The following is a 108,798-nucleotide window of genomic DNA, read 5'->3' as shown; positions in this document are numbered from 1 at the left end:
CGATTCGTTGCAGCCATTGTTCTTTAGTGGTTTCTGGATTGGTCATTGGAGCCTCCATGTAATCAGAGGCTTTATGATCCTTGATCAAATCTGAGCAGGGTAGGACGTGGGTTATTTTGGCGCTTACGTTGCAGCTGCCCTCAATGTACAGGGGCAAACTCTTCAGTGATGAAAATAGTGCTGTCAGAAGACAGACATTAAGGGCCAGAACTGCTGAAAAACTTGAAATACCTTACACGCTTGATTCGCTGACTTGTTTTCTGGCATTGGCTATTGAAGAGGGGTGGGCTGAGCAGAAAAATACTTGTCGACGGGCACATGGCAGCCAGATGACAGTAATCAAACTGTTTCTCAGACAGAGCGTACTAACGCCATTATCTGCTGTTGCAGAAGACCTTTACACGACAATATCTGAACAACTGCAGCACCTGTTTACAACGTCGGTTTACGATCCATTCTACTTTGAGTTTAACGATCATAATGACCATCAACGCCAGCTAATTAATGGTTTTTTCGCACACTGTGAGCTTGTTTTCTCTGGCAGTTTGAAGCTGTATGGGGAATGGTTGACCCAAGCCAGAAAAATCGGGTTGACCAAAAACACTGCTGATGACAAGGCTTTTTTGTGGTCAGTTTTCCTGACAGAAGCCGAAAAGCTTGAGTCCGTATTATTCGACGACGATCCGAAACGTACGAATAGCCATCCACTGATCCTGAAGCTGAATAACAGGATGGATGATTTCAAAAAATACACTGGACCATAAACAGCGGGGTGGTCACTTAAAAACAGCAGGGTGGGTCACATTTGAACAGCAGAGGTGGTCAGTTTGGACAGTGCCACTATCACAGCGTGCATTGTCGCAAAAAATGGAGAGTTCTTCAGATTCGCCTTGATAGTAATCAATTCTCCTTTTCTTCAGGCGAAAAAAAACACTGAATAGTTCAGTGTTTTTTCGTCAATATGAATAGTTATGGATTAATATTGACAGTAATTTAACTCATTTGTCTACCAATAAGGTGAACCTTCTAAGTCAACATTTCTTATATGCAGGTTTTCGGCATCATCCCTGGTCATGATGTGATGATCTACAAGAATATCGGAAATTTCTCTAGAGTTTTTTTCTTTAAGTAAACCCTTGTCAAATCCAGCTTTATCCATTCTTCTATTTAACACGTCGTAGCAGGCTTTATCGATTTTCCCATTCCTTAAATCCCTACCATAATCCTTATTTTTACGGGCCTTTACCAGAGCCTGGTTATAAGATTTTATCTGTCTGTCACGAATTGGCTTCATGATAAAATTTTTAAGCTTTTTAAGTGAAATGATGAGCATCTTGATATGATTTTTCGAAGAGACCTTTTTACCCCCAAATTCTCCAGAATCCTCAGCCAGCTGATTTTGATTAACATCTTGATTTGCAAAAGTAACTTTTCTTGAATTCGGCGGGATACGATTATCCAAAAGATGACTCCTTATCTTAACTATTTGTTATCATTGGTATATCTTTCACTCATTCCGATGCTTGAAACTATATCACACCAGGAGGCTGACCGAGAATAGCGCCCGTAGCGAGGATGGCAGAAAATTGAGGATAAAAATTCGGTTTTGTGAGGTGAATAGCGGGGCTATTTGCCGAAAAAAGCGGATTTTTAGACCAATTTGTTGCCTCCGCAGTAGGGCAGTCTATTCTCGGTCAGCCTCCTAGTGCAGGAAAGCGCTAATACCCGTACACCCCGTTCATCCTGAGCGGAGTCGACGGATGGGAGCACCGCACCTCGACTCCGGTCAGTGCGAACGGTATGGATATCAACGCTTGCCTGCACTAGGTACTGTAAATAATTTTAGACTTAAGTTGTAACTATGTTTGTTTTCGAATAAACAACCGGTAAATCTGCTGTGTCTCTGCGGGAGCTCCATTGAAACGTTCAAAAGCTGCGGAGAACTGCCGGTTGTCCGCGAGCATCAACGCCATGGATTTATTGGCTACCCCGAAAAAAACAAACAGGTTCATAACCGTTAGTCTCGAAAGGACGATTTCAATTCGTAGCGTCACGTCAGAAAAAGACAGCTGGGCATTACTCGGTGCAATATCAAACCGGGTTTTAAAGAATAGCCATAGTAATTTATCGGGATCTGTTTATCTTGTGGAACTATCTAAGTAAATGGCGGTCCATATTAACAAACCATTAACTGAGGTTATCATCATGATTCAGAGAAACAACACGCTACCTCTTTCCGCAGTTTCTACCAGCAATTCTCAGGGCAGTGAATCACCGTTTCACCTGCTTCCTGATCAGGCTTATTGGCCCGGTCAGTCTCAGCAACCATCAGTATCAATTTAGCAAGCGGCTAAGTTGTTACTAGAGGGGCTGAAAAATCTGGGTTACGATCAACAAAGTCAAACTCCCGTATTAAAGCTTGAACTGTTACGAAGTTGCGATATTATCCATGAAAATCAGATGTTTCAACTGGATGATGTTTGTCCTGACTTACTGAATCATCTGGAACCAATAACGGCAACGGGAGAGTCATTAGACTTAAGTGATTTTAACTTTCCAGTAGCATTACGAATTGTCGGTGAAAATCCCACCCTTTGGAAACGCTTGGCCCTCTCCATTGGTACTCCCTTCAATTTGGAATACACAAGAAGAGTTGAAGGTGAATGCCCGAATGATTCCACAAAAGCAATGCTTACATTTCTGAATGATCTTGCCCTTGGAGGGTATAAGACATCTATTCTGATTAATCCTTTAAAATCAACTACCATAGGGCGGGTGGATCTTGCTGATAAACTGAAAATGGCCTTACAGAATTCATAACACTGACCTCCGTTGTACTTCCGGCTTGAAATCTAACCGGATGCAAAACTGGACGTAAGTATCAATTTTATACTGTCAGCTGTTGGCATAAAAATACTGCGGTGTGATAATCAAACGGCACCGCTATGCAGTTCTAACGATTGATACTTAAACCCAAGCATAGAGGTGATCTCTGAAAGCAGGCCTGTTAGGCTAAGTCCTCAAAGTATCCACTATCTCTCCTGCCCTTATTTCAATCAGACTGATCATCCACTCACCAGACAACCAGCGACTTTCAAACCGTGATAACGCTGACTTTCGAAGAACTTTACATCATCATTCTAAATATCTGCAGCATAATTTTATGCCTTGTTGTCATAACGAATGGGTTGTTTGTTTTTTGTTTAAAGGCGGAACTATTTTAATAAGAAGAGGTCTGAGTATTGATTCAATAATTCAATAGCCTCATTATGTTTTTTAATACTAATAATTTGCCCCCAGTCCCTTATTTCACATTCATTGGTCCGGTTCCAGTCTATATTAATCAGATCAATAATGAATCACACCCAGCCTTATACCAACAGTTTTCTGTTACCTCTGTACCTGAGGTACAAAGCTTAACTAACGTGTCTGAAGAAACACCTTCTGATCGTGACCCAACTGAAAAAAAACCTGACAACAAGAAATTTATGTGTTCCTATTCAGGGTGTGGTAAAACATTTGTAAGGGAAGGTACTCGCCGGATTCATGAGAGATCGATTCATTTAAGCGAAAAAAATTTTAAGTGTCAAACCTGTAAAAAAAGATTCTTTCACAGATATGATTTTATAAAACATACTTATATTCACTCAGGAATTAAACCCTATCTTTGCCTGAAGTGTAAAACATCTTTTGCTCAGTCTTCCAACTTATTTACCCATATAAAAAAACATCATCATATTCAGCCCGTAAAACAAGATAACTGGGTTAAACTGTGAGTAATCAGGGAATCAGTAGATAGTGATCTCTATCCATCAGGATAAAAAACGGCAAAAACGTGGAGAAACTTTCATATAAACCCTTGGTCTTAGACTATAATTAAATAGTTCAATAACTCAATGAGTCTATCAAATAAGCCAGCTCTATTTGAATCTGCTTTTCCTGATCCTTGTTTCAGTCCATCATATTTATTAGGAAGAATTGGTAAATCTGGTTCAGGCAAATGTCATTTGACGTATCAGGGTATGCCTGTTCAGTCATTGAAAACTCCTTTTCCCATTTACCATAACCAGTCAGACATACCCAAAAATAACAACAATTCTTGTAATTCATTGAATAAATATGGCATTAAACCTATAACGCCTGACGATACAGAAGACTTTATCCGTACTGATGATCCTGACATACCAGAATCAGTGCTTAATCAATATTCACCCCGGAGCTCCAGTGATAAATCTGAAGATGAAACGTTATCATTAATACCAAATATTCCTTTTCTTCAGGGGCTATGCCTATCAGAGAGTGAGCCTTGGATCAGGGAGCCAACAACAGCGAGCCATTGGAACCCCGATGATCAGATAACCAATCTTTCTGTCGCATCTTCCAAGCCACAAAGCCTGAACAAAAAAACAAGTGACAACCACACGAAACAGTCAGAGGAAATTGTTAATAATGACGCTTCAATAGCCAGGTGCCAGACAAAGCATCGCGGAGATCCTGCGTACGTTAAGCGGGAAAGGGTGCTGCACAAAGAGCGTTGCAAATATCCTGCTTACTTGAAGCGCAAGAGGGAGCGCCAAAGAGAGCTTCGTAAAAATCCTGCTTACATAGAGCGCGAAAGGGAGCGCCTTAGAAAACGTTACAAAGATCCTGCTTTCGCAGAGCGCGAAAGGGAGCGCCTTAGGCAGCACCGCAGAAATCAAGCGAACTTAAAACGTCAATGTGCGCAGCAAACAGCTGGCTGCGAAGAATGATCCCGGTTATACAACAGATGAGTGTCTCAAGCCATCCTGTGCATCTGAATTGACGTAAAGATTAAGTGTGGGTTGTCATCAGGGGAACTTTTTATAAGAACATCTGTCATAAGCCGGAATTCCTTAATTCAAGCATTCAATGGAAATACCTACTTATTCTACTCAATTGATTGCAGCTTCAGATGATTTTTCTAATTATCACGATACTACTTTTTCTGAATTCGGCTTATCAGGTCAGGTATTCTCCCGTGAAGTTGTAAAGGCAGCGAATATTCTATGTGCCATGCATACTGATAAAACCAGAAAATACCTTCAGCAGCCGATGGAGCCTGTTCATTTTTTAACTGATACTCCCCGGCTGGAAAAAAGGTCGATAGTGATCATCACCAGCCATACTAAAGAAGATCAATCACCTGCCGGAAATAAGTTGGATATTACAACTTCGGCTTCCGAACCGGGTCAATCTCAGACCATTTTTCAAGGTAAGACTTGCCAAAAGGCTTACGCAAGATCTGAGAAACGGAAAGCTTACCTGAAGGCTTACGCAAGCACTGAAAAACGAAAGGCTTATCAAAAGGCTTATCAAAAGGCTTACGCTAAGACCGCGAAACGCAAGGCTTACCTGAAGGCTTATCAAAAGGCTTACGCTCAGTCCGAGAAAGGGAAGGCTTACCGGAAGGCTTACAGTAAGTCCGAGAAACAGAAGGCTTACCAGAAAGCTTACCGTGAATCAGAGAAAGGGAAAGCTTCCCGGGAGGCTTACGCGCGTTCCGAGAAACGTAAAGCTTACCTGGAAGCTTACTGTAAGTCCGAGAAACACAAAGCTTACAATAAAGCTTACTCACAGACCGAGAAACGGAAGGCTTCCATACGGGCCTGGGCTCAGTCTGAGAAAGGCAAGGCTTACCATAAGGCTTACCGCCAGTCCGAGCAACGGAAGGCTTACCAAAGAGCCTACTATAAAGCCTTCAAGAATACCGGCGATAGAGAACAAGCAAGAATCGCTGGCAAGCAAGCTTCTACCTTGATAAGAGAATAACATATAGCAAAAAATTTATAATAAAAAGTTCAACTATCGGAACCAAAACAGTAAATCAGCAAAAACGTCAGATCACTTGAGACAAATTAGTTTTTTCAGGCAGGAACTTTTTTAAAAAAATAGCGGTCTTAATCTATAATTCAAGAGTGCAACAATTCAATGGACAGACTTAACGTAGACTCATCTTTCGCTTCTGTCTCTTCCTGTGTTCAGGACTCTTCAGGCGTAGCTGTAATACCACCTGATGATTCCAGTCCGATGCCCAGCATGACTAGTCATTATGTGCGGAAACATGATCCACCTCACAATGTTTTTTTAGTGGATAGATTGTTCAATCAGGTCACACTACCACCTCCATGCTCACTTAATGATTTTTCAATATCTTATTCACCATTATTTGAAAAAGAAATAATGCGCCCGGATCTTTATTCACCGGAGCCACCTGACGACATTTTTTCCTGTGACCATTCATGCACAGATCCAGCATTAACAAACGCAGAACAAACCGCCCATCAATTACCTCCGGAAAACCCATTGGCAGGTTTGTCTCAGCCGTCATCACGCCCAGAGACTACACCTGATCTGTTGCATAAAGACACACAAGAGCAAGTTATAACTGCAACCATTGAGAGTAAGACACATGAATCGTGCAGTTCTGAGGGCCCCCTGCCCCTGACACACGCAGAAGCTAACAAACAGTCCGGGAAAAGGAAGGTAAACGAGAAAGGTTACGCTCAGCCCAGAAATACCAAGCCTTATAAGAAAGCATACCGTGAGTCCAAGGCAGGAAAGGCTCGCATCAAAGCTTACGCTCGTTCCCGGAAGCGAATATCTTCCAAACAAAAATGGGCAAAGTCCGAGAAAGGGAAGGCTTACATGAAAGCTTACCGGAAGGCTTATAATTCAGTTTTAAACGGAGTCGATGGTGATCGGAAAAAGGCAAGAATTGCCGGAAAGGAAGCTGCCGCCATTATCCTGGATTCGTATCGAGTAATAAAAAACTGAGCTTGATTCAAGCTCTATTTTATTTCAATTTATTTAACAACCTGAGCAAATAGTCATAAAAAGCTTTTCATTGTTATTGACTTAAATATTGATTATTCAGAGATGAACTTTTATAAGATAGAGCAGTCTTACTGTAAAACTCAACAATTCAATAATTCAATGGAAATTCCTGATTTTTCTGTTCAATCAAATATTACTTCTGAGTTCTTCCCTTATTTTAAAGATAATACTTATTCTTTATCTGGAGTATCGGTTCAGGCTTTCTCCCGTGAAGTTGTCGAAGCAGCTAATATTCTATGTTCGATGCGTATTGATACAACCAACAAATATGACCCTCAGTGTCCGACAGTGATTTTTCATAAATCATCTGATAATCCAATGCTTGGAAAAAGGTCAATAGCAATCATTAATAACCCTGCAAACGAAGATCAACCTGTAGTAAGTCGTTTATCTCAGGCCAACACTTTCGAAGAAAGTATATCAATGTCGTATAAAAGCATGATGATTAATGATAAAGGATGCGATAAAGTCAGAACGTACCAAGCCAGATACGAAGTATCTGATAAAGGTAAGAAAACCAGAACCAGATACGAAGCATCTGATAAAGGTAAGAAGGCCAAATCCAGATACGAGGCATCTGACAAAGGCAAGGAGACCAGAGCCAGATACCGCACGTCCGACCACGGCAAGATGGTCGCATACAGGGCTAGAGCCAAATATTATTCATCCACCAAAGGCAAGGTGAAAAAGGCCATATACAGTGCCAAGTTAATGGCCTATAAAAAAGCTATAAGTAAAGGCTATAGTGATAAAGTAGCAAGGGAAAAAGGAAAAGAGGCAGCTAATGCAAAACAAGCAGAACTTTCTTCATTGCTCCCCCATCCTCTGCCGTTGAATGAAAGAAAAAATCTCAACAATCCGGTTCAAACCCAACCTATCTAGATTGGACGGTCAACAAACAAAAAGTAAGCAGGTATTGTTCACTGCTCCCTGGATAGATAGACAGCAAAACTCCATATTTGGTTGACATAAATATTGATCAGTTTTTTCAGGAAGGAACTTTTTTATAAAATAATTGTCTCAGCCTTTAATTTGACAATTTCATAATTCAATGTATCTCTTTAATAACTTACCCTCATTTGAGCCTGCCTGTTCCGATACTCTTTCCTGCTCATTATATTCAATGGAACAACTGATTCCACCTGATTATAACGATCAGCAGCCTTCATATCATGGTAAGTCTGTTCATGCGCTGGAATTATCTTTACCTGCTTACCATAATCAATCAAATTTTTGCCAAAATAATGTTGATTCTTTTCATTCCCTGCTTGAATATGATATTGATAATCTGATTTTTACCGATCCAGCAGCTACTTTCAGCAATGAGCTCCCTGACATACAACAATCAGACCTTGATTACTATGTACCCTGGGATTCTGATAATGAACTTGTTGAGGCCAGGCCAGCACCAGAACCAATTCCCCCTTTTATTCCACAGGCATTCTTATCGGTGAGTGAGCCAGAAACCAGAAATCCAATACCTGCATGCCATTGGCATCCAGATGATCAGAAAATCAATTTTTCTACCGCACCTTCTAGCCCACAACATCTAAATCAAACGACAAGTTATAGCAAAATACCCCAAACAGAGGTGTTCGCTGACGGTAACGCTGCAATAGTCGAGGGTCAGAGGAAGTTTTGCAATGCCCCCCCCGCCAACGATGCATGTAAAAGGCAAATAACCAGGAACTCCGTGCGTTACAAAGATCCCGTTTATGCAGAATATTTAATGAATAGAAACAGGGAGTACCAAAGGCAGCGTCGCAATGATCCCGCTCAATCAGAGCTTGAAAGGGAGAAAAGCAGGAACTACCAAAGGAATCGTCTTAAAGATCCTGTTAACGCAGCACGTAACAGGGAGAGAAGCAGGAACTACCAAAGAGAGCGTCGCAAAGATCCCGCTTACGCAGAGTATAAAAGGCAGATAAACAGGGAGTACTACAGGAAGCGTAGTCAGGATCCCGCTTTTTTAGAGCGTAAAAGAATACAGCGAAGGATGAACAATAGACGCCGCAACCAGAATACTTTGAATAATGAAAAGCACCAAAAAGAGATTAGCGACTACCATGCTTACCTGGCGTATGAATGTGAGCTTCGAAAAGCTACGCCTGATCAGGAGATCAACATCTTCAATCAGCCAATTCAGCTGTAAACTCTGATGAATCATTCCATTTGGTGGCGCGCTCGGGAGGATTCGAACCTCCGACCGCCTGGTTCGTAGCCAGGTACTCTATCCAGCTGAGCTACGAGCGCGTGTAGACTGAAACGATTACAAACTGTGTCCTTCAACCGTCTGCATTCAGTGGCGTGGATCATACATAAACCAAGGCCCTATGTACAGTAATCATGGAACAAAATATCACCGGTCAATTCAGGGGTGGCAGTCGCCAGTCTATAGGCTGTATTCCATGACTGACCAGATAATCATTGCTCCTGGAAAAAGGTCGGCTGCCAAAAAAGCCTCGATAAGCTGAAAGTGGCGATGGGTGAACAGATGTCAGAACCAGGTGTTTACCGGTATCAATAAACCGCCCTTTTTTCTGTGCGTAGCTGCCCCACAAAATAAAAACAATATGTTCTCGCTGCTCATTCAACGCGGCAACAATCCGGTCAGTGAATGTCTCCCACCCCCTGCCCTGATGAGAAGCAGCCTGCTTATGCTCGACAGTCAACACACTGTTGAGCAGTAACACTCCCTGATGGGCCCAGTGTTCCAGAAATCCATGATTGGCCGGCGGAATGCCCAAATCTGACTCCAACTCTTTGTACATGTTAACCAGCGATGGAGGAATGACGATTTTGGGACGTACCGAGAAGCTTAACCCATGAGCCTGACCCGGCCCGTGATAAGGGTCCTGCCCAAGAATCACCACTTTGACCTGTGCAAACGGCGTCAGGTCCAGGGCCCGGAAGTATTCTGCACCCCTGGGGTAAATCATCTTGCCCTGAGCCTTTTCATGTTGCAGAAAGCTGCGCAGGGTCTGCATATACTCTTTGGTAAATTCATCCTGAAGCATGGCTTTCCAGGAAGGTTCCAATTTGATGTCTGGCATCACCCTACCTCAACTAACATTGACAAATAAATTACCTCCAACCGCATAAGAGCCAACTACACTCTTTGCCAGCCAACGCACTTTAGCACAACAACACCTTTACTAATAACAACTCAGTCTTCGTTACGGATCGCCTTCAATACAATGCAAACTTTTAATAAAGCATCTATCAGAATTTCTGCGGTTGCAGCCCTTCTTTTTAGCTGCCAGTCCCTGGCAATGCTCGAACGCAGGATGGCCATCGAAATCAATGCCAATTCTATTCATTTCGCTATCGCCGACGTAAACAACAAGACCGATAAAGTTTACCGGCACCTTGATTACGGTTCTCTGGAAGCGGGTTTCTACGATGACCTGTCAGCTAGCGACAACCGTTTTTTCAGCAGCTTTATGCTAAAAAAGGCTCAGAGACTCTTTCAAAAACTGCGAACCCGACAGGAACATTTCAAGGCAGTTCAGGTAAGAGCCATTGCTACTGACATTTTCAGGGAGGCTCATAACGCCGAAGAGCTGGTGCAGAAGATACGGCGTACAAGCGGTATCAATATTCGCATTCTATCCCCTGAAGAAGAAGATCGAATGGATTTTTTCTCAGCTTTAACGGCGACTGATAATTCTGAAACACCTGTCGTCTGGGATATCGGGAAGGAGAGTTTTCAGTTGATTATCTCCGATCCTGAAGCTGGTCCATTTGCCCACAAAGGTGATTTTGGTTCTGTTTCCTTTATGGAATACCTGAAGGAAGTTGTCCAGAATAAACCAACACATTTGCCGAGGTCATTATCCCCCATATCAACTGAAGAACTCGAAGCAGGTATCACCTTCGCACGATATCTTGCCCGGAAAACGCCGGTCATTATTCGCAATGAACTGAAGAAAGATCAGGTTAAAATCACCGGTATCGGCCCGGTATTTCAGGAAGGCTTCGCAGAAGATATCACCATGCACCAAATGTCTTTGGACAAGGGCAAACTGGAGAGATATATCCTGGATCAGGCCTCATCCATCGGTACCAATGAAGCCAGTCTTTCAAGTGCAATTCTGGTATTTGGTTTCATGGAAGAGCTGGACATTACGCAGATGTTTATCTCCGACCACAACAGCACTGTTGGAATGCTCGAATTTCCAATACTCTGGCACTAATAGACGTTTTCATTAAGTTTGCTAATTCCCTCTCTGAATGGACATTTAGGATGTAGCTGTGAATGCCCCAAAGAGTAAAAGGAAAAGAAAATATCTTCTTTTGCTCTTCGTTAATTTGTAGTTCCGTGTCTTTTGCTTCCATGCACTGAAAGAATCGTGAAAGCCTGAAGAATCATGAGAGTTTAAGGGTATTCAAATGGTTCTGCTGGCTTTCCCGGTGGACGAAGTTGTGACGCAAAAGGCAGAAAATGTCTGTACTAACTGTATACACCCAGCATCAACTCTATCTGACGCTTGAGCATGACCCGGAGCCTGTCCACTGTTGTTTCGTCTTCAAAACCTGCAATTAATCCCTGGTACTCAACATGAATGATAATACTGCCAAATAGTTCAGCATCAATATCAGGATGGTTAGAGCCGATTTTAGAAAAGAATGTTTTGAGACTATCGAGAAAGAACTTTTGATGACTGAAGGCAATGGGCCTCAGGTTTTCGTTACGCAGGCACTCCTGCTGGAAAGCACGCTCTGCGATCAGGTAGTCACGATGTTCTGCCAGCTGAATCAGCACATACTCAATAGCAAGATCACTGATCCGGTCAGCAAATACCTGACGACTGGCCTGGTCCGATGGCACAAGCTCTTTCATGGCCATTTTCAGCATACTGTCAGACTCTTCCCAGTACGCCTTGAATTTCTGGGCACCCATCTCCACAAACAGAGTGAAGGTGTCAGTGATGAGATCCGTAATATCTTTAAAATAATAAGTGGTTGCAGAAAGAGGAACATTGGCTTCCTTGGCAACAGCACGATGACGGACACCCCTGACGCCATCTCTGACAACGATTCTTAAAGCCGCCTCAAGAATTGTACGACGACGCTGTTCGCTATTGGCACGACTGGTTTTTCGCCCCTGATATTTCAGTTTCATATCACTGTCGTGCATACCAGAGCTTTTCATGCCTTCTGATGAGGAATCCATTGTTGAGACCATATTTAGACTGCCTTACAGTTGCCTGATTGTTTTATAGCGTTCGTCCAGTACCGTCGCTTGAACAAGCATCTTAGTACAGAAATCAACCATACGTATGAAAACCGGCCCTGCCACTATTCAGGGTTATCAGACCGCCATACCTGGAGTACTACCCATATCCTTATAGACCGATTAGACCGATTAGACCGATTAGACCGATTAGACCGATTAGACCGATTAGACCGATTAGACCGGGCGTATGGCAAACTCCTGGCTTCACCAGCAAAGCGCATCGACTTAACTTCAGGCTCCCGGATACTACATGAGCAGGCTTGGCCTGCTCATGTCATCAATCCCGAACTATCAGCGACTCAGAAAATAACTGAGTTAAGCAGGTAATTACTAATACGGTAACCAAACGGCAGGTTCATATAACCAATGCAAATGATACCTGCATCGTCGATTCACATATTTGACAAGTACAAACTTAAGCACAATTACTCCTGCGTCAATATCTACTGAGGACGCATATGAGGAAACAACAACACATCCCTGATTGACGGCGCATCCGTAAACAGCATCACCAGCCGGTCAATACCAATACCTTCTCCGGCAGTTGGTGGCAGACCGTATTCAAGTGCATTGATATAGTCTGCATCATAATGCATTGCCTCATCGTCCCCGGCATCCTTTTCAGCTACCTGTTGTCTGAAGCGCTCAGCCTGGTCTTCTGAGTCATTCAACTCAGAGAAGCCATTAGCGATTTCCCGACCCCCCACAAAGAACTCAAAGCGCTCAGTAACAAATGGGTTGTCGTCATTTTTACGGGACAGAGGCGACACTTCGGTCGGGTAATCCGTGATGAAGGTAGGGTTAAGCAAGTGATGTTCCACCGTTTCATCAAAGATTTCCATCTGAACCTTGCCAAGCCCCCAGATCGGCTTCACATCAATGCCCAGTTTACCGGCAACCTGTGTGGCTGACTCCAGGTTGTCAATATCAGCGGCATCAAGATCCGGGTTGAAATGCAAGATAGATTCAAATACCGACATCCGCGCAAACGGCTTGCCAAAATCAATCATCTGCCCCTGGTACTCGAACTCAGTTTTACCCAGAACGTCCTGAGCCAGCTGTTTCAGCATGGTTTCAGTGTGATCCATCATGTCGGTGTAATCCGCGTAAGCCTGATAGAACTCGATCATTGTAAATTCCGGGTTATGTCTAGTAGACAGCCCTTCATTGCGGAAGTTCCGGTTAATCTCAAATACCCGTTCAAAACCACCAACGACCACACGCTTCAGGTACAGTTCCGGGGCGATACGGAGGTACATATCGATATCCAGCGCGTTGTGATGGGTCACAAACGGTCTGGCCGTGGCACCACCGGGAATCACCTGCAGCATCGGCGTCTCAACTTCCATAAAGTCCTGACCCAGAAAGTAGTTACGGATACACTGAATGATTCTGGAACGGGTCCGGAAGGTTTCCCGGGAGTGTTCACTGGTAATCAGGTCAACATAGCGCTGGCGGTATCGCTGCTCGGTATCGGTGAGGCCTTTGTGCTTTTCAGGCAATGGACGCAGAGACTTGGTCAGTAGCTGGACAGCACTCATATCAACGTAAAGGTCGCCTTTGCCAGAGCGCTGAACAGCACCTTCTACACCGATAATATCCCCCAGGTCCCAGGTCTTGATGGCATCCAGGGTCTCTTTTGGCAGCTGTTTGCGGTTCACATAAAGCTGGATACGGCCAGACATATCCTGCAGTTCCATGAACGCGCCACGGTTCAACATAATACGGCCAGCCACTTTAACGTGGTGGTTCAGGCCTTCCAGGGCAGCCTTGTCATGATCTTTGAACTGTTCCTGAAGATCGCCAGCCAGCGAATCACGACGGAATTTATTGGGAAATGCCACGCCTTTTGCGCGAATGGCCGCCAGTTTTTCCCGGCGCAGGGTAACCAGGCGGTTCTCTTCATGGGCTTCAGCAGCCTTTTCTTCCTGCACCTGTTGCGACAAAAAATGTTCTTCAGACATAAAATATTCTTCCAGTTACAGACCTTTTTTCAGGCTCGCCTCAATGAACTTGTTCAGGTCACCATCCAGCACAGACTGGGTATTCCGGGTTTCTACCCCGGTACGAAGGTCCTTAATACGGGAGTCATCCAGTACATAGGAGCGAATCTGACTACCCCAGCCGATGTCCGACTTGGAATCTTCCATCGCCTGAGACTCCGCCGTTCTTTTTTGCATCTCCATCTCATAAAGCTTGGCCTTCAGCTGCTGCATGGCCTTGTCTTTATTCTGGTGCTGGGAACGCTGATTCTGACACTGTACAACAATTCCCGATGGCCCGTGGGTAATACGCACGGCAGAATCGGTGGTGTTGACGTGCTGTCCACCGGCACCACTGGAACGATAGGTATCAATACGCAGATCCGCCGGATTGATTTCGATATCAATATTGTCATCAATCTCAGGAGAAACGAAGACGGAAGCAAAGGAGGTATGGCGACGATTACCGGAATCAAACGGTGATTTGCGCACCAGGCGATGAACGCCGATTTCAGTTCTCAACCAGCCAAACGCATAATCCCCGTTAAACTGAACCGTTGCCGATTTGATCCCTGCCACTTCACCGGCAGAGACTTCAATGATGTCCGTTTTGAAACCGTTGGCCTCACCCCAGCGCAGGTACATTCTCAGCAGCATATTGGCCCAGTCCTGGGCCTCAGTACCGCCGGAACCGGCCTGAATATCCAGAAAGGCGCTGTTAGGATCCATTTCACCGGAGAACATACGACGAAATTCAAGTACTTCCAGTTTCCGGGCCAGCTCATCAAGCTCATCCACAACGCCCTGGACACCCTCTTCGTCTTCTTCTTCTACCGACATTTCCAGCAGTTCTTCAGAATCCCCCAGGCCACTGGTCAGCTCATCAATGGTAGAAACAATCGCTTCCAGGGTGGAACGCTCTTTGCCCAGCTTCTGGGCGTACTCCGGATCGTTCCAGACGTTCGGGTCTTCCAGCTCCCGCTCTACTTCCTGCAACCGCTCACTCTTGTGAGCGTAGTCAAAGATACCCCCTAAGCACGTCAGTACGCGCTCTCAGGTCCTTGATACGCTCCTTAATGGGATTGACTTCAAACATTGCCCTATATCACTCACTTTTTCAGGTGCACACGGCACCAACACTTTATACTGCATAGACCCATCAAGAGCTGACCAATAATGACCGCTCTGGAAATACAATGGGAATGAAGTTGGCAGCACATGGCTGCCTATGAAACACTGCTCACAACAACAGCTGGCCGACAAGGCCATTACCAAAACGTGTAATACAACTGAATGATTTTACAACAATAGCCTGTTGGTTGGAATTGCTCCGGTATCCAGATTCCTGGAACTGTCGAAGTTGTCTTCCCAACACGGGGATCCAAACACTGCATACCCGCCCATTGACTCATGTCATGACATCACACTACGCCTTTACTTAACAGTAAGGTAAACTCCCGCCCGCTACTTCACCCTCACCCGTAGCCAGAGCCCCAAAGCCCCACGGCCTGTGTGGCAACAGGATCTTCTGCTCTGGGTACATAACAGAAGCACTCTTCATCATGTCACGTGACACTTTATTGAATGACTCAATGGCACTGGTAGCTGATATCGGTGGCACCAACGCAAGATTTGCACTCTCACTGGGTGGCAAGCTGCAAACAGACTCGGTACAAGTGCTGGCCTGTAATGACTACGATAACCTTGATCATGCGGTCAGCCATTACCTGAAGCATCAACAAGTTGCCGTGGATCATGCCTGCATGGCATTTGCCTGCCCGGTGAGTGGCCAGACGATAAAAATGACCAACAACCATTGGGAATTCAACCAGTCTGACATGAAAGACACGCTGAAATTGCTGTCCTTCAAAGTGATCAATGATTTTACCGCCCAGGCGCTTGCCCTCCCTGCCCTGCCTGAAAACACCCTGGTCAAGATTGGCAACGGAGAGGCAATCCCGGGGGCCACCAAACTGATTATTGGACCAGGCACGGGCCTTGGCGTCGCCGCATTGAAGAAGGCCGGCGATCATTGGCTGCCTCTGCCCGGAGAGGGCGGACATGCGGCGTTTTCGCCCATATCCGCCATGGATAAGGAGATTCTCGGTATTCTTCAGCAGCAGCTGGGCTATGTTTCCTGGGAATCGGTACTGTGCGGTTCTGGCATTGAACGGCTGTATCAAGCCCACAGTATGTTGTCTGGCCGAACACAGACACTGAAAAATCATGAAATCACGGCTCAGGCCCTGGACGGGGAACCCCTCTGTCGACAGACACTACTGCATTTCTGTGAACTGCTGGGCAGGGCCGCCAGTAATGCGGCACTGACCACCGGAGCCCAGGGGGGCGTCTATATTGCTGGCGGCATTATTCCACGCTTCCCGGAGTTCTTCGCCCAATCAGATTTCAGGACATCGTTCGACCTTAACGATAAGATGGCCGATTATCTGGCGGCTATCCCAACCAGTCTGATTATTCACGACAACCCAGGCCTGATCGGTGCGTGTGAAGCATCAGGCAACCCATTCATCCATTGATTTTTCGTGGCTGACCCTGACCCGGGTCAGCTTCCAGAGATACTGGAAGAGCAGCAATTCGTCCACAACTGCCAGACAAATTTTCAAACAACCTGCTCAGGGTCATGACTGATAATCCCTGTAAACCGTACAGGTGATTCCGTCGGGGCTACATGCCGACACTGAACATACACATGCTCGGCGATCATACCTGCAACACCACCTACGACAAAACCTGTCAAAAAACCTGCCAAACTACTTGCATAAGCACCGGCAACCCCCCTGACAACATGTTCGACACAAATGGCAACACCAGAGGCTATAGGCAGGCTAACAGCCAGATTAACAGCTGTTCGTTCCAACAGTGAAACCGTGCGTCCCAGACACTTAAACTGACAAGATATCGGTTCTGGAATATCTGGTAAATCAGAGGCTTCCGCACTCTGAGTCGGAAGTATTTGAATAATTGATGACATTGATGTGGATGCTTGCATTAAATTACCCTGAAAGATGTCTAAATTTTTTAAGAGCCTGAATTTAGAAATTAGTTCCATAATTTTTCATTTTTCCGATCTTCTAAAGAGCCCCATAACGCACCTGAAACGGAACCTGTTCATCATTTTGAGGTCTGATAACGATATTTACAGTCTGATGCGCACAGGGCTTTATTCTGAAAGCAATCACATCAACCTACGCCCACCCAAAGCCTGCTGACCGGTTTCGCCAACAAACCGTTTCAAGCAGGGTTCCTGGCCGCAACGGAAGCATATTTCATGGCAAAAGAGTCTCAAACCATCAATCCCACAGGGGCATAGCCCCACGCCAGGATGATCCCAAAGGTATTGAGGACGCTTTTTGGCAAAAGAGACCATTACAGGGACGGCAAGTCACCCCCGCTGTGGTACTTAACGCCTATGGAAAAGATAGAACCTCTCTCAGAGGTGGCTTTTTTCTGTCAAAACTTTGCTTGCAGAACATTCTACTCAACCGTAGAAAAGTGACCCCGGATCAGGTCATTCAGGAATTCACCCGGAAGCCAGATCGAAATAAGTATCTGGTGGCGATAACGCGCTTCAAAGCAGAATGTTGTCAGAAAGGCCTGCTGTTGAAAGGCCGGCGGATCTCACCGGATGAGGTGGTTAACGAGTTTCAGGCCGCCCGGGCAACACTGGAGCTGGCTCGCTTTATGGAAGAATGTTGTCTGAAGGGCTTGCTGTTAAAGGGCCGACAGGTCACACCGGAAGCGGTGGTCAGGGCCTTCCCGGATAGTCTGCCAGGCAAACTGGGGATCGCACGCTTCATGGAACAATGTTGCCTGAGGGGTTTGCCGTTAAATAGCCAGCAGGTGACACCGGGCGACGTGGTTAAGGCTTTCCCGGAGAGTCCGGAAGGCAAACTGGGAAAAGGACGCTTCACAGCGGAATGCTGCCTGAAGGGCCTGATATTGAATGGCCAACGGGTCACACCGGATGCCGTGGTCAGGGATTATCAGGCAGCCAGAGCAACACTGGAGCTAGCGCGTTTCAAAGCAGAATGCTGCCTGCAAGGCTTGCTGCTGAGAGGCCAGCAGGTCACACCGGATGTGGTGGTTAAGGATTTCCCGGACAGTCCGCAAGGCAAACTGGGTATTGCACGCTTCAAAGCGGAATGCTGCCTGAGAGACCTTGCATTGCATGGCCGACAGGTCACACCAGACGAGGTGGTTAAGGATTTCCCGGATAGTCTGCATGGCAAACTGGGTATTGCACGCTTCAAAGCGGAATGCTGTCTGAGGGGCCTGATGTTGTATGGCCAGCAAGTCACACCGGATGCCGTGGTTAACGATTATCAGGCAGCCAATGCGACACTGGAGCTAGCGCACTTCAAAGCAGAATGTTGCCTGAAAGGCCTGCTGTTGAAGGGCAGGCACATTACATCGGATGAGGTGGTTAAGGATTTCCCGGATAATCCGGAAGGCAGACTGGGGCTGGCGCACTTTAAGGAACGATGTTGCCTGAAGGGCATGACATTAAATGGCCAGCAGATCACACCGGAAACGGTGGTTAAGGGGTTCCCGGATAGTCCGGAAGGCAGACTGGGGACATTACGCTTCAGCGAACAATGTTGCCTGAAGGGCCTGGCGTTGCATGACCAGCTGGCCAAACCGGAGGTGGTGTTTAAGAATTATCAGGGGGCCGGGGCAACACTGGAGCTGGCGCGCTTCAAAGCAGAATGTTGCCTGAGGGGGCTGCCGCTGAATGGCCAGCAAGTCACACCGGATGTGGTGGTTAAGGGTTATCAGGCAGCCGGGGCAACACTGGAGCTGGCACGCTTTAAAGAGGAATGTTGCCTGAGAGGTCTGGTGTTGAATGGCCAGCAGGTCACACCGGATGCGGTGGTGAAGGATTTCCCGGATACCCGGGAAGGTAGACTGGGGATAGCGCGCTTTAAGGAACAATGTTGCCTCAGGGCCCTGGCGTTGAATCACCGGCAAGTCACACCGGATGAGGTGGTCAGGGGTTTCAGGGCAGCCAGAGCGTCTCTGTCGCTGGCACGCTTCAAAGTGGAATGTTGCCTGAGAGGACTGGTGGTTAATGGCCAGCAGGTCACACCGGATGCAGTGGTTAAGGATTTTCCGGAAAGTTCGGACGGCAAACTGGGAATAGTACGCTTCAGGGATCAATGTTGTCTGAGGGGCCTGGCGTTCAATGGTCAGCAGATTTCACCGGAGGCGGTGGTTAAGGATTATGAACGCGGTGGCTGGTTGCTCGAAAAAGCTGTTTTTTATTCTCAGCTGGCATTGAATGCAAGAGAGCTGAATAGCGCCTGTCTGGATAATCGGAAAGTACTGGCAGCGTTTAATGAAGTACCCGGGGATCACTCTGCAAAGCAAATCAGGTATCTGATTCAAAAGTTGAAACAATCTCAAAAGTACGAGGAAACCAGCGAAGCTCAGGAGACACTTCAAGAGGCCTGGCAAATCCTGAACAGCGTATCGGTCAAAGACGATGAGCATGATCGACTGCAATGTCTATTGAAATTCATGGCTATGCAGCATGGGCTGACAATTGATCATCAGGTGGTGTCAGCGAAACAGGTATTGCAATCCATCACCCCCCTGAGGCACTCATTCAAGAATTCACGTATACATTTTTTCTTCCTGGCACACTGTTATATCACCAGCCAGTCTATTAATGGACAAGTCATCCATAAAGAACAGGTTCTGAATTGCCTTCAGCATTTTCCGGAAGGAAGCAAACGGCGCCATGCGTTGGTCTCCTGGTTTGAGCAACGCAACTGCGAAGTTCACAAAGCCAGGATAATTGACAGTATGCTGCGGGCAAATACCGTTGCCTCAGGGGGCAGTCCCCAAGGGTACGCAGCCTCTGCCAGTCAACACACAGCGGATGTTCCCGTGCACAGGAAGTATACCGTAGCAACAGCAGGCGGACCGGGCTTACCGGAAAGGCAGGCTTCCCGGTTAAATGTGCTGATACTGAGAACACTGGAGATCATCCAGGAAATCAATGACGCCTGTGACGTTCCCGCCCTACTGGTGACCGGTTCATACGCGCGCTATTTACAGAACCTCTGCTCATCATTCAATGATATTGACATTATTTGCACGACAGATGAGTCTGCCAGAACCCTCTTTGAAAAGCTGCAGGTACTTAACACCGACAGGGATTCAGAAATCCCCAAGAGCATGACCATCAGCCGGGTTCCGGGATGTCCGGCGATTAAACTCCCGACAGCTTACAATATTCAGCTTAAAGACGGTGATCTGGGTATGAAAGTAATGGACTTTCAGGTCAGTATTGACGCCCTGGTAACAGACAGAAATACAGCACGATTGGTCATTGACGTTCCTGGCGTGAGCAGGCCGGTGTGGTGTTTGTCGTTTGCTGAAGAAACCGGATTACTGAACAATACGCTGGCATACCTTGCCGATAACCTTGACCTGCTGACAGATCGGTTGCAAAGAAGAGAGATATTTTCCATACCACGAACCATTCTGTTTAATTTTCCACAAAACCCGGAGGAGCATATTTATGGCCTGCTGATGCGCTCCCTGCTCACCCTGAATAAAGCCAGGCAGTTCATCGCTCTGCACCGTGAAAGCAAGCCCGGAAAACCTGACTGCCAGACTTACCAGCGGCAAAAACAACAACAGCACCTGCAAGTGCTGACTGAGAATCTTCAAGTGAAATTGAAGAGCCATAGTTACCGCCAAGCGTTTGAGCACAGAGTTAACAGCTGGCTATTGGCAGCTCCGCATGAGAGTGATTACGAGATCAAAAGAAGGGACTTTATCACAACACTGCTTGCGATGATGCAGCCTGAATAACATCAAGGCCGTCAACCAGGGTAAGCTTGCATAAAATGATAAGCAGCCCTAAAAAAGAAGTATTTCAAACACCCTGAGAAATCACAACAATCGCTGCCATTAAGAGGTTGCAAAATAATATGCTTGTATCCGCTGCTATCAATCAAAATAGACGACTTATTGATTATAAAAAAAACCCGAAAAATCGCCAAAACAAAAGAAAACAGCAACAGGAGAACAACAATTCCTCGAAAAAGGTCAGGCTGGATACTGCCCGGATAAATCATCAGAGGCGTGTTAAACAGACAGGAGTAAAAAAGAAACTAGCGGAATACCAGGTTGCTACGGCAAAAAGTCAGCCTGTTCACCAAAACTCTCAGATAAGTAAACTGCAGATTGATTCAAAGCAGAGCACTGAAAGTCATTCAATTCCCACAATACTGAATAGAGTACTGGATGATATTCGTAAAATGGATATTGAGTATGCTATAGGCCCTGATAAATCCGCGCAAATGCCAAAGTATAAGAGATTATCCATTCACGGTAATTTAACCTATGTTGAAAAGATTTATAAAAATTTACTAGTACCGAAGATTCATCACTTAATACAAGAATTTTCTCCTATTAATGACTTAAAACAACGGCAGACCCAATACGCCATGCAAATAGCAGAGTTAGTGAAAACTTACAAAGTAGCCCAATGTGATGAGATGACTCATTTAATGGCTTCCTGCTGCCTGGAAAATCCGACCATCAGTCTGTTCAAAATGGTTATCAACTTTTTTTTTGCGAGAACCGGATCAAAGAAAGGAAAGCTGGATAGATTCACTACTCATGTATGTTTGATGGTATGCCCAAATCATTCAGGTGATAGTGTACAGATGCAAAGCCAATGGTATGAAGCGGGATACAAACACGCCAATAGTGACCTGCATTGTGCTGACGGGAGCTACCATCAGCCGTCCTATATGGCTACCTCTGATCTTTACATTGCTGATCCGTGTCAGCATGAATATTGGCCAGGAAGCCAGTGGCAGCAATTTATCAGCAATATTGCCGATCAATATCTAACACCAACGGGTAAAGATTTTAAGAAAATAAAGGTACAAATAACGCGCTATCACTCGGAAAATACCGTTAAGGAGCTACCGGCCGCAGATATACAGGCAGAACCAGTTAACAGGGATACCGCAGACTATTCAGCCATGCCAGCCTATTTTTATCTTGAAGAGTTCACCAACAAATTAAAGAAAAAAGTTCAGGGAAAAAGACAACGGGCTATTGAGATCACTAAGCAAAGACTGGTAAGAAATGGTGTAAAAATCCCTGCTTTTGACACCGTAAAATCAAAACACAGAAAAAAATGGTCAACAAATTTAATACGAGTTCTGGCCTGGAAAATGAACCTTGATGTTAACCTTCTGTGCCGTGAAGATTTAGCCATCATTAATCCAAAATCAGAGGACTACTATCAATACATGATTGACTTTTTAGGCAAGTCAACAATCAAATCATCAAAACATGTTATCAATATGACCGACAGCTTTAACAAGTATGGATTTCCATTTCCTGAACCATGCAGTCGATATTTTTTACCATCAAAAAAGTGGCTGCCGGGCCATATCAGGCATCTGCTTAGAGTAGCCAAACCTGAACGATCATTTTCGGACTCCGAACTGATTAAAATATTGAGAGTACTGAACCCTGTGGAACTGCAAGATACCTATTTACGCTATTTACATGAGTATTTGCAAAATAAGCTGGTTGACAACCACGGCCCCCGAATACTGGAAAATGCCTTATGCACCATCAATCAGGGGAATATACCCCTCCCTGCCATTGCAGGATTCACCAGCTGGAATATATTGACATTACGAAAACTGGCTGATTTGTGTGTAGAAAAGTTTGGCGGCATCTCCGCAAAAACAGTTACCCCCTACCCTTCTGTTAGCAAAAGAGAAGTTATACCTACCTCACCCGATGAGTTTTCCGCCTGGTTTCTCAATAAACTTACCAACAACCATTTTAATTTCAATAATTTCGATGGCAAGCTAAAAGCTGCAAACCTGATTGTTCACATCAGCCCGATAGAAGGTATCACATTTAACCCCGTACCAAAGAGAGCTGACTGGATATTGTACTATGTCTATCAATACGGTTTTGACAAAAAAGAGATTTTCCATCAGACCTCTTCAACAACACTCTATCAAATGCTGAAACGCATTACCTCGCGGGCAAAGCATTCAGAGCTATACGATAGATTATTGTATCTCAGCTCAACATGGAGTGACCTCAAAGCCAGCAGTTATTTGACAACCTTGAGAACACACAATATCAAACTGCCCGATGATTTAATGTATTGCACAGCCAAAAGCAGAATGGTTAAGATGCACGCAAGAGCAGAAAAACTGAAGGAATCTGGCTGGCTGGCAGCGGATATAGACCTGTCGCAGCATAGAACACCAAAACATAGAAAAGTTCTCTAACACCTTGAGAAACCATAACAATCACTGCCAATAACAGGTTAAATCATAATATGCTTGTAGCCACTGCTATCAATCAAAACACACGGCTTATGGATTATCAAAAGCCCCCAAAAAACTGTCAAAATAAAAGAAAACAGCAACAGGATAACAACAATCCCTCAAAAAAGATCAGGCTGGACACTACCCGGATGAATCATCAGGGGCGTGTCAAACACCCAGGAGTACAAAAGAAACTACCAGAATACCAAGTTACTATGGCAAAAAGTCAACCTGTTCACCAAAACGCTCAGAAAAATAAACTGCAAATTGATTCAAAGCAAAGTGCTGAAAGTCATTCAATTCCCACAATACTGAGTAAAGTACTGGATGATATTCGTGAAATGGATATTGAGTATGCCATAAGCTCTGATAAATCCGCTCAAATGCCAGAGCATAAAAGGTTATCCATTCACGGCAATTTCACCTGTGTTGGAATGATTTATGAACATTTACTGGTACCAAAGATTCATCACTTGATACAAGAACTCTCTCCTGTTAATGACTTGAAACAACAGCAGACCAAATACGCCATGCAAATAGCAGAGTTAGTCAAAACCTACAAAGTAGCCCAATGTGATGAGATGACTCATTTAATGGCTTCCTGCTGCCTGGAAAATCCGGACATCAGCCTGTTCAAAATGGTTATCAGCTTTTTTAGTGCGAGAACCATGGCAAAGAAAGGAAGGATGAAAAGATCCACCACGCATGTATGTTTGATGGTATGCCCAAGTCTTTCAGGTGATAGTGTGCAGATGCAAAGCCAATGGTATGAAGCTGAACACAAACATGCTCATAGTGATCTGCGTTGTGCTGACGGGAGCTATCATCAGCCAACCTATATGGCTACTTCCGATATTTACATTGCTGATCCGTGTCAGCATGAATTGTGGCCAGGAAGCCAGTGGCAGCAATTTATCAGCAATATTGCCGATCAATATCTCACACCAACAGGTAAAGATTTTAAGAAAATAAAGGTACAAATAACGCCCTATCATTCGGAAACTGCCGTTATGGAGCTACCGGCCGAAGATGTACAGACAGCGCCAGTTAGCAGTGATACCACAGACTATTCAGCCATGCAGGCCTATTCTTATCTTGAAGAATTTGTAAAGAAACCAATCAATAAACCACGGGCTGCTGATATCACCAAGCAAAGACTGGTAAGAAATAGTGTAAAGATCCCTTCATTTGAGATCGTAAAACCATCACACAGGAAAAAATGGTCAACAAATTTGATACGAGTTCTGGCCTGGAAAATGAACCTTGATGTTAAAGTTCTGCACCGTACGGATTTAGCCATCATTAATCCAAAATCAGAGGACTACTATCAATATATGATTGACTTTTTAGGTAAATCAACCATCGAATCATCAATGGATGTTATCAAAATGACCAAAAGCTTTAACAACCATGGGTTTCCATTTCCTGAACCATGCAGTCGATATTTTTTACCATCGGATGAGTGGCTGCCGGGCCATATCAGGCATTTGATTAGACTAGCCAAACCTGAACGATCATTTTCGGACTACCAACTGATTAAAGTATTGAAAGTACTGAATCCTGTGGAACTACAAGATACCTATTTACGCTATCTACATGAGTATTTGCAGAATAAGCTGGTTAAAAACCAGGGCCCCCGGGTACTGGAAAATGCCATCGGCTACATTAGACGGGGAAAAATCCCTCCCCCTGCCATTCAAGGAATGACCAGCTGGAATATATTGACATTACGAAAACTGGCTGATTTATGTGTAAAAAAGTTTGGCGGCATCTCCGCAAAAACGGTTGTTCCCAATCCTTCTGCTGGCAAAAAAGAAGTTATACCAACCTCACCCGATAAGTTTGCCGACTGGTTTCTCAACAAACTCACTAACTGCCAATTTAATTTCAATAGATTCAATGGCAGCCTGAAGACTGCAAACCTGATTGTTAACATCAGTCAGATAGAAGGTATTACATTTGATCCCGTACCGCAGAAGGCAGACTGGATGTTGTACTATGTCTATCAGTACGGTTTTGACAAAAAAGAGATTTACTACCAAGCCTCTTCAACAACACTCTATCAATTGTTGAAACGCATTACCTCACCAGAAAAGCACATAGAGTTATACGATAGATTACTGTATCTCAGTTCAACATGTAGTGGTCTTCACACTCACCATTATTGGAGAAAATTGAAAGAACACAACATCAAACTACCCGATGATTTAATGAATTACACGGTCAAGGGCCGGATGATTGAGATGCATGCAAGAGCGGAAAAACTGAAGGAATCTGGCTGGCTGACAGCGGATATAGACCTGTCGTACCATAAAACATTAAAACATAAAAAAGTTTTCTAACGCCTGGAGAAATCATAACAACCGCTGCCAGTAACAGGTTAAATCATAATATGCTTGTATCCACTGCTACCCATCAAAACACACGGCTTATGAATTATCAAAAGCCCCCAAAAAACCGTCAAAGTAAAAGGAAACAGCAACAGGATAACAACAATCTCCCGAAAAAGGTCAGGCTGGACACTACCCGAATGAATCATCAGGGGCGTGTTAAACAGACGAGAGATCAAAAGAAACTGCCAGAATACCAGGTTACTATGGCAAAAAGTCGGCCTGTTCATCAAAACTCTCAGAAAAGTAAACTACGGATTGGCACAAATCAGAGCACTGAAAGTCATTCAATTCCCACAATACTGAATAGAGTACTGGACGATATTCGTAAAATGGATATTGAGTATGCCATAAGCTCTGATAAATCCGCTCAAATGCCAGAGCATAAAAGATTATCCATTCACGGTAATTTCATCTGTATTGAAAATATTTATAAGCATTTACTGGTACCAAAGATTCATCACTTAATACAAGAACTTTCTCCTGTTAATGACTTGAAACAACAGCAAACCAAATACGCCATGCAAATAGCAGAGTTAGTCAAAACCTACAAAGTGGCCCAATGTGATGAGATGACTCATTTAATGGCTTCCTGCTGTCTGGAAAACCCGAACATCAGTCTGTTCAAAATGGTTATCAACTTTTTTTTCGCAAGAACCGGATCAAAGAAAGGAAAGCTGGATAGATCCACTACTCATGTATGTTTGATGGTATGTCCAAGTCTTTCAGGTGATAGTGTGCAGATGCAAAGCCAATGGTATGAAGCTGAACACAAATATGCTCATAGTGATCTGCATTGTGCTGACGGGAGCTATCATCAGCCACCCTATCTGTCTAATTCCGAGATTTACATTGCTGATCCGTGTCAGCATGAATTTTGGTCAGGAAGCCAGTGGCAGCAATTTATCAGCAATATTGCCGATCAATATCTCACACCTACGGGTAAGGATTTTAAGAAAATAACCGTAAAAATAACGCCCTATCATTCGGGAACTACCGCTAATGAGCTAACGACTGCAAAGGTACAGGCGGCAGTAACCGTTAACAGTGATACTACAGACTATTCATCCATACCTGCCTATTTTTATCTTGCAGAGTTCGCAGCCAATATAGCAAAAAAACATAAGAAGCTAAAAAAACGGGCTGCTTTGATCACTAAGCAAAGACTGGTAAGAAATGGTGTAAAAATCCCTTCATTTAACACCATAAAATCAAAGCACAGGAAAAAATGGTCAACAAATTTAGTACGGGTTCTGGCCTGGAAAATGAACCTTGATGTTAAAGTTCTGCTCCGCAAGGATTTAGCAATCCTTACTCCAAAATCAGAGGACTACTATCAATGCATGATTGACTTTTTAGGTAAATCACCAATCGAATCACCACAACATGTTATCAATATGGTCAAAAGCTTTAACAAATATGGATTTCCATTTCCGGAACCATGCAGTCGATATTTTTTACCATCGAAGGAGTGGCTGCCAGGCCATATCAGGCATCTGGTTAGAATAGCCAAACCTGAGCAATCATTTTCGGACAGTGAACTGATTAAAGTATTGAGAGTACTGAACCCTGTAGAACTACAAGATACCTATTTACGCTATCTACATGAGTATTTGCAAAATAAGCTGGTTAAAAACCAGGGGCCCCGAGCACTGGAAAAAGCCTTCAGCACCATTAGACAGGGGAACATCCCCCTCCCAGCCATTGAAGGAATCACCAACTGGAATATATTGACATTACGAAAACTGGCTGATTTATGTGTAAAAAAGTTTGGCGGAATCTCCGCAGAAACGGTTGCACCCTATCCTTCTGTTGGTAAAAAAGAAGTGATACCAACCTCACCCGATGAGTTTGCCCACTGGTTTCTAAATAAACTTACTAAATATCAATTTAATTTCATTAGTTTCGATAGCACTCTAAAGGCTGCAAACCTGATTGTTAGCATCAGCCCGATAGAAGGTATCACATTTAACCCCGTACCACAGAAGGCAGACTGGATGTTATACTACGTTTATCATTACGGCTTTGACAAAAAAGAGATTTACCATCAGGCTCCTACAAACACAGTCTATCAAATGCTGAAACGCATTACCTCCCGAAAAAAGCATTCAGAATTATACGATAAATTATTGTATGTCAGCTCAACAGGTTGTGGTCTTCGATCTCTCAGTATTATCAGGAGCCTGAAAAGACACAACATCAAACTACCCGATGATTTAATAGATTACTCAGTCAAAGACCAGGTGACTGAGATGCATGCAAGAGCAAAAAAACTGAAGGAATCTGGCTGGCTGGCAGCCGATATAGACTTATCGCACCATAGAATATCAAGACATAGAAAAGCTTTATAGTGTCTTGAGAAATCACAACAACCGCTGCCAGTAACAGGTTAAATCATAATATGCTTGTATCCACTGCGACCAATCAAAACACACGGCTTATGGATTATCAAAAGCCCCAAAAAAACCGTCAAAACAAAAGAAAACAGCAACAGGATAACAACAATCCCTCAAAAAAGGTCAGGCTGGACACTTCCCGGATGAATCATCAGGGGCGTGTTAAACAAACGAGAGATCAAAAGAAACTACCGGAATACCAAATTGCTATAGCAAAAGGTCAGCCTGTTCGCCAAAACTCTCAGAAAAGCAAACTACGGATTAACACTAATAGGAGCACTGAAAGTCATTCAATTCCCACAATACTAAGTAAAGTACTAAATGATATTCGTAAAATGGATATTGAGTATGCCATAACTTCAGATAAATCCGCTCAAATGCCAGAGCATAAAAGATTATCCATTCACGGCAATTTTACCTGTGTTGAAAAAATTTATAAGTATTTACTGGTACCAAAGATTCATAACTTGATACGAGAACTTTCTCCTGTTAATGATTTGAAACAACAGCAGACCAAATACGCCATGCAAATAGCAGAGTTAGTCAAAACCTACAAAGTAGCCCAATGTGATGAGATGACCCATTTAATGGCTTCCTGCTGCCTGAAAAACCCGTCCATCAGCCTGTTCAAAATGGTTATCAGCTTTTTTTTTGTGAGAAACGGAGCAAAAAAAGGAATTGTCGAAGGAACCACCACTCATGTATGTTTGATGGTATGCCCACGTCTTTCTGGTGAAAGTGTGCAGACACAAAGCCAATGGTATGAAGCTAAACACCGATCTATTCGTAGTGATCTGCATTGTGCAGACGGGAGCTATCATCAGCCATCCTATATGGCTGCTTCCGATATTTACATTGCTGATCCGTGCCAGCATGCATATTGGCCAGGAAACCAGTGGCAACAATTTATCAGCAATATTGCCGATCAATATCTATCACCAACGGGTAAAGATTTTAAGAAAATAAAGGTACAAATAACGCCCTATCATTCGGAAACTGCCGTTAAGGTTCTACCGGCCGTAGATATACAGGCAGTACCAGTTAACAGGGATACCACAGACTATTCAGCCATACCAGCCTATTTTTATCTTGCAGAGTTCGTAAATAAACAACAGGCTACTGAGATCACCAGGCAAAAACTGATAAAAAATAAAGTAAAGATCCCTTCATTCAACACCGTAAAATCAGCATACAGGAAAGCATGGTCAATACGTTTAATACGAGTTATGGCCTGGAAAATGAAACTTGATAGTAAAGTACTGTACCGTCAGGATTTAGCCATCATTAATCCAGCATCAGAGGACTACTATCAATATATGATTGACTTGTTAGCTAAATCGACAGTCGAATCATCAAATCATGTTGCCAATATGACCGACAGCTTTAACATCCAGGGTTTTCCATTTCCTGAACCATGCAGTCGATATTTTTTACCATCAGAAAAGTGGCTGCCAGGCCATATCAGGCATCTGCTCAAAGTAGCCAAACCTGAACGACCATTGCCGGACTGGGAATGCATTAAAATATTGAGAGTGCTGAATCCTGTGGAATCACAAGATACCTATTTACGCTATCTACATGAGTATTTGCAAAATAGGCTGGTTAAAAACCAGGGGCCCCGAATACTGCAAAATGCCTTCAGCACCATTAAAAAGGCTAACATCCCCCTCCCTGCCATTAACGGAATCACCCGCTGGAATATATTTACATTACGAAAACTGGCTGATTTATGTGTCGAAAAGTTTGGCGGCATCTCCGTAAAAATGGTGACTCCCTGTACTTCCGTTGACAAAAAAGAAATTATACCAACCTCACCCAGGGAGTTTGCCACCTGGTTTCTCAATAGACTTACCAGATATCAATTTAACTTCAGTAATTTCGATGGCAAGCTAAAGCGTACAAACCGGATTGTTAACATCAGTCCAATAGAAGGTATCACATTTAACCCCGTGCCACAGAAGGCAGACTGGATGTTGTACTATGTCTATCATTACGGCTTTAACAAAAAAGAGATTTACAATCAGGCATCTACAAGAACGATCTATCAAATGCTGAAACGCATTACCTCCCGGAAAAAGCATTCAGAATTATACGATAAATTATTGTATGTCAGCTCAACAGGTTGTGATCTTCGATCGCTCACTGTTATCAGGAGCCTGAAAGAACACAACTTCAAAATACCCGATGATTTAATGGATTACACAGTCAAAGACCAGGTGACTGAGATGCATGCAAGAGCGAAAAAACTGAAGGAATCTGGCTGGCTGGCAGCCGATATAGACTTATCGCACCATAGAATATCAAGACATAAAAAATAAGAGCACTCCATAACCGATAAGGCAACACTCGATGGCCTGATGGCCCGTGACACCAATAATTCGGTATATGTTGGTATTGAAAATTGCTCTCAAACATCCGTTAATCGCCACCCGCAACGCCATAACAAGCAGTGGATATCTGAGGGTACACTTGAACGAATTACTATTGATTGGCCAGCTTTTGTTATTTTACGGCATGGTCATTTTAACTTACCGCCTGTTCGGTAAAATGGGGCTCCTCTGTTACACCGTGCTGGCCATCGTGGCCGCTAACATAGAAGTACTGGTGCAGATCAATGCCTTCGGTATGGAGATGACCCTGGGGAATATCATGTTTGCCACCACCTTCCTGGTGACCGATATCCTCAGTGAGGTGGGTGGTAAAAAATGGTCTAACTACGCAGTCAATGTCGGCTTCTTTACCTCGGCACTGTTTATTGCCATTTCCCAGAGTTGGCTGTATTTCATGCCCAATTCACTGGATTTTGCCATGCCGCATATTCAGGCCATCTTCAGCAACACGCCTCGCCTGATGGTTACCGGCCTGCTGGTTTATGCCATTACACAGCGCTTTGATGTGTGGCTTTACCACAAAATCTGGCGCTGGACCGGGTTTACCAAGAATTATCTGTGGCTGCGCAACAATGTGTCCACCATGATTTCCCAGTTCTTGAATGCGATTCTGTTCACCTTCGGTGCATTTTACGGGACGTTCCCGGTGCTGGACCTGCTCAGTATCATTATCACCAGTTATGGCATCTTTATGGTGACCAGTCTGTGTGATACACCTGCCGTGTATCTGTGCAGAAACATCAAGGTCAGGGAAATATGGGAGCGTACATGAAAGTCATTATTACCGGAGCCAGCGCAGGTATTGGCCTGGCGGTTTGTCAGCGTTTTCTTCAGGATGAGCGCATCACCGTGGTGGGTATCGATGTTAACCCCGGCGAACTTGATAACGCCCGTTACCACCATTTTGTGGCCGATGTGGCAAACCCGGAATTGCTCCCTGACATTAAGGGCGTAACACATCTGATCAACAACGCCGGGGTGCAAAACACCACACAGGACATCGCCATCAATTTAGGCGGGGTGATGAACTGTACCAGGCTGTACGGCCTGCAACCGGCGATTCAATCCATTGTTAATGTTGCCTCTGCCAGTGCTCATTCCGGTGCTGAATTTCCAGAGTATGTTGCCTCCAAAGGCGGTGTTGTCGCCTACACTAAATGGACTGCGCTTCAGGTTGCTCAATACGGTGCCACCTGCAACAGTATTTCCCCCGGAGGCGTGCTTACCGAACTGAACAGGCCGGTCATGGACGATCCTGAAAAATGGCAGGCCATTATGGATGAAACGCTACTGCCAAAATGGGCCAGTTCTGAAGAAATAGCACAGTGGGTTTACTTTATGGCGGTCATCAATCGCAGTATGACCGCACAGGATATTCTGGTGGATAACGGCGAGATGGCGAAGGCTAACTTTGTCTGGTGATCGATACTAGAGGTAGCGCTGAGTAACCCGGGTCAGAACTCGAAAGGAATTTGCGGCAGGTGATATTCACAATAATGTCATGGGTAAAGTTTATCCTGATTGACACGATATAAGGACTCCACTCTTGAAGACTGAAAAAGATTGAGTTCGCTAGCGCTCCCAAAAAACAAAAGCAACGAAGCGTGTTTCAGTATTTCACTGCAAAGGAATTGCAACCATGAAAAAGCACCTTTTTCTACTACCCGGCCTCAAAACTGCCAGAGAACTTTCCGAACAACTGGAAAGTGCTGGGATTGATCACAACCGCATTCATATCGCTCACCAGGATCATTCATGTGACACAAACTACCACCTTAACCATCTCAACTTGCTGAAAAAAAACGACACCATTCACAGTGGTGCTATAGAATTCAAGGTTGGTGTCATTCTGGCAGCGACGGTTGGATTCCTTACCTACAACCTTTGGGAAGGTCATCCTGCCGGCGGTATTGGCACCGTCTTCGCCTGCCTGATCGCCCTTGGCTTCCCTGCCTGGCTCGGCGGGATGATCGGTGCCTCGAGTGATAATGGTCGTCTGCAGCCCTGTCATGATCATATTCAGCAAGGTGGCGCGTTAGTTATGGTCAATATCAAAACCCCAATAGAATGGGAAAGAATGAACGAAACCGTATCAAATTATGCACCCGCAAGAGCTGCCGGTGTGGCCTGTGGACTTGAAAACCCTTTTTCGGGACAACTGATTCCGGGAAGATCTCTACGATAAATCGTCGTTTTCTTCATCAGCGGGCAAATAAGGAGAAGATCAATGACCCTTAGAGAACTGAAAAAAGCCTTTAAAGAAAACCATCTGCCTGTCGAGCTGCTGAGTCAGGAAGGAGATATCTATTTATGCCGGGTGGATGGGAAGCACCTGCTGAGTAATCACGATGCCACCCCCACTATTTTCCATAGCATTAGTGAGGCAAAAGAGATCCTTGGGGATGATATTGCTCATCACTTGCAGCTGGTTTATTCCGAAACCTATGATGAGATGATCCATCCTGAAAACCAGGCCAAATCATCAAAATGATCGTAAGGTAGTGCACGAACCTTAATGGCCGACGCGTCAAACAGCCCGGAGCTGACAACTCCCTGATGTACACGCTCCATCAGGGCCTCTGGACTGACAATTGCTTCCGGTGGCCGCGAGTATTCGATAATACAGTGTGGCACGCAAAACCTCCTTGCAAATGACATAAGGACGAGATCAACCCAACTTCTGTTTAGATGCCCAGATTGCCAGTTTGTGCTTCATGGTCACCTGGGATACCTGATCCTCTGGCAAAGGCTGGATGAGGTTATCATGGACCAGCAGCCGGTATATATATTCAATTTTTTCATTGGCAGAATCGGTCGCCTCAAATTTCACAACCCCCCGCTTCTCACCATACTTCATGCCATATTCAATGGCCTTCTTTACCAGCTCTTTTTCATTCTTCAGTTTCTTCATTGGTGCCTCATTCGATCCAGTAGTGTATTAGGACATTAGCTTTTATAAACCATTTATGGCAAATCAGGAGACTGACCAGCAACACTATTACCGGTGCAGGTTTACTCTGAAATTCCCAAACACATCAGCCTGTCATGCGCTATTCCCAACGGTTATTACCAAAAGCGCTATTCCCTCACGGGTTCAAATAAGGTAAAAGTTCCTTATGAGAACCCCGAAACGAATCCAACCCCTGGTTGATGAAGGACTGGTGGATGAAGTACTCCGCCAGCTAATGAGTGGTAAAGAAGCCGATGTCTATGTGGTGCGCTGTGGCAATGATATCCGCTGCGCCAAGGTTTATAAGGAAGCGGCCAGGCGCAGCTTTAAAAAAGCCGTCCAATATCAGGAAGGTCGCAAAGAGCGCAACAGTCGCAGGCAGCGAGCCATCGAGAAAGGCTCCAGATATGGCCGGAAACAACAGGAAGAGACCTGGCAGAGTGCCGAGGTTGACGCCCTGTTCCGCCTGGCCAGAGCGGGCGTAAGAGTCCCACAGCCTTATATCTGCCTGGATGGCGTACTGTTGATGGAACTGGTGACGGATGATGAAGGCCAGGTTGCCCCACGCCTGGGTGAAGTGACCATGTCCGCCGATCAGGCCCGTGAAGACCACGCCACCATGATGCATTATGTCATGCTGATGCTCTGTGCCGGCCTGGTTCATGGTGACCTGTCGGAATTCAATGTTCTGGTGGATGATTACGGTCCGGTGATTATTGACCTGCCCCAGGCCGTGGATGCCTCGGCCAACAACCATGCCCGCTCGATGCTGGCCAGGGACATCAACAACATCACGGAATACTATGGACAGTTTGCACCGGACCTGTTGAACAGCCAGTATGCCAAAGAGATGTGGGCACTCTATGAAGATGGCGAACTGATCCCGGAAACCGAACTGACCGGCCTGTTCACCGAAGCGGAGCAAGCCGCCGATGTGGACTCAGTGCTGGCCGAAATAAAAGCGGTTCTGGCTGAGGAGCAGAAACGGCAGGAACGTCTGCGAGAATCTGATAATCCTGATGCCTGACTGAGACGGAAGCCAGCCCTACCGGTCAGGTGGGGCAGGCCCGATCAAAACAACGCTCAGGCTTGGGTGTTGCAGCGCCAATCGATCAGTTACTTCATTTAACTGGCGGTATGTTGATGTTCCTGAATATCTGATTAGCCCTTTGACAACAGGTTTCAGGGAAATATCAACATCATTTTTAATTGATTATTATTTGACCTCTGTCAATCTTTCCAGTTGATTTAATAAATACAATCAGAACCAGAATTTTATCTCATTAATGGTTCTTTTTCCTACAGAACTGTTTTGAAAGCCATGGGACAGAATATATGCAGGAAATATTGATAACAGGAAACAATTGAAACAACGCGTTCACTATTGTTTTCAAAAAATATTTACAGGTGGTATCGCCATCTGAAAAGCAGGCCGGCAAAATCCTTTGCAAGGATTAACGAACAGCAATGCCCTGTGCTACTTACTTTTCTTTTTTCTTTGCCGTGGAAAATCGTTTGTTTATTGCTGTTATTTGTTTTTCTTTTTTTATTTAACAGTGGTACTAGCTGTTTTATTTTGGCATTGATATTTGGATAACAAATACAGCATTCGGTTAGTGACAGAAATTATAAACTTGGTTTTAAGTGAGGCATCAATGGCAACTGGTACGAATCGTGGCTGGGTCGTAGTGACGGCTGGCCTGGCGATTAACTTAATGTTCGGCAGTCTTTACACGTGGAGTATCTTCTCCGAGAATTTTATTAACACTCAGGGCTGGACCGCTTCTCAGGCATCCACACCCTACGCAGCGGCCATTGCCGCGTTTGCGCTGGTCATGCTGGTAGGTGGTAAGCTGCAGGATCGCCTTGGGCCGCGCGTAGTGATCACCATCGCAGGTTTGTGTACTGCGGCAGGTATGTTCCTGTGCAGTGCCATGCCCACGGAAACCGGCGTTATCCTGGGTTTTGGTGTCCTCAATGGTGCAGGCATCGGTCTGGGTTATTCCGCAACGGCTCCGGCAGCGGTGAAATGGTTCAAACCGGAGCAAAAAGGGTTAATTGTCGGTCTGGTTGTCACCGGCTTTGGTTTGGCACCGCTGTATGCGGCTCCACTGGCCAAATACCTGATCGCAGAATACGGCCTGTTTGCCAGCTTTAATATACTGGCGGTGTTCTTCGGTAGTGTGATCGTAACTGGTGCCCAGTTCATGAGTGTTCCGGAAACCACAACAAGCATGGCGACTGCGGATAAAAAGGCCAAAGAGACCCCGGTTGTTGCTGATGGCCCGGAGACCGGTGAGTACAACTGGAAGCAGATGATCAGGACGCCACAGTTTGCCATGTTGTGGCTGATGTTCCTGGCAGGTTCCATGACCGGCCTGATGATGATTGGTCATATTGGTAACATTGCCAAGCTGCAACTGTCCGATACATTTAACATTACCCTGCTGGTTCAGGCGTTCTCTGTCGCCAATGCTTTGGGCCGTCCGGGTGCTGGCTTAATATCTGACAGGATCGGTCGCGCCCGCACCATGAGCATTCTATATACGTTGCAAGGTGCTGTGCTGTTGATGTTCGGTGGTTTTGATACCTTTAGCATGATACTGATGGGTTCATTGGTTATCACCTTCGGCTATGGTGCAATGCTGGCAGTATTCCCGTCTGCAACGGCAGACTTCTTTGGTACCAGAAACCTGGGCTTTAACTACGCTATCCTGTTCAGCGCGTGGGGTGTTGCGGGCATGGCGGGTCCGAAACTGGCAGGTTATCTGCTGGACACCACGGGCGGTTATGAGAGCACCTTTATGATCTGTGCCGGAGTCAGTTTTGCAGCGGCTGCTATCGGTCTTATGGTCAAACCGCCGAAAAAAGCGGCTGATTTTGTGGGAGTGCAAGTTGCTCAGGCCGCTTGAGTATTTTAATCAGGCTCTTGATGGATTTCGGGAGATTCCTGATCAACAACACCTGAAGTCCAGATAGAGTCGCTTGACCACGCTTCTGGATTAAAAGCCCGGCATGTTCCGGGCTTTGTTTTTGCCACTTGCCATCAGAACCATGACAATAATGAATAAATAGCAAAAACTTTACGACCAGAAACCCGCATACAACAAACCAGTCCGCAGCGTAATTGACCTGGGGCTTTCACAGTCCTTGTTGCACCAATGTAATAAAGAATTTTCGACAGTCTGGATGGCAATGGGGCCTCCTATACCAAGTTTACCGATGCAGAAACCGGAACCTATGTAAGTCATGGAATGAATCCACTCTTGTGTATAGGTATCTGACAGATTCAGATAACTAAATGGCTTAACTGTTTTTATATCATTGACAACAATTTCGTTATAACAGGTCATCACTTTTTTAAAAGAGAATCTGTTGACTCCACAGTGTAAAAAATGTTCAAACTGATGACAGGATGATTGCTGATCCTTACTGTCTTCGGAAGTCGTACAGTAGCTTTCTCCTTGTGAAATCCACTTGATAAATCGTTTCCCCCAGGCGACTGGAGGGTGATATTCATACTCCCTGCCATTCTGGTCTTTGGCAACAAAAGAAATGTCATCATCCTGACCTTGAAAAAGCGACCTTATGTATTCATCAGTGCCCTCACCACAAATTGCTTTATAAGCCCTTCCTCCGATTTCAAAGCGGTGAATTATTGTTTTATTGGTAATAGCGGGATTAATTAATGACTGATCTGTCTGTATAAACGATTCCTTTATATAAATCTTAACAGTCTTTGCATGGCCTGTTTTCTTACTGGCAAATAAAGTGTTACTGCTGTCCTTCTGAGGACTGTTCGCTGTTTGTATGGGGTAAAGCTCTGTGGTTGCGTTAGAGGGTATATTCATTATTCATGGCTTCGTGATAACTTGGGGGTGCATCGTGCATGGGTTCATACGGCGGTGGATGGAGAGGAGGAGCAGTTATGTCCTGAGCCATAGACAAATTGTTATTGTGATACAAGGGTTGAGTATCAATAATCTCAGCGTCGGTAACCGGGACCGGTATCTTCTGGTCTTTTGCACCAGTACGATTAGAAAGCATATTGGCCGCAATATGGTCATCTTTTTTGCCAGTACAGGTTGATAGCTGCTCCCGGTTCGCGTAAAGATATCCCACCAGACCTCCGGCCATTGCCATTGCTCCGGTAATGCAGTAACAGCCACAAGCCTTAACAGTCAACGTACAACAAGCGTCTACCCCCTTTGACATATTCTTGCCCGAAAAATTCCCATGCCAGAAATAAAGATTCAGTATTCACCTTGTCGATTGTAAACAGACAGTTCCTTTTACTAGTTTTGCGACAACGGATGAAATATTCGGACTAATCCATAGCAGGCCATGGACGATAAAAGTAAAGCTGGAAACAACATCACAGGGACGAACCATGATCATCAGAACTGCTACCACCATAACTCTTATTGCAGGATTAGCCATCAGTGCCGCATCAGCCATCGCCAACGAGAGAAGGGTCACTGGAGGTGATAATGCCTACTACATTGCTGACCATTCAGGCCCCACCTTCAGTTCCACCGACTTTGTCTGGCCTGAGAGCCGATTCAAAGGGGGTGACGGTTATGACGGCCCCGAAGATAACAGCAGCGCCTTTGAAGTTTATGTAATCCATGAAGAGAAAAAAGGCGGTGATAATCAATAGTTGATCCAAACCATTAAAAAAGCCCTCCGGAGAGGGCTTTTTTTTATACTACAGGCACAAGATGCCCATCTTCCAGGCGTAATGCCCGGTCCATCTGCCGGGCAAATACCATATCATGGGTCACGACAATAAAACTGGTGGTCAGCTGTTCACTGAGGGATTTCATCAACTCATGAATCTTGCTGGCGGTATGGGGATCCAGATTGCCCGTTGGTTCATCCATCAGAACCAGGTCCGGACTGCCGACCAGTGCCCGGGCAATAGCCACCCTCTGCCGTTCACCACCGGAAAGTTCTGCCGGCTTATGGCTGGCCCGTTTCGACAGCCCCACTATACCCAGCATTTCTTCAGCTCTCATGCTTGCCTGCCCCACGGATACCTCTTTTCGCAGCAGTAATGGCATGGCAACATTTTCCAGGGCCGTAAATTCTGGCAGCAAATGATGGAACTGGTAAACAAACCCCAGGTGACGGTTCCGCAATTCACCCTGTTGTTCAGATACCTTCATCAGCTGATGGCCACAAAGTATTACCTCACCGCTGGAAGGGTGATCCAACCCGGCCAACAGCTGCAGCAGCGTTGTTTTTCCTGAACCGGAAGTGCCGACAATCGCTACTCGTTCAGAGGGTGATACCAACAGGTCTATGCCTCTTAGCACCTCCAGTTTTTCAGGCCCTTCAGCAAATACTTTGGTGAGACTGCGGCACTCCAGAACTGCTCGGTTTTCAGGATTATTCATAACGAAGAGCCTCCGCAGGCTGGGTTCTGGAGGCTCGCCATGCCGGATACAGGGTTGCCAGGAAACTCATCAGCAAACCGGACACACTGATCACTGCGACATCCTGCCACATTAACTCCGATGGCAGGTAGCTGATAAAATAAACATCAGGGCTCAGAAAGTGGATACCCAATAATTTTTCCAGGGCACCTACAATTTCGGAAACATTCAGCGCACCGGCAATGCCCAGGGCAACCCCCAGCAGCGTCCCGATAACACCAATCAAGGATCCCTGAACCATAAATATTCCCATAATCATTTTGGGGGTCGCACCAAATGTGCGGAGGATGGCGATATCCCCCTGCTTATCGGTCACCACCATGACCAGCGTGGAGACAATATTAAAGGCGGCAACGGCAACAATCAGGGTGAGAAGCAGGCCGACCATGGTCTTTTCCATCTGAATCGCCTGAAACAGACGTCCATGGCTGCGGGTCCAGTCCTGAACGTAGTAGCGACCGGGCAAGGTAATCGCTACATCCCAGGCCAGTTTCGGTGCGGCAAACAGATCATCCATTTTCAGTCGTATACCTGTTACCCCTTCAGGCACCCGCAGAAAACGGGCCAGATCTTCACGATGGGCGTAGGCCAGGTTGCCATCCACATCGGCACCTACCGAGAAAGTACCAACGACAGTGAATCGTTTCAGGCGAGGCAAAACACCCGCCAGGTTGACACTGGCTTCAGGCAGAACCATGGTCACTTTATCGCCAACGGCCAATCCCAGATAATTGGCCAGAATATCACCCAGCAGAATACCAAACTCTCCGGGCTGCAGGTCTTCCAATGCGCCCTGCTTCATATGATCGGCAATAATAGAGACCCTTCTTTCATAGCCGGGATCAATACCGTAAACCAGCGTTCCCCGCACCAGATCACCATTGGCCAACATACCCTGGGCATCGACAAACGGCGCAGCCGCTTCGATGCCTTCTTTGTCCGGAATGGTATTGACCAGCGCCTGCCAGTCTTCAATACCACCACCGGCCGCCGTGATGGTGGCATGGGGCACCATACCCAGCACTCGCTGCTTGAGCTCCCGATCAAAGCCATTCATCACTGACAGCACAATAATCAGTACCGAAACACCCAGCGTCAGCCCCACCATGGATGTTCCGGAGATGAAGGAGATAAAATGATTCCGTCGCTTTGCGCGGGTATAGCGCAAACCGATAAAAAAAGGTAATGGTCTAAACATTTATTCTGCCAGTATTCCTTGCGCCATCGGCGTGTCAGGGGCGGATTGGCCACTTGTTTGAAAAGCCAGTAAGCTGGCATTATGCCATAAAGCCGCATAATTCCCGTCGAATTTTCCTGCGCTTTGCGACTGTTTCCTCCCCCCTGTACGACGCAAGAAATATTAGCTTTTCGGTCTTACATGAGCAATGACGGTAAATAGCTTCCTGGGCAGATGCGGATTGTGGCTGGGAAAATAATTAGAACTCACTTTCAATGAACCACTGGCAGGAGTAATCTCTTTGCGTGATGCCTGATTAGCGCTTCAGCCTTCTTTTCGAGTCAAGCAGGACGCAAATATGATGAAAACACTTGTTGGTACTCTTTCCGTGACTATAGCAATTATTTGTTCGTCGTCTATTGTCCAGGTCACTGCCAATGAGCTTGCTCCCGACCAGACTCCGTATTCCGAAGGCATCACTGTGACCCCCGTGGGCAGTCAGTCTCAGGAGTTGCGCCAATCTCTGGCTTTACCAAAATACGGTCAAACCATGGATACAGTCAGGGAGATGCTGGGCAACCCCAGCCAGACGGAAACCATTGGTGAACCCGCCATCACCCGCTGGTATTATCCAGACCAGAAATTGACGGTGTACTTTGAAGGTAAACGGGTCTTGAGGTCAGTGGTTGATATCACGCCCTGAGTTATAAAAGCTGTTTTCTGAATTGCCCCGGCGGCATACCAAAATAACGCTGAAAAGCTTCATAAAAGCGGCTGAGAGAACTGAAACCACAGGCATAGCCAATATCGGCAATGGGCCGCTTGCTGTCCATAAGCAGCAATTGGGCTTTTTGCAGGCGCTGGAACTGCAGATATTGCTTGATAGAGACCCCCATCACACTGGTAAACAGGTTGGTCGTATAATTCTTGTGCAGGCCAAGATGAGCCGCCACATCGGCGGTTGAAATAGGCCGATGCAGGTTTTCCCCGATAAAGTGAATCATGGTAGAAACATGGTGAGCACCTTTCAAACGACCACTGCCCGGATGACCGGCAGCCGGTGCCTGCTCAAGATGGTCTTCGGCGAAGACACTTTCCGGGTGATCCCACCCCTGAAAACTGATGCGCTTCAACAGCAGTGACAGCTCTCCCAGAATAATCTCCTTTAATTCCGGGTGATCGCTGCGAAAATCCTCATGCCAGCGACTCAATCTCATGACCAGGTAATCATGGTCCGGCTTTGCCAGGGCAATAGCGCCGGTCATCACCTCCTGCCGGAGTTGTCCCATCAGTGGCCACTGAAGAAATTCCGGTAAAGGGATATAGAGATTATAAAGGGTACCTTTTCCCGGATTTTTTTCCACCAGGCCCACCAGTCGATGGGGCATGTTGGCCCAGAAGATGGCCAGCCGGTTTTCAGGAATGCACTGCTCCCTGCCATTGACAATATAAGTGGCCGAGCAACCCAGCAGATAGTTCAGTTCAACATGGCCATGAACATGGCCACTGTCCATAATATAAGGGGCCCGGTTTTCGATATAAAAGATGTCCCCCTGAATATCGGAAATCGAGCCGGGCATGGGGACCACACCTTCGGTTCTGCGACCGGTTCCACGACACTGCCTGGCCGACAATAGCTGCTGACTGCTCACAAATATTGACCCTTATCAAAAAGCCCCACAATGATACCCATTGCCGTGGCACAAATCTTTGTTTTCGGGAAAAACAGAAAAAAAACCGTAAAAGAAATATCCTGCTGCCTGTTCGTAAAATGACCACAATCGATTATTTAACAGGCAGACAAACTGCCTGAACGAGGTAGACAATGAGTATCCTGATCACCGGCGGGGCTGGCTACATTGGCAGCCACACCTGTCTGGAATTACTGAATGCCGGTTATGACGTGGTCGTCGTAGATAACCTGTGCAACAGCCATGAGACCGCGCTACACCGGGTGGAAAGCCTGACGGGTAAGCAGCCCGCTTTTTATCCTGTTGATATACGCGATAAAGAGGCGCTCCGCACCGTATTCACCAAACACAGCATTGAAGCGGTGATTCATTTTGCCGGGCTAAAAGCCGTTGGTGAGTCTACCCGGATACCGTTGGCTTATTTTGACAACAACGTCAACGGAACAGTAAAACTTCTGGAAGTCATGGATGAGTTTGACGTACGACACCTGGTCTTCAGCTCTTCTGCCACCGTGTATGGCGACCCCCATGAAGTGCCGATCAGGGAAGACTTCCCGGTTGGCCAGGTTACCAACCCCTATGGACGCAGCAAATTCATGGTGGAGGAGATCCTGCGTGATACGGCGGCTTCTGATGATCGATGGAATTTCAGTATTCTACGCTACTTCAACCCGGTGGGAGCCCACGAATCCGGCTTTATCGGTGAAGACCCCAGTGGTATACCCAACAACCTGATGCCGTATATTGCCCAGGTGGCCGTTGGCAAGCTGGAGCTGCTCAACGTCTTTGGCAACGACTACGCGACCCACGATGGTACCGGTGTGCGTGACTATATCCATGTGGTTGATCTGGCCCTTGGCCATCTGGCGGCATTGCGAACCCACTGGACCGATCAGGGCGTCCACACCTACAACCTGGGTACCGGCAAAGGCAGCAGTGTTCTGGATATGCTGCACGCCTTTGAAAAAGCCTGTGGTAAACAACTGCCTCACCAAATCCAGCCACGCCGTCCCGGGGATATCGCCCAGTGTTACGCCGACCCTGCCTATGCAGAACAAAAGCTGGGCTGGAAAGCCACCCGCACCGTTGACGATATGACCATCGATACCTGGCGCTGGCAGTCAGAAAACCCGAACGGATTTAACCAATGACACAATTTAATCCTGTTGATCACCCACACCGTCGATTCAACCCGCTGATTGGCGACTGGGTACTGGTATCTCCCCATCGAGCCAAGCGCCCATGGCAGGGGCAGGTGGAAAAAACAGCGCCGGACTTTCGCCCCGTGCATGATCCGGAGTGCTTTCTCTGCCCGGGCAATGACCGTATTACCGGTGACCATAACCCGGACTACACCGATCCCTACATATTCCCCAATGACTTCCCGGCGCTGCTGACGGATACCCCGGATGCCACCAGCGAGTCAGACCTTTTCCAGAGCAGCTCTGCCAGGGGGGAAGCACGGGTGATCTGTTTTTCACCGGATCACAGTAAAACCCTGCCACAGTTGACCGAACAGGAAATCCGCAAGGTGGTGGATACCTGGGCAGAACAGGTCATCGAACTGGGGGAGACTTACCCCTGGGTGCAGCTGTTTGAAAACAAAGGGGCGGTGATGGGCTGTTCCAATCCCCACCCCCATGGGCAAATCTGGGCCAGCAGCTTTCTGCCCAACGAAGCCCGCAAAGAAGACGACAACCAGCGTCAATGGCTGCAGGAAAAAGGCACCAATCTGCTGGTTGAGTATGCCCTGCGGGAATCTGAGTCCGGTGAACGTACCGTCGTTGAAAATGATCACTGGATTGCCGTAGTTCCCTACTGGGCAGCCTGGCCGTTTGAAACGCTGCTGCTGCCCAGGCGACAGGTACTGCGCATGCCGGATCTGACCGAAGTGGAACGTGATGCCCTGGCCGACATCCTGAAAAAACTGACGACAAAGTACGACAATCTGTTCCAGACGTCATTCCCCTACTCTATGGGCTGGCACGGTGCGCCCTGTCATCAGGGTGAAGTCAGTACCGATGATAGCCACTGGCAACTGCACGCTCATTTCTATCCACCGCTGCTGAGATCAGCAACCGTTCGCAAGTTTATGGTGGGATTTGAAATGCTGGCAGAAACTCAGCGTGACCTGACCGCGGAACAGGCTGCTGCTCGTCTGCGCGAACTGTCCGATGTGCATTATCTGGCAAGCAGCCCAGAGCCTGCGAAAAGCCTTTAAGATTGCTCCGAGTTATGGAAAGTAAGATGAACCAGAAACAAACCCTGACTGCACTGTTCGAGAAAACCTTCGGCCATCAGCCAACCCACTATTTCCAGGCACCTGGCCGGGTCAATCTGATTGGTGAGCACACCGACTACAACGATGGCTATGTACTGCCCTGTGCCATTGACTACCAGGCAATGATTGCGGCTTCTCCCAGGGATGACCAGAAAGTCATGGCCACTGCGCACAGTTACGACGGGCAGGTCACCGAGTTTGAACTGTCCCTGCCGGTTCCGCACAGTGAAGAGGCCTTCTGGAGCAACTACGTCCGTGGTGTCGCCACCGTACTGCTGGAAAAGGAAATGAGCCTCAAGGGTGTCAATATTGCCATTATTGGCAATGTTCCCCAGGGTGCCGGCCTCAGTTCATCCGCCTGCCTGGAAGTGGTTACCGGACTGACCCTGACCCGAATGGCCGGGCTGGATGTCAGCCTGAAAGAGCTGGCATTGATTGGCCAGCAGGCAGAGAACGAGTTTGTTGGCTGCAAGTGCGGTATTATGGACCAAATGATTTCCGCCTGTGGCAAGGAAGACCATGCCATGCTGCTGGACTGCCGGTCCCTGGATACCCGACTGGTGCCCATCCCTGAAAACGCGGCGGTGGTGATTATCAACTCCAATGTCAAACGTGGCCTGGTAGACAGTGAATACAACACCCGTCGTACACAGTGCGAAGCAGCAGCACAGCACTTTGGCGTCAAAGCCCTGCGGGATATTACCCTGGACCAGCTGGAAGCCAGCCAGGGCGAACTGGATGAACTGACCTACCGCCGGGCCCGCCATGTGGTGACTGAAAATGATCGCACCCTGGCCGCTGCCGAAGCACTGGGCAGGGGTGACCTGGAAGCCATGGGCAGATTAATGGCTGAATCCCATCTCTCCATGCGGGATGAATTTGAGATCACCGTACCACCCATCGACGGTATTGTTGATATTGTCAAAGCTGTGATTGGCAGTGAAGGCGGTGTCAGAATGACCGGTGGCGGCTTTGGCGGTTGCGTCGTTGCACTGATTCCGGCAGAAAAAGTGGATGCGGTCAAACAGGCGGTTACTGAACACTATCCGACCTGCTCCAATGGCCTTGTGGCTGATATCTACGTTTGCCGTGCCTCCCAGGGGGCTGGTGAAGTATAACCCTGCTAATCAATGGGCCCCCTCAAGGGGTCCCTGTCCTGAAGTTATTGACTTCAGAAACCCGGTTCCCGGGTAACAATAATATCGATACACATAAAAATACCTCTGAATCGCTTCAGAGGTATCCTCAGCCAGATGTTCACCTGATAAGTGTCACGCTTCGTCGCTGCTATCTCCGCTGAGAGGCATTGTTAACGACTCCATTGTATACATATCCCTCGTACTACTCACACTATGGTAGGTAATTTCCGAACGTGATCCAGAGTCAAAATTCTCATTTAATAGTTCCTGAATGTCAGGGTAAGGATCACGAATGGAGTAATCCTCCGAGGATGAAAAGCCGTCCCCATAACGTCCCATCGGTGTCAGGCCACCTCTCAAACTGGAGCTGTCCTGCATGTGGGTCGGCCTTGATGAAACCATTGTTCCATCAGCTGTCAATTGACTCTGTAATTGCAATGAAGTGTACGCTGAATCCACACCAGCCTGGTTCAGACTACTCTGGCCGACGGCTGCACCCTCAACAACCCCCAGGTCGGCAGCAAGCCCTCTTTGGATCTCATACTGGGACACGCCATCAAAGCCTGACGTACTCGTTATCAATGAAGAAGAGCCTGACTCAATAGACCTCTCTTCTCTTTTAATGGTGACACTTGTCTTGCTACTACTTTCCATCAGCTCTGTTCTTGATTCCAGAGAAGCAAGTCTATTTTCGTTCTGTCCCTGCTCCGTTCTTATGGTCGAGAACTCTTTACCCAGTCCTTTTAAATCACTCTTTATATCATTCACCATTGAGGCAAAGTTCGGGATATTCATAATTGGTTCTATGTTGCGGATAAATTCCTGTATTTTTTCCTCACAACGCTGTAAACGACCACTGAAGTCATCCATACGCTTACCAGTCATTTGTACACCACCTTTTAGTTCAAGAATGCTTTTTTTAATACTGTTGATTACCTCCAGTTGTTCTCGTAACTCCCTGATCTCAACTTCTGCTTTATTCATTATAGAAATATGACCATTGATGGTTGCCGCCCCCTTCTTGCAATCCAGTTCAGATTCAGCCAGTTTTTGCTGCAGCTGATCGACCTGTTCACGCAGCGTATCTATTTGTGTCTGGGATACCCTTTGCTGTTCCTGAAGTATGGCAATTTTTTGCTCTTTTACTGCAACATCCTGGCGTAGTCTTTGAATTTCTTCCTTATTACCTTCAGCTTTAGCGGTAGCCAATTCGGCACTAAGGCCTCGTACCTGAGTGTTCAGATCACGAATCTCTTTCTCACGCGCCGAAATTGATGACAAATGAGTCTGAATTAATTCCTGCTGACTCTGGGTCGTTTGTTGAAAATTTTCAATATCTATTTTATGAGATTTCTGCTCCTTCATCAGAGCCTGATCCGTTTTACCCTTTTCAAGTAAAGCTGCATCGTACAGGGCCCGGTTATCCCTGGCCTGCTTATGAGCTGTTTCCAATTCACCCATTAGTTTCTGATTTTTCTGCTGCAACTCTGTATTAAGGGTTTTTGTATTATTAAACTCCGTTCCCATGCGATGCATAGTGCCAAGTTCTGACACCTGTTGTTCGATTCGTTGCTCTAAACCTTTAATATTTTTTTCACTTTCTTTCAGTTCTTGCTCCAGATGAGCAACCCGTGCCTTACTTTGACCCACCTCCTCCCGTAAAGAGTCAACTTCTTTTCCCATTCGTGCACGTTCAGTCTGGAGATTTTCTATTAACTCCAGTTTCTCCTTTAGCGTGGTCTGCAGTTGCCTGGCGCGTTCCGATACGTGATTTTTATCCGCCTGAACCCTTGTCAGCTGCTGTTCCAGGGAAAGTGCCTCTTTCTTTACTTCCGAAAGTTCTTTTTGTGTATCACTTAATAAATTCTCCGAGCGGGTCAGTTGACCATTGGCAGCCTCCAGACTGGTTTTCGTGTTATGTAGTTCATTTTGCAACCGGGTCTCATTTTTCCGATATGAGTCCAACTCTTCTCTTAACTGGTTCTTCTTCAGGTTTATTGCAGACAGCGCTTGCCCATCCCGCTCAATCTCTTTGTTCAAAAAAGCCACGCGACGATCCATATTCTCAATAGTCGCTGACAGCTCTGACTTTTCAGTCACCAGCTCTGACATTGTGGTTTTCAGCTGAAGATTCTTCTCAGCCTCTGCATACATCTTTTCTTCAGCATTGCTTGCATGGTCTAACGCGCGATTGAGCTGACCTTCCAGAGACTGTTTATCGGCATGCGCAGATTGCAGCGCATTGTTTAGTCGGGCTACCTCTTGCTCTGCCTCGCTCCATTTCAATTGAACCTGCTCCGATTGCTCTCTCTCCCCTTTGAGCTCATGGTTGACAGTATTAAGAGTGTCTCTCGTCTGCTCCTGTAACTCAGTTAATGATGTTTTCTCAGCCAGTAGCTCCACGATTGTTTGACGAGCCATCTGGTGAGAGTCCAGGAGTCGCTCGGTACAATCAGTCATACGCTGGCTCGAATCCTCCCATCTTGAGGCCCTTCGCTCCTTCGCTAATAATTCAGTATATCTGTCAGGAGGAATATCAGCTCTTTTTGCCAGGTGACGATTCCGTTGTTCACTGGCTTTTAGTTTTTCCTCAGTGTCACGAAGTGCCATGCGAAGTTCGTTTTTCTGCATCATTAGCTCATTGTTGTGTTCCTTCAATCTGGACATAGCCTCAGGGTTAGCATGATCAACAACACGACCACCAAAAGGGGGGGAGCCATCAAATGATGGAGCTGCCCCTGCATACTGATGTCCTGACAAATGAGGCGTGCCAGCCTCGTAATTAGCTACTCCACTCCCCCCCCAGGAAACCTGCCTCTGCCCCTTTTCGGGAACAGAAGATGGCACACCAGTATATAAGCTGGGTTGTGACACCGCGGGGGGAGGTGTCATGATATTGCTATAAGACATTTTATTACCTTGCATTTTTTGTTGGGCCAAAATAACAATGCTTGGAGAAGATAAAGCTGGAGAAAGTTGCATGAATTCATATTTTTTTTAAAATCAAAAGACAGTGTTTTAATTTCAATATCCGATAACTCATTATCTGAAAACCAGGGAGAGACAACTCGACAATCGGGTTGTTCGGGGTTTTAGACCAATTTCACGACTACATGGATGCCGGCGCAGGCACACCGTTTCAATGAGTTTGAGGTGTAATCTCCGCGCAGGATGCACGGACGAAGGGTGATTGGCGCAGTCTTGGGTATGGTGTTTACACCCTTCGACTCCGCCTGGGACGAACAAAGTTTGGGCGTCATTGATAGAGAGAAACCATCAATTACATTGAAACCATGTACCAGGGGAACACAGGAGCGGTTGCCGCGCAGGACAGTTTAATACGGCAGGGTTCTCGGAGGCTGACTATGCAAAGCATAAACCAGATAGCATAGCCGTAGCTATACTTCCGGATTATCGGGTACAGTTGAAGCATCCGCTTCCGGCCTGGAAGACACTGGCAGACTGTCCGTGTTAGCGCCGGAATCGGCCCGATCAGGCGCTTTTGCCCATATCTTCCGATTAAGCCAGCCGGTGTTCTGCCGTATAGCATCGACAATAGCCGTACTCTTTTTCCATGTCCATGAGGCCATGGGCTTCGCTCCGTAATCAAAAGCCAGATACAAGGATTTGCAGAGCTGGCTATAGGGCCACTTCACTAAACCAATCATGGCATTATCCAGCCGAACTGCAGCCACCGCGTTGCTTGCTGTTGATAAGGCCTGATCTATCCCTGGAGGACCATTATCAGAAGCCCCGTCTACCATAGTGGGACATTCACTCATCAAAGCTGAGCGCTGATCTTGTCCAGCTGTCTGCTCATTTAGACTTAAAGTCCAGGGTAGTATGTCAGTCTGCAATTGGTGCAAGGTGGAAACATCTGTTCCACCTGTTGCTTGCGATAATGCCGTCCTTTGGGTTGCTACTGGCGTTATGGCTTTTGTTCAACATTTTCGGATTCTACTACCTCATTTGCAGCTACTGACCCAGGCGTTTCAGTCCGAGGTAATTCAGCGGTACTTGGATCGTCTTGCTTTTGTTGTTTCTGCTGCGCCTTAAGTTCAATGAATTTTTCCTGTTGTTCCTGCAGCGCCTCAAATTGATTGACTGCTTGCAATAAACGCTCATTCTCGTAATGCAATTCCTGATTTTTTGTCAGCAGTTTGCGCTTTTCTTCATCAATAGCTTTTGATTTAGCGTCCAGCTCCCCGATTGTCATAGCGTCAGCTTCAAGCCTGTCTTTTAATGCTTCTTTTAAACCTGTTAAATCCGCACTATCCGAACGTTCTCCACTAATCAACATTTCCAGAGAATTTAAATCTTCATCTTGCTTTGCTTTTTCTTCTGACAGTTTTTTATTTTCTTCCACCAAACGAGCTACATCACCTTCGTTACTTTTAAGTTTTTCCATGAGGTTATGCAACTCATTAGAAAGGTGGAGAACATTGTTTTCTGCAGCATGAAGCTGATCGGTTATATTTTCCAGCTCATGTTGAGTACCGACATTGACGTTTACCTCTTCCTGCTCCGAGTTACCGTGGACAGGCATACCCAGCAACTCTTCGTCCTCAGAAACTGCCTGTTTTATCAGTAATTCAAGCCCCGCTCCTGGCAGGGCACCTTCGACCATGTGGAACTCAGCATCCGAGGAACCAATCTCTGTCTGGGTATCCGTATTGACCAGCACCGTTAGTGGTTGCTCCTCTACCTGGGAAGCTGTGTCGACACGCTCCCGGGATTCACTTACTGTGACTTCAGATGTCTGCACTCCACGTGAATCCTTTGGAATATCCAGTGTCGCCTGAAGCTCCTTAATACGACTCTCAAGCTGTGATCGGGTATGAATTTCGGTCTTTGCTTTCGCTTCTTTTTCTTTAAGCAGATTAATGTATTGCTCCTTCAAACTCGTTAATTGATCACAAGATTTACTGTATTGTTGTTCAAGCTGAGATACCTGGGCTCTAAGCGATGTTTCCACAAACTGCAGACTTTCATTATTAGCACATTGATCTTTCATCCTCTGATTCAATTCGCGGCATTCCGCCCTCAGCTTTTGAACCTGCTCTTCGTTTTCAGCCTCGATAGCCTTAATAGTTTCTTCATAACCACCCGCTAATGTATCCATTTCAGATTGAAGCGTCGCCGAAAGCTCCTTCAATTCAAGCTTATGCTGATTATCTGACTTCATCGTTTCAAAGAGATGCCGACCTGATAATCTGCATATCTCTGCCTCGTAACGACCCTCTAAATCAGACATTTGCTGCTGGTCTGCTGCTAATTTGCTCTCAAGATTATGAATTACATCAGCCTGTTCCTGTCTGGTCCGCATATCACCTTCCAGATCATGATCATGTTGCTGCCGGGCTGCTTCAAGCTCTTTGGAAAGCTCTGCAATACGTACCGATTTTTCAGCCAGTTGTTTGTCCAATGCAACTCTTAAATCCTGATAACGTTTACTGTTTTCTTCATTATTGATCTCAAGACCATCTGCACGATTGGCTAAACGTTCCAGCAGAACATTGAGCTGATGATTTCTCTTCTGCTCCCGTTTTAATTTAAGCTCCAACTGCTTAGCCTGATCATTAACCTGATCGTTCAGGCTCTTTAACTCACCCGAGTGGGTCTTCCAGGCTGCCAGCTGGGCAGAAACTTCTGCATGCCTCGAATCAATTTGTTGTTTGTGCTGCTTAAGCTTTCCGGCTTCCTGAACCTGCTTTGCCATCATTGGCAGAAGCTTTTGAACCGGCTCTTCAACCCCGGTGATCTTGCGGAACAGGAGTTTCATGCCTCTGCCCGCATCATAGGCCAGGGAGGCAGGGATAAGTATCGGGCTAAGCACAATAGTGGCAAAGTATCCAAACGGGCCAAGCTTGCCAACAAGCCATTTTCCCCATTTGATCAAACCGGGCTTGTTAAAGCCCAGGTCATCAACCGCAGCTTTGGTTGTTTGATGTATTGCATTGGCTCCATCGTTCACACCCTTGATAGCGGATGAATAAGCCGCATCCGGCCCAGCATTGGCAGCCAGGGTTTTTACCGGATTATCAGTTACAGGTCCCATGATCATTCCCTCTCTATGTTTTTATTTAAAATCGATAAAATTGAACTCTTGTTTTAGAGTGGAAAGTTATTAATTAGTTTCCCAGCCAAATAAATATTTTATAAATAAAAAAATAATTTTTAATATCATTAAAGAATAACGAGTTATTTATTCCCGATTCACTGTTAATGTGATTGTCCAAACCGGTGCTCCCACAAGTGAAGGCAGCGGATTATGGTGTCTGAGTTTTCAGCAGCAAAAAGAACTTCCTATGCCTCTCTTTGACCACTCTACAAAAGTTAATTCAATATTCACCCACGCCTTGAGCAGGCATATTAACCGACATAACGTTGTTCTGTGAGCAGGGCTGTGCTTTCAGAGTTTCGGGAGGATGCCCCCTGAACGGAGTTCTCAACAACAATAACAAAGAGAGAAGGTTAGATGGACGTTATAGTCAATATTTCGCTGCTGGTTGCACAAAGCATCATTATGTTTTCACTGGGCCTGGGCCTTGAAATCAGTGATTTTAAACGTGTACTGGAACGTAAAAGGGTGGTGGGCATTGCACTGACGGCCCAGGTCATGGTGCTGCCCCTGCTGGCCTATCTGACGGTGCATTTGTTCTCGTTTTCCCCCGCCTTTGCCGCAGGGCTGATGATCCTGAGCTTCTGCCCCGGGGGCGTAACCAGCAACATTATTTCTAAATTAGCCAAAGGCGATGTGGCGTTATCCGTCTCTTTAACCGCCGTTACCAGTATTCTGGCCTTTGTGTCTGTTCCTTTTTTGGTGTCACTGTCATTGACCCATTTCCTGGGTGATGCATTAAACGAGTATTCCTTCAGTGACATTGCCTTAGTCACCTTTCTGATTACCACGACGCCGGTATCACTCGGGGTGATCTTCCGCCATTTTAAAACGTCAATTGCAGTAAAAATTGAAACCGGGCTCGAACGTTTGGCTTACGTATTGTGGACCATCATCGTGCTTGGTGCAGTGGTGTCCTCCGCCGAAAATGTTATGAATAACTTTTCCCAAGTGGTTTTGGGACTTCTTTTCTTACCCATTGTGATGACGTGTTTTGGTTTGATACTGGGACGATTGTCTAATCTCACCCGTACCGAGTCCAAAACCCTTGCCATTGAAGCCAGCATTCAGAATTCCCCCATGGCGCTGACCCTGACGGTGTTGATCAGTGGCGTGAGTACAGGCTTGCCAGACCTCGCCCTGCCAGCAGCGGTGTATTCGCTGACGATGTATGCGGTTGCGTTCCCGTCCGTGATTTTGTTACGTCGATGGGGTGATGGGGCCAAACAGACTCCGGGCTTTAACCCGACAGCGGATTCACCCAGTCAGGCGGGGTGATACCGGGACATTTGGACAATGGCGATGGTACGGGGAGATTGTTCTCAACCTCTGAAGCTGACCATGGGTTGGCAATAGTACATGAGATCAAGTTAAAATAGCCTCATCATCGCTTTTTTATAACTCATCCCGACAGCTAACCGTCCAGGACAACCGTTTGCGAAACTCATCCCGTCATTGCATGCAACAGAAAACAGGTGTGCCTGAGTCATTGAAGACGTTGAAAATTAACAAGGAATCAAGGATCAAACGTGTGAATCATTCTCCTGCGTTTATTGTTCGTTCAGTTGTCGTAATGGTACTGACACTCTTTCCCGCTTTGACGTTTGGCACTGAACCCGTCTCTTACGATGATCCACTGGAGGGCTGGAACCGCCGGGTGTTCAAACTGAATGACACCCTGGATCACTATGCCCTGAAGCCGGTGGCAAAGACCTACCACTTTGTCACCCCCGGGCCGGTGCAAACATTAGTCAGCAACTTCTTCAGCAACCTCGGGGAACTGAGAAATATCGCCAGTGCCGGCGTCCAGCTCAAAGGGCAGGATGCACTGGTGTCATCAGGCCGCTTCATCATCAATTCAACGGCGGGTATTCTTGGCCTGATTGATGTAGCAACGCCCATGGGGCTTGATAAGCGCTACAGCGATTTCGGGCTGGCTTTTGCCAACTGGGGGATACCTTCCGGACCTTACCTTATGCTTCCGTTACTTGGCCCGAGCACGTTCCGTTCCGGCGTTGGCCGAATTCCTGATGCATTCACCAATCCGGTAGCCTATCATGACACTGAGCGGGATCGCTGGATTCTCGACGGCATTGACCTTATCAATCGTCGCGCTCAATTCCTGGATGCTGAAGAGCTGATTCTTGGAGACCGTTACACCTTTATCCGGGACACTTATTTACAAAGACGTGAATATTTGATCACCGGCCAGCTGCCTGAAGATGACTTCTAACTATAAACCGTCAATGACAATCGCATCAGCCATTGGCTTCGATGACTTTAAGCAAACACATTAATTTGCCAATACTCCCGCTTGCAGCCAAGGCAGCTTGGGAGTATTTTTCCCTTAACTTTACATTTTAATGTGGTTTTTTTATCCGAATGTATCGGGTTCAAGCGGGTCCTTATCTTCACTTTACTTTGCAGGTATATCCATGACCGGCAGTACCATTCTGGTCATCGATGATGACACCATAGTACGTGAAAGCATTGTCGCCTACCTGCAAGGCATCGGTTTCAAAACCCATGAAGCCGGAAATGGACAACAGGGCCTGCATATTTTTCGTGACTGCCATCCGGACCTGATTCTGTGTGATCTTCGCATGCCGATCATGGATGGACTCACCATGCTGAGCCAGGTGCGCAGTGAAGCCAGTGACATCCCCTTTATTGTTGTCTCCGGTGCTGGCGTTATGACCGATGTAGTAGAAGCTCTGCACCTTGGTGCCAGCGATTTCCTGGTTAAGCCGATCGTTGATCTTGAGGTATTAGAGTACGCCATCCACCGGGCTCTTGAAAAAGCCCAGTTACTGATGGAAAACAAGCGCTACCGGGCCAGCCTCGAAGAGGCCATCAACTCTTTGAAAAGCAGCCTGACCCTGTTGCAGGAGGACCAGAAAGCCGGCCGTCAGGTGCAGATGAATATGCTGCCCAGACACCCGCTGGAATACAAGGATTTCAAAGTTGACCATAACATCATCCCATCCCTCTATTTAAGCGGGGATTTTGTCGACTATTTCACGCTCAGTGACCACAGTTTTGCCTTTTATCTGGCCGATGTTTCCGGGCATGGCGCGTCATCTGCTTTTGTTACGGTGCTTCTCAAGCATATGTCCATCAGCCTGCTTCAGGACTATCACAACAACGGCGGTAAAATCAGGGTCAAACCTTCACATGTCCTGAGCTACATTAACCAGAGCCTGCTGAAAACCGGACTGGGAAAACATGTCACCGTGTTTGGTGGCATAGTCAATACCCGTGACCAGACGCTTACCTACTCGTTTGGCGGACATTTTCCATTACCTGTGATCGCTGAAGAAGGCAAAAAGGTCCGTTTTCTTGAAGGCAAAGGCTTACCGGTAGGATTGTTTGAAGATGCTGCCTATGAGGATGTTATTATAGACTTGCCCCGGCAATTCAGCTTAACTATTCTATCTGATGGTATTCTTGAGGTTTTGCCCCAGAAAAGCCTCAAAGAAAAGGAAGATCATTTATTATCGGTTATCGGAGAAGGTGCCGACACCATAGCAACATTGACCGAAAGGCTGGGGCTCAATGATATTCAGGAAGCCCCTGATGACATTGCAATGTTAATACTGGCTCGATACTGATTATGACACCCGGAAAAATTCAGTTTGCCGAAAGCGAAGGTACCTACGTACTTAAGCTGATCGGAGAAGTTCGACTCACCCTCTGCTCCAGTCTGGAGAATCTGCTTCAGGCCATGTTCGAAGAGCCGCGATTTCGTTCTGTGATTGTTGACCTTTCAGAGGCGGAAACCATCGACAGCACGTCACTGGGGCTATTGGCGAAATTATCCATTATGGCCAGAAAGCAGATAGACCAGCGGCCAGTGCTGATATCTCCCCGCCCTGATATCACCAGAATCCTTATGAGCATGGGTTTTGAGCGAATCTTTATCATTGTTGAAGATGTCGCCGGTCAGACCTGCGAATATCAGGACATTGAATGTGAGGAGTGCAGTGAGGAATCCATTCATGCCCGGGTACTGGAAGCCCACAGAACGCTTATGAGCCTGAATGAAGACAACCAGAAGGCCTTCAGTGACCTGGTTAAACAACTGGAGCGCTGCAGGCAGCCAGAGCTGACTGCCTGACGTTTGTTTTCACATTGCCTTCAGGTATTACACGCTTTCCACAAGCCTGACAGCATCAAGCAGCACATCAATCCCGGCACCGGCTTTATGGGCATTTTCACTGATGTGCCTGCGAAAACGACGACCGCCGGGTACACCGTGATAAAGCCCCAACATATGGCGGGTAATATGGCTGAGCCATGTTCCCCGGGCAAGCTCTGACTTAATATAGGGCAGCATCTTCTCGATCACTTCAGCGCGACTCTTCACGGGCTGCTGACAACCATAGAGCCGACCATCCACCTCGGATAGCAGATACGGATTCTGGTAGGCTTCACGACCCAGCATCACTCCATCCACATACTGCAGGTGATGATCGATCTCCTCAAAAGTCTTGATCCCGCCATTGATAGAAATATTCAGCCTGGGAAACTGAGTTTTAAGTGCATACACCCAATCTGGTTTTAACGGCGGAATATCCCGATTCTCTTTCGGAGAAAGCCCTTCAAGAACGGCAATTCGGGCATGAACGATAAAGGTATCGCACCCCGCCTCTGCCACGGTACCGACAAAGTCCAGCAACTCTTCCCAGGACTCACGACCATTAATACCAATACGATGCTTTACTGTTACCGGAATGGATACACGCTCTTTCATGGCTCTGACAGCATTGGCTACGGTTTCCGGCTCGGCCATCAGACAGGCACCGATACGGCCATTTTGCACCCGGTCACTGGGACAACCCACGTTCAGGTTAACTTCCTGATAACCCCGTTCTTCCGCCAGCCCGGCGCAAAAGGCAAGGTCGCTGGCATCATGTCCACCAAGCTGAATGGCCAATGGGTATTCAAATGCATCATGCTGTAAAAAGCGGTCTTTATCGCCGAATACCAGGGCACCGGTGGTGACCATCTCGGTGTACAGCAGTGCCCGCTCAGACAGGACACGGTGGAAGTAGCGACAGTGTCTATCAGTCCAGTCCATCATTGGTGCCACGGAAAATCGCCGATCCGGTGAAACCACCGTTGTCTCTTTATTAGCTATAGGTTGATTCATTAACCACTAAGGTCCACTGAAAAAATCTGAAAAACCCCGAAATCGACTGCCATTTACTACGTATTTGCTACGCATTTACTACCCAATAAAAGTAGTGAAACACGACCTCAGAACCCTGAAAAAAATAGTTATCAAGTATGACAACCTCAACAAGAAAAACAAAGTCGGGAAATGTGCGGTATACCGTTCAGATTCAAAAAAACTATAAAAGGTGGCAAGTGTACTAGCCCGAATATTTTTTTAGCAAAAAACAGTGGGAAGGCTATTCTTGCTTAAAACCGAAAGGCTACGGAGGGCAAAGGGTGATTGCCTGTTCTCCTGCGCTGGTGATAATTACTTCAATAAAAATTGCCATATCAATTTCCACGGGCCAACCTTTTTGAACCAGCAAAAAAGTTGAAAATGGCAGCATAAAGACGGTAAAAAGGACAACCATTGGAATTTCTATCCTGAAACAGCCTGAATTCAAATAGCTATGTCCGCACCAGCACTAGAAATACTCAATTCCGTCTTTGGATACGATGCATTTCGCTCACATCAGAGCGCCATTATCGACAACATACTGGCTCGTAACGACACGCTGGCCATCATGCCCACCGGTGGTGGAAAGTCTATCTGTTACCAGATCCCGGCTCTGATCTTTCCGGGACTGACCCTGGTAATCTCACCGCTGATCTCCCTGATGGAAGATCAGGTCCATCAACTGACTTCTCTGGGCATTCCCGCCGCCCTGTTAAACAGCACCCTGAGCAGTGCGGATTATCATAACACTCTGGGCCAGGTGCAGAATGGCAACATCAAACTGCTGTATATGGCACCGGAAACCCTGATGCTGGAACGTACGCAACAGTTGCTCAGCACCCTCAACATTGACTGCCTGACCATTGATGAAGCCCACTGCATCTCCGAATGGGGTCATGATTTCCGCCCGGAATACCGGCAACTGGCAGAGGTGCGCCGACTCTTTCCAAATGCCGTCTGTGTGGCACTGACAGCCACCGCCACACCGAGGGTACAGCAGGATATAAAAACCAGTCTGCAGATGTCCGACACCAATGAGTTTATCGCCAGCTTTAACCGGACCAACCTGTTTCTGGAAGTGATGGAAAAAAAGAAGCCTGTTGACCAGACCCTGAAACTGATTGAGAAATACCAGAATCAGTCCGGCATTATCTACTGCAATTCCAGGAAACAGGTGGATGAGCTGACGCAGATTCTGGCGGATAACGGTTGTTCCGTAGCGCCCTATCATGCCGGGCTCTCCAGTGAAGAAAGGAAGACTAACCAGTCCGCTTTTATCCGGGATGATATACAGATCATGGTGGCCACCGTAGCGTTTGGCATGGGCATCAATAAATCCAACGTTCGTTTTGTTCTCCACTTTGATATGCCTCAGAATATTGAAAGCTACTACCAGCAGATCGGCCGTGCCGGGCGGGACGGACTGCCTGCCAACTGCCACTTCCTGTTCAGCTATGGCGATATTCAGAAGGTCAAGTTCTTTATCAACCAGAAACCCGATTCGGAACAGCGCATCGCCAACCTGCACCTGAACGCTCTGATCGGCTATGCAGAATCCGAGGAGTGCCGGAGAGCACCGCTGCTGCACTATTTCGGTGAAGCCTATAGCCAGGAAAACTGCCAGCTCTGCGACAACTGCTTATCCGAGAAACAGCCGTTTACTGATGTGACCGTACCCGCCCAGAAACTGCTCTCCTGCATCTATCGCACAGGACAGCTCTTTGGTGTGTCCTATATCATTGATGTGCTGCGGGGATCAAAATCCAAAAGAATCCGGGAACGGCAACATGACCAGATTCCCACCTACGGCATCGGTACTGAATTGACCAGACCCCAGTGGCAGCAGCTGGCCCGTAAATTGATCCAGGAAAACCTGGTACTTCAGGATGCGGAATACGGCAGCTTAAAACTGACCGACAACTCCCGTGCCGTACTCAAAGGGGCTCAGCAAATCCAGATCAGGCTTACGCAAAGAGCAGAACCTGCCAGTAAAGCAACAGCAGAGAAACAGAGCAGTCTGGAGTATAACCACGAGTTGTTTAATATTCTCAGAGCCTGTCGCAAGGTGTTGGCAGATCAGGAGAACGTGCCGCCTTACGTTATTTTTTCCGATAAAACCCTGATTGAAATGTCGGCCAGATTTCCACAATCCAGATACAGTCTGCTACAGATCAGCGGTGTTGGTCAGGTAAAACTGGATCACTATGGCGATGCGTTTCTCCATGAAATCATCTCATTTTGCGAAAAACATCAGATAGAAGAGATCGCAAAACCCTCTGCCATTGACAGCCGCCCCCGTCATCGAACAGTAAGCCGGGGCAGACATGTTGAGGTTGGGGAGTCGTTCAGCAAGTATAACTGTCTCAACCGTCTTCAGGACGAGTTCAATCTGAAGCTGCCTACCCTGCTCAGCCATCTCTATAAATACCAGACGGAAGTCGCTCATCTGCCGGTTTCGGATGCTTTTCTCCAACAGTCCCGGTTATTGCCTGCACAACAGGTTCGTGTTCTGGAAGCCATAGACACCCACGGTACAGACCGTTTACGACCACTGTTTGATGCGATGCAGGAACAGGTTTCTTATGATGAGTTGCATCTGTTAAGACTGCACTATCTGGTTCATCATCCGCAATCACTCACGGACAAAACCGACGACAACAGATAAAAAATCAAAAAGGGATCCGGCTCGTTGCAGGATATAAACTCGCCGAAGAAATATCCGTTCAGATGGCATACAGATAAAATATTGACCAAATTCACACAAACTATAGACACAAATTGACAAAGCTGATTAATATATGTCCAGCGATTGTAGGGATGTTAGTACCAATCGCTCCCAAACCGATCACATTTATAAAGTTAGTAAAAGGATTATTAACATGATCAGGCAATTGATTCGCGATTTCCTTAAAGAAGAAGATGGGCTGGCTGCTGTTGAGTATGCTTTGTTAGCAGGTGCTGTTATTGCTGCTGTAGGGACTTTAACAACTGCATTTAATGATACCAATATCTTTGATACAGCAGCTAACGCTATTGCCCCTGATAGTGCTGACGGTGGTGGTAACGAAGGTGATGTTTAATAACCTCTGACCTCATTCCCACGGTTCTCCGTGGGATTGCATACGACCAAAGACAACCCAAAGCAGACAAGCCGTAAGGTCGGTATCCCCATGTTGACCCACTAGAGCGTAAAAGCATGGGAACGAAAACCAATAAAGAAAAAACACGGACCCCCCATGCAGGTAACGGATTACCCGCAGGCCCTGACTCTTCTGCTATGCAGCACTCTGTTACTGGCCTGCTATTTCGATAGTCGATACAACCGAATTCCCAACTGGCTAAATGGCACTGTGATTGTTCTAGCCATTGCCTTTCACACCATCACCGACAGCACAATCGGTCTGATGTTTTCCACATTGGGCACCCTCACCGGCTTTGCCTGCTTCTTCCCCGGCTACCTGTTTAACAAAGCCATCGGTGCCGGTGATGTAAAACTGATGACCGCACTGGGTGCCATACTCGGCAGCCAGGCAATCTTTGTTTCCGCCCTGTTTACCCTGATCTCCGGCGGCATACTGGCACTGTTTTATATTGCCCTTAAAGGCCAGCTGCTACCCACAATTCAGCGTTACTGGCTAAGCACACAACTAATGACTTATTTATCACCGGTTGATGGCGAGGTGGCCACGGGCAAATTCCCCTATGCCCTGGCCATTACCACCGGCGTTATTCTGCAATTTTATTATCAGACACTGGTTTAGCCGTTGTTTCCTGACAACCTACGCCTTTATCAATATTGAAACAGCAAGGAAGCACCCATGAACGGACGCACATTGGGTATGCTGGGTTTCTCCGCAGTGATGGGACTCACTGCCGCCTGGTATGCCAGCACACAACTGAACGGGGCAGAATCCACCCAGCCGGTTCAGGCCCAGCAGCAGGGTATCCCCATGGGGCAGGTGCTGGTGGCAAAAGAGACCATTCCCTTCGGCACTCCCCTGACCAATGACCTGGTCTCCACCATGGATATTGCCCTTGAACATCTGCCAGACGGTGCCCTGACCAGGCTTACAGAGATAAACGGCAAGATGGCCCTGAATGCATTGTTGCCGGGGGATATTATTATGTCCGCACGGTTAACCGATGCCGGTACCGGTGGTTTGCTGGCCACCCGGGTACAGCCGGGCATGCGGGCGGTGAGCGTTCGGGTAAACGACGTCAGTGGTGTCGCCGGTTTTGTGCTGCCCGGCGACCGGGTGGATGTGTTGTCCATCCAAACTGCCCGCAGCGGTGGCTCTAATAATACGGACAACTCCGAAATTCTTCTTTCAGATGTGGTAGTGCTGGCAGTAGACCAGCAGGCTATCAACGACAGCGGTCGTCCCCAGGTGGTGCGCTCGGTGACCTTGGAAGTCTCGCCACGGGACAGCGAATCCCTGGTGCTGGCCAGCAGCCGTGGCAGCCTGCAACTTTCTTTGCGTAATCCGGAAGAATCGTTGTATCCGGAGATAGAAGATGACCGGCTGCAGATTATCCGGGGCACCTCCCGGGAGCTGACCCGACTGAAAGGCCAGCCTGTCAGTCCTGGTGCTTCCGGGCAACCGGCCTCTCTGGCTTCCAGCAACTGATCAGGGGTAGTGTTTACGATGTTATGTTCACCTAATCGACTTATTTTCAAGAAGCTGGCCAGAGGGTGTATAAAAGGCTGCGCACTCGGCACCCTTTCACTGTGTCTGTTATCAACCCCACTTGTACCCGGGCCTGCTTTTGCGGCCACCGCCATTGATATCTCACGGGGCAATCATCATCAGCATCAGGTGGCTATTAATCAGTCCCGACTGATCAATCTTGCGGGCAAGCCAGGCCGTATTTCTGTGGGTAATCCCGATATTGCCGATCTGTTGGTACTGGACAGTGGTCAGGTATATGTGGTTGCCAAAGCCCTGGGTCAGACCAATATTCACGCCTGGGACAGCAAAGACCGACTGCTGGCCAGTCTCAATATTGAAGTTACCCATGATCTGAATCTGCTGAAGCGCAAACTGTATCGCCTACTGCCCGGAGAAACCATTGAAGTGCGCAGCAGTGGCCGGGATATTGTGCTTTCCGGTGAAGTGTCCGATGCCATTGTTCAGGATTCTGCTATTCGCCTGGCTCAGAGCTTTGCTGCCGGCGGCACTGATGAAGATGCCAGTGTCATCAGTTTGATGAGTATTGGCGGTGCCCGACAGGTGATGCTGGAAGTTAAGGTGGCCGAGGTCCAGCGTAACCATCTCAAGCGGTTGGGCATCAAATTTAATGCCCTGACCAATGGTGGACGCTGGAGTGTTGGTGGTGCCAATGGCGGCAGCAGTTTCCCCAACCTCACCACCGGGGACAGTGGTGATACGATTCCCTTGATACAGAACGGTGGCGTCTGGGGGCCACCCTTGCAGCAGTTCACTCCGGATGATATCACCCTGCCCGGCTCAGGGCTGTTTGCCAGTCTGCTGACCGGTGACAGCCTGTTTAATCTTTATATTGATGCAGCAAAAGACAACAGCATTGCCCGGATTCTGGCAGAGCCAACACTGACCACCATGAGTGGCCGGGAAGCCAAATTTATTGCCGGTGGCGAGTTTCCGATTCCGGTCAATTCCGGTGATAATCAAGTGACCATCGACTACAAGGAATACGGCGTTGGTCTTCAGTTCCTTCCTATGGTACTGGACTCTGGTCGTATTAACCTGCAGCTGGATGTCAATGTCAGCGATATTATCAGCTATAGTGCCTCCTCTTTCGGTTTTGCCAATAACTCCAATGTGCTGGTGATTCCCACCCTGACCAAGCGCAGTGCCCAGTCCACGGTTGAACTGATGGATGGACAGACCATTGCCATTGCCGGACTGGTCAACGAAAACCTGCGGGATGTGGTGGATAAATTCCCCGGCCTGGGCGATGTACCGGTGCTTGGCTATCTGTTCCGCAGCCAGGAATTCCAGAAAGGCCAGACGGAACTGGTGATTATGGTGACACCCCGTCTGGCAAGACCATTACAGAATCCAGCGCCCTCCCTGCCTACCGATACGTTTGTGGCTCCGGATGACCGCGCCTTTTATCTGCTTGGGCAATTCCAGCCGGAAGCTCAGTCGGCAACCGATAACCCGCAGAAACGGATAGCCCATGCCGGTACGGAAGGCCAGTACGGTCATGACCTGGGAGGTGATTACTAATGATCCGGTTAAACAGTAAACGTTCCATACTTCTTCTCACCCTGGTATCAGTGACATTAACCGGTTGCGTGATGAAAGAACGGCATCACTTTACTGATGAAGCCGCTGACACCCGCCGCCTTGCCGTCAAGTCCATTATGGTCAGTCAACGGTTACACCCGAACGCCTCTGAACAGAACTCTGACAAACTGTTAAGCGGTGAAGATGGTGGCCGGGCGGCCCAAAGTCTCGGGGAATATCGGGGTAGTGAAAGTAGTGACTCATCGGAGAACAACAGTATCACTCTTGATTTAGGTAACTGACCACACAGCAGCCTTATTTTGGAAGACAGCCGTTATGCAAGATAAACGACGTTTATCCTACATTTTCATTAAACGGAAACAGCGTGGTGCTGTTGCCGTGGTGGTTGCCATTACCCTGACCGGTGTTATGGCAATGATGGGGCTGGCAGTAGATACCGGCAATATGCTTGCCCAGCGGGACAGGCTGCAGAATATGGCCAATGCCGCTGCACTGAGTGCGGCGAAAAGTCACTTCTTTCCCAATGAGACCTATAACGCACCAGAAGCCAACGCTCTCGCCACCATTCAAGCGATGGGCGGCAATACGGAATCTTTGAATATCGATATCTCTGCCCCGAAAGGAGGAAGCACCGATTTGAGCGGGCGTTTTGCCGTCAGTATTTCAGAAACAGTATCCCCGATTTTGCTGGGTCTGGCGGGTGTTGGTGATACCACGTTAACAGCGACGGCTGTCGCCGGTCCGGCACCGGAGCCTGCCTACAGCGTTGCGCCGATTATGGCCTGCACCAATAATCTGGGTAATCCCGGGCCGGCTGACACCAATGATCCACAAATCTATCACTTTCTCGAATCGTTTCTAGACGACACGGATCTGGAAAATGTGGTTGGTTTCAGAATGTTTATTGATACCACCGGTTTTGAACAACAGGTATTGAATATGCCTTTGCTCTATGAAATCACTTCCGTAATGCTAGGGAGTGGAGAAAATGTGCTGATGTATGAAGATACCCCCACCAGGGTAGTTGATGAGTTTGGTTACGACTCATGGACTCTCAGGCCCGGCACAATGCTGAACACTAGACTGGGTATTACTAATTTCGGCAATGATGTTTTCAGTGCTGATTACAATTCAACGTTCTCTTCTCAGGATGAGTTAGCCTGTGCTGATTGCAGAGAACGTGATGCCTTTTCACGGCAGTTTCGCCCAAAGGCCAATATTGATGGCAAAGTTGAGTTTTTTCAGGAATACCTGGGTTTACTTACTGAGATACTTGGACGCTGGGGCAGAGAAGTAGCTATCGCAGATTATCCCTATATCTATGCAGATTATCTTCAAGACAATGCCAATCAAAACATGCAATGCAACACAAGTGAGTGTGAAACCAACCGGCGTATTTTGAAAATGCCCGTTGCCCCCAGCTGTGGCGTTGAAGATTTGGATAACAAAGAATTTGCCTGCTTCTTTATGCTGGAACCGGCCCGTGTGTTCATTGATGATGTAGATGAAGAGCGGGGTTGGACCAACATTGATCTTGAATATCGTACAGAGTTTATTGCACAGCATATCCCCTGTCCTGCCATTACAAATGAAGAGAAGATCAGTGGTGCCTATGATGTGGTTCTCTATGATGGGCCAGGGTCATGAGCAGAGATAACGAGAACACCAACATGCAGCAAGGGATGGCAGCCGTTGAATTTGCCATGGTTTTACCTTTTTTGGTAGCACTGTTAATTACCACAGTTGAATTTGGTCGAATGTATTACAGTTATCAGCGCCTGCATATGGCAGCGTTTGATGCTGCACGTTATATCTCTGCCCGACTTCCCAGCAGTGGCCTTTTTAATCTGGAGAATTTAAAAGCTAATCTGGAAAATGAGTTACGGATTCAGGCTCGCCAGGTAGCAGTTTATGGTATTGCCAATTCTAAAGGAGATCCCGTCCTTCCCGGGTTATCTGAAAACCAGGTCCACATGAATTTTAACGCCCTTGAAGCTGTTCAAAACAGCAATACAAGCACATCAAGACAATCCCTCTGCCGGGTTCGAGCGTATCTTGAAAGCTACAACATTCTCAGTGAACTGGTAGACCAGATCAATGGCGAACGCTACTGCAGCGAAATAGACGGCAATCTGATGGTACAGATTGATTACACCTATCAACCCATTTTCAACGAAATCCCCCTGCTTGGCCTGGATCTCAGCATTCCCATGCAAGCGCAGGCATCCATGAGGGTTTTCTAATGATAGGCACCTGTTTTGATGTGTTAAAGCGACAACAGCAAGGTGTCGCCGCTGTAGAATTTGCCCTGATTGCCCCGGTGCTGTTTGCCCTGATTCTGGGCATTATTGATTTTGGTCGTATGATGTTCACCATGAACCTGCTACAGGAATCCACTCGCCGGTCTGCGGAAGCCGCTACATTCCTGTTTCCCAACGCCAGTGGTATTCAATCCGCCAAAGCGGCGGGAATGCTGAAAGCTGACGGCAGCCGCAGTGCATTAATTAATGGACTGACCACCAGTCATATTGATCTGGCCTATCTGGATGTGGATGGCGGTGTCATTGCCTCCCCGGCTAACTGTGCTGCCTATGATTCCATCCGTTTTGTCAGGGCACAACTGACCCAGGGGGATGGCGGCTATTCATTTGAATTTGTCACTCCGGTCAATCTGATGGGGTTCCCCAAAACCATGGCCATGCCCCCTTTCCAGGTTATTTTGCCCAGGGAGAGCCTGGGTTGGACAAACAGTGGTACACCGTGCAGTAGCTGATAAGCACATTACACATAACAAAGTCAGAAGACAGATGTCAGTGAGTTTACCAATGAAAAATACCAAACCAGCCAGCCGTGAATCCCTCTATCCGGAGCAAAAGCAGGAACAACTGGAAGTACTGTTAACGGGTGATTCAGAGCAATCCATGGATTGGCTGAATGCTATTCTGGCACCGGTAGTGGAGATTAATAGCCAACGCCTGTTACTGCAGAGTGAAGACACATTCACACAGTTACTCCGGAAACAACAACCGGTTGACGTGATCATTCACCGACTGGGCCAGCAACCGGAGCAACAACTTAATGCCCTGTCATCGCTGCTTCCGGTAATAAACAACACCACAGGAAAAACGACGCTGATCGTTATCGGCCCTGCCGATCAACCATTGCTGATGAGAGCCGCCATGCGGGCCGGAGCCAGTGATTACCTGCCAGAGCCATTCAGCAACCAGGAGTTGCTTTCTCTTCTGGAAACCCTTTTCGAACACCGGCAGGCCAACTCAAGCATCAGGCATGCAAGGGTAACTGCTGCGCTTTCTGCCTCCGGTGGTGCCGGTGCCACCTTTCTGGCCTGTAACCTGGCCCATATCAAGGCAACCAATCACCAGAAATGTCTATTGCTGGACCTCAACTTCAGAATGGGCTCGGTGCTGCAGTTTATGGATCTGTACAGCGATTATGGCCTTGAAGATGTACTGGCTGAATTACCGTCCCTGGATCAAACGGCGCTGGCCGGTTATCTGGCCAGACACGAGAGTGGGCTTGAGGTACTGGCCATGAAGCAGCCAGATTTGATGGCGTATTCTGACCCGGATACCGACCAGCTGGCCAGACTGCTAAAACTTCTGAAGCAGGGACGGGACGATGTGGTGATTGACCTGCCTATGTTTCCCACCAATATCAGTACCTTTATTCAGGATCAGGCAGACGATATCTGCCTGGTTATTCAGCAGGATATGCTTTCCCTTCGCAATGCCCTGCGCTGGCTGGACTTGTCGGAAAGTGAACTTGGGCTTTCCCGGGATCAATTCACTATCGTCGTCAACCGGTATCACCCCCGCCTGCCTATCAGGGTCAATGATATCTGCAACACGCTCAAGGTGGGCGAGGTTGTCACCATTCCCGGTGATTATCACCGGGTAAGCAACAGCCTCAATTCTGGTAAGCCACTGCTTAAGCAAGCCCCGAAGGCCAGTGTTACCAAAGCGGTGGTGGCTCTGCACAGCCGTTTTACCGGGCAGACTGAAGCTCCATCAAGACTGTCGGCACTGGTTAAACGCATGTTCGGTTAAACCAATAGATTAATAGCTGGAGATAAAATACAGGGATCGTATTTATGGCATTCACCTACCATCCTGAGCCTACTGTTGATAGGAAGGCAGAAAAAAAACGTCGTGAGCCCGTTATCAGCGACACTGATACAGCGCCATTGATCAAAGAGACCAGCGAAGAAGATGACCTTCAGGCCCGTCGCCTCAGGGAGTTGCAGAACCACTGGCAGCAACGGGTTCATGAAGAGTTACTGGAACGTCTTGATCTGCCCCGCCTGGGCAAGCTCCCCCATGACCAGGCCCGTCGACAAATAGAGGAAACAGGACAACAGTTGCTCAGCGCCATGAGCGCTCCCTTAAGCATGGAGCAGCGAGGAACCATTCTCAGTGAGATTGTTGATGAATTGCTGGGGCTGGGTCCCCTTGAGAAATTACTGCGCAGCGAGGATGTGTCGGATATTCTGGTCAATGGCGCAGAGACCATCTACATGGAAAAGCAGGGAAAGCTGACACTGACCGGCTTAAGCTTTCGCAATAATGAGCACCTGCTGAATGTCATCGAAAAAATTGTCGCCCAGGTTGGCCGTCGTATTGATGAATCGTCGCCTATGGTGGATGCCCGATTGCCCGATGGTTCACGGGTAAACGCGATTATTCCGCCATTGGCACTGGATGGTCCCTCCCTCTCCATTCGCCGTGCCACCGTTGACCGGATGAGCCTTCTGCACCTGGCGGAACTGGGTGCCATGGCACCACAAATGGCCCGAACCCTGGAGGCCATGGTCAGGATGCGCTTGAATATCCTGGTCTCCGGTGGCACCGGCACCGGGAAAACCACTTTGCTTAATGCCCTCTCTGGCTGTATCCCTGAAGATGACCGCATCATCACCATAGAAGACTCTGCCGAACTGCAACTGCAGCAACCCCACGTGGTCCGCCTGGAAACCCGTCCTGCCAATCTGGAAGGCAAAGGGGAAATTAACCAGCGTGAGCTGGTCAAAAACAGTCTGCGGATGCGACCGGATCGTATTGTGGTCGGTGAGGTCCGGGGAGCCGAGGCCCTGGATATGCTCACGGCCATGAACACCGGGCACGATGGCTCCCTGACCACGATCCATGCCAATACACCCAGGGATGCCCTGCAACGCCTGGATAATATGGTACAGATGACTGGCCTGGCATTTTCCCAGCAATCCCTCCGGCAGCAGATCGCTTCTGCCATTGACCTGGTTGTTCAGCTGGAACGCATGGAAGACGGTAAACGTCGCATTGTGAGTATTCAGGAAGTGAACGGAATGGAGCAGGATATCATTACCATGACCGAGATTTTCCGCTTCCAGCGCCGAGGCCATGACGAGTCCGGTCAGGTTACCGGTGTTTACAAGGCAACCGGTCTCGTGCCTGAACTGTATAACCGTCTGGCACTGTACGGTATTGAACTGTCCAGGGATGTCTTTGATACCGAATGGCAGTATGGCCCATCAGGTGAGCTGGGAGTTGCCACATGAATCCACAACTGATATTTGCCCTGTTGGTATTTATTGCTGTTTTTGCTTTGCTCAGTTCACTGACTATCCCTCTGGTTAGCGAGAAGCGTGAAGTCCGACGTCGTTTAAAGAAACGAATGCATCGCCTTGAACTGGCAGACCATACACCGACTCTGCAGCGGATTCTGCGCGAAAAATATCTGAGAAACCTGAAACCCTGGGAACGTCGACTGGAAGAGCTTCCCCTGATGGAACGTCTGGGCCTGTATACCGAACAATCTGGCCGGGAAATGCTGGCGCACAGACTGGTGGCCACCGGTTTGCTTGCGGGGATCACGGCCTGTTTTATTCTCTGGTTTTTCACCGGCTCCCCAGCACTTTCCTGGACCGCCTTTGCCGTGGGCACCGGGTTTCCATTTGTCCGGGTGATGATGGATCGGAAAAAACGCCTGGACCGTATTGAGGAACAGCTGCCGGATGCCATAGAGACCATGGTAAATGCCCTGAGGGCCGGACACCCCTTTATTGAAACAGTCCGCATTGTATCGGAAGAACAGGCCAATCCACTGGCTGGGGAGTTCGCCCTGACCTTTGCCGACATCAACTACGGCAATGATATGCGGCGAGCGTTGCTTGCCATGCTACAGCGGGTACCTTCAGTAGCCATGATGATGCTGGTGGTGTCAATACTGGTGCAGCGGGATACCGGCGGAAATATTACTGAAGTGCTGGGCAGGATTAATCAGCAGATGCGGGAACGCTTTCGTTTTCAGCGCCGGGTCAGAACCCTAAGTGCTGAAGGGCGTATGGGTGCCTGGGTACTAAGTCTGCTGCCATTTGGCATGTTTGGATTACTGTATGTCATTAATCCCGGTTACCTGACGCCGCTGCTGGCAACCGAAAGTGGTAATAATCTGTTGATGACGGCGCTGGGCATGATCGTTATGGGCGTTCTCTGGATTCGACAGCTACTGAAAGTCCGTATGTAGCGAAATATTTGGGAGTGGTTATGGAAAACCTGTTAACCGAATTACAGATTGCCCTTGGGGATATGCAGGCAGGCCGACTGGTGCTTTTAACACTGATTTCCCTGTCCGTCGCGACACTGTTGATGGGCGTGTACACCTTTGCCACTGGCATGACCGATCCGGTTCGCCGTCGTTTGAAACAAATCTCCGATATCGAAAGCCGAACCGCACCGGTCGGAGTGGATATGTTTCAGGTTTTGCGTCCGATACAGGCTTACATTCTGCCCAAAGATAACTGGGAACGCAGTCAGGTACAGGCCCGTCTGGTTCAGGCTGGCTGGCGTGCGGACAGTGCCTTATGGGTATTCTACGGGTTAAAAGTGATACTGGCCGTCGGTTTGCCCATTATCGTATTGTCGGTGTGCGCCCTGGTGGTGGAGAAAATGTCTTTCCAGCTCTGGCTGTTTGCCTTTTCGGGCAGTGCCTGGCTGGGCATGATGCTACCCAACCGGATACTCACCGGCTTGATTCAACGGCGGCAGCAGCGGATACGCCTTGCCATTCCGGATGCGTTGGATCTACTGGTGGTGTCTCTGGAAGCAGGCCTTGGTCTGCGCAGCGCTATACAACGACTGTCTGATGATCTCTACATCAGCCATCCGGAACTGGCCAACGAACTGGAGCTGGTCAATGCGGCCATGCGTGCGGGTGTTCCGTCCGATAAGGCGCTTCAGGATATGGGCATGCGCATCCGGTTGAAAGAGGTGGACGGCCTGATCAGTACACTGAGTGACAGTATCCGGTACGGCTCCAGTATTGCCGATACCCTCAGAACATTTTCAGAAGATTTCCGGGACCGGCGGATTCAGTCTGCGGAAGAGCAGGCGGCCAAAATTGGCACCAAAATGATCTTTCCCCTGATTCTGTTTCTGCTGCCCGCCTTTTTCCTGGTGGCGGTTGGGCCGGCAATCATGCAGCTGATCGAGTCATTCAGCCAGTTTTAACCGACACACTACCAATAGCAAAGAAAATATGCATCGGGAAGTTACCATGCCGTTATCCATACCCGCTTTACTGCAACGCTGCTTACCAACCGAAAAGTACGGTTACCCATTACTGATATCTACTCTGTTATTGGCTGGCTGCCATGGACTGCCGCAAAAGACATCGACGGACTCCGTTGCTGCAACAGCTCAGACGCCAGAACTTTATCAGGGTACATTGACTGCAGAGATGCTGGGTATTGAACAGAGCCTGACCATGGAGCAGGCTCTGATGAAGGGGGATATTGCCTGGTCCGGGGGAGAAACGGATCGGGCAGCGGCCTACTATGTCAGAACCATTGAGCTGGCAAACAATGCTATAAAGGCTGAATTACCAGATGCGCTCAACCCCGGAATGGAGAATGCGGAAATAAAAGAGACAGATAACGCCAGGGATCAGGGTTATCTGGCCAGCCTGAAACTGGCAGGACTTTACCAGCAGACAGGGCAGCAAGCGCTGGCAGAGCGTATTTACCAACAGGTGGTGAACGATCATCCCTACCCTGTTGCGGCGTTGGAAGCTCTGGGGCTCACCAGGCTGCAAGGCAGGCAAAATGAACAGGCAGAGGCACTGCTCAACAGGGCAGTGTCACTTTGGCGACAGTTGTCTGAAGATATTGGTGAGCATTCTGAACGTAATGCGATGACTGGCTATCAGCCAATACGATCACTCAATGCTCTTGGCGTTCTTGCTGATCTGAGCAAAGATTACCAGCGGGCAGAACGCTTTTATCGGGAGGCACTGACCCTCACCCCTAATGATCCAACCCTGCTTAATAACCTGGGGTATTCACTGTACCTTGCCGGTCAGTGGCCACAGGCGGAAAGCCACTTCAGAAAAGCGCTGAATATCAAGCCCGGCTATGGTCGTGCCAGCCGTAATCTTGCCTTGCTATACCTTCGTCAACATCAACAGGAAGAGGCCATCTCATTGCTCAACACCACCATGAAGTCTTGGGAGGCCTTTAATGATGCGGGTTATCTTTCGCTACTGGCGGGAAATCAGGCGTTAGCAGAACAACTGCTTAAACAGGCACTGGATCACTCGCCCAGCCATTATGAGCTTGCCTGGAAAAACCTGGGCAAGGTGCAGCAGGTGAATGAGTCTTTATCAAGTCCAGCAGACAACCTGAACCCTGATCAGTAGGCTGCCTTTAGGAAAATGTCTCAAAAAAAAGAGCTCACAAGAGCTCTTTCAGAAGCAGAGATCAATCCGATCAACTGGTTCCGGCATTCTGCATAAGTAACATAGCTTCCTGCTTCTGTTCATCACTGCCCTGCTCCATAACTTCCTGCAGGATTGCCGAGGCCCCTTCGCTGTCTCCCATATCCATATAAGCCCTTGCCAGATCAATCTTGGTGGCAACCTCATCGCCTTCGGAGAGGAAGTCCAGATCATCATCCAGAGAAGCTTCAAGGTTGGAACCACCCTCATCGGAGAAAGCGGCCTGACTATCCCGGGCAAGCACATCGTCTGACTCAACACCAAAATCAAGGTCATCCAGATCATCAAGCTCACTGGTCTCAAACTGTTCAGCGGCTTCAGGCTCTTCATCCAGATCAAAATCATCCAGATCAAAGTCCAGGTCATCCAGAGAGTCAAATCCCTGCTCATCACCATCCAGCTCAAGGCCATCCAGATCAAGGTCTGGCATCTCATTGATCTGGTCCGGCGCTGAAACACCTTCAAATGCGTCAGAGAACCGTGCCTTGAACACCTCCGCTGCACGCATGGCAGCATGATCACCGGTTGCCTCCAGATCAGCCAGGACCTGGTTGAACTTTTCAAGATCACCACTTTCTGAATGAACCTCAAGAAGTTTCAGCTTAAGGTCAGATCTTCCCGGTTCATTCAAGATTGCCTGAGTCAATAGTTCCTCAGCCTGATCCAGGCGACCATAGGCAATATAAATATCGGCTTCACTCAGCGGGTCTTCGGTCTGCCCAGTGGTTTCCCCATCAGCGTCTACTTCATTAATGATCGAATCATCGATGGCCAGCGCTTCATCAAACTTAAGCTCATCCTCTGCGCTGGGAGAGGCTGTTGGCTTTGGGGAGGCATCAATCGGTGCCTCCTTATTCAAATTGACAGGTTGAATGTCAACATCTTCATCGTCCAGCGCTTCCTGCTGTTTCCTGCGCCGCTGATAAAAGAGCCAGCCAGCGCCTCCCAAAGGTATCAAAGCCAGCAGGAGCATAATCAGAGGGTTACCAAAGAGCGTAGCCATCATGCCCGGCCCGGATGCTGTCTCTGCCTGACGCTGGGTGGGTAACGACCGGGACTGGTTCTGCAAGGCCGCCATTTGATCGTCTTTCAGGGCAACCAGGCGCTTCAGGGTAGCAATCTGATCATCCAGATCTTTCAACCGGCTCTTGAGCTCGGCATTCTCCCGGCTCAGCTTATCAAGCTGTTCACGGGTCATGGCCAGCTCGGTCTGCAACACGGCATTGCCACCGGCGGCATCGCCACCGAGATCCTGTCCACGCCCGCTGGCTGCATCACCGGAAACGATGGCCAGCTGACCATCCAGAGACTTGCGGGAATCCGAGGCGATGGATGATGTTCGCCTGGTAGCATCCAGTTGCGCAACCTGGCTGCGCCCCCGCCACTCACGATTCTGTCTGGATACATCAGCAACGGCTTCACGGACCGTCAAACGGGTCATCTCATTACGACCCGGAATCCGCAGGACCTGCCCGCTCTTGAGGCGATTAATATTGTTATCAATAAATGCCTGTGGGTTGCCACGCTGAATCGCCAGCATGGTTTGCTGTACCGTCACTTCGGAGTCGGGGCGCACTTTCTCAGCGATTTCCCAGAGGCTGTCATTTCTGTTCACCCGGTAAGTCCCGGGTGTGCTACCGGGCAGATCTGAAGAGGCGTCATCGCGACGGGAGGAGACCCGCTGGACCTGTTGCCGCTGAATGGAGTCACGATATTCAATGGTTTCCTGTGACGGCGTATAGTTGCGGTTTATCCGGTTACCATTGACCCTTGGCGGCTGGTCCCACACAGGGTTAGTCCCATAATGGGGCGGAATGGATGCGGGCTTGACAACAGGGGCTGAAGTTTGACCATTGAAAGCTGGAGGATCAAGAAGAAGCGTATATTCCTTCAACAGGCGACCACTTGGCCAGTGCACCTCCACCAGGAAATTCAGATAAGGCTCATGGACCGGGCTGTCACTGGTGACCTTGATCAAACCTTTGCCATCAGGGCCAACTTTGGTGGTAAACCGCAGATTATTCAAAATGAAAGGACGTTCAACACCGGCCCGCTCAAAGTCTGTTTTGCTGGCCAGGTTAGAGAGGATCTCGTTGCGAGTGAGATCATTGACCTGCATTAACTCTATCTCAGCCACCAGGGGCTGATTCAAAGCTGAATACAGCTTCACCTCCCCCAGACCCAGCGCATGGGAATTCATTGCAGCGATTCCCCCTGCCAGCGCTGACATCACTACGACAAGTTTTTGCAGTTTCATCATGAATCCTTGTTTTATGCTTAGACTGTTTGAGCCCCTTCTGCCTTCAGCTGTAGAGAAAGCAGCCCCCCCCCTTTCTCGATACAGCGAGGAACCCCAAGCAGTTAAACTAAGTTATCACTTAGCAAAGTCTTTTATCAATAACCCAATTAATTCAACAGCATGAACAGCACTACTCTTGAAGCTATCGGCCACCATCCAGAAACTCAAGTCGGTTGCATAATCTGATTGTTGCCGGAGTTTGCCAATATGCAGCTGATCACTTCCCGCAGTGTCTTCAAGGGTAGGCATGCCAAGGCCATCTGCCGCTACTATTTCAGGGAGTTCTGATAGTAAAGACTGTATTTCCTGAAAATCAACCGGTTGGACAGTATCCAGATCAACAACATAACTGTCACCGAAAAATACCGGGGCTGTGATGCAGGTCACACGGATGTCCAACTCCTCTCCCAAAGCCACCAGCAGCTCATTGCGCATATTGGCTTCATTGCCGATTTTCTCACCCTCTTCGGCATCAACTTCCGGAATCAGGTTGTAGGCCAGGCGAGCGGAAAAATCACCATGCTCTGCCGGCTTGCCGTTCAGCAGCTCAATGGTTTGCTTACGCAGGGCATCGACACCCTTTGTACCAAGGGCCGCCACCGGCTGCATAACCACCAGATTGATACGGCTGAGAGTAAACCGCTGGTGCAGCTTTTGCAGCAGAGGGAGTAAGCAGGCAACGGCAGATCCGGGTACGGCAAAGTAACGGTTATCTATCGCCTCTTCGATAAAATGCCTGTTCAAGTCAACCATCACCGGCACGGTATAGCCCTGGGATGCAGCCCCTTTTGCCGCATCAATAATAACACAGCCACTCTCAACTGCCCGGGTCATCAACTGGGCATTTCGCTGACACCCGGCGGGCATCACCAGAAAATCAGTGGTGGAAAAGTCGGCTTCCTCAGCAGGAATAAATTCCAGTGTTTCGCCATGAAACTCAACGGAACCTGAAGCCTGTGCAGACTCCACGAGCGGATAAAGGCTCATTACCGGTAGCGGCTTACCATCAAACAGTGATTCTTCCAGTTGCCGAACCAGAGTTTCACCGGCCAGTGTGTCGGCAGCGTAAATAGCGATATTGTATGTTCGGTTCATGGATAAAAGGCCCCGCAAGCCAGAGAAAGTATGGGCATCGTTGACCTTGTGTCAGCCAGCACCACATAAATGATAAAAAACCATCGACTTTATACAGGGCGTTGATATCAGGCAAGCAGTTTCAGGCCGTTCCCCTGGAAAGTTTGAAATGCCCCCGGGCGATGGCTATTGGTAACTCCCTTTTACTCTGCCAGGCGGTCACGGCCACATTGGCCACCCTGGCCCCCTGTCGACAGACCTCACAGTGGGCAAAGATATCCCTTGGCTGCCCCGAGCGCAGGTAATCAATGGAAAAGTCAATAATTTTGGGCAGCCTCGGCTCTTCCATAAACAGCATTAAATGCAGAGCCGCAGACATCTCCATAAAACCACCAATCACCCCACCATGGATGGCAGGCAGCAGGGGGTTACCAATATTGCTCATCTGATTCGGCAGGGTAAACAGGGCATCATCGCCCATCGGCGTGCACTGCATACCGATCATACTGGCATAGGGAATACCACTGGTCAGAACACTGTATTCTCTTGACTCCCGGACATCCTTAATAATGCTGGCAAACCCTGATTGTTCGATCTGGTCCTTCATTGCATATACTCCTGCACTGGCTTCATGGAGTGTTGTCCTATTCGCATAAAGGTGCCTACGACATGGGCAATGGGTTGATCACGGTGTTCCTGGTAGGCAACACCGCGGGTAAAGACCATGGAACGGGTTATATGATAAGCCTCGGCAAATGCCCGGACCGGCTTACCGGGCTGAGCAGTGGTCATATGGTCAATACGCAGATCCAGTGTCGGGCAGGCTTCCAGCTGCTCCATACGGGTGTACACGGAAATGCCGCAACAGGAGTCCATCAGGGTGGTAATGGCACCAGAGTGAATGACGCCGGTTTCCGGGTTGCCTATCAGCCGGTTGTCGCAGGGCATTTCCAGTTCAATGCCGTTACGATCCGCTTTGACCAATGACATATTCAAATGCAGGCAGTGGGGAATAACTTTGACAAAGTTGCTGGCAAAGTCTGTTAGCTGTTGTTCCGTTAACATAATTAATTCATTTTTTCTGATTATTTGTTATTTATACAGAGGCAGCAAGACACGAAGTAACGGGAATGTTTCATGTCTTTCACCTTAGTGTGAAATCTCTGTAGTCTATGGAACTCTATTTCAATGCAGGAGCAGACACTCAGAGCAATATGGTCAACATACGACGCAGTGGCTCTGCCGCTCCCCACAACAGCTGGTCACCCACAGTAAATGCCGTCAGATAGTCAGGTCCCATATTCAATTTGCGCAGGCGGCCAACCGGAATATCCAGACGGCCGGTGACCGCTGCGGGTGTCAACTGATGCATGGTCTCTTCCCGGTGGTTTGGAACCACGGATACCCAGTCATTGGCACCGGCAATCATCGCCTCAATATCCGCCATGGGAATATCGTTACGCAGTTTGATGGTCAATGCCTGACTGTGACAACGCATGGCACCAATGCGAACGCAGATACCATCCACAGGAACCGGAGAAGCCTGATGCCCGAGAATCTTATTGGTCTCGGACTGAGCCTTCCACTCTTCGCGGCTCTGGCCATTCTCCAGCTCTTTATCGATGTAAGGAATCAGGCTGCCTGCCAGTGGCACACCAAACTCACTTTGCGGAAGATCAGCGCTTCTCAATAAGGAAGAGGTCTTACGATCAATATCCAGAATGGCACTGGCCGGGTCAGCCAGCTCGGCAGCAACATTGCTCTGGATAGAGCCCATCTGGCTGATCAGCTCACGCATGTTTCTGGCACCGGCCCCACTGGCTGCCTGATAGGTCATGGCACTGACCCACTCCACGGCATTGTGCTGAAAGAGCCCACCAATGGCCATCAACATCAGGGAAACCGTGCAGTTACCACCGATAAAATTTTTGACACCGTCATTCAGCGCACGGTCAATCACAGCACGGTTGACGGGATCAAGAATAATCACAGCATCGTCGTTCATCCGCAGGGAGGAAGCGGCATCAATCCAGTATCCCTGCCAGCCATTGTCACGCAATGGCTGAAAGACTTTGCCGGTATAATCGCCACCCTGGCAGGAAATAATAACGTCCATTTCTCTGAGAGCGTCTATATCATGGGCATTCTGAAGGTCGCCCACAGGCACGCCAACATCGGGTCCGGGCTGACCCAGTTGTGAGGTGGTGAAGAAGACCGGCTCGACACCCTTGCCCTGTAAACGGGCAAAGTCGTTTTCTTCCTGCATACGCTCCATTAATACGGAGCCCACCATGCCTCGCCAGCCAACAAAACCTACTTTTTTCATACTGCGCTCCCCCGAAAAAACAGCCCCTGCTCAAAACAGACAACAGAAGCCGCCAACATTATATATTTGTTATGCATTTAACAAACAGTCAACAACCGCATCACCCATTGCAGCGGTGCCCACCAACTGACAACCTTCAGAGGCGATATCCCCGGTACGATAGCCTTTATCCAGAACACCGCTGACCGCTTTTTCAATGGCATCCGCTGCGGCAGCTTCGGCCAATGAATAGCGAAGCAACATCGCCAGGGACAAAATCTGCGCCAGAGGGTTCGCCTTGTTCTCCCCGGCGATATCCGGTGCCGAACCATGCACAGGCTCATACATCCCCTGGTTCTTTTCGTTCAGGGAGGCTGATGGCAACATACCAATCGAGCCGGTCAACATCGCTGCACAGTCGCTGAGGATGTCGCCGAACATATTACCGGTCACCATCACATCAAACTGTTTCGGTGCCCGAACCAGCTGCATGGCGGCATTATCAACGTACATATGGCTCAGCTCAACATCGTTGTAACCGGCAGACTCGGCAATAACCACCTCCCGCCAGAGACCGGTCACTTCAAGCACGTTGGACTTATCCACCGAACAGAGTCGTCCACTCCGCTTCCGGGCTGCCTCAAAAGCCACCCTGGCGATACGACGGATTTCAGACTCCCGATAGACGTAGGTGTTATAACCTTCCCGTTCGCCATTTTCCAGGGTACGGACGCCACGGGGCTCACCAAAATAGATACCCCCGGTCAGCTCCCGCACAATAAGAATATCCAGACCAGCCACCAGCTCTGGCTTCAAACTGGACGCTTCGGCCAGTTGCGGGAAAAGCATGGCCGGACGAAGGTTGGCAAACAGGTCCAGTTCAGAGCGTAGTTGCAACAGCCCTTTTTCAGGACGGTTCGCCATGGGTTGATCATCCCACTTCGGACCACCCACCGCACCGAACAGAATCGCATCGGCGTGCCTGGCCAGCGCCAGGGTTTCATCGTTCAGCGGAACACCATATTGATCAATGGCCGCACCGCCAACCAGACCATGACTGACTTCAATATCGAGCCCAAAACGCAGTTTGGCCGCATCCAGTACTTTCAGGGCCTCAGCCATAATCTCAGGGCCGATGCCATCACCTGGAAGACATAACATCTGCTTGCTCATGAAAAGCTCCGCTGTTAATTATTTTTACTGGCGAACAGCCAGGGGTTATCTGCTTTATAACGCTGTTCGAAATTGCGGATCTGATCCGCATTCTGCAGGGTCAGACCAATATCATCCAGACCGTTGACCAGGCAGTGACGACGAAATGCATCAATGCTGAATGGCAACTCTGTACCATCAGGCTTAACCACCACTTCACGCTGGAGATCCGCCGTCAGCTGATACCCTTCACTCGCTGCCACTTCCTGGAACAGCTGCTCTACCACCTCGTCCGACAGGGTGATGGGGAGAATGCCGTTTTTAAAGCAATTGTTATAAAAGATATCCGCAAAACTCGGCGCGATCACACAGCGGAAACCAAAATCATCCAGGGCCCAGGGGGCGTGTTCCCGGCTGGAACCACAGCCAAAATTCTGCCTGGCCAGCAGGATGGACACGCCCTGAAAACGGGGCTGATTCAGGACAAATTCCGGATTCAGTGGACGTTTAGTGCAATCCTGCCCCGGATAACCTTCGTCCTGATAGCGGAGTTCATCAAACAGATTGACACCAAAGCCGGTGCGTTTGATGGACTTGAGAAACTGCTTGGGAATGATCATGTCCGTATCCACATTGGCACGATCCAGGGGAGCCACTAAACCCTGATGAACGGTAAAAGCCTGCATGATTCTCCCCTTTTACACTACGGATGTCTGATGACGGACATCGACAAAATGGCCCGCAATGGCCGCCGCAGCAGCCATGGCCGGACTAACCAGATGGGTTCGCCCGCCAAAGCCCTGACGACCTTCAAAATTCCGGTTAGAGGTGGATGCACAGTGCTCGCCCTGCCCCAGTTTGTCGGCATTCATGGCCAGACACATGGAACACCCCGGCTCACGCCACTCAAGGCCAGCAGCCAGAAACACCTTATCCAGCCCTTCTGCTTCAGCCTGGGCCTTTACCAGACCAGAGCCCGGTACCACAAGAGCCTCTTTAACCGTGTCAGCCACTCGCCTGCCCTTTACGACAGCTGCCGCCTCACGCAAGTCCTCAATGCGCGAATTGGTACAGGAACCGATAAACACCCGATCAACAGGAATGTCGGTAATCTTCTGGCCAGCGGTTAATCCCATATACTCCAGGGCACGGGCGTAGCCCTCTTTACGGGTTTCATCCGGAGCATCCTCCGGGAAAGGCACCCGGGCATCCACCGGCAACACCATCTCCGGGGAGGTTCCCCAGCTGACCTGTGGCTTTATCTCATCGCCATTGAGCACAACGATTTGATCAAACACCGCATCACTGTCTGAATGAAGGGTTTCCCAAACCTTGACCGCCTGCTGCCACTGTTTTCCTACGGGAGCAAACGGCCTGCCCTGCACATAGTCAATGGTGGTCTGGTCAACCGCCACCATGCCTGCCCGGGCTCCGGCTTCAATGGCCATATTACAGAGCGTCATTCGCCCTTCCATGGTCATATTACGAATAACGTCGCCCCCAAACTCGATGGCAAAGCCGGTACCACCGGCTGTACCGATACGGCCGATAATGGCAAGGATCACATCTTTAGGGGTGACTCCGGTGCCCAGGGAACCATCAACCCGAACCAGCATGTTCTTCATCTTCTTGGCCACAAGACACTGGGTCGCCAGCACATGCTCAACTTCCGAGGTTCCGATACCGTGGGCCAGTGCACCAAAAGCGCCGTGGGTTGAGGTGTGCGAGTCACCGCAGACAACGGTCATGCCGGGCAGAGTCGCGCCCTGTTCCGGGCCAACCACATGGACAATGCCCTGGCGTTGATCCTGCATATCAAACTGGGTGATGCCAAAATGATCACAGTTGTCATCCAGCGTCTTGACCTGGATTTTCGACACCGGATCGGCAATCCCTTCAATACCGTGCTGCCGCTCATTCAACGTAGTGGGTACATTGTGATCAGGTGTGGCGAGGTTGGCATCCAGCCGCCATGGCTGGCGACCAGCCAGCTTCAACCCCTCAAAAGCCTGTGGCGATGTCACCTCATGGAGCAGCTGCCGGTCGATATAAATCAACGCGGATCCATCGTCACGCTGAAGCACAAGGTGGGCATCCCACAACTTGTCATAAAGCGTTTTACCCCTGCTTTTCATATTGAAAGCCTGGCCAGCCATTGAACCACCCTCATTGCTGCAATAAACAGAAAAAGACTGTTTTTGTTTGATTTATGTGCAGTTTTATTACGATTTCTTTCGCGCACATGACACTTTTATGTGAACCAGACTGCGCTTCCCGATAGGTCCGCAACGATACGTCAACAAACCCTGGTATTTTTATCAAGAATTTCAGCTTATCCCTAAAAATGCCTATCCTAGTCGCTCATAGAAAATTACTCAAATTCATCTTTTTTCTGGTTTTGATAACTTTCTGGAATCAAAGGACACCCAGATTGCTGATTCAGAAGCGTCTTATTAAAGAGTTTTACTACTTTTGCGAACAGGTTGACGGTTTTGTGCCTAGAATAGGCTGGCTGAGAATAACGTGAACATTAATGCCTTAGTGTGCTGGTAACTGAAAAGTCAGGAAACACCACTATGAATACTATCGGCCCATGCTCCCTGTACTGCTCGCAGCAAACCGGTCCTGCAGACGCCATCGATGCTTCAGCAACCGGTGATTTCGACGGGCGCTCTCTGGTCAGGACTAATTGCTGCGGGCGCACCGTTCACCTGGGGTGCATTGCTGAAATCCTGGAATGCAGGCCGGGCCATGAACATGAAATTGCAGAACGAAACTGTTGTCAATGTCCACCCTTCTTGAAACCGGCAGTGCCGTTGGAGCGTCTGGCCGGGGCCCGGAAAATTGAAACCTCACCCTATTGCGAACCTCTGGCACTTTGTGCCTGCCGACAAGCTTGCCGTGGGGATATGGACACGTTCAAGACACTATTGGCGCAGGAACCCGGCATTGCCCGACAAGATTTTCGTGAAGCCGTGACCGGTCAGGGTGTCCGGCTGTTACAGGTTGCTGTCAAGGCAGGCCAGGCGGAACTCACGCAACTTCTGCTCAAGTATTCTGCCGATATCAATACCGCCGATCACCGGGGCAATACGGCCCTGCACCTGGCCACTGCCGGAGGCCATGACCAGTGCCTGAGGGAGTTACTGAAGCATGGGCCGGAACTCGATTGCAGGGACAATACCGGCTCTACCCCCCTGCATCTGGCCATCGAAAATAATAATGGCGAGTTTCTGAAACTGTTGTTGGATTACGGCGCAGACCCGACGGTTGCCGACGATGAGGGTCTCACCCCTCTGCACCTGGCTGCGAAAAAAAGCTACATCAATAACCTGCGACAGCTTCTGCAGGATAACAGGGTGGCCATCAATGCCGCTGACAAGTCGGGCAAGACGCCTCTGCACCACTCAGCCCTGAGTCCCTCGGAAGGTAGCATAGAATGCTTACAACTGCTGATCACCCACCAGGCGAACGTGAATGCCGTTAATGAGTCCCTGTGCACGCCTCTGCACCATGCCGTCGTTTACAGCGCTGTCATGGGAAATAGGGAGAAGATGCAGTACCTGATAGACCATGGGGCGGATCTGGAAAGCAAAGATATCTCTGGCCAAACCCCATTGCACCGGGCCGCTGACTGGGGGCGTCTCGAAGTGGTGCAACTGTTAATCACTCACCATGCGGATATCCACAGTACCGATAAGAATGGGATGACGCCGCTGCATTTGGCCATAAAAAATGGCAATATCCATTGTCAGCAGCTGCTGACTGATGCGTCCCAGCAACGCTGGGATTGGGGTTGCTCTGTTCAGTGACTGCCCAAAATGTTGATGCTCATTGTATGTCTCCGTCGTTTTCTTGTTGACGGATCATCCTTAATCCCATTCCATGGGAACCACCTCATCACGTTTCATCATTTGCGCCTTTTTATCCTGTTCCCTCTTCCTGATGGTTTCAACAGCCGCCACAGCATGACCCAACGAGTGGCTTAAAAATGACTCACCGGCGCTGAAGCCAATACAAAATAAATTCTGACAGGCATTACTTTCCATCGTCTCAGGACAAAGATCCAGATAGCCATTACTTTGAGTCAGAGAAGACTTTAAAGTATCAGGAAAGAAGGAATAATCCACTTTTACCCCGATCAACAGAGCAATATGATCAAATGCTAAGTGGAAGTGCTGTGCCTCCGTCCCTGGCAATTCCTGAACAATATGGCACACCCGTTGGTTTTCAATACCAGCCAGCCTGCAGTTCAATCCCTGTTCATAAGTGTCTTGATATTTTTCAGGGCATGCCATTGCCTCTGCCACCGAGTAATGGGATTCTGATCTTTTATAATTCAGATGCTGGATCAACGGATGTCTTCCCCATTTACCCGGCTGGTTTTTCACACTTACGGCTTCTTCTTTAATTTTGGCAGGCAGCAGATGGATAACTTTCATGCCTTTTTGCCAAGCCTCATAGATTGTATCACTGGCTGAAAAACTGTTGCCAACCACTAAAACTTTACTGCCCGGTGCTAATTTGTCCATCGCCCGGCAGGCCTCATGGGTCCAATGAGAGACATGGGGATTATCCCGCTCCCCGGGGATATTTAACAAGTTTGGCTTTTTCTTGCCGATCGCCAGCATTAAATAATCACACTGAATCAGGGTCTCCTGCCCGGCCGCTCCCCGAACGATGACTTCCCAGAAAAGACCACTTTGCCAGACAGAACCGGCCTGAGTTGCACAGACCACTCGCCCCGGAACTGCCCGGGATTCCGTCAATATTTTTTTTCCATAGTCCTGGTAATACTTGAGCAGAGACTCACCATCGGTCACCACCCGCTGGCAAGGGCGTGGTGGAGGTGGCAAGGGAATTTTGCGTACATCACATAGTTCAATGGGATAGTCAGGCAATCCCATCTCACGATAATCGCTTAATGTCCGCTGTGATGGTAGATAGGTGTTCCAACTCCCCCCTACGGGTTCGTCTGAGCACATCATCCAGTCCACTTTTTGCCCACTATCGAAGTGCCATTCCAGGCAACGTTCATAGCTGTGCTTTTTTTTATCGTAGAGGGATGCAAACTTCTGCCCCGATATCATTTTAACGTCATTAGGGTTATGGCCCTGGGGAGACATATCATGAACCAGCACTTTTCGATCGAGAAATGAATTTTTATTACTGCCAGTACACAGTCTTTCGTTATGGTAAAACTGCAACCCTTCCAATTGCTGCATGGCAAAAAGGCCGATAGGGCCAGCGCCAACCACAAGTACCTTCACCCGAACCTTCTGACCAGTGAAATGGTTATTCTCAGAAGCAACAGTGGAAGGCGGGAAACAAGGAAACGAACTTCTTAATAATGCATTCATAGCTGCCCGGGTAAAAAATATAACCTTTCCAATTGAATCAGGATAAAAGCAGCAATAATCAATCCTCGCCACCTGCCAATTGCAGGAGTATAGTTCACGCCCTGACCTTTTTAGAGATTATCGTTTATGTTCAAGGCGCTAGTACTGAACCAGCAGGACAACAACACTGTCGCTTCCATAGAACAGCTGGATGAATCCACCCTGCCAGCCGGGGATGTTATTGTTGCTGTTGACTATTCATCACTGAATTACAAGGATGGCCTGGCCATCACCGGGAAGGGAAAAATTATCCGTGATTTTCCGATGGTTCCGGGTATCGACTACGCGGGCCAGGTCATTTCCTCAAGTGATGACCGGTACCAGCCAGGTGATTCCGTTATCCTCACCGGCTGGGGTGTTGGTGAGAACCACTGGGGTGGTATGGCCGAAAAAGCCAGCGTGCCTGCTAACTACCTGGTTTCCATGCCTGCTGGACTGGACAGCCGCAAGGCCATGATTATCGGTACTGCCGGCCTGACGGCCATGCTGTGTGTCATGGCGCTGCAAGACGCAGGCATTACCCCTGAGAAAGGTGAGATTCTGGTCACCGGTGCCAGCGGTGGTGTTGGCAGTGTTGCCATAACGCTGCTGGATCAGCTGGGTTACCAGGTGGTTGCCGCTTCCGGTCGCCCGGAAAACAGTGACTGGTTAAAGTCCATCGGGGCTGACCGGGTGATTGATCGTGCAGAATTGCTTGAACCCGCACGTCCGCTGGAAAAACAGCTCTGGGCAGGTGCCATTGACACCGTCGGCAGCAAGGTTCTGGCCAAGGTACTGGCACAGGTTGATTACCAGGGGGCTGTTGCCGCCTGCGGCCTGGCCGGTGGGTTTGATCTGCCAACCACGGTTATGCCTTTTATTCTCAGAGGCGTTAAGCTTCTGGGTGTTGATTCGGTCATGTGCCCGATTGAACAACGTATGCAGGCATGGAACCGTATTGCTGAGCTGCTGCCAGAGTCTTTCTACAGCGACGCGGCCAAAGAAGTGTCACTGGATGCCGTGCCTGAACTGGCAGAGGCCATCACTAATGGACAAGTCACCGGCAGAACACTGATTAAGTTGTAATAACGCTCTCACCTTCTAAACTTCTTCAAGTCAGATGCGATCACCCAAAAGCATCTGACTTCCCTCCAAACGATGCGTACCAACTTTTTATTTCTCAGTAAATGCCATTGAAAAGCAATGAAACACCGTCCGGTATTCTATGTGATTGGCCTGTTCCTGACTGCGTTGGCCAAGTTTATGCTGATTCCGGTCATCTATGATCTGTTGACCGGTGAGTCGAATATCTGGGAATTTGTCGCCGCTGCGGCCATTACGCTGATCAGCGGCGTAGCCCTGACCATCAATTTCAAACCAGAACACTTCAATATGAAGCCCAGGCAGGTGTTTGTACTGACCACACTCTGCTGGGTGGCAGTATGCACTTTTGCAGCACTGCCCTTCTGGTTCAAACTTCCCGTCAGTTTCACCGATGCCTTTTTTGAAACCATGTCAGGTATTACCACCACCGGATCCACCATATTGACAGGTCTGGATCAGATGCCCCCCAGTGTGCTGATCTGGCGGTCACTGCTGCAATGGTTTGGCGGCATCGGTTTTATTGTGATGGCGGTTGCCGTTCTGCCCTTTCTCAAAGTGGGTGGTATGAGGTTGTTCCAGAGCGAATCTTCTGACTGGTCCGAGAAAGCCATGCCCCGTTCAGGCAGCATTGCCAAGGGTATCGTTACTGTCTATCTGATCATGACTGCTATCTGCGCGTACCTTTATTTCCTGGGCGGTATGACCGGCTTTGAGGCCATAAACCATGCCATGACCACAGTCTCAACCGGCGGATATTCCACCTCAGATGCTTCCATGGGGTTATTTAAAAACCCGTTTATCATCTGGACCAGCACCATTTTCATGATACTTGCCAGCCTCCCTTTTGTTCTCTTTGTTCGCTCTATGCGGGGTGACGTTAACTGCTTTTACCAGGATACCCAGGTACAGGCCTTTATCGGTTTTCTGCTGGTAGTCTGGCTGGTTCTGAGCATCTGGTTATGCTGCCACTCTGACTACACCTTTCCCCAGTCACTCACCCTGGTCTCATTTAATACCACGTCAACCATCACCACCACCGGCTTTGCCTACGGTGACTATACCCTGTGGGGTGGTCTAGCCAACCTCACCTTCTTCTTCCTGTTATTGGTGGGAGGTTGTTCAGGGTCAACTGCAGGAGGCATCAAAATTTTCCGGTTTCAAATTGGCGGCAAGCTCCTGAACATTCAGTTAAAGCAACTGGTTCATCCCAGGGCCTGTTTTGTACAAACCTATAACGGCCAGCAAATCAGCAGTGACATACTCCGTTCGTTAATCGGTTTCAGTTTCTTCTTCATCCTGTTAATCGCATTAATGAGCCTGTTACTGTCGCTCTGCGATCTCGACCCCATCACCAGTCTTTCCGGAGCCACGACAGCGGTTGCCAATGTCGGTCCCGGCCTGGGAGCCGTCATTGGCCCTGCAGGAAACTTCAGTTCTCTACCGAATGCCGCCAAGTGGCTATTAAGTGCCGGCATGCTGCTGGGCAGGCTTGAGGTTATTACCGTACTGGTACTTTTTACGCCAGCCTTCTGGAAGGGCTGAGGGATTTACTCCTGACAACCATGGCCAAAAGCCATAAACCTTCTGGTAACCTGGTCAACTTCTGCAGGAATCACATTCACCTTTGCCGCGAAAGATACGCGTTGTTTTTCTTTTTTGCGGGCATCCCTGGAAGGGTTCAACCAATTAGCCAAAGAGCGCATCTGATCATCACAATGTTTATTAAGATTTCGATACACATACGCCAGAGAGCTTAAATAAGCAGCCACATTGAGTCCTGCGGATGAGCCGGGGGTTATCTCAGGATGCGTTTTAAGTCTATCCAGACCATATTCAAAATTGCCATAAATATTAACCGGTATAAAACTTTTGACTTCAGGGTAACGGTCCAGATAGTGACGCAAACCTTTCAATAGCAGCTCAGCGGCTTTTATTTCATCGCCAATAAGATGAAATCCCCAACCGGCAGAATGAAGAACCCATATATCATTTGGGAAACATTGACTGGCTTCCCGGGAAAAGCGCTCGACAGTATCCCGGTATCGGTGAGGAAGGTGATAATAATCCAAAAACAGCGCATTCAACTCTCGCCAGTAATCCCGCCCACTTTTCATGCTTCCTGGCTCTGAAGAATCGGTTGCCTCTGCCTCTGAAGGTATAACATGTGCTGTGTCCTGTCTGGCTTTTATTGACGGGCAAGGTCGGTCAGCTGGACAGGATTGAACAGATTCTGTTTTTTCAGCAGGTCGGGAAGAACGGGAAGGAATTGCATGATGTTCGCCCCCCCGTTTAGCTTTGTTTTTTCGATTCACTTTGTGCTTTTTACTGCTGTCGGCTTTAGATTGTGGTTCAACATCAGGCTGCATGGAGCTGACATCAATATCATCCATGTTTGCCATGACCAGCATATAGTCGGCAGCCTTGTGCTCATAGTACTCCTCCCGCCATTTAATATCTTTGGCTCTATAATAGTCAGCAGCACTTATGCAGCCCTGAACAATAGCACCGATATCGCCCAGCTTTTCCAGACAGGTAATCCATTCTTCGTATACGGGTACCTGGCTTTCCCCGCTGACCAAAGACTGGTAAATTCGGCTTGCTGCATCAATAGCGCCGGATTTTTCTTCGCACCTGGCCAGCATATATTGTTTCAATACGCCTGCGGAAGGCTGTAGATAGGAAAAGCAATTGTAACAGTCAAGCAATTTGCGAGCATCCTCCCCGGATCTTTCCAAAGCGCACACTGTTGCGGAAAACAAAAACTGCAACAGCCCAAGATACTCGGTAAATTTTTTCCTATCACTCAAACCCGTTTGCTGATATCTCTGACAACCATTTTTTACACGGGAAATCAGCATTTCCAAGTCAACATCTTTTCCTGCCAGCAAACTGAATTGTAAAGTATGAATATCTGATTCATCATCCCCGCGTCTCTTTTTTATTTCCAGAAATTGTTTTTCCTGTTCAGTTACACCAGGAATTTGCTGTAAACATCTCAATGCCAACTTCACAGGCAGCTCAGGGCTAAAGAATGATGCACAACGCTCACTGCCATCCATATTCACGCAGCAGGCGATAATATTAGAAACATAATAAAGATCCCACCCTACGTGCCAAAACTCTGATACAAACCCCACATCATCCCTGCTAAGTACAATTTTGTAGATTAGCTCAATAATTCCTCCACACTGATTCTTTACGACTTCGGTTAATACCATATTTGTTTCAGCACTCTGATCACTTAACACTTTATGTAGAATGAAAAACATACATTGCATAAAATATCGAGGACTGTAAAAGTCAGACAATATCTCAAGAAAACAAGCAACATCCTGCTGCTTTATTTCTTTTCCGGCATTGATTACATATAAGATTCGCGCTGTAAGACGCTCCAATTCGATCAACTTTTTATCATTTTCAGCTTTTAATTCACTCTTCTTTTTTCTCAGTTGGGAAACGGTCATTTTTTTCCTGGAAACAGGACCAAGCTTATCATCATTAAACGCTGGTCCTTTCTCCATAACACGGATGGCTTTTACCAGGAGAAGGTATTCCTGAGACCCGGTATCAAAAAAAGCAGAACTGAAACCTGAATAACCAAGGTAATTATTAGTGAATTTGGGCTCTACAGTGCGCCTGGAAAGGTTATCAGTCACCGTAGCGTGAGCTGGATCCTGTTGGCTTTGTAAAAGCGTGTCATGTGTTTCAGACTTGTTAATCCCGGCACCTGAGGATGCAGGTTCACAGTGGAACAAGTTATATTCTGAGGGAATCATAATAATTCATTAATCCATTAGGTAATGGCTCACCATCAGCTGTGCTGAGCAAACGCAGTGGCCAATAAACGCATATAAAAACAGATTTTGCAGACTCAATGATGGTATAATCTACGTATATCTGACAATAATGGCGGGGTTTGTTTACATCCAGCAATTATCGTTACTAACCGTTACATTTTCCCGCTCAGAATTTCACCAAAAATGATCTGGATCAATTTTGGTCTTCCAAGCCATCCTGTAACATTTGGTTTCTTGTTGTCTACATTTCATCCAGCTGTTGAGAATACGTTCCGTGCCGATGAACTCCACCTTGAATATGCACCTGATCAGCCAGATCCGTGATCGTGCCCAGCGCAACCCGGAACATATCGCCATGCGCTTCATCACTCAAAGCGCTGATCAGGATGCTCGTCAGTGGCAGGAAGTCAGCTGGCATCAGCTCAGTAAAAAGATTGACCAGGCTTCCCGCGCACTGTTGCAGCAAAACCAGCAGGTACAGGCAAAAGTAGGTATATGGTCACAGAACATGCCTCAGTGGACAGTCACCTCCTAGAGTTTTTATCTGCTTGCCCGTGGTGCCACCAATGTCTATCTCAAAGACCCTCATCATGTCAGCGAGACGCTGAAAACCGTTAAGGGTAGCATTGCCAAGAACATCGTTATTGTCTACCAGATCATGACTGCCCTCTGCTCGTATCTCTATTTCCCGGGCGGCATGACCGGCTTTGAGGCCATAAACCATGCCATGACCACGGTCTCAACGGGCGGATATTCCACCTCAGTCACTCACCCTGGTTTCATTTAATACCACGTCAACCATCACCAGTCTTTCCGGAGCCACAACAGCGGTTGCCAATGTGGGTCCCGGACTGGGGGCCGTCATTGGCCCGGCAGGGAACTTAAGTTCTCTACCGGATGCCGCTAAGTGGCTATTAAGTGTCGGCATGCTGCTGGGCAGGCTTGAGGTTATTACCGTCATTGTGCTTTTTACGCCTGCTTTCTGGAAGGGCTGAGGGATTTACTCCTGGTAGTCATGGCCAAAAGCCATAAACCTTCTGGTAACCAGGTCAACTTCTGCAGGAATCACATTCACCTTTGCCGCGAAAGATACGCGTTGTTTTTCTTTTTTGCGGGCATCCCTGGAAGGGTTCAACCAATTAGCCAAAGAGCGCATCTGATCATCACAATGTTTATTAAGATTCCGATATACATACGCCAGAGAACTTAAATAAGCAGCCACATTAAGCCCTGCTGGTGAGCCAGGGGTAATCTCAGGATGGGCCTTAAGTCTATCCAGACCAGTTTCGACGTTGCCATAAATATTAACCGGTATAAAGCTTTTAACTTCAGGATAGTGACGGTCCAGATACTGACGCAAACCTTTCAATAGCAGCTCAGCGGCTTTTTGTTCATCACCAATAAGATGAAACCCCCAACCAGCAGAATGAAGAATCCATATATCCTTGGGAAAAACCTGACAGGCTTCCCGGGAAAGACTCTCGACAGCATCGCGGTATTTGTGAGGAAGATGATAATAATCCAAAAACATTTCATTAAGTTCTCTCCAGTAATCCCGCCCACTCTTGCCGCTTCCGGGCTCTGGAGAATCGGTTGCCAAAACCTCAGATAGCATAACCTGAGCCGTGTCTTTTTCGACTTTTCCTGCTGAACAAGGCCGAGCGGTTGCACAGGATTGAACCGATTCTGTTTTTTCTGCAGGTCGGGAAGAATGTAGAGAAGTTGTATGATTTTCTGCCCCCCGTTTAGCCTTGTTTTTTCTATTACTTTTGTATTTTTTACTACCAACGGCTTTAGCTTGTGGTTCAACATCAGGCTGAACGGAGCTGACGTCAATCCCATCCTGACCTGACGAGTGATCAACGCCTTTTATATCATCAATATCATCCTTGTTTGCCATGAGCATATAGCTGGCGGCCTTGTGCTCATAGTACTCTTCCCGCCATTTAATACCTTTGTATCGATAATAATCAGCAGCGCTCATGCAGGTCTGAACAACAGCATCGTTATCGCCCAACTTTTCCAAACAGAAAATCAATTCTTCGAATACTGGTACTTGATTTTCCCCACTGACCAAAGACTGGTAGATACGGCTTGCTGCATCAATAGCACCGGATTTTTCTTCACACTTGGCAAGCATATATTGTTTCAATACTCTTGCAGAAAATATTGTAAAGAAAAAGTAGTCAAAACAGGCAAGCAATCTGCGAGCATCCTGATCAGATCTTTCTAAAGCGCAAATTGTTGCAGAAAGTAAAACCTGCAACAATTCGTAATACTTCATAACATTATTCTTATTACTTGACTCCGTATGCTGAAGTCTCTGACAACCAGTTTTTATACGGGAAATCAGCATTTCCAGGTTAACATCTTTTCCTGTCAGCAAACTGAAATGTAAAGTCTGAATTTTTAAATCATCATCCCCCGATTTCTTATCTTTCTTCAACTCCAGAAATTCTCTTTCCAGTTCAGTTAAATCAGGAAATCGCCGAAAAATTTTTGAAGCAAATTTCACAGGTAGCTCAGGGTTAAAGTATGATGCACAATGCTGACTGCCATCTATATTCTGGCAACAGGAAACAATATTATAGGTATAATACAAATCCCAGACCGCATACAACATTCGAAAATTTGGTACAATATTCAAATCATCCCTGCTGAGTAAAAATTTATAGATCAGCTCAATGACTTCTCCACACTTATGCCTTATAGCATTGGCAAATAACATTTCATCATCATTACAATAATCGTTTACCACTTTATGTATAATGAAAAACATACATTGTATAAAATGATAATGATTGTGAAAATCAGACAATATCTCCAGAACACAAATAACATCTTGTTGCCTTATTTTTTTCCTGGGATTACTTATATCAGAAGAGATTTGTTCTGTAAGACGCCCCAGTTCTCTCAACTTTTTGTCATTTTCAGATTTTAATTCACTCTTCTTTTTTCTCAGTTGAGACACTGTCATTTTTTTCCTGGAAACAGGACCAAGTTTATCATCATTAAAAGTTGGACCTTTTTCCATAACACGCATAGCTTTTACAAGGAGAAGATATTCCTGAGACCTGGCATCAAAAAAAACCGAACTGAAACTTGAAGAACCGAGGTAATTATTAGTGAATTTGGGCTCTACAGTGCGTTTGGAAAGACTATCAGACACAGGAGTTTGAGCTGGCACCCGTTTGCTTTCTAAAAACGCGTCTTGAGTTTCAGACTTGTTAATCCCGGCACCCGAGGATGTAGATTCACAATGGAGCAAGTTATATTCTGAGGGAATCATAATAATTCATTAAACCATTAGGTAAAGGCTCATCATCAGCATTGCTGAGTACAACGCACTGGCCAATAAACGCATATAAAAACAGATTTTTCAGACTCAGTGATGGTATAATCTATACGTATTTGACAAAAATGGTGGTGTTTGTTTACATCCAGCAATAATCATTACTAACTGTTACAGTTTCCCACTTCGGATTTCACCAAAAATGATCTGGATCAATTTTGGTCTTCCAAGCCATCCTGTAACATCATGCATCCGTCATTTTGTTGTTTACATTTTCATCCAGCTTTTGAGATTACTTTCTGTGCCGATGAACTCCCCCTTGAATATGCACCTGATCAGCCAGATCCGTGATCGTGCCCAGCGCAACCCGGAACATATCGCCATGCGCTTCATCACTCAAAGCGCTGATCAGGATGCTCGTCAGTGGCAGGAAGTCAGCTGGCATCAGCTCAGCAAAAAGATTGACCAGGCTTCCCGCGCACTGTTAAAGCAAAACCTGCAGGTACAAGCGAAAGTGGGCATCTGGTCCCAGAATATGCCTCAGTGGACCGTAGCCGACCTGGCCTGCCTTCAGGCACGACTGGTTACCGTACCGCTGTACCCCACCAGCACCACCGAGCAGGTCAGATACATTCTGGATGAGACAGAAGCCAGTCTGCTGTTTGTGGGTGAACAGGCACAATACCAAAGTGCACTTGAGTTACTGGCCCGGTCATCCACATTAAAGACCATAGTTATCTTTGACCGCTCGGTTGATATTAGCAGCTGCCCGCAGGCTATCTACTTTGACGACTTTATCCAGCACGGTGTTGAACCGGCCATTCTTGAAGAAAGGCTGAATTCCCGTTGCATGGAAGACCTCTTTACCCTGATCTATACCTCAGGCACCACGGGTGAGCCCAAAGGCGTTATGCTGGACTATGCCAATATGGCAGCCAGCTTCCGTGGCCATGACCAGATCATCCACCTGGACAGCCTGGATACCTCACTGTGCTTCCTGCCGCTGAGCCATATTTTTGAGCGTGCCTGGAGTTTTTACGCCCTTGCCCGTGGCGTTACCAATGTCTACCTCAAAGAGCCCCATCAGGTCAGCGAGGCGCTGAAAACCGTTAAGCCGACGGTGCTTTGTGTCGTTCCCAGGTTCTTTGAAAAAGTCTATACGACCATTCACGGGAAAGTTGCCACAGCACCCTTTATTCGTCGTATGATTTTTAATACTGCGGTTACCATTGGCAACGCCTATATGGAGTACCGCCGCAAAGGTGTTGAGGCACCTGTTTATCTGCAGAAGCTCAACCGTATCGCCGACAAAATGGTGTTCAGCAAAATTCGTGCGGGCCTGGGCGGTAACATCCGGTTTATGCCCTGTGGCGGCGCTCGTCTTGATGACGACATTAACCGTTTCTTCCATGCCATCGGTATTAATGTGAAAGTGGGTTACGGCATGACGGAAACCGTAGCAACCGTGACCTGTTTCCGTGACACTGAATTTGAGTTTGGTTCCTGTGGTATTCCTTTACCGGGCATACAGGTACGCATCGGCGCAGAAGGTGAAATTCAGGTTAAAGGCGACAACGTCATGCGCGGCTATTACAAAAAGCCGGAAGAAACCGCAAAAACCTTTACTGCGGACGGCTGGCTGCACACCGGCGATGCCGGTCTGATTGATGAAAACGGTGCGCTGCGTATGACCGAACGTATCAAGGAGTTGATGAAGACCTCCAACGGTAAATACATCGCACCACAATACATCGAAGGTACGCTGACCAAAGACCACTTTATCGAACAGATTGCCATTATTGCCGATGCCAGAAACTACGTAACGGCATTGATTGTTCCCGCCTTTGAGGCTCTGGAAGAACACGCCAAAGCGGTGAATCTGAAATACCAGAGCCACAGGGAACTGATTCAGCACAGCAGCATTCAGGAACTGATTCAGGAGCGGGTCAATAAAATCCAGCAAGGGCTGGCTAAATTTGAACAGGTGAAGAAATTTACGCTGCTGCCCAAAGAGTTTTCCATCGAGCTGGGTGAGATCACGCCAACCCTGAAACTGCGTCGTAAAATTATTATGAAGCGATTCAAGAAAGAGATTGAGGCCATGTACGCTCCCAGCAAAGCCTGATGACTATCCCTTGTGAATATCACAACAAAGGCATCCAAACGGATGCCTTTGTTCATTCCAAAAACACTGTTTTATACCGGCCGACTCACCCGTCGAGCAACGCATCACTCAATGAATGATAAAATTTCACCACGCCTTCTACAGGCTCAACACCGTCACAGCTGGCATTGTAATTCGCTGATCAATAACCGGGTATAGTGCTTTCTGTACGGTTCAATCAAGGTTGTTGCTATGACAGCAGCTTGCTAAACTCCGGCGCTAAACGTACATACCAAGAAACTGGCAGAAGGAAGCTGACTGTTGTTCTCAGGAACTTATTTTCATATTGAAGAGCGCTACCGGTCACGCTTGGAGCAACTGGGTATTACTTCTTTTGAAAAAGCAATGACGTTGCCGATAGGCGATGTGCTGGAAAAGGAGCTATCCAGAGAGAGTCGTCGTATCAAACAGAGTGGGCAAGTTGCTTACTTGAAACGACAGTTTATTGTTTCGAAAAGATTGTGCCTTGAGAGCAATATGCTGCTGCACAAAGCTTACACCCCTGCTGTTAATGAAGCCATTTATATCAAACAGCTCAAATCCCATGATTTTCAGGTCATGGACGTGATGGCGGTGGGGGAGCGCCGGAAAAATGGTTTTCCTGTCGAAGGTTTTATTCTTGTAGATGAGGTTCCCGGTTATCAGCTGGACCGGTACCTGACCGATACTGAGGACGAAAAAATTACTCATGATCTTCTGACAGCCTATGGCACATTGATTGCCAGACTTCACCAGCAGGGTTTCTTTGCACCATTGCGAGTGAAAGATGTGATTATTCTTGATGTGGAACGATGTGAGCTGGTTATGATTGACCGGGAAATCCGTAACCCATATCCACGTATGCGTACGAAAAGCAGGGCCCAGCGCTCGCTTAGAGATGGCTTTCGCCGTACAAGGAGAGAGTTCAGGAAGTTTAATGATGATATGGAAGCGATCATCATGAGTGCATACCAAAGACAGTGGGGATAAACCCTTCAACTGGCATGGCTGGCCCACTGTTTTAATAGCAGACAGAAAGGACAGCCATGCCCCATCAGGTTAATTAAACAGTCAAACATCGCATAACATTATTATTAATACCGACCGACTCACACGTCCAGCAAAGCATCATTCAATGAATGATAAAATTTCACTACGCCTTCTACAGGCTCAACACCGGCCCGGGCCAGGTTTTTTTAATGGCTGGAACTGTAATTCACTGATCAATAGCCGGGTATGGTGCTTCCTGCACTGTTCAATCAATCGCGTGAGGGCCGAGAGACCGCCAGCATCCAGCAGATAGACATTTTCCATCTGTAAGATAATCGTATGTTTATCCTGGCTTAAACGACTGATCTCTCCAAATACGTGATCAGCAGCGGCAAAAAACAGCGGCCCCTCAATGCGAAGGACGGCCGTCGTTGGCGCTACTAGCGTATCTACATAGCGTTTATCCCTGGTGATATCCCTGACCTGGATCATCTCAGCGACTTCTTTCATAAACAGCAATGCTGCCAGCACCACACCAACACTGATGGCAATGACCATATCAAAGACAACCGTCAGGAAAAAACAGACCAGAAAAACCAGCACATCACTGCGCGGAGCAGTTTTCAACAGGTACACCGCTTTAGGCGCTTCGCTCATGCTCCAGGCAACCACCAGCAGCAAGGCAGCCATCGCAGACATGGGAATAAAGTCAAGAATACCGGTCAGTGCTACCAGCGCCAGTAGCACAACCAAGGCATGAACCATCCCTGCCACAGGGCTCTGTGCTCCGGCCTTAACGTTGGCGGCTGATCGGGCAATGGAGGCAGTGGCTGGAATCCCGCCAAAGAATGGCGCAACAATGTTACCAATGCCCTGCCCTAACAGCTCACTGTTTGCACTGTGTCGTTTACCCGTCATGCCATCCAGCACGACGGCACACAACAGCGATTCGATAGCCCCGAGCACGTCGATGAGGACTGATCCCCTCACGCATCGTGCGAACCTGGATCAACCGCCCCATTCTGATTGTATCACTGCCCTGGTACAGTGATGGCACTAAGTAGCTAACCATATGAAATCATATGACCAGCTACTTACTAAACAAACTCAATATTCAAAACCTGAACCTGCGTTTACACTATGCAGGAGTTCAATGATAGTTTCGTAAGATTCAATCTTATTGAGAGCTGCAAAGTCATTCAGGTTTTCCACACGATAAATTGCCGTGTCGCAAAGTACTTGTGCAACTTTAAGAGGGGTATGTACTGCAGCATTGAGGGCATTGACATCAGCACTTGCAGCAATCAGGCGTTCAACAATCTCTGGCTGACAACTTTCAACTGCAATGTGAAGAGGGGTACCCCCGTTTGTTGTATTTGTTTTATATCTGTCAAACGCTTTTTTGGGGGGGAGCGGGGTCTCCCCGTCTGAGATGCAGGCATCGACATTAACGTTTGCTTCAATCAAGAGCTGAACAATGGATGCCTCACCTTTTTTAGCCGCAAGATGGAGGGCGGTCCACTTGTAGTCTCCCATAGTGGCATTGACATCAGCATTTCCTGCAATCAGCGTTGCAACGCTTTCAGGCTGGCCTTCGTCGACTGCACGGTAAAGTGGAGTCATACCACGATCGTTAAGGCAGTTAACGTCAGCGCCTCTGGTAATCATGGCTTTGATATTATCTGTCTGACCGCATTCAACCGACTGGAAAAAGGCGAGCTGACTGGACCCCGGACATCGAAGTTTATCAATATCAGCCCCCCTGGTATTGCCCAACAATTTGTCGAATAAAGCCCAGTCATTGATTTCAATCAATGCACCAAGCAGCTCTGCACGTGCCCCTTCGCAGTAGGCCTCAGTATCACAAGTTGCACTGGCTAAAGAACTGATTATGGGTTTCGTCAGTTTCCCTTCACTTTTTGCCCAGCTGAGCAGTGTCTTGCCTTCACCAATAAGTACTTCGATGTCGGCACCTGCAACGGCCAGATCGTTAACCACCTGTTCATGCCCGGCTTCAATGGCACAGTGCAGGGGAGTTTTCCCGTAGCTTGTTATTTGTGCATCGCTTCCATGGTATTCGAGAGTGGATCCCAAAGGGAGGCCCTGCCACTTTTCCACCGAAGCCAATAAAACGTTCCAATCCCGCCTGTCTTGGATTTGACTGGGCGTTTCCATCACATTTGCCTGGTAATTGATATTTGCACCATTTTCAAGCAAGAACCAGATGGTATCGTGATGACCGCATTGCGCCGCAAAATGGAGTGGAGTCATACCTCTTGTGAGGGCATTGACGTTAGCACCATGGCGGACAAGTTGCTCTAAAGTCGCTACATCACCTTTGATGGCAGCGCAATGGAGGGGAGTTAGCCCATCTTCGGTGCTGTCATTGACATTTACCCCAAGGGCAAGCATCCCACTGATAGCATCAGGCCGACCTTTTGCAGCTGCCACGAGGAGCGGCGTTTCATCAGGTGATAAACAATGGGTAACGCTATGATTGCAGCCCGGGCAAGTTGTATTCTGTGGGACTTCCAGAAATTCACCAATGCACAACTTATGATAGCTATGGGTACAGGGAAACAATACAACAGTACGCTGATTACCCAGATTGCCAAAACAGAAATTGCACTTTTCAATTTCCGGATTATCCGCTTTAGAGACTTCCGAATCAGCGTGTGTCATCACGCCCTGCCAAGGGTCTTTTGATTGTAAGCCATGCATAACTTTTAACTCAGGTTATATTAAAGAAATTCGAACAATGGTACGATAAATACTGGACAATCGACCAAATAGTATTGTGTTTGTCCATTAAATGACGCAAAAGTTCCCATTTGATTTTTATACAATTAATCAGGTAAGCAGCATGCCTGTATTAAACGAATAAAATGAACCGTGCGGCATCTTATTACCATGCAGATTCTTACATTCTCTCTTTGACGTGTTGGTTGACCCTTTTGTGTTTTCATAATCAAAACCATTGATTGTGTCATTATATTGATCATTTCTGGCCTATCCCGGCATCAAATCACAAAGCGTTAGTTTTATTGACTACAATTAGTTCTTATCAAATCCAAAGGAATGCTGGAGAAATGCTATGGATAGCTCGAGAGTTGTTGGTTCGTCACTTCAAAATGTTCAAGTACCGCCATCCGATGCTTCTCTCAACGGTGACGCTCCCGTTAAAAAATCCTTCCTGGGTAAGTTAGTGACAACCTTTAAAGGTAAGAAAGAACCAGGTCTGGGCAGGGCTAATGATACTGATTGTCTATCCAAGCCAAAGAAAATAATTACAAAGTTGTTTAGCCGCAAAATTCAAAAAACCAATTGGGGAAGGGTAAATTATTTTCAGCAGGAGAGAATCAGTAAAATACAAGGTCAAGATGGAAAATCAGACTCAATAAATTCAGCAAAGGCATACAATGAACTGGCTTCAAAATGAAAAGAAAGTAAGAAAGAAGTTGAAGTACTTGAGAATAAGGTCAAAGAGTTTGAAAGTTCATACTCAGATGCCTTGAAATTATATAATAAAGGCAATTTTAGTGATAAAGACCTAAAGAAAATAAAAAATCTGAAAATCCCTATCAATAGCGGTTCTGAAAACATAAAAATACACTCAAGCAGTAAGGGCCAGATACAATCTCAAGTCAAGAATATTAAAGAGCAATTCCAGAGTTCTGAAACACAGGATTGTTTTAACAATCACTGTGATAATAAGGGCAAGTTGACTGAAGCAAAAGAGGCTCTACGCAAGCTGGAAGGACAGATTTCCTTTGCTTACGGTAAGATAAGCAGGGAACTGGGCGCGGCAGCGAGTCAGGAATACCAACAGGAAATGGCAAATGCCAAAAAGGTAATGAAAGCTGACATAGCGAAGCAAGAAGCAGATTATAAAGAAAGAATTGCAGAACTTAAGCAGAGTTATCACCAGAATATTGAAAAAGGGGCCAGAAAGCGGTTCATGCTAATTCCAGTCTGGATCGGTACAAGGCGAACAAGAATCTGTTAAAGGATCGAAAAGAGAGAAATATTGCCAAAGCAAAAAAGGCTTACAAAGTTCGTATGAAAGAAATCAAGAAAGCTCGCGCCACGAACAGCCAAGTTGCACAAACCTTGATCAAACGTGAACCAAAACAAGTCACAGAAACCGCAGCACCATCTGTCATGCCCGTAGATATGGAAAGTGGGGCCAGCAAACTGTTAGAAAAACTCAACACTCCTGCTTATTTAGAGGGCAAGCAATGGCAGGATGATATCAAAGCAATCTTTGATCGTGGTGATGTTGATGGTTTGGAAACTGTCGAAAAAACTCTAAAACAGTGGCAAGCAAACCAGAACCAAAGTGCTTTCAAAGAAGTATTGAAATTTATTAAGCTTGAGAGAGCTATGAGACTGGCTCGCTCATGACCTGAAAGTCCTGCCCGTGTAAAGACTCAGCATGAACATTCAGGCCAGTGTCCAATTCGGTTACTGGCCTTTTTTGTGCTTTAAATAACCGGTATCGGACTGACGACATCGGCATTCTGTGCCCGGTGCCTCAGAAAATGATCCATCAGGGTAATCGCCATCATCGCTTCAGCAATGGGTACTGCGCGAATACCTACGCAGGGATCATGGCGCCCCTTGGTGACGACCTCCACCGGCTCGCCCTGACTATTAATCGACTTTCCTGAGGTGGTAATACTGGATGTTGGCTTCAGGGCAATATGAGCAACCACGTCCTGCCCGGTACTGATACCACCCAGGGTGCCACCAGCATGGTTGGAAAGGAAGCCATCCGGGGTAATTTCATCCCGGTGCTCTGTACCTTTCTGGCTGACACTGGCAAACCCGTCACCTATTTCAACGCCTTTGACCGCATTAATGCTCATCAGTGAATGGGCCAGATCCGCATCAAGGCGGTCAAAAACCGGTTCACCAAGCCCTGGCGGAACACCGGTCGCCATCACGGAAACACGAGCGCCCACGGAGTTACCTTCGGCCCGAAGGCTGGTAATCAACGCTTCCATTTCCGGGACTTTGTCCGCATCTGGCGAGAAGAACGGGTTGTTTCTCACTTCATCCCAGTCCAGCTTCTCGACCTGAATATCGCCGATCCGGGACAGCCAGCCAAGCACTTCAATACCCTTGGACTGCAAGTACTTGCGGGCAATAGCGCCAGCCGCCACTCGCATGGCCGTTTCCCTGGCAGATGAACGGCCACCACCGCGATAATCCCGGACACCGTATTTATGGGTGTAGGTGTAATCCGCATGACCGGGCCTGAACAGGTCCTTGATATTGGAGTAATCCCTGGAGCGCTGATCCTGGTTTTCAATTAACAGGCCGATGGGGGTACCGGTGGTCACCCCTTCAAAAACGCCGGAGAGGATTCTGACCTGATCCGGCTCACGACGCTGGGTGGTGAATTTGGAGGTACCGGGCTTACGACGATCCAGGTCAACCTGAAGATCCGCTTCTGTTAACGGCAACCCCGGGGGGCAACCGTCAACAATACAGCCCAGTGCCAGACCGTGGGATTCACCAAAGGTAGTGACCTTGAACAACTGTCCTATACTATTTCCTGCCATACTTGAGCGATCTCATTGTTATTTTCAGAAAATTCCCAAAATGGTTAAAAACCCCTTACAGGGCTTTTAACCGATTCTTGAACAAAGACTGATATTTTCTGCAATCTTCAGCAGACAGCACCAGAACACCATGACCGCCTTTTTCGAAATCAGGCCAGACAAACGGTACTTCCGGATACTCATCCTGTAAAGCCCACTGGCTGTTGCCAACCTCCAGCACCAGCAGCCCCTGGTCATCCAGGTAATCAGCTGCCTGCGCCAGAATGGTACGGGCGAAATCAAGCCCGTCATCTCCGGCAGCCAGACCCAGCTCGGGTTCGTGGGTGAACTCTTCCGGCATATCGGACATATCTTCAGCATCCACATAGGGTGGATTACTCAGAATCAGTTGATACCTGGGACGCTCTGGCAAAGCATCCAGAAAATCAAACAGATCCGACTTGATGGCCTGCACCCTGCCCCAGAGTTCGTGGCGATCAATATTGATATTGGCCACTTCCAGGGCGTCTTCAGAAATATCCAGCAGATCCACCTGGGATTCAGGAAAAGCATGGGCTGCACCAATGCCAATACACCCGGAACCGGAGCACAGGTCAAGCACACGGCTGATCTCTACATCCCCCAGCCACGGCTGGAACTGCTGGAGAATCAGCTCGGCAATGGGAGAACGGGGGACCAGCACCCGCTCATCCACATAAAATGGCATATCACAGAACCACGCCTGATTGACCAGATAGGCCAGGGGTTTGCGACTGACCGCCCGCTCTTCAATCAGGTTGGCCAGTTTTTCACGTTCACGATGGGTTAAACGACTGTCAAGATAGTTGTCGGGAAGATCCCATGGCAGCTGCAATACCTGGAAAACCAGATGCAGGGACTCATCCAGCGCATTATCACTGCCATGACCAAAGAACAGCCCCGCCTCATTAAAGCAGGTTGCTCCCCAGCGTACAAAGTCTCGAATAGACACCAGCCCTTCGCAGGACTCATTGGAACCTGTCACATTTGCTCCTTCGGATTCGAAACGCCCGGAATTTTCACGCTGAGCCGAACCCTTACTGCCTTATATAGGCGGCTTAAAATAGCATATTCCCTGCTCAGGGGTAACGGCTGTTTAACGCAGATGACCTGCCGTGATCCTTAATCGGAGAGATAATACTCGATTGTCGCAACCACCCGGACTTTCTTGATATGAGGGTTATTCCGGTCACGATCACTGATGGAAAACTGCCCCTGGGAAGCTCTCTTGATTTTGCCCAGCTCGCTTTGTGAATCCGAGGCAAACTTTTCCGCCACTTCCCGGGCCTTACGGGTCGCTTCCTCAATCATTTCCGGCTTAACATCATTCAGGCGGGTAAACAGGTACTCCGGCTGTGAACCGTAATGACCACCGGTAAACACAATGCCCTCCCGGCCAAGGTCCGACAGATTGCCCATCACCGAGCGCACCGCTTCAATATGACTGGAATAGATAGTCATGGTTTGCAGGGCGGTATAACGAAACTCCGGGCGACTGCTGCTGCCATAATTATTAGCCGATTTATCGGTAATATCAGGCGACATCAGGCTAATGTCTTCAGCCGCGATACCACTCTTTTCCAGGAACTCCCTGATGCTGTCAATATTGTTTTCAATCGTGCCATAGAGAGCTTTCAAATCATTATCGGCCGCTGAAAACTGAATAGGCCAGATCACGACGTCTGCCTGATACTCCCTCTCTGATAACCCTTTGACCGTGACACTTCTCTCATACTGCTTGAATTCAATGGCAGCATTCGCCAACAAATACCCCAGACAGGAAAGCCCGAGAAAAACAGAAATGCCCAGTATCAAGGCACTGACTCTACCGGTACTCATATTGCTTACACCTGATCATTTTGTTGAAAAAATAACGAACCCCATCTTTGGGCTCACCCGGTAAATTATCAGATTCTACGCTAAACTCGAGTATTTTATATTTCGGGCTACCACATAAGACAAACCTCAAGGGACATTCGCCGCTTATGTTGCCACGGAGTACATTGCCCATCTCACAAGACACGCTAGAATTCTGGTGATTAAACGTGAAGGAAGCATATAACATGGCGTTTAACACGCTCTTTCCGGTGGACAGTAATGCATCGGCGCATGGAGATTCTACGTTTCTGCCCATTAACTTTATGTTATGCGCTGCCTCAAGTACTCATGTCTATAAATAAGAAAAGGAAAAGAATATGCTCAAGTATAAGAGATACACCATCATCCCCACGTACTCCTGATGAGGAGCCCGCGAAGAAAGCGATTAAAAAAGAAATACCTGACAGTGATGACCAGCATTCACGAAAAACAGGCCTTGTTGAGCGCACAATTGCTTCAATATCCGGAAGCAGTTCAGAGAGTGACACCCCCCCAACAATAACTGAAAGCAGCTTAGGTGACTCATTCTTAACGGTAACCGGAAGCAGCTCAGAGAGTAGCTTAAGCTCACCATCGTCATCAAGCATGTCTGAAGGAACAACTTTCAGAGTTAGTAATATGCCGATTGACGTGCTTTCTCAAGTGCAATTACTTGACCGGCTTAGCTACATGTTATCAGATTATCCAGAGCTATCTTCTATTACCAGAATTGAAGGGATTCCAAGCAGAAGTGAATTTAACACAATTTACGCAAAACTTCTTATCCAGTTACATTATGAAAATATGGGTCATGATTCCGCAAAAATATTTTCGTTAATTGAGCCAATATGCAAAGGAATTTTGGAAAAACTAAAGTAAATTGCTATCAGACTTTTTTTGCGGATTGCATCAGTTCCACCCGCTTATTCATCATATCCTGATATGAGCCTTGTTGGGTGACACTATCCAGAACCCGGGTAAGGTGCTCTTGCAAATGCTGCCTGAGACTCCCGGGTGTTTCATCGGATGTATAGCGATCAACAATCTGCTCAATGGCCGTGGTGATCAGGCTTGCAGAGTTCAGTACTTCAGCAGCCACTGTCGGTTCACCGGCTTTCAGTGCTGCAATGGCCTGCTTCAGTTTGTCCACCACTTCTTTATTCTGGCCTTCTTTGACCAGATCTTCTTTGATCTGTTCTTCCCGTAAGCGCTCTTTCAAGAGCTCGAAAAATTCAGCATTAGACATAGCTTCAATGGCAAGCAGTATGCCCCTCTGGGCAACCAGAATACCCTCCAGGAACTCTTCACGGGTTCTGATTAATGGCTGCAGATCAATGCCCAACCTCTGGGACAATAGACTTAGCCGCACATGTTCCGGTATTCCATAGAGATCTGCACTGTTGTGCTGAATACCCTTTGCACCATGGACAGATACATCCCCACTGTTGCGATTGATCGAAACAATATTATCAATCACCCTTTGCAGCGCCAGCGAGCCCGTATTCGCAACAGATGGGGACACATCAGCAGCAACAACGTTTAACACCTGAAGAGGGGCTGATAATCCTGCCGCAGAAGCTTGCTGAATGGTCTCTGTCAGCTGTCTGACATTACTTTCATAGACGCCCATTACTTCATCCGTATCCGTGGCTTCTGCCAGTGCCGACTGCACCTTTGTCACCATATCCTGTAATGGGGTAGATGCAGGCACGTTGACGGTTGAGCGTTGAGTCCCTGCTGCCTGGTTGTCAACGGTTGATCGCTCCCCTGGTGGCTGTCCCGATGCCTCTTCTGACAAAGACGCTGATAAGCTACCCGGCAAAGGCTGGGCAGCTTCTCCTGTAGACTTTTGCCCCAGAGAGTCTCTGATCACCAGGGCAGTTGATAGAAGCCCCTTAATTTCTTCTGACGAAGCCACCATTGCACCAGGCAGAGCCGGTTGCAGGGCAGGAACCGGTATCACAGATGCAACAGGGAAATTTTCAGTCCTGGCTGCCTGGCCCTGTGAGACAGAGTTCGACTGCTGGTAACCGGAAGCCACCTTGTCAACCTTGTCTTTTACGGGCTGCCCGGCCAGAAACTCTGCCGGCACAGGCTCCAGTCGGCTGGGCTGTATATCCCCGGATACCTCACTCATACCCTCACTCCTTGCAGTACCATCAAAACTCGTTAATCATTTTTTCTACCCGGCTTACCTCAGGACTGGTGGTGCCGGATTCATGGGCCATTAAAACCGACGCCCGATAAGCAAGCCTCGCTTTTTGATAATGCTCCAGGGCGACATAACAATCGCCTACATAAATCATCGGATGTGGGTCATTGGCATCAAGAGAAATTGCGTACAGATACGTATCAATGGCCTCACCATAAAGGTTCACCATTTGCTGGCAGGCACCAAGGCCAGTGAAAAAGCGGGGATTCCACTGATCATAGAGACAGAGAAATTGAAATAAGCGGGCAGACTTCTCGTACAAACCATTATTATATTTCAGATACGCCAGTTCATAGATGGCTTCCTGCGCTTCCTCACTGATATTACTGGCTTCAGCAAGACTCCCCCCCGTGGCCATATAATCCCCCACAATGGCCATTGCCTGGGCATCAGGCGAGCTGAACACTGAATCATTCATGTGCTGCTTCCCTGCAGATTAGAAAGACGAGTTGTTCTATATAGGTATAGTACCTTTACAGACCAGCTCGAAGGTTTTTAACGAACTCTTGAGCCCGGGGGACACAATGCCACAGAGAATTGAAGATGGAATGGGACAACATCATTTCCAGGATCAGCCACCAAAACAACCTGAGCCTGTAAAAGGCTGCCTTGGCAGGCACCCTGTAACTCCGGAGACAGGACAACGTTATGTGAACGCAAAAACCGCCAGGGCAGTCAATGGGAAAACTCAAAGACACCTTTTACAACGAAAAGTTTACTCCAATGCAGCCCTTTATCTGCAGCGAGCAGCACCTATTACCTTACAGGGGGCCACTATCGACAAAGAGTACAATTACCCGATCGTGCCTAAAAAAGATTTACTTAAGGTCAGGAAGTTAGGCAAAGGGACTTATGGCTCAGTGGTGCTTGTGATACACAGATATACCCATCAATACCTTGCCCTGAAAATGGTTGGTAACGATACCGATCGAAGGCAAGAGTGTGCACAGTTGATAAGAATTCAACGGGCAGTAGCAAAAATCCATGGTAACACAGAGAATATTGTCAACCTTATTTCCCTGAGTCGTGGAAGGTCAGATAGAAAATATGTTCTTATGGAGTATGGGGGGCGGGATTTACTGGGCTCATCAAAAAAGTATGGCCGTTTCAGGGGGAACGAGCTTAAAAAAACTTTTTTCCAGGCTGTTAAGGGCGTTAACACCCTGTTTAGAGCCGGTTACCAGCATCATGACATTAAACCAGAAAATATCCTGATTAGCAGAAAAGGTGTTGTGAAGATCTGCGATTTCGGCCTGGCAGAAAAAATGGGCAGGGGAGCTCAAATTGGCAGAGGAACACCAGAGTATATGCCTCCGGAAAAACTGTATGATTTGCGCGGCTGCCCCATTGACAGAGCTGACTCCTGGTCCCTGGGGTGTACATTTGCAGAACTGCGCTTAGGTTACCCTGTAATGATCGGTACTCGCACTATATGGGAAAGTCACAAGCTCCCTGGTGAGACAATAGCTCATCTGAAAACGATGCGAGAAGAGGCATACCAGCAGCTTCTGCATCGGGAAGGCAGGCAAGCAGCTGAGTTATTCAGGGCATTAACGAAGCTGCATCCTGGTGACCGGCTGTCCACCACCCAGGCGCTGAAGCACCCTTACTTTGCTGCTTGCTATTCTTGATATACAGACAGATTTATAACACCGGATCATGACATGGAACGTTTCAACGTAACCTCGCCCCTAAATATAAACCCTGAACAAATCAATCTGGCTGAACCTAAAGCAGCAAATTATTCGGGAATCGAAGAAAAAAAAGGCACCAAGATACTGAATAGCGATGGAAAACTTGTCTCTAAATGGGGACGACGTATTGAAAATCACTTTAATAAAACGTTTATTGACGAAGAAAAATCCGTCCCGAAAGCCAACATGTATGAATTTGAAAAAGGCATAACCAAGAGACGTATCGAAGTATTAATGGAAGACGTTCAAGAAGATCAGGAAGGTAAAAACAGATCAGACCACGTTGACAGTATTTTAAAACTTCCTGATGAAATACCAGAAGATTGTACTTTTTTTGACAAGAATCAGTTCAGGAAGCTTATCGAATCAGATACTGAAGTCTATCTCTCCCATGAAATCAATTGCTGCAAATCGGGTGCAAGCCTTGTTGCATTGAAAAAAGAGGTCAACCGGCTTAAGGCAGGCAATAAGTTATCAGTCAAAGTAATCGATTCACTCAACCAAAAAATACATGATCAGATGGCAGTTCTGGTGAAGGCAATGCCGGGCCATCTTAAAAGTATCCCATACGATGGAGACCCGGAAAAAAACTTTAATATGGCTATAAAAAAGTGCCATGCCATCAAAAACCTGCATAATGCTGCCGAGCGTATTGATAGAAGCTTAGCTTCCAGACTTGAACAAGAAATATGTGAGATGATGGTTAATACATTCTCAAGAGATGTAAGTGAAATAAAAAAGTTATGCCTTGCACGGAATAATCTGAAAGAGAGTGAACAACTATCAAAAGACATTAAGAATTTAAGAGAAGACACAGTAAAACCATTTATTAACACGGTTGCCGTACACCCGGAAAAATACTGCCAGAAAATTCAAGTCAGTACAGAAAAAGCAATAACGGAATTAGAAAATCAACGCAAGATAATCCCTGACAACACAAGCAATCTGAACAACAAAGTCAGAAGAAGTTCGATAACAGAGAGCACTGAAACGCCTCTTTTGCAAAAAGATGGGCAGTCCAATGTGCTTCTTGATCTTCAACCAGCTGAACCTATCACTTTTCAGGGTGCCCCTATCGATCCTGAGTACAATTGCGCGATCATACCCAAAAAAGAATTAAAAAAGACCACGACATTAGGCAAAGGGGGTTTTGGCTCTGTGGTTCTTGTAAAACACAAACGTACCAATCAAAAATTCGCCCTTAAAATTGTTGGTGATGATACTGCACGCAGAGATGAATGTGCAAAGATGGTAAGAATTCAGCGGGCAATAGCAGCAACCGGTGAGAACACCGAGAATATTGCCAACCTTGTTTCCCTGAGTCGTGGAAAATCCAATAAAAAATACATCCTTATGGAATATGGAGGAGAGAATTTACTGGACTCATCAGAAAAGGATGGTCTTTTTAGGGGTGAAGATCTAAAAAGCACTTTTTTTCAGGCAACCAGGGGTATTAACACGCTATTTAAAGCCGGTTACCAACATCATGATATTAAACCTGAAAATATTCTGATCAATGGAAAAGGTCTTGTGAAGATATGCGATTTCGGGTTTTCAGCAAAAATGGACAGGGCCACTCCAGTTCTCAGCGGAACACCAGATTATATATCACCGGAAAAACTGTATAATTTGACCAACAAACCTAACGTCAGAGCAGACTCCTGGGCCCTGGGATGTACTTTTGCTGAAATGTGTTTAGGTGGTGATCCTATAATGCCTGTTACTAAGGATATGTGGAAAGGTAAGACGCCTTATAAAGAGGCTTTAGCCAAGCTAAAAGAAGCGAGAGAGGATGCTTACCAGAAACTTCTGGAAGTGGAAGGCGAACAAGCTGCGGATTTTTTCAGGGCGCTGACAGAGCCGGACCCTGAAATGCGCCTGTCCCCCACTGAAGCGCTTGAGCACCCTTACTTTGCGTCTTACCACTCCTGACAAGATGCATCGTTCAATCACGAATTAGATATGGCAGTTAGGGAGGGATTCGAATCGTAACTATTCGCTAATCCCAACCACGCAAGCATACCACGCAGGGATACCCCGCCCCATAAGACCTTCAGACTGGATTGACTTTAGCTGGCAGGCGGGTCATGGATTCGTAATTCGTGCGGATCATTCCGAACCAAAAGTCACTGCTCGTTTAAGTAATACAAACGACCAGTTCTATTTACCCAGACAGAAAGCCCCCAGCGTTCCTTTATGTAAGCGTTCAAACAGGGGACAGACTCCCCCTACTTGTCGAGATCGGCTTTTAATGGATTGGCCCCGAATTTCTCTTTCCAGAGTCGCGGTATCAGTTCCCTGATATCACGGGCCGGGTGGAGGCTGATGCGTTGAAGAACATCAAC

The 108,798-nt window shown here is 47.7% G+C and carries 92 protein-coding genes, 1 tRNA gene and 2 pseudogenes; 57 read left to right on the top strand and 38 right to left on the bottom strand.

Annotated elements, in window-relative coordinates; translation table 11 throughout:
* The first annotated feature begins 143 nt into the window (after positions 1-143).
* Positions 144-764, top strand: a complete 621-nt coding sequence (locus tag J7439_RS09175) for a hypothetical protein (RefSeq protein ID WP_209201530.1) — start codon at positions 144-146, stop codon at positions 762-764.
* Positions 765-1,006: 242 nt separating this feature from the next.
* On the opposite strand, the gene J7439_RS09170 is transcribed toward J7439_RS09175, so the two are convergent.
* Entirely contained in the window at positions 1,007-1,462 is a 456-nt protein-coding gene (locus J7439_RS09170) for a hypothetical protein (RefSeq protein ID WP_209201529.1), read from the bottom strand.
* 998 nt (positions 1,463-2,460) lie between these two features.
* Here J7439_RS09170 and J7439_RS09165 point away from each other — a divergent pair.
* The 7 genes from J7439_RS09165 to J7439_RS09135 all read left to right on the top strand — a co-directional run bounded on the left by J7439_RS09165 (position 2,461) and on the right by J7439_RS09135 (position 9,007).
* Positions 2,461-2,820 carry a hypothetical protein gene (locus J7439_RS09165; protein WP_209201528.1) on the top strand — a complete coding sequence of 120 codons (360 nt, stop codon included), beginning with the start codon at positions 2,461-2,463 and terminating at the stop codon, positions 2,818-2,820.
* A 449-nt stretch (positions 2,821-3,269) separates the two neighbouring features.
* Entirely contained in the window at positions 3,270-3,776 is a 507-nt protein-coding gene (locus J7439_RS09160; protein ID WP_209201527.1) for a C2H2-type zinc finger protein, read from the top strand.
* 120 nt (positions 3,777-3,896) lie between these two features.
* Positions 3,897-4,751 carry a hypothetical protein gene (locus J7439_RS09155; protein WP_209201526.1) on the top strand — a complete coding sequence of 285 codons (855 nt, stop codon included), beginning with the start codon at positions 3,897-3,899 and terminating at the stop codon, positions 4,749-4,751.
* 139 nt (positions 4,752-4,890) lie between these two features.
* On the top strand, positions 4,891-5,790 hold the full coding sequence (locus J7439_RS09150; RefSeq protein ID WP_209201525.1) for a hypothetical protein: 900 nt from the start codon (positions 4,891-4,893) through the stop codon (positions 5,788-5,790).
* Between the two features lie 411 nt (positions 5,791-6,201).
* On the top strand, positions 6,202-6,795 hold the full coding sequence (locus J7439_RS09145) for a hypothetical protein (protein WP_209201524.1): 594 nt from the start codon (positions 6,202-6,204) through the stop codon (positions 6,793-6,795).
* 102 nt (positions 6,796-6,897) lie between these two features.
* A complete protein-coding gene (locus J7439_RS09140) occupies positions 6,898-7,737 on the top strand; it encodes a hypothetical protein (protein ID WP_209201523.1) in 840 nt (279 codons plus the stop codon).
* Positions 7,738-8,584: 847 nt separating this feature from the next.
* The gene (locus J7439_RS09135) at positions 8,585-9,007 is read left to right on the top strand and encodes a hypothetical protein (protein WP_209201522.1); all 423 of its coding nucleotides are present in this window, start codon (positions 8,585-8,587) and stop codon (positions 9,005-9,007) included.
* Between the two features lie 24 nt (positions 9,008-9,031).
* Here J7439_RS09135 and J7439_RS09130 read toward each other — a convergent pair.
* Positions 9,032-9,108, bottom strand: a tRNA-Arg gene (locus J7439_RS09130).
* 113 nt (positions 9,109-9,221) lie between these two features.
* Positions 9,222-9,908 (bottom strand): uracil-DNA glycosylase, encoded by a 687-nt coding sequence (ung, locus tag J7439_RS09125; protein WP_209201521.1) that lies wholly within the window; start codon positions 9,906-9,908, stop codon positions 9,222-9,224.
* A gap of 219 nt (positions 9,909-10,127) precedes the next feature.
* Here ung and J7439_RS09120 point away from each other — a divergent pair, with 219 nt between their 5' ends.
* A complete protein-coding gene (locus tag J7439_RS09120; protein WP_209201520.1) occupies positions 10,128-11,051 on the top strand; it encodes a Ppx/GppA phosphatase family protein in 924 nt (307 codons plus the stop codon).
* 257 nt (positions 11,052-11,308) lie between these two features.
* On the opposite strand, the gene J7439_RS09115 is transcribed toward J7439_RS09120, so the two are convergent.
* The 3 genes from J7439_RS09115 to prfB form a co-directional block, all read right to left on the bottom strand.
* Complete coding sequence (locus tag J7439_RS09115; RefSeq protein ID WP_209201519.1) at positions 11,309-12,031, bottom strand: TetR/AcrR family transcriptional regulator; 723 nt, start codon at positions 12,029-12,031, stop codon at positions 11,309-11,311.
* Between the two features lie 506 nt (positions 12,032-12,537).
* The gene (lysS, locus tag J7439_RS09110) at positions 12,538-14,058 is read right to left on the bottom strand and encodes a lysine--tRNA ligase (protein ID WP_209201518.1); all 1,521 of its coding nucleotides are present in this window, start codon (positions 14,056-14,058) and stop codon (positions 12,538-12,540) included.
* A gap of 15 nt (positions 14,059-14,073) precedes the next feature.
* Positions 14,074-15,172, bottom strand: a protein-coding gene (prfB, locus tag J7439_RS09105; protein ID WP_209201517.1) for a peptide chain release factor 2 whose coding sequence is annotated in 2 segments (ribosomal slippage) — positions 14,074-15,096 and positions 15,098-15,172 — 1,098 coding nt in all. Because the reading frame shifts where the segments join, the coding sequence is not laid out codon by codon here.
* Positions 15,173-15,638: 466 nt separating this feature from the next.
* On the opposite strand from prfB, the gene glk reads away from it, so the two are divergent.
* Positions 15,639-16,613 carry a glucokinase gene (gene glk, locus J7439_RS09100; protein WP_209201516.1) on the top strand — a complete coding sequence of 325 codons (975 nt, stop codon included), beginning with the start codon at positions 15,639-15,641 and terminating at the stop codon, positions 16,611-16,613.
* A gap of 83 nt (positions 16,614-16,696) precedes the next feature.
* On the opposite strand, the gene J7439_RS09095 is transcribed toward glk, so the two are convergent.
* A complete protein-coding gene (locus J7439_RS09095) occupies positions 16,697-17,146 on the bottom strand; it encodes a hypothetical protein (protein WP_209201515.1) in 450 nt (149 codons plus the stop codon).
* Positions 17,147-17,589: 443 nt separating this feature from the next.
* On the opposite strand from J7439_RS09095, the gene J7439_RS09090 reads away from it, so the two are divergent.
* The 9 genes from J7439_RS09090 to J7439_RS09050 all read left to right on the top strand — a co-directional run bounded on the left by J7439_RS09090 (position 17,590) and on the right by J7439_RS09050 (position 33,090).
* A complete protein-coding gene (locus J7439_RS09090) occupies positions 17,590-20,919 on the top strand; it encodes a hypothetical protein (RefSeq protein WP_209201514.1) in 3,330 nt (1,109 codons plus the stop codon).
* A gap of 119 nt (positions 20,920-21,038) precedes the next feature.
* A complete protein-coding gene (locus tag J7439_RS09085; protein WP_209201513.1) occupies positions 21,039-23,384 on the top strand; it encodes a hypothetical protein in 2,346 nt (781 codons plus the stop codon).
* 50 nt (positions 23,385-23,434) lie between these two features.
* Positions 23,435-25,765, top strand: a complete 2,331-nt coding sequence (locus J7439_RS09080) for a hypothetical protein (RefSeq protein WP_209201512.1) — start codon at positions 23,435-23,437, stop codon at positions 25,763-25,765.
* A 50-nt stretch (positions 25,766-25,815) separates the two neighbouring features.
* Positions 25,816-28,164: a hypothetical protein gene (locus J7439_RS09075; protein WP_209201511.1), complete on the top strand. Its 2,349-nt coding sequence runs from the start codon at positions 25,816-25,818 to the stop codon at positions 28,162-28,164.
* A 50-nt stretch (positions 28,165-28,214) separates the two neighbouring features.
* Positions 28,215-30,527 carry a hypothetical protein gene (locus J7439_RS09070; RefSeq protein WP_209201510.1) on the top strand — a complete coding sequence of 771 codons (2,313 nt, stop codon included), beginning with the start codon at positions 28,215-28,217 and terminating at the stop codon, positions 30,525-30,527.
* Between the two features lie 67 nt (positions 30,528-30,594).
* Positions 30,595-31,371 carry a queuosine precursor transporter gene (locus J7439_RS09065; protein WP_353623027.1) on the top strand — a complete coding sequence of 259 codons (777 nt, stop codon included), beginning with the start codon at positions 30,595-30,597 and terminating at the stop codon, positions 31,369-31,371.
* A complete protein-coding gene (locus tag J7439_RS09060) occupies positions 31,368-32,021 on the top strand; it encodes an SDR family NAD(P)-dependent oxidoreductase (protein ID WP_209201508.1) in 654 nt (217 codons plus the stop codon). The genes J7439_RS09065 and J7439_RS09060 overlap by 4 nt, the downstream gene beginning before the upstream one ends.
* Before the next feature lie 217 nt (positions 32,022-32,238).
* Positions 32,239-32,784, top strand: coding sequence for a hypothetical protein (locus tag J7439_RS09055; RefSeq protein ID WP_209201507.1), 546 nt, complete (start codon positions 32,239-32,241; stop codon positions 32,782-32,784).
* 42 nt (positions 32,785-32,826) lie between these two features.
* Positions 32,827-33,090 carry a DUF6482 family protein gene (locus J7439_RS09050; protein ID WP_209201506.1) on the top strand — a complete coding sequence of 88 codons (264 nt, stop codon included), beginning with the start codon at positions 32,827-32,829 and terminating at the stop codon, positions 33,088-33,090.
* Here the strand turns inward: J7439_RS09050 and J7439_RS27025 are convergent.
* Together J7439_RS27025 and J7439_RS09040 are read right to left on the bottom strand one after the other, a co-directional pair.
* On the bottom strand, positions 33,042-33,170 hold the full coding sequence (locus tag J7439_RS27025; protein ID WP_353623026.1) for a tautomerase family protein: 129 nt from the start codon (positions 33,168-33,170) through the stop codon (positions 33,042-33,044). The two genes, J7439_RS09050 and J7439_RS27025, sit on opposite strands and share 49 nt — an antisense overlap.
* 97 nt (positions 33,171-33,267) lie before the next feature.
* Positions 33,268-33,510, bottom strand: coding sequence for a DUF5062 family protein (locus tag J7439_RS09040; RefSeq protein ID WP_209201504.1), 243 nt, complete (start codon positions 33,508-33,510; stop codon positions 33,268-33,270).
* Positions 33,511-33,715: 205 nt separating this feature from the next.
* On the opposite strand from J7439_RS09040, the gene J7439_RS09035 reads away from it, so the two are divergent.
* Both J7439_RS09035 and J7439_RS09030 read left to right on the top strand, forming a co-directional pair.
* Positions 33,716-34,576, top strand: a complete 861-nt coding sequence (locus J7439_RS09035; protein WP_209201503.1) for a PA4780 family RIO1-like protein kinase — start codon at positions 33,716-33,718, stop codon at positions 34,574-34,576.
* Between the two features lie 628 nt (positions 34,577-35,204).
* Positions 35,205-36,461: an L-lactate MFS transporter gene (locus J7439_RS09030; protein WP_209201502.1), complete on the top strand. Its 1,257-nt coding sequence runs from the start codon at positions 35,205-35,207 to the stop codon at positions 36,459-36,461.
* Between the two features lie 171 nt (positions 36,462-36,632).
* On the opposite strand, the gene J7439_RS09025 is transcribed toward J7439_RS09030, so the two are convergent.
* Complete coding sequence (locus J7439_RS09025; protein WP_209201501.1) at positions 36,633-37,400, bottom strand: hypothetical protein; 768 nt, start codon at positions 37,398-37,400, stop codon at positions 36,633-36,635.
* The gene (locus J7439_RS09020; RefSeq protein ID WP_209201500.1) at positions 37,384-37,764 is read right to left on the bottom strand and encodes a hypothetical protein; all 381 of its coding nucleotides are present in this window, start codon (positions 37,762-37,764) and stop codon (positions 37,384-37,386) included. The genes J7439_RS09025 and J7439_RS09020 overlap by 17 nt, the downstream gene beginning before the upstream one ends.
* A 175-nt stretch (positions 37,765-37,939) precedes the next feature.
* On the opposite strand from J7439_RS09020, the gene J7439_RS09015 reads away from it, so the two are divergent.
* Positions 37,940-38,209 (top strand): hypothetical protein, encoded by a 270-nt coding sequence (locus tag J7439_RS09015; protein WP_101748677.1) that lies wholly within the window; start codon positions 37,940-37,942, stop codon positions 38,207-38,209.
* A gap of 43 nt (positions 38,210-38,252) precedes the next feature.
* Here J7439_RS09015 and J7439_RS09010 read toward each other — a convergent pair whose 3' ends face one another.
* Positions 38,253-38,948 carry an ABC transporter ATP-binding protein gene (locus tag J7439_RS09010; protein WP_209201499.1) on the bottom strand — a complete coding sequence of 232 codons (696 nt, stop codon included), beginning with the start codon at positions 38,946-38,948 and terminating at the stop codon, positions 38,253-38,255.
* A complete protein-coding gene (locus tag J7439_RS09005; protein ID WP_209201498.1) occupies positions 38,941-40,185 on the bottom strand; it encodes a lipoprotein-releasing ABC transporter permease subunit in 1,245 nt (414 codons plus the stop codon). Before J7439_RS09005 ends, J7439_RS09010 begins: the two co-directional genes overlap by 8 nt.
* Before the next feature lie 337 nt (positions 40,186-40,522).
* Between J7439_RS09005 and J7439_RS09000 the strand changes: the two genes are divergently transcribed.
* A complete protein-coding gene (locus tag J7439_RS09000; protein ID WP_209201497.1) occupies positions 40,523-40,867 on the top strand; it encodes a hypothetical protein in 345 nt (114 codons plus the stop codon).
* A gap of 1 nt (position 40,868) precedes the next feature.
* Here J7439_RS09000 and J7439_RS27020 read toward each other — a convergent pair whose 3' ends face one another.
* The gene (locus J7439_RS27020; RefSeq protein WP_209201496.1) at positions 40,869-41,816 is read right to left on the bottom strand and encodes a helix-turn-helix domain-containing protein; all 948 of its coding nucleotides are present in this window, start codon (positions 41,814-41,816) and stop codon (positions 40,869-40,871) included.
* Positions 41,817-41,989: 173 nt separating this feature from the next.
* Between J7439_RS27020 and galE the strand changes: the two genes are divergently transcribed.
* Genes galE through galK form a run of 3 tightly spaced genes read left to right on the top strand, consistent with a single transcriptional unit; the run spans position 41,990 to position 45,254 of the window.
* Positions 41,990-43,006, top strand: a complete 1,017-nt coding sequence (galE, locus tag J7439_RS08990; protein WP_209201495.1) for a UDP-glucose 4-epimerase GalE — start codon at positions 41,990-41,992, stop codon at positions 43,004-43,006.
* Positions 43,003-44,076 (top strand): UDP-glucose--hexose-1-phosphate uridylyltransferase, encoded by a 1,074-nt coding sequence (locus tag J7439_RS08985; RefSeq protein ID WP_209201494.1) that lies wholly within the window; start codon positions 43,003-43,005, stop codon positions 44,074-44,076. The genes galE and J7439_RS08985 overlap by 4 nt, the downstream gene beginning before the upstream one ends.
* Before the next feature lie 26 nt (positions 44,077-44,102).
* Complete coding sequence (gene galK / locus J7439_RS08980; protein WP_209201493.1) at positions 44,103-45,254, top strand: galactokinase; 1,152 nt, start codon at positions 44,103-44,105, stop codon at positions 45,252-45,254.
* Positions 45,255-45,407: 153 nt separating this feature from the next.
* Here the strand turns inward: galK and J7439_RS08975 are convergent, their stop codons facing one another.
* From J7439_RS08975 to J7439_RS08965, 3 genes are all read right to left on the bottom strand, one after another.
* Positions 45,408-48,257 carry a coiled-coil domain-containing protein gene (locus tag J7439_RS08975; protein WP_209201492.1) on the bottom strand — a complete coding sequence of 950 codons (2,850 nt, stop codon included), beginning with the start codon at positions 48,255-48,257 and terminating at the stop codon, positions 45,408-45,410.
* 416 nt (positions 48,258-48,673) lie between these two features.
* Entirely contained in the window at positions 48,674-49,057 is a 384-nt protein-coding gene (locus J7439_RS08970; RefSeq protein WP_209201491.1) for a hypothetical protein, read from the bottom strand.
* A 146-nt stretch (positions 49,058-49,203) separates the two neighbouring features.
* Positions 49,204-51,174 (bottom strand): hypothetical protein, encoded by a 1,971-nt coding sequence (locus J7439_RS08965; RefSeq protein WP_209201490.1) that lies wholly within the window; start codon positions 51,172-51,174, stop codon positions 49,204-49,206.
* A 579-nt stretch (positions 51,175-51,753) separates the two neighbouring features.
* On the opposite strand from J7439_RS08965, the gene J7439_RS08960 reads away from it, so the two are divergent.
* The 4 genes from J7439_RS08960 (at position 51,754) to J7439_RS08945 (ending at position 55,513) form a co-directional block, all read left to right on the top strand.
* The gene (locus J7439_RS08960) at positions 51,754-52,674 is read left to right on the top strand and encodes a bile acid:sodium symporter family protein (protein WP_209201489.1); all 921 of its coding nucleotides are present in this window, start codon (positions 51,754-51,756) and stop codon (positions 52,672-52,674) included.
* Positions 52,675-52,927: 253 nt separating this feature from the next.
* Positions 52,928-53,629, top strand: a complete 702-nt coding sequence (locus J7439_RS08955) for an MlaA family lipoprotein (RefSeq protein ID WP_209201488.1) — start codon at positions 52,928-52,930, stop codon at positions 53,627-53,629.
* A 196-nt stretch (positions 53,630-53,825) separates the two neighbouring features.
* Positions 53,826-55,007 (top strand): SpoIIE family protein phosphatase, encoded by a 1,182-nt coding sequence (locus J7439_RS08950; protein ID WP_502950418.1) that lies wholly within the window; start codon positions 53,826-53,828, stop codon positions 55,005-55,007.
* Between the two features lie 2 nt (positions 55,008-55,009).
* Positions 55,010-55,513 (top strand): STAS domain-containing protein, encoded by a 504-nt coding sequence (locus tag J7439_RS08945; protein ID WP_209201486.1) that lies wholly within the window; start codon positions 55,010-55,012, stop codon positions 55,511-55,513.
* A 27-nt stretch (positions 55,514-55,540) separates the two neighbouring features.
* Here J7439_RS08945 and dusA read toward each other — a convergent pair whose 3' ends face one another.
* Together dusA and J7439_RS08935 are read right to left on the bottom strand one after the other, a co-directional pair.
* A complete protein-coding gene (dusA, locus tag J7439_RS08940; protein ID WP_209201485.1) occupies positions 55,541-56,548 on the bottom strand; it encodes a tRNA dihydrouridine(20/20a) synthase DusA in 1,008 nt (335 codons plus the stop codon).
* A 286-nt stretch (positions 56,549-56,834) separates the two neighbouring features.
* The gene (locus tag J7439_RS08935; protein WP_209201484.1) at positions 56,835-56,984 is read right to left on the bottom strand and encodes a hypothetical protein; all 150 of its coding nucleotides are present in this window, start codon (positions 56,982-56,984) and stop codon (positions 56,835-56,837) included.
* Positions 56,985-57,023: 39 nt separating this feature from the next.
* On the opposite strand from J7439_RS08935, the gene recQ reads away from it, so the two are divergent.
* The 14 genes from recQ to J7439_RS08865 all read left to right on the top strand — a co-directional run bounded on the left by recQ (position 57,024) and on the right by J7439_RS08865 (position 71,493).
* Complete coding sequence (recQ, locus tag J7439_RS08930) at positions 57,024-59,234, top strand: DNA helicase RecQ (protein ID WP_209201483.1); 2,211 nt, start codon at positions 57,024-57,026, stop codon at positions 59,232-59,234.
* A gap of 214 nt (positions 59,235-59,448) precedes the next feature.
* Positions 59,449-59,649: a Flp family type IVb pilin gene (locus tag J7439_RS26410; protein ID WP_286198261.1), complete on the top strand. Its 201-nt coding sequence runs from the start codon at positions 59,449-59,451 to the stop codon at positions 59,647-59,649.
* A 156-nt stretch (positions 59,650-59,805) separates the two neighbouring features.
* Complete coding sequence (locus tag J7439_RS08920) at positions 59,806-60,330, top strand: A24 family peptidase (protein WP_209201482.1); 525 nt, start codon at positions 59,806-59,808, stop codon at positions 60,328-60,330.
* Positions 60,331-60,387: 57 nt separating this feature from the next.
* Entirely contained in the window at positions 60,388-61,197 is an 810-nt protein-coding gene (gene cpaB, locus J7439_RS08915; RefSeq protein WP_209201481.1) for a Flp pilus assembly protein CpaB, read from the top strand.
* Positions 61,198-61,215: 18 nt separating this feature from the next.
* On the top strand, positions 61,216-62,781 hold the full coding sequence (locus J7439_RS08910) for a type II and III secretion system protein family protein (RefSeq protein WP_209201480.1): 1,566 nt from the start codon (positions 61,216-61,218) through the stop codon (positions 62,779-62,781).
* Positions 62,781-63,083 carry a hypothetical protein gene (locus tag J7439_RS08905; protein ID WP_209201479.1) on the top strand — a complete coding sequence of 101 codons (303 nt, stop codon included), beginning with the start codon at positions 62,781-62,783 and terminating at the stop codon, positions 63,081-63,083. The genes J7439_RS08910 and J7439_RS08905 overlap by 1 nt, the downstream gene beginning before the upstream one ends.
* A gap of 34 nt (positions 63,084-63,117) precedes the next feature.
* A complete protein-coding gene (locus J7439_RS08900; RefSeq protein WP_209201478.1) occupies positions 63,118-64,449 on the top strand; it encodes a pilus assembly protein TadG-related protein in 1,332 nt (443 codons plus the stop codon).
* Positions 64,446-65,045 carry a TadE family protein gene (locus tag J7439_RS08895; RefSeq protein WP_209201477.1) on the top strand — a complete coding sequence of 200 codons (600 nt, stop codon included), beginning with the start codon at positions 64,446-64,448 and terminating at the stop codon, positions 65,043-65,045. The genes J7439_RS08900 and J7439_RS08895 overlap by 4 nt, the downstream gene beginning before the upstream one ends.
* Positions 65,045-65,575, top strand: a complete 531-nt coding sequence (locus J7439_RS08890) for a TadE/TadG family type IV pilus assembly protein (protein ID WP_209201476.1) — start codon at positions 65,045-65,047, stop codon at positions 65,573-65,575. The genes J7439_RS08895 and J7439_RS08890 overlap by 1 nt, the downstream gene beginning before the upstream one ends.
* 52 nt (positions 65,576-65,627) lie before the next feature.
* Positions 65,628-66,869, top strand: a complete 1,242-nt coding sequence (locus tag J7439_RS08885; protein WP_209201475.1) for a CpaE/TadZ family protein — start codon at positions 65,628-65,630, stop codon at positions 66,867-66,869.
* 44 nt (positions 66,870-66,913) lie between these two features.
* Positions 66,914-68,356 carry a TadA family conjugal transfer-associated ATPase gene (locus J7439_RS08880; protein WP_209201474.1) on the top strand — a complete coding sequence of 481 codons (1,443 nt, stop codon included), beginning with the start codon at positions 66,914-66,916 and terminating at the stop codon, positions 68,354-68,356.
* Positions 68,353-69,324, top strand: a complete 972-nt coding sequence (locus J7439_RS08875; RefSeq protein ID WP_209201473.1) for a type II secretion system F family protein — start codon at positions 68,353-68,355, stop codon at positions 69,322-69,324. The genes J7439_RS08880 and J7439_RS08875 overlap by 4 nt, the downstream gene beginning before the upstream one ends.
* Positions 69,325-69,344: 20 nt before the next feature.
* Complete coding sequence (locus J7439_RS08870; protein ID WP_209201472.1) at positions 69,345-70,307, top strand: type II secretion system F family protein; 963 nt, start codon at positions 69,345-69,347, stop codon at positions 70,305-70,307.
* Between the two features lie 28 nt (positions 70,308-70,335).
* Positions 70,336-71,493, top strand: coding sequence for a tetratricopeptide repeat protein (locus tag J7439_RS08865; RefSeq protein WP_209201471.1), 1,158 nt, complete (start codon positions 70,336-70,338; stop codon positions 71,491-71,493).
* Positions 71,494-71,563: 70 nt separating this feature from the next.
* Here the strand turns inward: J7439_RS08865 and J7439_RS08860 are convergent, their stop codons facing one another.
* The 8 genes from J7439_RS08860 to leuC all read right to left on the bottom strand — a co-directional run bounded on the left by J7439_RS08860 (position 71,564) and on the right by leuC (position 80,536).
* Positions 71,564-73,831, bottom strand: coding sequence for a motility hub landmark protein FimV (locus J7439_RS08860; protein WP_209201470.1), 2,268 nt, complete (start codon positions 73,829-73,831; stop codon positions 71,564-71,566).
* Positions 73,832-73,945: 114 nt separating this feature from the next.
* The gene (locus tag J7439_RS08855; RefSeq protein ID WP_209201469.1) at positions 73,946-74,965 is read right to left on the bottom strand and encodes an Asd/ArgC dimerization domain-containing protein; all 1,020 of its coding nucleotides are present in this window, start codon (positions 74,963-74,965) and stop codon (positions 73,946-73,948) included.
* A gap of 121 nt (positions 74,966-75,086) precedes the next feature.
* Positions 75,087-75,551 (bottom strand): PaaI family thioesterase, encoded by a 465-nt coding sequence (locus J7439_RS08850; protein ID WP_209201468.1) that lies wholly within the window; start codon positions 75,549-75,551, stop codon positions 75,087-75,089.
* The gene (locus tag J7439_RS08845) at positions 75,548-76,009 is read right to left on the bottom strand and encodes a PaaI family thioesterase (protein ID WP_209201467.1); all 462 of its coding nucleotides are present in this window, start codon (positions 76,007-76,009) and stop codon (positions 75,548-75,550) included. Before J7439_RS08845 ends, J7439_RS08850 begins: the two co-directional genes overlap by 4 nt.
* Before the next feature lie 139 nt (positions 76,010-76,148).
* Positions 76,149-77,270 (bottom strand): aspartate-semialdehyde dehydrogenase, encoded by a 1,122-nt coding sequence (gene asd, locus J7439_RS08840; protein ID WP_209201466.1) that lies wholly within the window; start codon positions 77,268-77,270, stop codon positions 76,149-76,151.
* A gap of 69 nt (positions 77,271-77,339) precedes the next feature.
* The gene (gene leuB / locus J7439_RS08835) at positions 77,340-78,422 is read right to left on the bottom strand and encodes a 3-isopropylmalate dehydrogenase (RefSeq protein WP_209201465.1); all 1,083 of its coding nucleotides are present in this window, start codon (positions 78,420-78,422) and stop codon (positions 77,340-77,342) included.
* A 14-nt stretch (positions 78,423-78,436) separates the two neighbouring features.
* Positions 78,437-79,087 carry a 3-isopropylmalate dehydratase small subunit gene (gene leuD / locus J7439_RS08830; RefSeq protein WP_209201464.1) on the bottom strand — a complete coding sequence of 217 codons (651 nt, stop codon included), beginning with the start codon at positions 79,085-79,087 and terminating at the stop codon, positions 78,437-78,439.
* A 12-nt stretch (positions 79,088-79,099) separates the two neighbouring features.
* A complete protein-coding gene (gene leuC, locus J7439_RS08825) occupies positions 79,100-80,536 on the bottom strand; it encodes a 3-isopropylmalate dehydratase large subunit (RefSeq protein ID WP_209201532.1) in 1,437 nt (478 codons plus the stop codon).
* 441 nt (positions 80,537-80,977) lie between these two features.
* Here leuC and J7439_RS08820 point away from each other — a divergent pair, with 441 nt between their 5' ends.
* Positions 80,978-82,213 carry an ankyrin repeat domain-containing protein gene (locus J7439_RS08820; RefSeq protein WP_209201463.1) on the top strand — a complete coding sequence of 412 codons (1,236 nt, stop codon included), beginning with the start codon at positions 80,978-80,980 and terminating at the stop codon, positions 82,211-82,213.
* A gap of 60 nt (positions 82,214-82,273) precedes the next feature.
* Here the strand turns inward: J7439_RS08820 and J7439_RS08815 are convergent, their stop codons facing one another.
* On the bottom strand, positions 82,274-83,671 hold the full coding sequence (locus J7439_RS08815) for an NAD(P)-binding domain-containing protein (protein ID WP_209201462.1): 1,398 nt from the start codon (positions 83,669-83,671) through the stop codon (positions 82,274-82,276).
* 216 nt (positions 83,672-83,887) lie between these two features.
* Between J7439_RS08815 and acuI the strand changes: the two genes are divergently transcribed.
* Together acuI and J7439_RS08805 are read left to right on the top strand one after the other, a co-directional pair.
* On the top strand, positions 83,888-84,865 hold the full coding sequence (gene acuI / locus J7439_RS08810; RefSeq protein WP_209201461.1) for an acrylyl-CoA reductase (NADPH): 978 nt from the start codon (positions 83,888-83,890) through the stop codon (positions 84,863-84,865).
* A gap of 117 nt (positions 84,866-84,982) precedes the next feature.
* On the top strand, positions 84,983-86,425 hold the full coding sequence (locus tag J7439_RS08805; protein WP_209201460.1) for a TrkH family potassium uptake protein: 1,443 nt from the start codon (positions 84,983-84,985) through the stop codon (positions 86,423-86,425).
* 5 nt (positions 86,426-86,430) lie between these two features.
* Here the strand turns inward: J7439_RS08805 and J7439_RS08800 are convergent, their stop codons facing one another.
* On the bottom strand, positions 86,431-87,942 hold the full coding sequence (locus tag J7439_RS08800; RefSeq protein WP_209201459.1) for a hypothetical protein: 1,512 nt from the start codon (positions 87,940-87,942) through the stop codon (positions 86,431-86,433).
* Positions 87,943-88,978: 1,036 nt separating this feature from the next.
* Here J7439_RS08800 and J7439_RS08795 point away from each other — a divergent pair.
* Entirely contained in the window at positions 88,979-89,215 is a 237-nt protein-coding gene (locus J7439_RS08795) for an AMP-binding protein (protein WP_209201458.1), read from the top strand.
* Here J7439_RS08795 and J7439_RS08790 read toward each other — a convergent pair.
* Positions 89,180-89,404, bottom strand: coding sequence for a hypothetical protein (locus J7439_RS08790; RefSeq protein WP_209201457.1), 225 nt, complete (start codon positions 89,402-89,404; stop codon positions 89,180-89,182). The genes J7439_RS08795 and J7439_RS08790 overlap by 36 nt on opposite strands.
* Before the next feature lie 79 nt (positions 89,405-89,483).
* Here J7439_RS08790 and J7439_RS27015 point away from each other — a divergent pair.
* Positions 89,484-89,675: pseudogene (locus tag J7439_RS27015) on the top strand (potassium transporter TrkH); the annotation flags it as partial.
* Positions 89,676-89,680: 5 nt separating this feature from the next.
* Here the strand turns inward: J7439_RS27015 and J7439_RS08780 are convergent.
* The gene (locus J7439_RS08780) at positions 89,681-91,969 is read right to left on the bottom strand and encodes a hypothetical protein (RefSeq protein ID WP_209201456.1); all 2,289 of its coding nucleotides are present in this window, start codon (positions 91,967-91,969) and stop codon (positions 89,681-89,683) included.
* A gap of 328 nt (positions 91,970-92,297) precedes the next feature.
* Between J7439_RS08780 and J7439_RS08775 the strand changes: the two genes are divergently transcribed.
* Together J7439_RS08775 and J7439_RS08770 are read left to right on the top strand one after the other, a co-directional pair.
* Positions 92,298-94,097 (top strand): AMP-dependent synthetase/ligase, encoded by a 1,800-nt coding sequence (locus J7439_RS08775; protein WP_209201455.1) that lies wholly within the window; start codon positions 92,298-92,300, stop codon positions 94,095-94,097.
* 300 nt (positions 94,098-94,397) lie between these two features.
* Positions 94,398-95,105 carry a lipopolysaccharide kinase InaA family protein gene (locus tag J7439_RS08770; RefSeq protein ID WP_209201454.1) on the top strand — a complete coding sequence of 236 codons (708 nt, stop codon included), beginning with the start codon at positions 94,398-94,400 and terminating at the stop codon, positions 95,103-95,105.
* Positions 95,106-95,224: 119 nt separating this feature from the next.
* On the opposite strand, the pseudogene J7439_RS27010 reads toward J7439_RS08770, so the two are convergent.
* Both J7439_RS27010 and J7439_RS08760 read right to left on the bottom strand, forming a co-directional pair.
* Positions 95,225-96,077 (bottom strand): annotated as a pseudogene (locus tag J7439_RS27010) (SulP family inorganic anion transporter); the annotation flags it as partial.
* 135 nt (positions 96,078-96,212) lie between these two features.
* The gene (locus tag J7439_RS08760; RefSeq protein WP_209201452.1) at positions 96,213-97,826 is read right to left on the bottom strand and encodes an ankyrin repeat domain-containing protein; all 1,614 of its coding nucleotides are present in this window, start codon (positions 97,824-97,826) and stop codon (positions 96,213-96,215) included.
* Positions 97,827-98,199: 373 nt separating this feature from the next.
* On the opposite strand from J7439_RS08760, the gene J7439_RS08755 reads away from it, so the two are divergent.
* The 3 genes from J7439_RS08755 (at position 98,200) to J7439_RS08745 (ending at position 99,509) form a co-directional block, all read left to right on the top strand.
* Complete coding sequence (locus J7439_RS08755; RefSeq protein WP_209201451.1) at positions 98,200-98,544, top strand: hypothetical protein; 345 nt, start codon at positions 98,200-98,202, stop codon at positions 98,542-98,544.
* 72 nt (positions 98,545-98,616) lie between these two features.
* A complete protein-coding gene (locus J7439_RS08750; RefSeq protein WP_209201450.1) occupies positions 98,617-99,111 on the top strand; it encodes a hypothetical protein in 495 nt (164 codons plus the stop codon).
* A 53-nt stretch (positions 99,112-99,164) separates the two neighbouring features.
* Positions 99,165-99,509: a hypothetical protein gene (locus J7439_RS08745; RefSeq protein WP_209201449.1), complete on the top strand. Its 345-nt coding sequence runs from the start codon at positions 99,165-99,167 to the stop codon at positions 99,507-99,509.
* 80 nt (positions 99,510-99,589) lie between these two features.
* Here the strand turns inward: J7439_RS08745 and aroC are convergent, their stop codons facing one another.
* From aroC to J7439_RS08730, 3 genes are all read right to left on the bottom strand, one after another.
* The gene (gene aroC, locus J7439_RS08740; protein WP_209201448.1) at positions 99,590-100,672 is read right to left on the bottom strand and encodes a chorismate synthase; all 1,083 of its coding nucleotides are present in this window, start codon (positions 100,670-100,672) and stop codon (positions 99,590-99,592) included.
* 55 nt (positions 100,673-100,727) lie between these two features.
* On the bottom strand, positions 100,728-101,675 hold the full coding sequence (prmB, locus tag J7439_RS08735; protein WP_209201447.1) for a 50S ribosomal protein L3 N(5)-glutamine methyltransferase: 948 nt from the start codon (positions 101,673-101,675) through the stop codon (positions 100,728-100,730).
* A gap of 137 nt (positions 101,676-101,812) precedes the next feature.
* Entirely contained in the window at positions 101,813-102,529 is a 717-nt protein-coding gene (locus tag J7439_RS08730) for an SIMPL domain-containing protein (RefSeq protein WP_209201446.1), read from the bottom strand.
* A gap of 327 nt (positions 102,530-102,856) precedes the next feature.
* On the opposite strand from J7439_RS08730, the gene J7439_RS08725 reads away from it, so the two are divergent.
* Entirely contained in the window at positions 102,857-103,426 is a 570-nt protein-coding gene (locus J7439_RS08725; RefSeq protein ID WP_209201445.1) for a hypothetical protein, read from the top strand.
* A gap of 7 nt (positions 103,427-103,433) precedes the next feature.
* On the opposite strand, the gene J7439_RS08720 is transcribed toward J7439_RS08725, so the two are convergent.
* Both J7439_RS08720 and J7439_RS08715 read right to left on the bottom strand, forming a co-directional pair.
* Positions 103,434-104,684, bottom strand: a complete 1,251-nt coding sequence (locus J7439_RS08720; protein ID WP_209201444.1) for a hypothetical protein — start codon at positions 104,682-104,684, stop codon at positions 103,434-103,436.
* A 22-nt stretch (positions 104,685-104,706) separates the two neighbouring features.
* Positions 104,707-105,177: a SycD/LcrH family type III secretion system chaperone gene (locus tag J7439_RS08715; RefSeq protein ID WP_209201443.1), complete on the bottom strand. Its 471-nt coding sequence runs from the start codon at positions 105,175-105,177 to the stop codon at positions 104,707-104,709.
* Between the two features lie 106 nt (positions 105,178-105,283).
* On the opposite strand from J7439_RS08715, the gene J7439_RS08710 reads away from it, so the two are divergent.
* Both J7439_RS08710 and J7439_RS08705 read left to right on the top strand, forming a co-directional pair.
* Positions 105,284-106,390 (top strand): serine/threonine-protein kinase, encoded by a 1,107-nt coding sequence (locus J7439_RS08710; RefSeq protein ID WP_209201442.1) that lies wholly within the window; start codon positions 105,284-105,286, stop codon positions 106,388-106,390.
* Between the two features lie 33 nt (positions 106,391-106,423).
* On the top strand, positions 106,424-108,385 hold the full coding sequence (locus J7439_RS08705) for a serine/threonine-protein kinase (RefSeq protein ID WP_209201441.1): 1,962 nt from the start codon (positions 106,424-106,426) through the stop codon (positions 108,383-108,385).
* Positions 108,386-108,798: the final 413 nt, after the last annotated feature.

The sequence above is a fragment of the Salinisphaera sp. G21_0 genome (assembly GCF_017744115.1).
GTDB lineage: Bacteria > Pseudomonadota > Gammaproteobacteria > Pseudomonadales > Endozoicomonadaceae > Endozoicomonas.
This window is presented reverse-complemented; position numbering and strand designations above follow the sequence as displayed.

Excerpts from the sequence above, each read along its gene's own strand:
- leuB (WP_209201465.1), bottom strand. The coding sequence starts at position 78,422 with ATGAGCAAGCAGATGTTATGTCTTCCAGGTGATGGCATCGGCCCTGAG.
- J7439_RS08970 (WP_209201491.1), bottom strand. The coding sequence starts at position 49,057 with ATGAGTGAATGTCCCACTATGGTAGACGGGGCTTCTGATAATGGTCCT.
- J7439_RS08745 (WP_209201449.1), top strand. The coding sequence starts at position 99,165 with ATGAAAGAAATCAAGAAAGCTCGCGCCACGAACAGCCAAGTTGCACAA.
- J7439_RS08800 (WP_209201459.1), bottom strand. The coding sequence starts at position 87,942 with ATGGATGGCAGTGAGCGTTGTGCATCATTCTTTAGCCCTGAGCTGCCT.
- J7439_RS09055 (WP_209201507.1), top strand. The coding sequence starts at position 32,239 with ATGAAAAAGCACCTTTTTCTACTACCCGGCCTCAAAACTGCCAGAGAA.
- J7439_RS09070 (WP_209201510.1), top strand. The coding sequence starts at position 28,215 with ATGCTTGTATCCACTGCGACCAATCAAAACACACGGCTTATGGATTAT.
- glk (WP_209201516.1), top strand. The coding sequence starts at position 15,639 with ATGTCACGTGACACTTTATTGAATGACTCAATGGCACTGGTAGCTGAT.
- aroC (WP_209201448.1), bottom strand. The coding sequence starts at position 100,672 with ATGGCAGGAAATAGTATAGGACAGTTGTTCAAGGTCACTACCTTTGGT.
- asd (WP_209201466.1), bottom strand. The coding sequence starts at position 77,270 with ATGAAAAAAGTAGGTTTTGTTGGCTGGCGAGGCATGGTGGGCTCCGTA.
- dusA (WP_209201485.1), bottom strand. The coding sequence starts at position 56,548 with ATGAATCAACCTATAGCTAATAAAGAGACAACGGTGGTTTCACCGGAT.
- J7439_RS09175 (WP_209201530.1), top strand. The coding sequence starts at position 144 with ATGTACAGGGGCAAACTCTTCAGTGATGAAAATAGTGCTGTCAGAAGA.
- J7439_RS09000 (WP_209201497.1), top strand. The coding sequence starts at position 40,523 with ATGATGAAAACACTTGTTGGTACTCTTTCCGTGACTATAGCAATTATT.
- J7439_RS09030 (WP_209201502.1), top strand. The coding sequence starts at position 35,205 with ATGGCAACTGGTACGAATCGTGGCTGGGTCGTAGTGACGGCTGGCCTG.
- J7439_RS08775 (WP_209201455.1), top strand. The coding sequence starts at position 92,298 with ATGCACCTGATCAGCCAGATCCGTGATCGTGCCCAGCGCAACCCGGAA.
- J7439_RS09015 (WP_101748677.1), top strand. The coding sequence starts at position 37,940 with ATGATCATCAGAACTGCTACCACCATAACTCTTATTGCAGGATTAGCC.
- galK (WP_209201493.1), top strand. The coding sequence starts at position 44,103 with ATGAACCAGAAACAAACCCTGACTGCACTGTTCGAGAAAACCTTCGGC.
- J7439_RS08865 (WP_209201471.1), top strand. The coding sequence starts at position 70,336 with ATGCATCGGGAAGTTACCATGCCGTTATCCATACCCGCTTTACTGCAA.
- J7439_RS08985 (WP_209201494.1), top strand. The coding sequence starts at position 43,003 with ATGACACAATTTAATCCTGTTGATCACCCACACCGTCGATTCAACCCG.
- J7439_RS08715 (WP_209201443.1), bottom strand. The coding sequence starts at position 105,177 with ATGAATGATTCAGTGTTCAGCTCGCCTGATGCCCAGGCAATGGCCATT.
- J7439_RS08725 (WP_209201445.1), top strand. The coding sequence starts at position 102,857 with ATGTCTATAAATAAGAAAAGGAAAAGAATATGCTCAAGTATAAGAGAT.
- J7439_RS09050 (WP_209201506.1), top strand. The coding sequence starts at position 32,827 with ATGACCCTTAGAGAACTGAAAAAAGCCTTTAAAGAAAACCATCTGCCT.
- J7439_RS08975 (WP_209201492.1), bottom strand. The coding sequence starts at position 48,257 with ATGCAACTTTCTCCAGCTTTATCTTCTCCAAGCATTGTTATTTTGGCC.
- J7439_RS08820 (WP_209201463.1), top strand. The coding sequence starts at position 80,978 with ATGAATACTATCGGCCCATGCTCCCTGTACTGCTCGCAGCAAACCGGT.
- J7439_RS09115 (WP_209201519.1), bottom strand. The coding sequence starts at position 12,031 with ATGGATTCCTCATCAGAAGGCATGAAAAGCTCTGGTATGCACGACAGT.
- J7439_RS08945 (WP_209201486.1), top strand. The coding sequence starts at position 55,010 with ATGACACCCGGAAAAATTCAGTTTGCCGAAAGCGAAGGTACCTACGTA.
- J7439_RS09140 (WP_209201523.1), top strand. The coding sequence starts at position 6,898 with ATGAACTTTTATAAGATAGAGCAGTCTTACTGTAAAACTCAACAATTC.
- J7439_RS08880 (WP_209201474.1), top strand. The coding sequence starts at position 66,914 with ATGGCATTCACCTACCATCCTGAGCCTACTGTTGATAGGAAGGCAGAA.
- J7439_RS08790 (WP_209201457.1), bottom strand. The coding sequence starts at position 89,404 with ATGGTTTATGGCCTCAAAGCCGGTCATGCCGCCCGGGAAATAGAGATA.
- recQ (WP_209201483.1), top strand. The coding sequence starts at position 57,024 with ATGTCCGCACCAGCACTAGAAATACTCAATTCCGTCTTTGGATACGAT.
- J7439_RS08795 (WP_209201458.1), top strand. The coding sequence starts at position 88,979 with ATGCACCTGATCAGCCAGATCCGTGATCGTGCCCAGCGCAACCCGGAA.
- leuC (WP_209201532.1), bottom strand. The coding sequence starts at position 80,536 with ATGAAAAGCAGGGGTAAAACGCTTTATGACAAGTTGTGGGATGCCCAC.
- J7439_RS08730 (WP_209201446.1), bottom strand. The coding sequence starts at position 102,529 with ATGAGTACCGGTAGAGTCAGTGCCTTGATACTGGGCATTTCTGTTTTT.
- J7439_RS08890 (WP_209201476.1), top strand. The coding sequence starts at position 65,045 with ATGATAGGCACCTGTTTTGATGTGTTAAAGCGACAACAGCAAGGTGTC.
- J7439_RS09145 (WP_209201524.1), top strand. The coding sequence starts at position 6,202 with ATGCGCCCGGATCTTTATTCACCGGAGCCACCTGACGACATTTTTTCC.
- J7439_RS09155 (WP_209201526.1), top strand. The coding sequence starts at position 3,897 with ATGAGTCTATCAAATAAGCCAGCTCTATTTGAATCTGCTTTTCCTGAT.
- leuD (WP_209201464.1), bottom strand. The coding sequence starts at position 79,087 with ATGCAGGCTTTTACCGTTCATCAGGGTTTAGTGGCTCCCCTGGATCGT.
- J7439_RS09040 (WP_209201504.1), bottom strand. The coding sequence starts at position 33,510 with ATGAAGAAACTGAAGAATGAAAAAGAGCTGGTAAAGAAGGCCATTGAA.
- J7439_RS08920 (WP_209201482.1), top strand. The coding sequence starts at position 59,806 with ATGCAGGTAACGGATTACCCGCAGGCCCTGACTCTTCTGCTATGCAGC.
- J7439_RS27025 (WP_353623026.1), bottom strand. The coding sequence starts at position 33,170 with ATGGAGCGTGTACATCAGGGAGTTGTCAGCTCCGGGCTGTTTGACGCG.
- J7439_RS09160 (WP_209201527.1), top strand. The coding sequence starts at position 3,270 with ATGTTTTTTAATACTAATAATTTGCCCCCAGTCCCTTATTTCACATTC.
- J7439_RS08870 (WP_209201472.1), top strand. The coding sequence starts at position 69,345 with ATGGAAAACCTGTTAACCGAATTACAGATTGCCCTTGGGGATATGCAG.
- J7439_RS09135 (WP_209201522.1), top strand. The coding sequence starts at position 8,585 with ATGAATAGAAACAGGGAGTACCAAAGGCAGCGTCGCAATGATCCCGCT.
- J7439_RS09120 (WP_209201520.1), top strand. The coding sequence starts at position 10,128 with ATGCTCGAACGCAGGATGGCCATCGAAATCAATGCCAATTCTATTCAT.
- J7439_RS08760 (WP_209201452.1), bottom strand. The coding sequence starts at position 97,826 with ATGCATGGCTTACAATCAAAAGACCCTTGGCAGGGCGTGATGACACAC.
- J7439_RS08895 (WP_209201477.1), top strand. The coding sequence starts at position 64,446 with ATGAGCAGAGATAACGAGAACACCAACATGCAGCAAGGGATGGCAGCC.
- J7439_RS09005 (WP_209201498.1), bottom strand. The coding sequence starts at position 40,185 with ATGTTTAGACCATTACCTTTTTTTATCGGTTTGCGCTATACCCGCGCA.
- lysS (WP_209201518.1), bottom strand. The coding sequence starts at position 14,058 with ATGTCTGAAGAACATTTTTTGTCGCAACAGGTGCAGGAAGAAAAGGCT.
- J7439_RS09165 (WP_209201528.1), top strand. The coding sequence starts at position 2,461 with ATGTTTCAACTGGATGATGTTTGTCCTGACTTACTGAATCATCTGGAA.
- J7439_RS09150 (WP_209201525.1), top strand. The coding sequence starts at position 4,891 with ATGGAAATACCTACTTATTCTACTCAATTGATTGCAGCTTCAGATGAT.
- J7439_RS08875 (WP_209201473.1), top strand. The coding sequence starts at position 68,353 with ATGAATCCACAACTGATATTTGCCCTGTTGGTATTTATTGCTGTTTTT.
- J7439_RS09065 (WP_353623027.1), top strand. The coding sequence starts at position 30,595 with ATGTTGGTATTGAAAATTGCTCTCAAACATCCGTTAATCGCCACCCGC.
- J7439_RS08780 (WP_209201456.1), bottom strand. The coding sequence starts at position 91,969 with ATGATTCCCTCAGAATATAACTTGCTCCATTGTGAATCTACATCCTCG.
- J7439_RS09060 (WP_209201508.1), top strand. The coding sequence starts at position 31,368 with ATGAAAGTCATTATTACCGGAGCCAGCGCAGGTATTGGCCTGGCGGTT.
- J7439_RS08755 (WP_209201451.1), top strand. The coding sequence starts at position 98,200 with ATGGATAGCTCGAGAGTTGTTGGTTCGTCACTTCAAAATGTTCAAGTA.
- J7439_RS08805 (WP_209201460.1), top strand. The coding sequence starts at position 84,983 with ATGAAACACCGTCCGGTATTCTATGTGATTGGCCTGTTCCTGACTGCG.
- J7439_RS08900 (WP_209201478.1), top strand. The coding sequence starts at position 63,118 with ATGCAAGATAAACGACGTTTATCCTACATTTTCATTAAACGGAAACAG.
- J7439_RS09010 (WP_209201499.1), bottom strand. The coding sequence starts at position 38,948 with ATGAATAATCCTGAAAACCGAGCAGTTCTGGAGTGCCGCAGTCTCACC.
- J7439_RS08720 (WP_209201444.1), bottom strand. The coding sequence starts at position 104,684 with ATGAGTGAGGTATCCGGGGATATACAGCCCAGCCGACTGGAGCCTGTG.
- J7439_RS09020 (WP_209201500.1), bottom strand. The coding sequence starts at position 37,764 with ATGTCAAAGGGGGTAGACGCTTGTTGTACGTTGACTGTTAAGGCTTGT.
- J7439_RS09095 (WP_209201515.1), bottom strand. The coding sequence starts at position 17,146 with ATGGAACTAATTTCTAAATTCAGGCTCTTAAAAAATTTAGACATCTTT.
- J7439_RS09075 (WP_209201511.1), top strand. The coding sequence starts at position 25,816 with ATGCTTGTATCCACTGCTACCCATCAAAACACACGGCTTATGAATTAT.
- J7439_RS09080 (WP_209201512.1), top strand. The coding sequence starts at position 23,435 with ATGCTTGTAGCCACTGCTATCAATCAAAACACACGGCTTATGGATTAT.
- J7439_RS08960 (WP_209201489.1), top strand. The coding sequence starts at position 51,754 with ATGGACGTTATAGTCAATATTTCGCTGCTGGTTGCACAAAGCATCATT.
- J7439_RS08860 (WP_209201470.1), bottom strand. The coding sequence starts at position 73,831 with ATGATGAAACTGCAAAAACTTGTCGTAGTGATGTCAGCGCTGGCAGGG.
- J7439_RS09085 (WP_209201513.1), top strand. The coding sequence starts at position 21,039 with ATGCTTGTATCCGCTGCTATCAATCAAAATAGACGACTTATTGATTAT.
- J7439_RS08705 (WP_209201441.1), top strand. The coding sequence starts at position 106,424 with ATGGAACGTTTCAACGTAACCTCGCCCCTAAATATAAACCCTGAACAA.
- ung (WP_209201521.1), bottom strand. The coding sequence starts at position 9,908 with ATGCCAGACATCAAATTGGAACCTTCCTGGAAAGCCATGCTTCAGGAT.
- J7439_RS26410 (WP_286198261.1), top strand. The coding sequence starts at position 59,449 with ATGATCAGGCAATTGATTCGCGATTTCCTTAAAGAAGAAGATGGGCTG.
- J7439_RS09035 (WP_209201503.1), top strand. The coding sequence starts at position 33,716 with ATGAGAACCCCGAAACGAATCCAACCCCTGGTTGATGAAGGACTGGTG.
- J7439_RS08845 (WP_209201467.1), bottom strand. The coding sequence starts at position 76,009 with ATGTTAACGGAACAACAGCTAACAGACTTTGCCAGCAACTTTGTCAAA.
- cpaB (WP_209201481.1), top strand. The coding sequence starts at position 60,388 with ATGAACGGACGCACATTGGGTATGCTGGGTTTCTCCGCAGTGATGGGA.
- J7439_RS08910 (WP_209201480.1), top strand. The coding sequence starts at position 61,216 with ATGTTATGTTCACCTAATCGACTTATTTTCAAGAAGCTGGCCAGAGGG.
- acuI (WP_209201461.1), top strand. The coding sequence starts at position 83,888 with ATGTTCAAGGCGCTAGTACTGAACCAGCAGGACAACAACACTGTCGCT.
- J7439_RS08885 (WP_209201475.1), top strand. The coding sequence starts at position 65,628 with ATGAAAAATACCAAACCAGCCAGCCGTGAATCCCTCTATCCGGAGCAA.
- J7439_RS08710 (WP_209201442.1), top strand. The coding sequence starts at position 105,284 with ATGCCACAGAGAATTGAAGATGGAATGGGACAACATCATTTCCAGGAT.
- galE (WP_209201495.1), top strand. The coding sequence starts at position 41,990 with ATGAGTATCCTGATCACCGGCGGGGCTGGCTACATTGGCAGCCACACC.
- J7439_RS09025 (WP_209201501.1), bottom strand. The coding sequence starts at position 37,400 with ATGAATATACCCTCTAACGCAACCACAGAGCTTTACCCCATACAAACA.
- J7439_RS08850 (WP_209201468.1), bottom strand. The coding sequence starts at position 75,551 with ATGAAGGACCAGATCGAACAATCAGGGTTTGCCAGCATTATTAAGGAT.
- J7439_RS08935 (WP_209201484.1), bottom strand. The coding sequence starts at position 56,984 with ATGGTTGTCCTTTTTACCGTCTTTATGCTGCCATTTTCAACTTTTTTG.
- J7439_RS08905 (WP_209201479.1), top strand. The coding sequence starts at position 62,781 with ATGATCCGGTTAAACAGTAAACGTTCCATACTTCTTCTCACCCTGGTA.
- J7439_RS08855 (WP_209201469.1), bottom strand. The coding sequence starts at position 74,965 with ATGAACCGAACATACAATATCGCTATTTACGCTGCCGACACACTGGCC.